Here is a 114,880-nt window from a genome sequence, read left to right as displayed (position 1 = left end):
CGCTTGCATGCGAGCTCCATATTCAGAAATTGAAAACGAAAAAGCCCCCGACCACGCATTGCGTGCAAGTCGGGGGCTTCTATAGCCAAGACTGTATGTTCAGGCAGCAATCATTGCTGCGGGGTACTGCAAGCCATTCAGGTCAATGTTGACCGTGTGCGAATGATAGGGAGACGCGGGTTCCTGGGACAATAAGTGCTTTCCCGGACGATATTCCGGCGGGAGTCCGGCACTGCGTCATTGCGACGCATTGGGTCGTCCCGCCCGGCTTGGCATAATACGCAGCCATGAGCAAACCCGCAGCACACCACCCTCCCCTTGCCGCAGGCTGGCTGGCCAGCGCGCCTCCCATCCTGCCTCCTGCCCCGCGCCACTGGCTGTTCCGCCCCGGCGCGCTGACCGCCGGTTTGCGCCAGGTTGGCCAGGTGCGCCTGCGCGTGCTGGCCGAATACGCGGATGGCGCGCCGCCGGACGAAGCGCGGGCGATGGGCCTCGCGCCCGGCACGCCGGTGTGGATTCGCGAGGTGCTGATGTCGGTCAATGGCGTGGACAGCGTGCCTGCCCGCAGCCTGACGCCGCTGCGCGCCTCTCACGGCGCCTGGCAAGGCATGCGCCGCCTCCTGACCCGGCCATTGGCGGACATGCTTTACCACGACAGCACGGTCGAGCGTTCGCCGTTTGCCTGCCGCCGGCTGGCCTCGCCGGTGCCGTTCCATGCCACCGCGCTGGACGTATTGCCGGCCGGCCAGCGCGACCGCGATGGCGGACGCATCTGGGCGCGCCGCTCGGTGTTCTGGCGCCAGGGCCAGCCGCTGCTGGTGGCCGAGTGCTTCCTGCCGGCGTTCTGGGAGCTGGTCGCCGATCAGCCGGTGCCGCCGCTGGTGCCGCACCAGCGCACGCCGCGCTGACACCCCGGCCTCAGCCTTCGTAGCGGCGCCCGCGCTCCAGCAGTTCGGGCGTGCCGATCACAGCGTTCAAGCCGTCGAAATCCAGCATGCCCTCACGCCACGGCGCGGTCGTGCCATGCTGGCGCAGGCTGGCGTAGTAGCCCTGCAGCGTGTGCGCCACCGCACGCGCCGTGCCGCCCGGGAAGATGACGATGCGGAATCCCAGCGCGGTCAGCGCATCGGCGCTTTGCACCGGGGTCTTGCCGCCTTCCACCATGTTGGCCAGCAGCGGCGCGCGGTGCGCAAAGCGGCTGCACGCCGCCTGCATCTGCTCCGGCGTACGCAACGCCTCGATGAACAGCGCGTCCGCGCCCGCTTCCAGATACGATTCCGCGCGGTCCAGAGCCGCTTCCAGTCCCTCCACTGCCAGTGCGTCGGTACGCGCCAGGATCAGGGTGGACGCATGCGCGCGGGCATCCACCGCGGCCCGCAGCTTGCCGCGCATCTCGGCGGCCGGGATCACGGCCTTGCCGTCCAGATGGCCGCAGCGCTTGGGAAAGGTCTGGTCTTCCAGCTGGATCATGGCGGCGCCGGCGCGCTCCAGGCCGCGCACGGTGCGCTGCGTATTCAGGGCATTGCCGAAGCCGGTGTCGGCGTCGACGATAACGGGCGTGGCCACCCGCTCGGTGATGCGGGCCAGCGTGTCCTCGACCTCGCTGTACGTGGTAAGGCCGATATCCGAGCGGCCCAGCCGCGTGTATGCGATGGACGCGCCCGACAGGTATAGCGCGCCGAAGCCCGCCTGTTCGGCGATCAGCGCGGACAAGGCATCGTAGACGCCGGGAGCCAGCACGGCGCCGCCGGCCAGCTGTGCTTGCAGATTCTGTATTTGCATGGTCTGGAAAATCCTAGGAAAGCTCGCGGCCCAGCAGGGATGCGGCGGTCGCAGCGGCGATATGGCCGCCCGCCACTGCGCTGAGCAGGCCATTGCCGGACAGGTAGCCGGACACGTCGTTGCCCGACACGCCGCGCGCCGCGCCGCCTGCGGCCAGCAGATTGGGCAAGGCATGGCCCATCTGGTCCAGCACGCGGCAATCCGCGTCGATGTCCAGGCCACCTTGCGTATGGAACAGCGCGCCTGTCACCTTGACGGCGTGATACGGCGCCTGCAGCGTCCGCTCGAAGCGCCGGCCGTACGGATCGGCGGCGTCGGGGGCCACGCTTGCGAGCGTCGCGCGCAGCGTCGCTTCGTCGCAGCCGATCACCCTCGCCAGCGCAGCAACGTCGGCGCAGGTCTTCAGCGCCTGACCCGCCTCTGCCTGGACGAAGTCCGGAAAGCCGCGCGCCAGCGCCAGCGTGCGGTCGTCGAATACGTTCCAGGCCACGCCGCCCGGTTGCTCCAGCACATGCACCGCGGCCTCGGAATAGCCGTGCGTCTCGTCATGAAAGCGCCGCCCCGCGCCATTGATCTGCACGCCGCCGTCCATCATCACCGCCCAGGAGATCAGTGCGCCCTGCGGCGTGGCCCAGGAGCCATGCCCCTGGTAGCCGCCCAGGTCGGCCAGGCGCGCGCCCAGCTGCACTCCCCATTCGATCGCGCTGCCGTCGTTGCCGACGTGGCCGCCGTAGACGGCCTCGCGCATGGCCGGCAGATGTTTGCCCACCATCGCCGCGTTGCCGCCAAAGCCGTTGCAGGCCAGGATCAGCACGTCGCAACCGATCACGTCGATGGAGCCGTCCGGCCGCTCGCAGCCCACCGCCGTGATGCGGCCGGCTTCGTCCGTCCAGATCTGCCGCGCCAGGGCGCGGGTCAGCAGATAGGCTCCGGCTGCGGTGGCGGCGCGCTCCAGCGCGGCCACCAGGGCCGCGCCCGTGCGCTCGGGCAAAGTGTGCATGCGGCGGGCGCTGTGGCCCGGGTACAGGAAGCCGTCCAGCACCTGGAAATCCAGGCCGTGGCGCGCAAGGTTGTCGATCGCGGCGGCTGCCGCGCCCGTGTAGGCATCGACCAGCTGCGGCGCGGCCGTGCCGCCGGTCTTGGCCTGGATATCCGCGGCAAAGCGCTGCGCGTCGTCCTCAATGCCGGCGGCCCGCTGCGCCGCCGATCCCGCTGCCGGGATGAAGCCCGACGACAAGGCGGTGGAGCCGCTGGGCGCGGCGTCGCGCTCGATCAGCACGGTCTCGATGCCGGCATCGGCCAGGCGCAGCGCGGCGGTCAGGCCGCAAGCGCCCGCGCCGATGATGGCCACCGGCACGTGCATCGCGTCCGCGCCAGGCGCTGCACCCCGCAGGACTTGCGGCGCGCTCACGAGGCCAGCCTGTCCAGGAATTCCTGGCAGGACAGCACATCGGCCACGGTGCGCAAATCCGCCAGCGCGGCATCATGCATGGCCGGCGTGGGCGCGGCGCAGCCATCGGCCAGCACCGCCACGTGATAATCCCGCATGTGGGCGTCGCGCGCGGTGCTGGCCACGCCGCCATTGGTGACGATGCCGGCGATCACCACGTTCGAGATGCCCGCGCGCCGCAGCACCCAGTCCAGCTGGGTATTGAAGAAGGCGGAATACGCCACCTTCCAGACCGACACGTCCACCAGTCCGTCCAGTTCGGCGACGTTGGCCTGCCCCTTGGAGCCGGCGACGAAATCGCCCTTGCGCAGGAACGGGCGCAACTGCCGCAGATGCGGCGAGATCATGGGTTCGCCGTGCGCGTCCGGCCATAGCGTGAACTGGCTGGCCGCCACGAAGCCGCCTCGCTCCTTGAGCTTGCGGGCCACGGGCGCGACCCGGGCGGGCAAGGCCCGCGCCTGCGGACTGACGGCGCCGCCGCGGTCGTAGGCGCCGCCGGGCGCGAGGAAATCGTTCTGCAGATCGATGACGACCAGCGCTGTGCTGCGGGGATCGAAGGCTGACATGGGCTCTGCTCCTAGGAAGCCTGGCGGGCGATCAGCAGATTGCCCAGGAAATCGACCTGGCCGGCAAAGCCGGGCTCGATCCAGATCGTGGTGTCGGGCTGCTCCAGGATGGCGGGTCCCGCCACCTCTGCGCCCACCGGCAGGTCCAGCCGCGCATAGCGCACGGCGTCATGCCATTGCCCGCCATGGAAGACGGGCTGCGTGCCCAGCGCGTCCGGCATCGCGGTGCTGGTCGGCGCCAGCAGCGCCAGATCGAACTTGGGGCGCTGGCCGATGCGCGCATAGCGCAGGTTCAGGATGCGCACCGCGATGCCGTCCAGGCTGCGGCCGAAGGCAGCGCGGTAAGCGCGCTCGAAGGCGGCGCCGATGCCGGCGCGGTTCAGTTCATCACGGCCGACTTCCACTCGCACCGTATGGCTCTGACCCACGTACAGCATGTCCAGTTCGATGCTCTCGCGTATGCCCTGAAAGCCCACGCCGGCGGAATCGAGCCGCTCCTGGCAGGCCAGGGCCAGGCCATCGATGCGGGCCAGCAGGTCATCGGCATCCAGGGCGGCGAGCGCCACGTTCAGGGTCTGCACGCCGTCATGCCGCATGTCGGCCATGACGCAGCCCAGGGCCGAGGTCACGCCGGGGTAGCGCGGCACGATGCCGCGTGCCGCGTCCACTTCGTTCATCATGGCGCAGACGTGCAGCGCGCCACCGCCGCCAAACGGCATGTAGGCGAACTTGCGCGGGTCGTGGCCCCGCTCGATGGACACCACGCGGATCGCGCCCGCCATCTTGGCATTGGCCACGGTCAGGATGGCCTCGGCCGCGGCATGCACGTCCAGGCCAAGCGGCTTGGCCACGTGTTCCTCGATGGCGGCGCGCGCCAGCGCCACGTCCATGGTGGCAAGCAGGCCACCGCCCAGCGGGCGCTCGGCCGCGATGCGGCCCAGCAGCACGTTGGCGTCGGTCACGGTGGGGCGGGTGTTGCCCCGGCCATAGCAGGCCGGCCCCGGCACGCTGCCGGCGGATTCGGGACCCACCTGCAGCAGGCCGCCCGCGTCCACGCTGGCAATCGAGCCGCCGCCCGCACCTATGGTTTCGATCTGGATCATGGGCGCGCGCACCACCATGCCGAAGTCGATGGAGGTCTGCGCCGACAGCGAGGCCTCGCCGTCCGCCACCAGCGACACGTCGAAGGAAGTGCCGCCCATGTCGCCGCTGACCACGTTGGGAAAGCCCGCGGCGCGCGCGATCGCAGCGCAGGCGATGACACCCGCGGCCGGGCCCGACAGCGCGGTGCGCACCGGCACGTCGCAAGCGGTCTGGCGCGACATCACGCCGCCGTTGCTCTGCACCACCAACAGTTCGCCGCCGAAGCCGTTGTCCTTCAGATCCGCTTCCAGCCGGGTCAGATAGCCGCCGACCACCGGCTGCAGCGAGGCGTTGAGCACGGCCGTGGAACAGCGCTCGAATTCGCGGATCTCGGGCAGCACCTCGGTCGCGGCGGTGACGTTGCCGTTGGGCCAGAGCGCGCGCACGCAGGCCGCGGCCTGCGCCTCATTGGCCGGATTGGCATAGGCATTGACGAAGAAGAGGCAGACCGCCTCGCAGCCTTGCTCCAGCAGTTGGCGGGCCGCGGCCTCGACCTGGGCCAGGTTTACCGGCGTGTCGATGGTGCCGTCGGCCAGCACGCGCTCCTCGACTTCCAGGCGCAGGTCGCGCGGAACCACCGGCTCATAGTTGCCGCGCAGGCCCCAGGTCTGGGGCCGGTCGCGACGGCGCATTTCCAGCACATCGCGAAAACCTGCCGTGGTGATGATGCCGGTACGCGCCACCTTGCGCTCCAGCAGCGCGTTGGTGCCTACCGTGGTGCCGTGCACGATGGTGGCGATGGCGTCCGCGCCATCGGCCACGCGGGCAATGCCGTTCATGAAGCCGCGCGCTTCCTCGCCGCGGGTGGAAGGCACCTTCACCACGCGGGCGCTGCCGCCCGCCTCGTCCAGCACGAATATATCGGTGAACGTGCCGCCCACGTCCACGCCTACGACCAAGCCTTGTGCCGCGCTCATGCCGACTGCTCCTTCAGATTTCCACTTACATAGCCCATCTTGCGGTCATGCTCGCGCGCCGCCTGCGTACGCGCGGCAGGCTCGCCATAGCCGCCTCCCCCGGGCGTTTCCAGCCGAACCCGGTCGCCGCGCTGGAGCTGGATGCCCAGCATCTTCGAACGCATGGGCGGGGTCTGCCAGCCGCCGTCCTGCTGATAGCGGAAAACGTTCAGCGCCGCTTCCCTGCCGCCTGCGATGCCCTTGGGCGCGCTCTTGCCGCGCTCGCCGAAGATGAAGGCTTCGGCGCTGTCTTCCAGCAGTTCGATTTCATAGATGGCGCCCAGCCCGCCGCGGTGCTGGCCGTCGCCCGCCGAATCGGGCCGCAGCGCCCATTGCGTGAAACGCACGGGATAGGCCGCCTCCAGGATCTCCAGCGGCGGAATGGTGGCCGTAGAGATGGGCGCATTGCCGTGGCTGAGCCCGTCGCCGTCTGAATGGCCGCCGTGGCCGCCGCCGAAGAAGCTGAACATCACCCAGCGCTGGCCGCGCCGGGCGGGGTCGCTGCGGTAGCCGGCGATCGACAAGGCATTGATGGTGCCGTAGGCCTGCGCCAGCGCGCGCGCCGGCTCGGCCTGGGCCATGGCGCAGAAGATCACGTCGATCATGCGCAGGATGGTTTCGGTATAGCCGCCGACCGGACGCGGGCGGTCCGCCGAGATCACCAGGCCGTCCGGCAGCACCACGTCCACCGCGTCCAGCACTCCGGCGTTGGCCGGCACGTCCGGGAACAGGTGCTTCAGGGCCACGTAGCAGGCCGCGATCGCCGTGGCGCGGGAGATGTTCACCGGCCCGGCGCAGGCCGGCGAGGTACCGGTGAAATCCAGCGTCAGACGCTCGCCCTGGACTATGAGATTGAGCGCGATGCGCAACGGCTGGTCGCGCACGCCGTCGTTGTCCAGCATGTCTTCGAAGGCGTACTCGCCGTCGGGCAGGCGCGAGATATGGTCGCGCATCAGGCGGCGCGCCCGTTCGCGCAGCGTGTCCAGCGATTCCAGCACGGTGGCGTCGCCGTATTCGTCGAGCAGGCCATCCAGCCGGCCCGCGCCCAGTTCCAGCGCCGCCAACTGACCGTTCAGGTCGCCCCACAGGCTGTCCGGCAGGCGCGTATTGGCCTTCAGGATGGCCAGCACGTCCAGGTCGAGCACGCCCGCGCGCACGATGCGCACCGGCGGAATCTGCACGGCTTCCTGCCAGCATTCAGTGGCGGCGGGGTTGTAGTTGCCCGGCACCGCGCCGCCGACGTCATGCCAGTGGGCCGCCGAGGCCAGGAAGCAGAACAGCTTGCCGCCGCGGAACACCGGACGCACCAGCTTGAAGTCGTTGGCGTGGGTGCCGCCTTCGTAGGGATCGTTGAACAGCCAGACGTCGCCGTCGACCATGCCGCCCCGCTCGGCGGCCGCCTTGGCCGCGGCCTTGACGGCGAATGCCATCGCGCCCACGAATACCGGCAGGCCGGACTTGCCCTGCACCAGCGTGGCGCCGGTGGCGGCGTCGTACATGCCGTGGCAGGCGTCGTGGGCCTCGGCGATGATGGGGTTGAACGCGCTGCGGTACAGCGTGGCGTCCATCTCGTCGGCGATCTGTTCCAGGCGGCCTTTCAGGACCGCGAGTGTGACGGGGTCAAGCATGATGTGGTTCCTAATGAGTCTTGCGCTGTTTCAGCAAATTCAGCAGTCCGCCGGCCTGCACCATTTCCAGCAGGAAGGCGGGCACGGTGTCGCAATGCAGTTCCGCAGGTTCTCCCGCGGCGCGGCGGATGCGGCCGGCGGCGGGATCCAGGGCGATGCGCTCGCCCTCTTGCAGGGTTTCGGCCTGTGGGCAGGTCAACAGCAGCAGGCCCACGTTGAAGGCGTTGCGGAAATACAGGCCGTTGAAGGACGGCGCGACCACCGCGGCGATGCCCAGGCGCACCAGCGCCGCGGCAGCCTGTTCGCGCGAGGAGCCGATGCCGAAGTTGGGACCGGCCACCAGCACGTCGCCCGGCCGCGCGCCGGCGGCGAACTCGGGCCGAACGCGCTGCAGGCAGTGGCGCGCGATCTCGTCGATGCCGAATTTCATATACGCGCCCGGCGCCAGCGCGTCGGTGTCGATATCTGCGCCCACGCGCCAGACGCGGTGCGTCACGGACTGCTCGGTCATGCCATGAACTCCCGCGGATCGGCGATGCGGCCGGCTATCGCCGATGCCGCCACCGTATAGGGTGAAGCCAGATAGACCTGGGCCGTCTCCGAGCCCATCCGCCCCTTGAAATTGCGCGCCGTGGTGGCGATGACGCTGGCGCCGTCGGGGATGGACCCGCCGTAGCCCGCGCAGGCTCCGCAGGATGTGGCCAGCACGTCCGCGCCGGCATCGCGCAGCGCCTGCATCACCCCTTCCGCCTCGGCCTGGCGCTGGTCCTGCCGGCTGGCCGGCGCCACCATCAGGCGCATGCCGGCGGCCAGCCGGTGGCCGCGCAACACGCTGGCCGCGGCGCGCAGGTCCTCCAGCTTGGCGCCGGTGCAGGCGCCGATATAGGCCACTTGCAGCGGCACGTCGCCATACTGGTCCACGTCGCGCGCATTGGCCGGGCTGTGCGGCGCGGCGACCTGCGGCGCCAGCGCCGCGGCATCGAAATCGTGCCATTCGGCCAGCGCCCCTTCGTCGCTGCGCCAGCGCGCCAGATCGATCTCGTCCGTGACGCCTGCCTCGCGCAGGTAGGCAACGGTGGTGGCATCCGGCGCAATCAGGCCGACCTGCGAGCCCAGCTCCGCGCTCATGTTGGACAGGGTCATGCGTTCCTGCATCGACAAGGCGCGCACCGCTTCGCCGCAGAATTCCACCGCCTGGTAGCGGCCGCCGTTCATGCCGTAGCGGCCTATCATGTGCAGCATCATGTCCTTGGCGGTCACGCCCGGCGCCAGCCGGCCGCTCCAGCGCATCATCAGGGTTTGCGGCACCTTCACCCAGATCTGCCCGGTGACGGCCACGCCCAGCATCTCGGTGCTGCCGATGCCGAACATGTAGGCGCCGAATGCCCCGCCGGTAGGCGAATGCGAGTCCCCGCCCACGCAGAACATGCCGGGGCGGATATGCCCATGCTGCGGCACCACCACGTGGCAGATGCCGAGCGAGTCATAGACGTTGGGCAAGCGCTGTTCGGCCGCCCAATCGCGCGCGATGCGCACGATGCGGCGCGACTCGTCATCGGATTCGGGCACGTAGTGGTCTATGACCAGCACGATCCTGGATGGATCCCACAGCGTGGCGCCCAGTTCCTGCAACATGGGCTGCAGGCGGCGCGGACCGCTGGAATCATGGAACATGGCCAGGTCGACCGCACAGGTGACGATTTCGCCCTCGGCAACGGAAGCACGGCCGCAGGCCGCCGCGATCAGCTTCTGCGCCAGCGTTTGAGGCTCGGCCATGGCTACATCCCGAGATAGGCCCGGCGCACGTCGTCGCTGGCCATCAGTTCCGGACAGGCGCCGCTATAGCGCACCGCCCCGTTTTCCAGCACGTAGGCGCGCTGTCCCGTCTCCAGGGACTGCCCCACGTTCTGCTCTACCAGCAGGATCGCCAGTCCCTCGCCATGGAGACGCGCGATCAGGCCGAACAGCTCTTCGACCATCAGCGGCGACAGGCCCAGCGACGGCTCGTCCAGGATCAGAAGGCGCGGCTCGGCCATCAGGCCGCGGCCGATGGCCAGCATCTGCTGTTCACCGCCGGACATGGTGCCAGCCAGTTGCGCCAGGCGTTCGCGCAGGCGCGGGAAGATGTGCAGCACCTTCTCCAGATTGGCGGCGCGGCGCTCGCGCGCCCGGGTGAATGACCCGAGTTCAAGGTTTTCGCGCACGCTCAGGTTGGGGAACACGCGCCGGCCTTCCGGCACCTGGATCAGCCCGGCCTTGACCACGTCGCGGTAATGGCGGCCGGTCAGGTCCTGGCCCTCGAAGCGGACCGTGCCGCCCCAGGGCCGGCACAGACCGCAGACCGTGTTGTTCAGCGTGGACTTGCCCGCGCCATTGCTGCCCAGCAGCACCACGATCTCGCCCTGGTCGACCCGCAGGTCGACGCCGCGCAGTACTTCCATGCGGCCGTAGCCGGCGCGCAATCCCTGGACTTCCAGCAGCGCGCTCATGCCGGCGCTCCCTGCGCGGCCAGCCTGGCCGCCGCGCCCTGGCCCAGATAGGCCTCGACCACCGCCGGATCGCGCGTGACCTCGCCCGGCGTGCCCGAGGCGATAAGGCGGCCCTGCGCCAGCACCCATACATGTTCGGCCAGGCTCATCACCGCGCGCATCACGTGTTCGATCATCAGCACGGTCACGCCGTCTTCGGCCAGCTTCTTCACCACCGGTATCATCTCGTCGATCTCGCTGGGGTTGAGCCCCGCCAACACTTCGTCCAGCAGCAGCAGGCGCGGCCGCGTGGCCAGCGCGCGCGCCAGCTCCAGGCGCTTGCGGCCGGCCACCGTCAGATCCGCCGCCGGCCGGTCCAGCAAGCCCCCCAGATTGACCCGCGCCGCAACCTCTTCGGCCGCTTGCAGCGCCTCGCGGCGATTGCCCAGGCGCAAGTGCGCGCCCACGGCGATGTTCTGGCGCACCGTCTGCGCGCCGAAGGGCTGCACGATCTGGAAGGTGCGGGTCAGCCCGAGCCGCGCCGATTCGTGCGGCGGACGGCCGGTGATGTCGGCGCCGGCGAAATGCACCGAGCCGGAACCGGGTTTGAGAAAGCCCGACAGCAGGCCGAACAGCGTGGTCTTACCCGCGCCGTTGGGACCGACCAGGGCCGTCAGCGAACCCTGGCGCACGTCCAGGCTCACATCCTGGACCGCCTTCAGGCCGCCGAAAGTGATGGAAAGATTGCGCGCTTGCAGCAGGATCTCAGACACGGGCGCGCTCCTTGGCACTGAACAGCCGGCCCAAAGCCTGGCCGCTGCCGGTGATGCCGCGGGGCAGGAACATCACGATCACGATGAGCACCACGCCGTAGATGACCATGCTGATGCCCGGCAGTTCGCCAAACAGGTTGCGCGTCAGGTCGCTCAGCGCATGCAGCGTGACCGCTCCCAGCACCGGCCCCCACAAGGTGCCCAGGCCGCCGACGATGGCGCCGACCAGCGCCTCCACCGACACGGCCGAGCCGAAGGCGATGCCCGGATCGATGTACTGGAACACCTGCACGTAGAAGGCGCCCGCGGCGCTCATGAAGGCCGCAGACAGCGCGATGCCGCCGAGCTTGACCCGCAGCGGATTCACGCCGATGGCGCGCGCCGCGTCCTCGTTGTCGCGCACGGCTTGCAGGTAGGCGCCGAAGCGCGAATGGCGCAACCATGCCGTGACCACCAGCGCCAGCAGCACGAAGCCCAGCAGCAGGTAGATGTAGCCGCGGCGCGAACCGAACTGCATGTTCGCCACGCCCTCCTGCAACGGCACCATCAGGCCCACGCCGCCCCCGGTGAACGACACCGACAACGCCAGGATGCGGAACACTTCCGCAAACGCCAGCGTCACCAGCGCGAAGTAAGAGCCCTTCAGGCCATAGCGAAACGTCAGCCCGCCCACCGCCAGCCCGACCAGTGCGCCCAGCGCGATGGCCATCGGCAGCGCCAGCCAGGGATTGATGCCCAGGTTCAGCTGCCCCAGCGCCTGGGCATAGGCGCCCACGCCGAAGAACAGCGCATGGCCGAACGACAGCTGGCCGCCATAGCCGCCCAGGATGTTCCAGGCCTGCGACAACAGGGCCGCGTACAGCGACATCATGACGAACGTCAGCGCCACGCCCGATTCGGTCAGCGCGGCGGCGGCCGCCAGCGCCGCGCCGAACAGCGCGATAGTCAAAAGATCCTTGCCCATGCTCAGCCCCTCGCCCCGAACAGCCCCTGCGGGCGAAACAGCAGCACCGCGATGAAGATCGCGAATATGCCCATCTGGCCCAGCGAGTCGCCCAGGAACAGGCCCCCGATGGACTCCACCACCCCGATCAGCAGGCCGCCGACCAGCGCGCCCACGAAGCTGCCCATGCCGCCCAGCACCACGATGGTGAAGGCCACCAGCACGAAGCCGCCGCCGACCTGCGGATTGACGTAGTAGGCTGGCAGCAGGAAGCAGGCCGCCGCGCCCAGGCAGGCCATGCCGATGCCGAACGACAATGCATAGACCTTTTCCACGTCTATGCCCATGAGCTTGGCGCCCTGCTTTTCCTTGGCCACCGCGCGGATCGCCCGGCCCAGGTCGGTGCTGCGGATGATCCAGAACAACACCGCCGCCACCGCCAGCGCGCCACAGAAGGCGATGACCTTGGGCAAGGCGATCATGGCTGGCCCGATCTCCACGGTGGACAGCGTGTAGGCCGTGTCGATGGTGCGCGTATCCGACTTGAACCACACCAGCGCCAGGTTCTCCAGCACGATGGCCAGGCCCAGCGTCACCAGCAGGATGTTCTCGTCCTTGCCGTGGCTGGCGCGGTTGATCACGTAACGCTGCAAGGCGTAGCCCAGCGCGAACATGCCCGCCACCACCAGCGGCAAGGCGGCGTACGGGTCGATGCCCAGGCGGTCCTTCAGCAGATACACCGCGTACAGCGCCACCATCAGCGCCGCGCCATGGGCGAAGTTGATGATGTGCAGCACGCCGTAGATCAAGGTCAGGCCCAGGGCGATCAGCGCATACACCGCGCCCGTGGTCAGGCCGTTGAGCACCGACGAAAAGAGGATGGCGGGATCGAGCACGCTCAGGCCTTCAGCGGAAAGATGGCGTCGGCCTGGCGGTAGTCGGCCGGGATGACGACCTTGATGTCGCCGCCGATGACCTGCGTCAGCAGGGGCTGCGCGCCGGTGTTCTGGCCGTTCACGAACTTGGTCGGGCCGTAGGGCATGATGTGGTCCGAGAAGGTGCTGGAAGCCAGCGCGTCGATGATGGCGGCGCGGTCGGCCGACTTGGCGCGTTCCAGCGCGTCGGCCAGCAGCAGCACCGAGGTGTAGGTCATGAAGACCTCGTAGCTGAAGTAGGCGCCCTTCTCTTCGACGCGCGCCTTCAACGGGGCCACGCGCGCATCCTTGGGGTTGAACCAGTGGTTGCAGTCGAGGATGCCATTGGCGATGTCGGGGAATTCCTTCAGGAACTTGTAGCTGGAGGCCGCGCCGCCCAGCACCGAGTAGATCGCCTTGGGCTGCACCTTCTGCTGCTTCATGGCGCGCAGCAGCAAGGCATATTCGTTGTAGTAGTTGGCCGGGATCACGATGTCCGGATTGAGGGACTTCATGCGCAGCACGATGTTGTTGAAGTCGCGGGTGGGGTTCGGGTGCTTGACCACGTCCTTGACCTCGAAGCCATGCTGCGGCAGCGCCTTGGACAGCAGCGCCGCGGTGCCGGTGCCGAACAGCGAATCCTCGTGCACGATCATCACGGTCTTGGCGGGCTTGCCTGCCGCGTCGTTGAGCGCGGCCAGGTCGGTGATGGCGCGTTCGCTACAGGCGCGATAGCCCGGGCCGAAACGGAAAGTGTTCTTCAGGCCGCGCTCGACGATCTGGTCGGCCACGCCCACGTCCACCACGTGCGGCAGGTTGTACTTGGCGGCGGTCTGCGTGGTGGCCAGGCAGATCGCCGACGCATAGGCCCCGACAATGGCCGACACGCCCGCCTCGTTCATTTTCTCGACCTCGGCCGACCCCGCCTCGGGGCGCGACTGCGCGTCGCCCAGCATGGCTTCCAGCGGCGCGCCGCCCAGCGACTTGATGCCGCCGGCCTTGTTGATGTCCTCGATCGCCAGCAGCGCGCCCAGGCGGCATTGCTGGCCCGAATAGGCCAGCGCCCCCGTCACCGGATGCAGGATGCCGACCTTGACGGGTTTGGCGCCCTGGGCGCGTACCACCCATGGCGCCGACACCAGGGCAGCTGCGGCGGCGGATTGATAGAGGAAAGTGCGGCGCGAGTTCATGGGCGATCTCCGAGAGTTCAATGGAATTGGGCGGACAGCTCTTCGCTGACCCATACCTTGGCGTCGATGCTGCCGACGCGTGACAGCTGCAACTGGTACTGATAGCGATCGGGGCGATACAGGCCTTGCAGCAGCTGCACGGGCCGCTCGTTCACGTCGCGCACGATGCGCGTCACGGCCAGCAGCGCGGAGCCCACGGCCACGTCCAGATGGCGCGCCACCTGCGCATCGGCCAGCCGCGCCGAAATGGTCTGGGTAGCGCCGCCGAACTCCACGCCGGCCGCTTCCAGCAACATCAGCAGGGGCTCGCGCTCCAGGTCTTCGCGCGTGAAATCGGCCACGGCCTGCGGCACGTAGGTCGTGATGTGGGACAGCGGCCCGGCTTCGGTGCTGCGCACCCGCAGGCTCTTGTGCACGGGCGCGCCGGGCGCGAGGTCCAACGCTTCGGCCACCACGGGCGGCGCCGACACCAGGGCGCTGTCCAGCACCTGCACCGAGGTGCGCAGGCCCATGTTGACGATGTTTTCCAGCAGGCCGGTCAGATGGGCCTTCTGCGGCGGATTGGCCTTGGGCGCGCTGGCCGGAGTCGCCGGCGCGCGCAGCGGCCAGGTGCCCAGGCCGGGCCGGCGCGACACCAGCCCGTCGGCCACCAGCATCTCCATGGCCTTGCGGATGGTGATGCGGGCCACGTCGAACTGGTCGGCCAGCGCGTGCTCGCCTGGCACGCCGTCCTGATCGAAGCGCCCTTCCTGCACCTGTTCGCGCAGGACGAGGTAGATCTGGTGGTACTTCGGCAGAGGTAATGAGGTTCCCATGACGGGAACTCTAGGAGTGTCCTAATGTACCGTCAATGGAACAAATGGCTTTGAGGGTTGTTCTATCGGGAAAACACTGAGGGCGCGGATTCGATCCGGTTACGCCCGCGCTGCTTGGCGTAATACAGGGCGCGGTCGCTGCGGCTGAGCGCCAGTTCGGCGTCCGCGTCCATGGTGTGCATGGTCGAGATGCCGATGCTGACCGTCAGCGGAATATGACGGTCGTCGCCCAGCGAAAACGGCGCCGCCGCGATGCGCTGCTGCACCCGCGTGGCGAAGGCGTGCGCGCGCTCGATGTCGGTATCCGGCAGCACCACGGCGAATTCCTCGCCGCCGATGCGCCCCACCAGGTCGACCGCCCGCAGCTGGGCCCGCAGCGTGTTGGCGAAGTGCTGCAGCACGCCGTCGCCAATGGCGTGACCCCAGGTGTCGTTGATGCGCTTGAAATGGTCCAGGTCACACATCAGCACGGCGGCGCAATCGCTGCCCTGGCGCTTGATCCGGGCCAGTTCCGCGGCGATGCGCGACATGAAGTGGCGGCGGTTCGGCAGCGTGGTCAGGGCGTCGGTCGCGGCGAGTTCACGCAGTTCGAAATCAGCGCGCTTGCGGTCGGTGATGTCGGTCACGAAGCCGTGCCAGACCACGGTGCCGTCGGCCGCCTTGCGCGGACTGGCGTCGCCCTGGCGCCAGCGCAGGCCCTGCTGCGGCAGGCACACCCGGAACTCCAGGTGCCAGGGCGTCTGCGCCGCGGCTGCGGCCTGCAGCGAGGCGTGGTAGGTCGCCAGGTCCTCGGGATGGACGCGCTGCTCGATCGCCGCGGGGCTGGTGCGCACCTCGTAAGGCGTGAGTTCGAACATGTCCCAGATGCCCGCGCTGACGTACAGGAAGCGCGACCCGCCTCCGGGCCGCTGGCCGCACTGGAATACCATGCCCGGCACGGCGTCGGTCAGGTTGACCAGCAGGTCCGCCGTGCGCCGCAGGCGCTCCGACATCGCGCGCATGGCGCTGATGTCAGTGGTGGTGCCCATCATGCGCAAGGCCCGCCCCTGCGCGTCGCGGCTGACGACCTTGCCGCGGCTGCAGATCCACTTGTAGCTGCCGTCCTTGCAGAGGATGCGGTGCTCGACCTCGTAGCTCTCGGTCTTGCCCTCGAAATGCGCCTGCATGGCGGCGCGCACATAGTCGGCATCGTCTGGGTGCAGGCGCTTGTAGGAGTCTTCGATGCGGTTGGTGACTTCGGATTCGGCGTAGCCCAGCAGGGCCTTCCAGCCCGGCGAATAGGTGATTTCGCCGGTTACGACGTTGCGATCCCAGATCCCCGTGCCGCTGCCTGCGATGGCCATGGAGAGGTTGCGCGCCTCGGTACGCCAGCCGTCTTCCGCCGCCCGCTCCGCCGCCAGGGCCTCGCGCTTCTCGACGGCCGCGACGGCCAGCTCGGCGAAATCGTGCAAGGCATCCAGGTCTTCGTCGCCGAAATCCCGCGGCTGGGCATGCAGCAGCCGGAACGTGCCCAGCCGGCGGCCATCGCTGGCGCGCAGCGGGCAATCCACGGAGAAAGGGAGCGTACCGGCCGCGGTTGCGGGCAAGGCGCCCGCCTGGGCCTGCCAGACGCCATCGGCGTCGCTGCAGGCGACCAGCGCCATGTCCACGCCGAACTGCCGCCTGGCCAAGCGGACGAGCCGGTCCAGGGGGCCGTCGAGCCCGGCTTGCACATTTTCCGCGCCGCCGGCCGGCGCGCTTGCAGGAGGAACGTCACCTGTTGCTGGCATGTCTGGACCTGACTCAACACGAGATTCATAAACATGGCCATGCCGGTGGCCATGTCTGACATTTTGTCACGCTCTGCACCAAAATAGCATCATTTTGAACGATATGATCACCGGCCTATGGAACACCCTACCCGCGTGCTGCAACGCGCCTGGCTACTGCTGCTGGCCTTGCTGATCACCCTTCACGGCGGCCTGGCCCACGCCCAGGCGTTCGATCGCCAGGCGGAGAACGCCCGTTACCGGCAATGGCTGGAAGACTTCCGCGCCGACCTCCAGCGTCTGCGGCAATCGCCCGATCCGGCCAAGGCCGACATCGACAGCCTGTTCGCGAAGACCATCGTGCCGGGTTCCCGCGGCACCCAGCTGGTCAGGACGCTGGCGCAGGCGCCGGGCGACTCCACCAGCGGCGAGATCCACTACGCAGGCTTGCAACGTGTCTTCCTGGCCGCCCTGGCCGACGCCGTGGTGGCGGGCGACGGCGGAGACTACCCGGAAACGCAGGCCAAGTATCAGAAACAAGTATTGCGCGTGCGTTACATGCACGTGGATGGCGGCGGCCGTCTGGAATCCTTTTTCAACGACCCCGAGCACTTCAAACCCTACCGCCTGCCCGCGCCCGGCACCCTGGAGCGCGACGCCTACCCCTTCCTGCTGTTCGAGGAACATGACGGCAAGCTGCGGCTGGGCGGCGTGTCCAAGGAATTCTGGGAGCTGGTGAGGTTCATGGATACGCTGCAATATGCCTAGGCGACTGGTCCTGCTGCTGGCGGTCATCGCGCACGCCGGCCCAGCCCTCGCGGCCTGCGGCCCGGCCGCCGTCGATTTCACCGCGCCCGTGCCGCTGAAGGCGGTTCCCGTCTCGGTCGGCCTGGGCGGCGACCGTGTCCTGCTGGGCCGACAGGGCGAACGCATTGCCGCCCGCAACCAACCGGTATGGGTCGACGAAACCGGCGATCCACTGCCCCGGACCTGGATGGACAAGGTCGACTGGTCCGCTTACCGGCTGGACAACGTGTCTCGGGCGCCCGCCAGACTGTATTTCGACGGCGATGGCCGGCTGTGCCGCGCGGAATCCTATGAACTTCCCCGGCGCGGCGACGGCCCCCCCTTTCTGTCGGGCGGTTACACCCTGGAGTACGACGGCGCCGGCGCCCTGACGCGGGTGGTCGAGTACGAACAGACCGCGGTCCGCCGGCCCGCCACCTACGAGGCAAGCGGCCAGGCCTGCCTGAAACGCGATGCCCGGGGCGCGCTGACCGCCTTCACCAATGAGGCTTGCGAAGACAAGCAACAACCGGCCGCCGGCCGGTTCTATGCGCGCGACGCCGCGGGCCGCCTGCTGCGCGCCATCGATATCGCCGCGCAAGGCGGCGCGTTCCAGGTCCAGACCTATGATGCCCAGGGCAAGCCGGACCAACGTTATGTGCGCCGCCATTCCCCCGGGGCTGGCGCCAGATCCTACGCCCATGTAGCGCACGCCTCCCCTGACTCCCGCCCTTATCCGGTGCACCGGGAAGAGTTGAACCAGCTGTCCACCGAGGTGCCGGGCAATGACTGGCGCATCGTCAGCATCGCCGACGACGTGCCGCTGGACGACACGGACATGCAGTCCTGGAATCCGGACACGCAGACCATCCTGGCCCAGGGCGTGACCGATGCGCAAGGCCGCGCGCTGCTTGCGGCGGACGCGCAGGCGCGCGTCTGGCAGGCCATGCGCGACAAGCCTGGCAGGATCTTCTGGTACTCGGACTTGATGAGCCGGGTGCTGTTGCTGCCTGCGATGGACGAGGCCCGCTGGCGCGCCTGCGCCGATCCCGCGAATCAGGCCGCCGACGCCTGCGACTGAGGTGGCCGGGAGCCTAGCGCCAGGCTTCCGGTTCGACGCTGACCTCGCCCTTGTCGGCCGAGAAATACACCACGCCGTCCGAAATATTGGCATTCAGGCGCATGGTGCGCTCGGCCAGCTGGGCCAGCGCACGGGTCTGTTCCGAGGGCAGGTTCACGATCTTGAGGTTGCGCGTGCGTTCCAGCTTGTTCTTCACGCCGTCCCACCAGATCTTGCTGGCGGAACCTCCGTAGCAATAGACGATGACTTCGTCGGCGCGGCCACAGGCGCGCAGGATGCGGCGTTCTTCGGGCTGACCGACTTCGATCCAGAGCTTGACCGCGCCGGTCAGGTCCTTGACCCACAGGTCGGGTTCGTCGGTGTCGCTCAGGCCTTTGGTGAAGGCCAGCTCTTCCTGAGCGTGCAGGGCGTAGGCGACCAGCCGCACCATCATGCGCTCGTCGGTTTCCGAGGGATGGCGGGCGACCGTCAGCGCGTGGCTGCCGTAGTAGTGGCGGTCGGTGTCGGCGACGTTGAGCTCGGCCTTGTAGATGGTGGCGCGCAGGGCCATGGCGTAAATCCGGTGAATGTAGCGAATTGCTGAAGGCCGCCATGATAACGCCTGCGGCGCTGCGGCACGTCCACAGACGGCTGCAGGCGCCGGCCCGGCGGCGCTACACTGAACGGCTCCGCTTCGCCGCGCCCGCCACCGGACCCCGCCCATGACCGCCACCGCCGCCCTGCTCGCCTTTACCCTGGCCGCCGCCATCCTGACCGTCACGCCCGGCATGGATACCGCCCTGGTGCTGCGCACCGCCGCCGTCGAGGGCGGCCGCCGCGCGCTCATGGCTGGCCTGGGTATCGCCGCCGGATGCCTGGCCTGGGGCGTGGTGGCGGCATTCGGCCTGGGATCGCTGCTGCTGGTATCGACCCTGGCCTACGACACGCTGCGCATCTGCGCGGCGCTGTATCTGTTTTATCTGGGCGTGAAACTGCTGTGGGGCGCCCGGCCAGGCGAGCAGGCCGCACCCGATTCCGCGCCGCCCGCCCCCGCCGCGGCAGCCAGCGCTGGCGGCTGGTTCATGCGCGGCTGCCTGACCAATGCCCTCAATCCCAAGATCGGGATCTTCTACATCACCTTCCTGCCGCAGTTCATTCCCGCGGGCGCGGACGTGCTGCGCTTCAGCCTGCTGCTGGCAGGCATCCACGCGATGCTGGGGATACTGTGGTTTGGCGTGCTGGTGGCAGCGACGCGCCCGCTGGCGCGCTGGCTGTCGCGGCCGGCCGTGATGCGCGGCCTGGACCGCATGACGGGCGCGGTCTTCATCGCCTTCGGGCTGAAGCTGGCGCTGGAAAAGCGCTAGTTTCGGCCCCCCGCGCGCAGCGGGGGGATGCAAGCGGCCACCGGCTGCCAGCGGGCGGCCACCTGCCTCAATAGACCCCGATCGAATGGCGGGCCACGAAATGGCCCTCGCCCACGGCGACCAGCGGCTCGACCAGCGGATCGTCGCCCAGCTTGCGCATCGGGCTGGGGATCTCGTCGACCAGCAGCGAGCGCTCGCGGTGGCGGCGCTGCGGGTCGGCGATGGGCACCGCCGCCATCAACTTCTTGGTGTAGGGATGCTGCGGGTTCTCGAAGATGGCCCGGCGCGGGCCGATCTCGACGATCTGGCCCAGGTACATCACCGCCACCCGGTGGCTGACGCGCTCGACCACGGCCATGTCGTGCGAGATGAACAGGAACGACACGCCCAGCTCGCGCTGCAGGTCCAGCAACAAGTTGACGATCTGCGCCTGGATCGACACGTCCAGCGCCGACACGGATTCGTCGGCGATCACCACCTTGGGGTTCAGCGCCAGCGCGCGCGCGATGCAGATGCGCTGGCGCTGGCCGCCCGAGAACTCGTGCGGATAGCGGTCGATCATTTCCGGCAGCAGGCCGCACTTGTCCATCAGCCAGCGCACCCGGTCCTGGGCCGCCTTGCCGCGCGCCACGCCGTGGATCAGCAGCGGTTCCATGATGGAATAGCCCACCGTCATGCGCGGATCCAGCGAGGCGAACGGATCCTGGAAGATGAACTGGATGTGCTGACGCAGGGTCTGCATGGCGCTGCCGCGCAGCGCGCCGATGTTCTTGCCGTCGAATTCGATGCTGCCGGCCTTGCTCTTGACCAGCTGCAGCAGCGAACGGCCGGTGGTGGTCTTGCCGCAGCCGGACTCGCCCACCAGCGACAGGGTCTCGCCCGGATACAGGTCGAAGCTGACCTTCTCCACGGCGTGCACGCGCTTCTGCACCCGTCCCAGGATGCCGCCGGTGATGTCGAAGCTGGTGGTCAGGTCGCGCACCTTCAGCACCGGGCCGTTCTCGCGGCGCACGGTGGACGCGGCCGCGACGGGCGCGGCGGCGGCTTGCGGTCGCGCCGTGGGGTCGTCCACGCGCAGCAGCGGGAACGGCGCGGGTTCATCCGTGCCCTGCATGGCGCCCAGCCGCGGCACCGCCGACAGCAGCGCGCGCGTATAGGCGTGCTGCGGGCGGGCGAAGACCTCGTCCGAGCTGCCCTCTTCGACCTTGTCGCCGCGGTACATCACCAGCACGCGGTCGGCGACTTCCGCCACCACGCCCATGTCGTGCGTGATGAAGATCACGCCCATGTCCATTTCTTCCTGCAACTGGCGGATCAGCTGCAGGATCTGGGCCTGGATGGTCACGTCCAGGGCCGTGGTCGGCTCGTCGGCGATCAGCAACTGGGGCTTGCACGACAGGGCCATGGCGATCATGACGCGCTGGCGCATGCCGCCCGACAACTGGTGCGGATAGCGGTCCAGGATGGCGCGGGCTTCGGGGATGCGCACCCGCTCCAGCATGCGCAACGTTTCGGCGCGGGCCGCGGCGGCGTCCAGTCCCTGGTGCAGCTGCAGGGCTTCGGCAATCTGGTTGCCGGCCGTGAAACTGGGGTTCAGGGACGTCATGGGCTCCTGGAAGATCATCGCCACGTCCGCGCCGCGCACGCGCTGCAGCGTGCTGTCGGGCGCGTTGAGCAGATCCAGCACTTCGCCGCTGCGCCGGCGCAGCAACATGCCGCCATTGACGATCCGGCCGCCGCCATACTCGACCAGGCGCATCAGCGCCAGCGAGGTCACCGACTTGCCCGAGCCGGACTCGCCCACGATGGCCAGGGTTTCGCCGCGGTCGACGTGGAAGGAGACTTTGCGCACCGCTTCCACGGTGCGCTCGGGGGTCTTGAAGCGCACGGTCAGGTCGTTGACCTGGACGACGCGCTTGGGGTCCATTGTTGTTGCCATGGTGATTACTTTTCCTGACGCGGATCGAGCGCGTCGCGCAGGCCGTCGCCCAGCAGATTGAAGCCCAGCACCACCAGGAAAATGGCCGATCCGGGGAAGATGGACATCCAGGGCGCCTGGGTCATGAAGTTCTTGGCGGTGTTCAGCATCGAGCCCCAGGACGGGTTCGGCGGCTGCAGGCCCAGGCCCAGGAACGACAGGCTGGCCTCGGCGATGATGGCCGTGGCGATGGTGATGGTGGCCTGCACGATCAGCGGCGGCATCACGTTGGGGAACACGTGCCGGCCGATGATGCGCAGGTCGGACGCGCCCAGGGCGCGCGCGCTCTGCACGTAATCCTCGTTCTTGACTGCGAGCACCTGTCCGCGCGTGAGGCGGATGAACTTGGGCGCGGCCGAGACGCCGATTGCGATCATGGCGTTGGTCAGGCTGGGGCCGAGAAAGGCGGCCAGCGCGATGGCCAGGATCAGGAAGGGAATGGCCAGCAGCGCCTCGGTGGCGCGGGAAATGATGCTGTCGGTCCAGCCGCCGAAATAGCCGGCGGCAAGACCGAAGGGCACGCCCACCGCCAGCGCGATCAGGACCGACACCAGGCCCGCCATCAGCGAGGCGCGGGCGCCATAGACCATGCGGCTGAAGATATCGCGGCCCAATTCATCCGTGCCCAGCCAGTAGGACGCCGAAGGCGCCTTGCGGATGGTGGTGAAGCTGGTCTGGAAGGGATCGTGGCTGGCGATCAGCGGCGCCAGGATGGCGATCACGACAAAGAACAGCACGATCCCCAGGCCCAGCATGGCGATGTGGTTGCGCTTGAATTTGCCCCAGGCGCGGTTGCGGCTGCGGGGCGGCGTGACGGCTGCGGCCGTTGCAGGAATTGCGCTCATGAGTGCCTCAGGCGGGGATTGACCAGGATGTACAGGATGTCGGCCAGCAGGTTCATGATGATGAAACCCACCGCCACGCAGAGCACCACGCCCTGCACCACCGCGTAGTCGCGCGTGAAGACCGCGTCGACCACCAGCTTGCCGAAGCCCGGGATCGTGAAGACCTGCTCGGTCAGCACGGCGCCCGCCAACAGTTCCCCGAACAGCAGCGTCACCAGCGTGACAATAGGCATCAGCGCATTGCGCAAGGCATGGCGCAGCACCACGCTGCGCGGAGATACGCCCTTGGCGCGGGCGGTACGCACATAATCGGCCGACAAGGCTTCCAGCATGGCCGAACGGGTATGGCGCATCAGATACGCGGCGATGGCCGTGGACAGCACCAGGGACGGCATCAGCATGGTCTTGATCGACAGCCAGAAGTCCTCGGACGGCGACACATAGCCCGAGGCCGGCAGCAGCTTCCATTGCACCGACACCACCATGATGAGAATGATGCCAAGCCAGAAATTGGGGATGGACATGCCGGACAGCGCGGCGATGTTGGCGCCCATTTCGATGGGCTTGCCCTTGCGCACCGCGGCGACGATCCCCATGGGGATGCCTATCAGCAGCGCGAAGAACATGGCCATGGCGGCCAATTGCAGCGTGACCGGCAGCTTCTGGCCGATCAGCGTGGTGACGGGTACGTCGGTGCGCAGCGACTTGCCCAGGTCGCCTTGCACGACCTGCGCGGCCCAGGCGGCGTACTGCACGGGCAGCGGATCGTTGAGGCGGTACTTGTCCCGCAGGTAGTCCAGGACGGCGGGATCGCGCTCTTCGCCGGCCAGTGTCAGCACCGGGTCGCCGGGCAGGATTTTCTGCAGCATGAAGACGATCATCGACACCAGTATCAGTGTCGGTATCGCGACGAGCACGCGGCGCAAGATGAGTTTAAGCATATGAGAAACCGTAAGACAGGAACGGCGGACGGGACGCGCAGGATAAACCGCGCCCAGCCGCCGCAAACGACAACCGGACGCGCAAGGCGCGTCCGGCTGGCGCGGCGCTTGACTGCCGCGCCGCGATCACTTCTGCGCGTAGGTCACGCCTTTCAGGCGGATCATGCCGTCAGGATAAGGCGTGAAGCCCTTGACCTTCTTGGCCATGGCGAAGGGCCAGGGCTGGTAGTAGTTATACACCCCGGGCAATTCGTCCTGGATGATGGTCTGGGCCTGGTCGTAGATAGCGCGGCGCTTGGCCTCGTCGGGCACGGTGCGGGCCTCGTTCAGCAGCTTGTCCACTTCCGGGTTGCAGTAGTGGCCATCGTTCAGCGCGCCCTTGCAGGTGACGAAGGCGTGGATGTTGCCGTCCGGATCGACCCGGCCCGACCAGCCCAGCATCACGACCTGGAAGTTGCCGCCGGCCGATTCCTTTTGCAGTGCGGCGTACTCGGTCGGGCGCAGCGACAGGTCGAAGCCCGCCTCGGACGCCATGGCCTGCACGATCTCGGCGATCGAGGACGTGGTGGTGTTGTTGCCGAACATGACCTCGGCCTTCACGCGGTCAAAGCCCGCCTGCTTGAGCAGCGCCTTGGCCTTGGCGACGTCGCGCTTGGTCGGCGGGAACTTGTCGCTGTGGTAGGGGCTGGCGGGCGGGAACGGCTGCTGCGCCGGATCGAAGATGCCGCCGCCGGCCACTTCGCTGATGGCGTTGCGGTCGATGGCGTACTGGAACGCCTGGCGCACCAGCTTGTTCTTGAACGGATTGTCCTCGGCGCGCTTGCCGTTGGCGACGTTGAACATGAACTGCTGGAAGCCCAGGCCGGCCACCGGCGCGAAGGTCAGGCTGGCGTCGCTCTTGACCTGCGGCACATCGGAGGGATTCAGGCGCTCCAGCATGTCCAGGTCGCCCGCGCGCAGGTTGGACAGGCGCACGGTGGTGTCCGGGATCGGCAGGAAGGTCACGCGCTTGAAGGCGAAATCCTTGGCGTCGTAGTACTGGTCGAATTTCTCCAGCACGATGCGGTCGTTCTGGATGCGTTCGACGAACTTGTAGGGACCGGAACACACGGGCTTGCGGCCCACGGCGGCCACGTCGTCGCTGAAGGTCTTGGGCGACAGCATCATGCCGGCGCGGTCGGACAGCTGCGCCAGCAGGGTGGCGTCGGGCTTTTTCAGCGTCAGCACCAGCGTCGTGGCATCAGGCGCGTCGACCTTCTCCACGGAGGCCAGTTCGCCCTTGCGCAGGCTGTCCGGCAGGGACATGGCGCGTTCCAGGTTGGCCTTGGCCGCGGCGGCATCGAACTTGGAGCCGTCATGGAACAGCGCGTCCTCGCGCAGCTTGAAGGTCAGCACCTTGTTGTCGGGGCTGAACGACCACGAGGTGGCCAGTTGCGGCACGAAGTGCAGCTTGGGATCGATGTCGATCAGCTTGTCGCACAGCGAGGTGAAGACGATGCGGCCCACGTACGTGCGCGCCCGGTGCGGGTCCAGCACGTCCGGATCTTCCTGCAGGCCGATCCGGATGTTCTGGGCGGAAGCCGCGCCCGCGGCCAGCGCCAGCAGGCTGGCGCCGAAGGTCAAGGTCAAGCGTTTCATTATTTAGATTCCCCTTGTGGCTGCGCTATTGCGTATTAGAAGCCGACCGCCTGACCGTCGCGCCGGCTGTCGCTGGCGGCGACGTAGCCAAGCTCGTTGTCGTTTTCGGACATGCGCCAGATGAACTGGCCCGCGCCGAAATCCATGTACGGATCGTCGACCGACTTCAAAGCATGCCCGAGGTCTTTCAGGCCCGCAATGGTGGAAGCCTTCATATTGGTCTCGATGTCCAGCGTGAAATCGCGATTGACCTTCCAGCGCGGCGCGCAGCAGGCGGCCTGCGGATTCTGGTGATAGTCCAGCATGCGCACCACGGTCTGCATGTGGCCTTGCGGTTGCATGTCGCCGCCCATCACGCCAAAGCTCATGACCGGCTTGCCGCCGCGGGTCAGGAAGCCCGGGATGATGGTGTGGAACGGACGCTTGCCGCCTTCGACCACGTTGGCCGACTTCGGATCCATCGAGAAGCCCACGCCGCGGTTCTGCATGCTGATGCCGGTGCCCGGCACCACCACGCCCGAGCCGAAGCCCATGTAGTTGGACTGGATGAACGAGATCATCATGCCGTTTTCATCGGCGGCGGTCAGGTAGATGGTGCCGCCGGCGTGCGGACGGCCCGCCTCGAAATGGGTGGCGCGGTCCAGGCGGATGAGCTTGGCGCGGCTGTCCAGGTAGGCGTCGGACAGCATCTGTTCCGGCGTCACCTGCATGGAACGCGGGTCCGCCACGTACTTGTACAGGTCGGCGAAGGCCAGCTTCATGGCTTCGATCTGGATGTGCTGCGACTGTACCGAGTCCACCGGAATGTCGGCCATGTCGAAGCGCTCGACGATGCCCAGCGCGATCAGCGCGGCGATGCCCTGCCCGTTCGGCGGGATCTCGTGCAGCTCGTAGCCGCGGTAGGACTTGGAAATGGGCTTGACCCATTCCGGGCGGTAGTTGCGCAGGTCTTCCAGGGTCATGGCGCCGCCGCATTCCTGGCTGAAGGCGGCAATGCGCTCGGCCAGTTCGCCTTCGTAGAAGTCGCGGCCCTTGGAAGCGGCGATGCGGCGCAGCGTGTTGGCGGCGTCCGGGAAGCGGAAGTGTTCGCCGACCTTGGGCGCGCGGCCCTCGGGCAGGAAGGCCTGGGCGTAGCCCGGTTGCGATTTGAGCTCTTCGGCGGCTGCGGCCCACTTGTGCGCCACCACCGGTGGCACGGCGTAGCCGCGCTCGGCGATCTCGATGGCGGGTTCGAACAATTGCTCGAACGGCAGCTTGCCCAGTTTTTCATGCAGCGCGGCCCAGCCGGCCACCACGCCCGGCACCGTCACGGCGTCCCAGCCGCGCTTGGGCTGGATCGCCAGGCCGTCGGCGCCCACGCCGTGCTTGCGCTTGAAGTATTCGGTGCTCCAGGCGGCGGGGGCCACGCCCGAGGAGTTCAGGCCGTGCAATTCCTTGCCGTCCCAGACGATGGCGAAACAGTCGCCGCCCAGGCCGCAGGACACGGGTTCGACCAGGACGATGGTGGCGGCCGCGGCGATGGCGGCGTCCACGGCATTGCCGCCCTTGAGCAGCATGCGCAACCCTGCCTGCGCCGCCAGCGGATGCGACGTGGACACCACGTTGCGGGCGAACAGCGGAATGCGGACGGAAGGATACGGGTTGCCCCAGTCGAAGGATTTCATGTGGCTAGTCTCATAACGGGTAAGCGGCCGAAGTTACTCCCGTGGTTTAATTAAATCAATTTGAAATTTTGTTTCGTCATAAAAGAGATTTTTGTGAGTACCATCCGTTTTCTGCGCACTTTCCTGGCGGTCGCGCACCACGGCTCCTTCTCCGAAGCGGCCGAACAGGTGGCGCTGACCCAGGCCGCGGTCAGCTTCCAGATGCGCTCCCTGGAAACGGAACTGGGCCGCGAACTCTTCGACCGCAGTGGACGGCTCGCCATCCTGAATGCCGCCGGCCGGGAATTACTGCCGGAAATCAAGCACTTGCTGGATCTTTACGACCGCATGCGGCTGCCGCGCACCGTGCCCGGCGAGCTGGCCGGGTCGGTCGCCGTGGGCAGCATCGTGTCGTGCATGGGGACCCTGTCCAAGGTCGTGTCGGGCATGAAGAAGCAGCACCCCAAGCTGGACGTGCGCATCCTGTCGGGCAAGGCCAGTGAGCTGGCGGGCAAGGTCGAGGACGGCGAGCTGGACGCGGCCTTCCTGGTGGAGGCCGGGCGCAAGATGGCCAGCACCCGCTGGACCGCACTATATGAAGAGCAGCTGGTCGTCATCGCGCCGCGCTCGGCGCCGGGCGAAGACGCGCGCCAGGTACTGGCGCAGAACCCCTTCCTGCGCTTTGACCGCACCCAGCGCACCGGCCTGCAAATAGACCGGCTGCTGCGCCGCCTGGCGGTGCCGCTGAACGAATACCTGGAACTCAACGCCATCGAGACCCTGGTCGAGCTGGTGCGCCAGGAGGTCGGCGTGACGCTGCTGCCGCTGATCAACGGCTCCAACTGGCAGCACAGCCCGGAACTGCGGATTCTGACCCTGCCCCAGGACCTGGGACCGATGGCGCGCGCCATTGGCATGCTGGAGCGGCGCGAGCATGCGCGCCAGGGCATCACGGCGGCGATCTGCGAGGCCTGCGCCCAGGCGTTCCAGGCGCGCGAACCGCAGACCGCCGCCTGAGACTTACAGCCCCATCGCCGGGTCCGTCACCGACGGGCGGCCGGTTTCCACGCGGCCGGCAAAGCGGCGCAGATAGGCAGGGTCTTCGGCCAGGCGCACGGTGAAGTCGTACCAGCCCTGGCTGCCTTCCAGCGCCCAGTGCTGTTCGACCTGGCCGCCCGCGGGCACCGTGAACTTCCAGCGCTCGTGGTTGGCGTAGTAGGCGTTGGGCGCGACTTCGAAGGTGCAGGGATTCTTGCCGCCGTTAATGAAGCTGACGTAGACGTCGCCCTTGGCGATTTCGTAGCAGACGCGGATCTCCGGCGCCAGCGCCGACGTGCGGGCCAGGGCCAGGTCGCCCGCGAAATGGCGGTGGTAGCCGTTGGGGCCCAGCACCCACAGGTCGTACTTGCCGCCGTCGGCCGCCGTGTCCCAGTTGCCTTCCAGCTGCTTGTCCGGCTCCACCGTGTAGCGGCGCGGCAGGCGGTCCAGGTGCAGGCGGTCATAGACGTGGAACACCGCCGCCTCCTTGCCCGTATTGGAAAACACCAGGCGCATGGCGCCCGTGTCCGGCTGGGCGCGTGCGCTGGTGTGCAGTTCGTAGGGCAAGGCGCGGGAATAGCGCACGCCCTGCTCCTGCACCGGCTTGGCCTGGGTGCTGGGATCGGGCAGCGGCACGGCCTTCAGCGCTTCCTGCGCGCTGCGCTCGCTGTCCGAACCCGCGCGGGTCAGCAGGTTCAGGTCGGGCAGCTTTTCGTTGTTGGGCGTGGCGAAGTTGAAGGCCGAAGTCAGGTCGCCCAGCACCGCGCGGCGCCAGGGGCTGATGTTGTCCTCGGCCACGCCGAAGCGGGCTTCCAGGAAGCGCAGCACCGAAGTGTGGTCGAATGCCTGCGAGTTGACCCAGCCGCCGCGGCTCCACGGCGACACCACGTACATGGGGACGCGCGGGCCCGGGCCGTAGACGCGGTCGTCGGCGGCGTCCTGGGCGGAGGCATGGGTATGGCGCTCCAGGTCGGTGTTGACGGTGGAGGCGCCGGCCATCGAGCCGTCCGGGTTCAGCGAGGGCGCGGCGGGCGGCGGCAGGTGGTCGAAATAGCCGTCGTTCTCGTCGAAGTTGATGAGCAGCACGGTCTTGCTCCAGACCTCGGGGTTGGCCGTCAGCGCGTCCAGCGTTTCCTGGATGTACCAGGCGCCCTGGATCGGGCTGGACGGGCCGGGGTGCTCGGAATACGTGGCGGGCGCCACGATCCACGACACCTGCGGCAGCGTGCCATTGACGGCGTCCTCGCGCAGCGCCTTCAGGAAGCCGCCGTCGGGCATGGTGTTGGCCGTGCCCTTGTACAGCGGGTTGGCGGCGTCCATGGACGGCGTCCAGGCCGGATACGGCGCGCCGTTGGCGCTGTTGCCGGCCAGCTCGTTGGCGCGGCGGTATTGCTTGAAGCCGGCCAGCGGGTTGTCGCCGAAGTTTTCGGGCAGGTTCTGGTAGACCTTCCAGCTGACGCCGGCTTCTTGCAGGCGCTCGGGATAGGTCTTCCAGGTCCAGCCGGTCGACGAGGCGCCCAGGCTGTCCCACTGGTTGCGGGTCGAGGGGCCGTTGCCCAGGGCCAGCGGATCGTTGGTGCCAGTCCAGTGGAACAGGCGGTTGGTGTTGGTGCCGCCGTGGGTAGAACAGTGATAGGCGTCGCACAGCGTGAAGGCTTCGGCCAGCGCGAACTGGAACTCCACCTCTTTCTTCTTGTAGTAGCCCATGGACTGGTTCTGCTTGTAGCGCGGCCAGTGGTCCATGCGGCCGCCGTCCCAGGCCATTTGCGCGTCCACGTAGTCGTGCGGCGTGCCGGCCACGCGCTGGGCGTTGCCCTGGCTGCTGTCCAGGTGATACGGCATCACCACGCGGGTGCCGTTGCTCTGCTCCCAGACCGAACGCTTTTCAGGCAGCGGAATGGTGATGCGGTCGCCGAAGCCGCGCACGCCCTTGAAGGTGCCGAAGTACATATCGAAGGAGCGGTTTTCCTGCATCAGGATGACCACGTGCTCGACGTCATTGATGGTGCCGGTGCGGTTGTTGGCGGGGATGGCCAGCGCGCGGCGGATCGCCGGCGGGAACATCGACAGCGCGGTCAGGCCTGCGGTCGAGGCGGCGGCGTTGCGCAGGAAGCGGCGCTTGCCGGCGTGGACCTGGTCTTTATCGAACGTCACGGATTCTATTCCTATGGATCTGGAGGGAGCGCCGCTCAAGGCGCGCAACGCAATTCGGGTTTGACGGGCTCGGGCTTCGGCGTTTCGGGCTGGCCGGTGCCGGGGTCCTTGCCACCGTCGTCGTCGCCGTCATCGCCGCCGCAGGCAGCCAGCGTGGCGCTCAGCATCAGCACCGCGCCCAGGCGCAGGAAACCGCGCAAGATCATGGACATGCTCATTTTTTTATCCTCGGTACATCAGGGAAACAGTTCGGAAACGGACTTGCCGGACAGGGCGAGCGACTTCACTTCAGCTTCGGTGAGCGCGCGCGACCAGTACGCCAGGTCGTCGAAATACATCGTGTAGGGACCCTTGGTGCCGGCGCAGCAGACGCCATAGGTGCCGCGTCCGTCTTCGTTCAGGCCCAGGTGCGGCCCGTAGACGCCAGCGATCTTGGTCAGGTCGACCGAGCCCGTGCCGATGGTGCGCTGCGAGAAGCCCAGTTCGCTGTCGTAGACGGAGGCCGTCAGGGTCTTGGCCGTCTTGTTCACGGTCATCGCAACGTAGACCGGCTTGTTCGGGGTGAACTTGACGTTGTTGATGTCGACACGCGAGCCGCCGCCAGCCAGGTTGAAATACAGCACCGGACCTGCCCACTGCGCGATGGTGATGCCAGGGTTGCCGCCGGAGTTGTAGTCCTTGTTGCCCAGGATGGACCGGTCGTTGGCGGTGCCGTCGGACTGGTACCAGAAGCCGATGGTGAAGGCCTGGGCCGCGTCCAGCATGCCTGCCGGATAGTCCAGCTTGAAGCCGCCCAGGGCCGCCGCGCTGCGGTCGTTCTTGAACATCTTGCCGAACACGCCCGTGTCGGCATAGGCCGGCGCCTGCGTGCCGTCGAACGGCGTGATGGCTCCGCCGCCCGCGGCGATGTCGGTCATATTGCCTTCGAACGGGAACAGCATCGTCAGGCCAGTGCGCAGCGAAGCCAGCAACGGCAGCGGCTTGGTGTAGGCCACGGTCGTGCGCGCGGCGCTGACCGCGCTGCCGACCGCCACGCTGTAGTTCAAGGTGTGCACGCCCTCGGTGTCGAACTTGAAGCCCTTGTCCACATACTCGGCGACCGTGCCGGCCACGCGTGCGATCTCCACGCCGTCGCGGCTGACCACGATGTCGCCGGCCGGCTCGCCCACGCGCACCCAGCTCAGCGTCACGCTCTTGTTGTCGGTCGAGGTGCGGGCCGCGGTGTGGCGCAGTGCCAGCTTGCCGGCAAGCGAGGTGCCCGCCATGTCGTACTTGGCGGCGGGCGGCAGAACCTTCAGGTGGTCCAGCACCGTCGGCGCCACATCGGCCGCGCTGGGCAGCGCGTACCAGTTGTTGTCCCACAGGCCGTCGAACGACGCGTCGTCGGCGCTGCCGCCCAGCAGCGCAGGCTGGTTGGCGGCCAACAGGATGGTCTTGTTCGAGGACATGGGACGGCCGTCGCTGGCGCCGGTCTTGCCCAGGCCGTGGCTGGAAGCCACGATCACCAGCCACTTCTCGCCGGGGTGCTCCGCCTTGCGGTCGGCGATCTGCTTGGTCAGCGCGCCGATGGCGGCGTCGGCCTGCCGGATCGCGCTGTCATAGGCCGAGCCGAAGCCGTTCTCCGAGGCAATCCGTTCCGGCGCGCCGAACTGCGCCACCACCACGTCATAGCCTTCGGTGATGCGGTCGCGCGCCTGGGCGGCGACGCAATCGTCCGCGCCGGCGCAGTCGGTCAGCGACTGCAGATAGCCCGCGTCGCGCTGGCCGGCGATAAGGCCGGCCACCACGGTCGAATTGAAGGCGGCGGCGGTGCGCGCTTCGGGGCGCGCCTGCTTGATGCGCTGGAACAGGGTCGGCGATTGCAGCGTTTCGCCCTGCACGCTGTAGCGCACGCCGTGCTGGTCGGCCCATTGCCCGGTCAGCAGCGTCGCCCAGCCCGGCGCCAGCAACGTGGGCTGCTGCGTGGGCGCGTCCGTCACGCCGCCGGTCCAGGCGCGCGTGGCGTTGAGCTGCGCGAGGTTCGGCAAGGCCTTGTCGGCCACGCCGCGGCGCATCGCGTCATAGGTCAGGCCGTCGACGCCGATGAACAGCACCTTGTCGGCGGGCGTCGGGTCCGGCTGGGTCACAGGCGGCTGGGTCGGCGGCGCTTCGGTGTCGTCGTCATCGTCGCTGCCGCCGCAGCCCGCCAGGGCACTGGTCGCCAGCAGGGCCGCGCACCATCTTCTCCAATTCAATGCTTGCATGCTTCTCTTCTCTAGTCATGAACAGGGTTTTATGCAGGGCCACATGATGGCCAGTCAAGGTGAAAGCCCCGTGAAGCAAAGAAGAGAAACCTTGATCGACGGATCAGGATTCTTTTGCGCGCAACCATGGCGCAGGCGCCGCGCATCGCGGGCTTGTCATGTGCGGCGGCTATAGTCGGCGCGGTCTCAACCCGCCACGCACGTTCAATCCATGCCCCTGTTCCTGCGCCCGACCCCGCCCGCCGCATTCCGCATACTCGCCGTGCTGGCCCTGGCCGCCGGCCTGGGCGTATGGGCGTCGATCCTGCTTGCGCCCAAGGCTGGCGCCCTGCCTCCCGCGGTGTCGGCGCAAGCGCCGCGCGCTGCCGACAACACGCCCGTGGCGTTGTGGTTCGGCAAGGACGAGGCCATGCGCACACAGATCACCGTGCTAGGCGTGATCGCCGCAGGCGCCGATGGCGCCGCCGTGCTCAGCATCGACGGCGGCCCGCCGCTGGCCTGGCGCGCGGGCGGCGAAGTGGCCCCCGGCATCGTGCTGCGCGAAGTCGCCGCGGACGCGGTGACGGTGGAACAGGCTGGGCGCGCCAGCCGCCTGCCGGCCCCGGCCGCCCTGCCCGCTCCCGCCGGCATATCGCGCGAAAAGTGAGCCGCACCGCAGGCGCTGCGACGCGCGCCCCGGGCGCAGACCGGACCTGCCCGCATTTGGCCGCGCCGTCACTATTGCTGTCATATTTCATGTCCACAATCCTCCGCTCCTACTGAAAGACCGGAGTCATCAAGTGCGTCAGTTACCGCGCGGGCTTGCCCGCCAGCAAGGTTTCACCCTCATCGAGATCATGGTGGTGATTGTGATCATGGGGATACTTGCGGCGCTGATCGTCCCCCGCGTGCTGGATCGTCCCGACCAGGCCCGCCAGGTCGCCGCGCGCCAGGACATCGCCGGCATCATGCAGGCGTTGAAGCTGTACCGCCTGGACAATGGCCGCTACCCCAGCACTGCGCAGGGCTTGCGCGCGCTGGTGCAGAAGCCCGAAGGCGTGAACAACTGGCGCGGGTACCTGGACAAGCTGCCCAACGATCCCTGGGGCCATCCCTACCAATACCTGAGCCCTGGCGTCAAAGGCGATATCGACGTGTTCTCGTTCGGCGCCGACAACAAGCCCGGCGGAGAGAGCGGCGATGCCGACATCGGCTCCTGGGAACTCTGAACGCGGCTTCACGCTGGTCGAAGTTCTGGTGGTGCTGGTGATCGTGGCGATCGCGGCCAGCATGGTGAGCCTGTCCGTGGGCCGCGGCGAGAACCGCTTGCGCGGCGACGCCCTGCGCCTGGCCGACGCCTTCACCGTGGCCCAGAGCGAGGCCCGCAGCGACGGCCGTCCCATCCGCTGGCTCGCCAACGGCCAGGGCTGGTCGTTCGAACGCCAGGGCCGGCTGCCAGGCCCGAACGCCGAGGAAGACAGGCCGCTGCCGCCGGACCGGCTGGAGCGCGACGAGGTGCTGCGCCCGCAATCCTGGTCGGCGGCGCCGGTGGCGCTACGGCTCGATCCGGACCGGCCGCTGGTGTTCAACACGGAATGGGTCGCCGCGCCGGTCACGCTGACGCTGAGCGCGGGCGATGCCCGCGTCACCTTGCAGCGCGACGCCGCGGGCCGCTATGAAATTCAATGAACCGCCCCGCCCGCGCGACCGACAGCGCGGGTTCACGCTGATCGAAGTGCTGGTGGCCCTGGCCATCATCGCCGTCGCCATGGGCGCCGCCCTGCGCGCGACCGGCGTCATGGCGGAAAACAACCGCGCCCTGCAGGACAAGACGCTGGCGCTGCTGGCTGCGCAGAACGCGCTGGCCCAGTTGCGGCTGGAACAAGCGCTGCCGCGCGCAGGCACGCGCAGCGCGCCCTGTGCTCAGGGCGGCCGGGCTTTGCAGTGCGAAATGGAGTTTACGAATTCGATGAACCGCAGCTTCCGCCAGGTGTCGATCAGGGTGCGCGACGCCAGCGCCGCGCAGGCGGACGCCGTACTGCTGCAGCTGGATGGCCTCTTGTCCAGCCTGAGATAGCCATGCGCCGCCCTCCCCGATCCCAAGCCGGCTTCACGCTGATCGAAGTGCTGGTGGCCCTGGCGCTGATGGCGCTGGTCAGCCTGATGGCCTGGCGCGGCCTGGCCAGCGTGTCCGGCGCGCGCGAGCGGATCGAGGAACAGGCCGAGGACATCGACGCCATCGTCCGCACACTGGGCCAGATGGCGCGCGATGTGGAACTGTCCTACACCGGACCCGGCTTCGAGCCGGCGGGTCTGGACGCGCAGGCCTACACCAGCGGCCTGCGCCTGCTGCGCCGTGCAGGCGGCGGGCCCGTGTTCGAGATCCTGCGCCCCGACCCTGACGGCAACGGCCTGTGGCAGCGCGTGCAATGGCAGGTGCGCAAGGACGGCCTGTGGCGCGCCAGCGGGCCATCGGCGGCGCGCAGTCCGCTGCCCGCGGCGGACAACGGCATCCTCCTGCTGCCCGGCACGCGAGCCTTGACGCTGCGCGCCTGGGTGCCGGGTACCGGTTGGGTGAATGGCGAAGGCAATCAGGCCGCCGCTCCGACCGGCCTGGAGATCGTGCTGGAACGCGGCGCCCCGGGATCCCCCGAGCGCTATACCCGCGTGCTGGAGCTGCCATGAGACGCCCGAGTAACGCAGAACGCGGCGCAGCGGTCATCAGTGCGCTCATCATCGTCGCCATCGTCGCGGCCTTGACCACCGGCCTGTTCCAGCGCCAGACCGCCAGCACGCGGCGCGTGGAAAACGAGATGGCGCGGGTGCAGGCGCGCGCCATGCTGGCGGGCGGCATAGACTGGGCCCGCCTGATCGTGCGCGACCACAGCAAGCGCGAATCCATCACCCGCGGCGACCAGATCTGGGCCACCCCGGTGCTCGACACGCGCATCGAACGCCCCGGCGACGAACGCGTCGCGGTGTTCTCCGGCCGCGTGCAGGACGAACAAGGCAAGTACAACCTCTATAACCTGGCGAACAATGGCGTGCCGCAGCCCGAGCAGGAACGGGTGCTGCGCCGGCTGCTGAACACGCTGCAACTGCCCGACACCTTGGCCGCGCGCATGGTGGACATCATGTCGGCCGCGCAGCCCGTGGCGCCGCCGGCGGATGCGCCGGCGGCGCCGCCAGGACGGCCCGCGCCCGACGCCCGCGCCCCTTTGCCGCGCGGCGTGGACGAAGTGGCGGCCCTGCTGGCGCTGGAGCCGTCGGCTCGCAACGAGCTGCGCCGCACGATGACGGTGCTGCCCGTTTCCACCAGCGTCAACGTCAACACCGCGCCCGCGGAGGTGCTTGCGGCACTGGTGCCCGGCCTGTCGCTCAGCCAGGCGCGTTCCATGGCGGGCGAGCGCGACCGCGGCAACTGGTTCAACAATTCCGGCGATTTCGCCAATCGTCTGGCGGGCGCGGGGGTCAAAGCGCCTGCGCCCGCCGTCGCCACCACCAGCGGCTGGTTCCTGGCCAGCGGCACCGTGGCCTATGAGCGGGCGCGCATCTCCATGCAGGCGCTGCTGCGCAGTTCACCGCCCGCCGCCCCAGACACCTTATGGACCAGAGAAATACCTTGAAGAACATCCTGCGCATCGCGCTGCCGCCGCTGGACGAGTTCGGCGCCGGCTCTCTCCTGCCCTATGCCTGGTTCGACCGGCGCGGCCGCTGCGCCCGCCAGGGCGAGCTCGCGCTTGAGGCGCTGGGCCATGCCTATCCCCACGCCGCCTGCGAAGCCGTGCTGCATCCCGCCGACGTGATCGCCGCCAGCGTGCAGATCCCCGCGGTGGCGCGCGCCCGATTTGCCGCCGCGGTGCACAGCGCCCTGGAGCCGCTGGTGCTCAGCGACCTGGACGCGCTGGCCATCGGCCACGGCCCGCGCTCGACCGACGGCACGGTGCCGCTGGCCTGGGCCGCGCGCGAACCCGTGCGCCGCGGCTGGAGCCTGCTGAATGCGCAGGGCTTGCGCACGCAGGCGCTCATCGCGCCGCAAGCGCTGGGGGCCGAAACCACGGCGCCATTGCGCGACCCTGCCGATCCCCGCTGGCAGGCGCCCTCGCCTTCGTGGTCGCTGGCCATGCCCCAGCTGGCGCCGGCCCGCGTCTCGGCCTGGCGCCCCGCCTGGCGCTGGGGCGCGGCCGCGGCAGTGGTCTGGATAGGCGGGCTGAACCTGTACGCCTCGCAACTGCAAGCCGAAGCCGACGCGTTGCGCAACGGCATGCACGCGCAGGTCCTGGCCGCGTTCCCCGACCTGCCGGTGGTCCTGGATCCGCCGCGCCAGGCGCAGCAAGGCCTGGACGCGCTGCAGGCGAACCGCGGCGCGGCCAATGCCGCCGACTTGCTGCCCCTGGCGCGCGCCGCGGCCCAGGCCCTGCCTTTCGCCGCCGACAAGGTAGCCCGCCTGGGCTACGCCGAACAGGCGCTGACGCTGCAACTGGCAGATGCCGGCGAGCAGTCGCAACGCGTGGCTGAGACGCCCGCGCTGATCCAGCAAGCCGCGGCCCTGGGCCTGAAGCTCGAACGCGGCGACAACGACACCACCTGGCGCATCGTGCGCGCGCAACCATGAAACTCCCGCAAGCCCTGCATGCGGCCAGACAGTCGCTGGCCAAGACCCTGACTCCCGCGCTGGCGCGCGCCGGACTACGCTACCAGGCGCTGGCGCCGCGCGAGCGCCGGCTGGTGACCGCGGCTGCCCTGCTGCTGGGCGGCGCGCTGGTCTTCGTGACCCTGATCGAACCGCCCCTGAACACGCTGCGCAAACTGCAAACGGAATTGCCCGCGCTGCGCGGCCAGGCGGCCACGGTCGCGGACCTGACCGCCCAAGCCACGGCGTTGCGGCGTAAATCCGCGGAGCCCGCCGGCGCCATGCCCAGCGCCGCGGAAATCGGCGCCTCGCTGGAGCGCGCCGGACTCGCCGCGGAACAGTGGGCGCTGGGCGAGCCCGAACACGGCCCGGGCGTGCTGCTGACGCTGAAGCAGGCGCCCTCTTCGGCCTTGCTGCGCTGGCTCGACGGAGCAGCGCGCGATTGGGGCCTGGCGGTCAAGGAAGTGCAGCTCACCCGTGCCGCCAATGTCAACGGGCGGCCGCTGCCCGGCCTGGTCAATGGCAAGGTGAGCCTGATGGCGCCGCAAGCTTCGGAGCGTGGCTGAGATGTCCGGCTTCCCGCTTTCCAAACGTTCCGCCGCCCTGCTCCTGGCCGGCGCCGTCTGCGCCGCCGCGGCCGCCGTCACCGTGCTGCCCGCGCGCTGGCTGCTGGCCCTGCTGCCGGACAAGGCGCCGGTCACGTTGGCCGACGCCAGCGGCACCTTGTGGCGCGGCAGCGCCTGGATCGCGCTGGGCCCGCCTGGCGCGCGCCGCATGCTGCCGCAACCGGTGCAATGGCAATGGCGCTGGGACGTGCTCGCTCTGGATATCTCCCACCCCTGGCTGCAAGGTCCCTTGCGCGCCACGCCCGGCTGGAACGGCGTGTCCGTGCCGGCCCAGTCGCTGCGCGCGCCCGCCTCCATCCTGTCCGCGCTGGGCGCGCCGTGGAACACCATTGCCCCCCAGGGCACGTTGGAAGTCCGCTGGCAGCCGCTGCGGCTGGGCGCGCCCCTGCCCGCCGGCCCCGTGGCCGAACTGCGCTGGCGCAACGCCAGCACCGCGCTGACGCCGGTGGCGCCCGTGGGCTCGTATCTGCTGCGGGTACAAGGCGGCAAGTCTGGCGCCACGCTGGCGTTGAGCACGGAAAGCGGCCTGCTGGACGTCAGCGGCCAGGGCAGCGCGGGCGGGCGCGGCGGCCTGAAGTTCCAGGGCCAGGCAACCTACGCCGGCGCCGCGCGCGAGGCGGATCGGGCGGCGCTGGACGGACTGTTGTCGGCGCTGGGGCGGCGTTCGGGGGATGTGGCGTCGTTCGGCACCTAGGCACAGCGACAAGTCGCTGGCGTTCCCCATCGTCCGCTAGGCGTCCCGCGTGACCCGCAGGATTTCCTCCGGCGAGGTCTGCCCGCTATCCACCCAGCGCTGCCCGTCCTCACGCATGGTGCGCATGCCTGACGCGGCCGCCGCGCGGCGCAGTTCGCGTTCGTCACGCCCTTCGTGGATCAGCCGGCGCGCCTCGTCGTCCACCGTGAAGAGTTCGTGGATGCCGGAACGCCCGCTGTAGCCGGTATGGTTGCAGGCGTCGCAGCCTACCGGATGGAACACACGCGCGCCGTCCTGCGTGGCGGGTTTCTTGCAGGCCGGGCAGAGCTTGCGCACCAGGCGCTGCGCCAGCACGCCCAAAAGCGATGACGCCAGCAGGAAAGGTTCCACGCCCATGTCCGTGAGCCGGGTCACGGCGGACACCGAGTCGTTGGTGTGCAGCGTAGCCAGCACCAGGTGACCGGTGAGCGAGGCCTGCACCGCGATCTGCGCGGTCTCCAGGTCGCGGATTTCGCCGATCATGATGACGTCGGGATCCTGCCGCAGAATCGCGCGCAGGGCCAGCGCGAAGCTCATGTCGATCTTGGCGTTGACCTGTGTCTGGCTGATGCCGGCCAGGTCGTATTCGATCGGGTCCTCGACCGTCAGGATGTTGCTGGTGGACGCGTCCAGGCGGCTCAATGCCGCGTACAGCGTGGTGGTCTTGCCGCTGCCGGTGGGCCCCGTCACCAGCACAATGCCGTGCGGCTGGCGGATCAACCGGTCCAGCTGGCCCAGCACGCCCGCGTCCATGCCCAGCTTCTCCAGCTGCAAGCGCCCCGCTTCCTTGTCCAGCAAGCGCAGCACCGCGCGTTCGCCGTGCCCGGTGGGCAAGGTGGACACGCGCACGTCTATGGGTCGTCCGCCCACGCGCAGCGCGATGCGGCCGTCCTGCGGCAAGCGCTTTTCGGCGATGTCCAGGTGCGCCATGATCTTGATGCGCGAGATCAGCGCGGCGTGCAGCGCCTTGCGCGGCGACACCACGTCGCGCAGGGTGCCGTCGACCCGGTAGCGCACCACCGAGTGGGTCTCGAAGGGTTCGATGTGGATGTCGCTGGCGCCGTCGCGCGCCGCCTGGGCGAACAGCGCGTTGATCATGCGAATCACGGGCGCGTCGTCCTGGGCCTCCAGCAGGTCCGCCACCTCGGGCATGTCCTGCATCAGGCGGTCCAGGTCGATCTCGTTCTCGGCCACGCCCATCACCGAGGCCGCATCCTCCGAATGGCTGTAGGCCGCGGTCAGCAAGGTTTCCAGCGCCTGGTCCTCGACCTGCGCCAACTCGATGTCGCCGTGGCAGCGGCGGATCTCGCGCACCGCCCATTCCGGCGTGCGCGGGCTGACGGTCAGCCGGGCCTGGCCGCCGCGCAGCGACAGCAGCGCGCGCTGCGCCCGCGCCCAGGCATAAGGCAAGGGGTGCGCGCTCATAGCAGCGTATCGGGGTCCACGGCCACGCTGTGCATCAGCGTGCGCGACACGCGGATCGCCTCCGACGCGTCGCGCGCAGACTCCGTGCCGGGATACTGGCGCACCGCAAAAGACTGCGCCGTGACCGGCGCCGGCCGGCGCAGCGTTTCAGCCTGATGTTCCGGACGCAGGTCATAGGCGTTGTTGGACACCGAGGGCGCGGAGCCCGGCGGCGGCAGCATCGGCGCCTGCATGTCGGGCAGCGCCCAGTGCTGGCCCGGCTGCACCGCCGCCTGCGCGCGGCGCATGTAGTCGTAGCGGTCCATGGTGACGCCCGCCGTGCGGTTGGCGTCGCGCACCACGTAGGGGCGCAGGAACACCATCAGGTTGGTCTTGGTGCGCTTGCGCGTGTCGTAGCGGAACAGCGAGCCGATCACCGGCAAGGATCCCAGCAGCGGCACGCTGTTGGTGGAGAGCGTGACGTTGTCTTCCAGCAGGCCGCCCAGCACGATGATCTGGCCGTCGTCGATCAGCACGCTGGTGTCGATGGCCCGCTTGTTGGTCACGATGCCGGTGGTGGAGTTGGAGCGGCTTTCGTCGATGCTGCTGACTTCCTGGTAGATGTCCAGCTTTACCGCGCCGCCCTCGGAAATCTGCGGCCGGATGTTCAGCTTCAGGCCCACGTCCTCACGTTCGATCGTCTGGAATGGATTGGTGCTGCCGTTGCTACCCGAGGTCACGTACTGCCCGGTCACGAACGGCACGGTCTTGCCCACCAGGATGCTGGCCGACTGGTTGTCCAGGGTCAGCAGGTTGGGCGTGGACAGGATGTTGGCTTCGCCAGTGTTCTCCATGGCGCGAGCCAGCACGCCCAGGTTGATCACCTTGTTGCCCAGCACGTCGACCGTGCCCTTGACCACCCCCAGGCTCAGGCCGCTGCCGATGCCGTCGATGGTGGTCGGCCCCTTGCCGGTGATGCCGCTGCCGCCCAGGTTGGTGCCGCCGATGAAGCTGGTGCCGTCGCTGTTGATGTTGCCGGCGCCCGTCATCCACTGGATGCCGAACTCCGCCGCCTTGGCCTCGCTGACTTCGACGATCAGGCTTTCCACCAGCACCTGCGCGCGGCGCTGGTCGAGCTGGTCGATGACTTCGCGCAGGCTGCGGTACAGCGGCTCGGGCGCGGAAATGATGAGCGAGTTGGTAGCCGGATCGGCCTGGATGGTGGCGCCGCCGGCCGAATACGACACGGCCTGCGTGCTGTTGTCTTCGCGCGAGATGCGTTCCTGTTCGCCCGACAATCCGCCCGTGTTCGAACCGGACATGCCGGCCATGCCCGCTGTCGCCTGGGCCGGCATGCCAGCCGCGGCGTTCTGCGTGCGCGCTCCGCCCTGCGCGCCCGTGCCGCCGCTGGCGCCGCCCGTGGCGCCGGGCGCGGAATTCGCCTGCCCCGTCAGCAACCCGCCCAGGACCTCGGCGATGCGCGTGGCCTGCGCGTTGCGCATGTAGACCACGTGCAGGTTGCCAGCGCGGTTCTGCTGCGCGTCCAGCTTCATGATGAGATCGCGCGCCAGCCGCGTGCGCGCCGGGCTGCCGGAACGCACCAGCACGCTGTTGCTGCGCGGATCGGCCACCACGGCGATGCGCTGGGTCGGGTCGCTGCTTTGCGTATCCAGCAGTTGCGAGGCCAGGATGGCGAGGTCGGTGGCCACGGCCGAACGCACCGGCACCACGTCGGTGTCGATCGAACTGGGCACGTCGATGCGCGCGATGACCTGCGCGATCCGCTCCAGGTTGTCGGCGTAGTCCGTTACCACCAGCGTGTTGTTGCCGGGATAAGCGTTGATCGGGTTGTTGGGCGGCACCATGGGGCGCAGCACCGGCACCAGGTTGGCGGCGTTTTCGTACTTCAGCGGGAAGACGCGGGTCAGCATTTCGCCGCTGCTGCCCTTGGCAAACGCGGACACTGGCACCGGACCGCGGCCCGCGCCGCCCACGGCTTGCGCGGGACGCGCGCTGCCCGCGACCACGCTGCCTTGCAGCTTGCCATCGGCCTCGGGCACCACGCGCGTCACGCCGTCGACCTCGACGATGGCAAAACCCTGCATGCGCAGCGCGCCCGTCAGCATCGACAACGCCTGCGCGCTGTCCACGGGACGGTCCGACACCAGCGTCAGCTTGCCCTTGACGCGCGGATCCACCAGGAAGTTGCGCTGCGTGAACAACGACAGCGCGCGCAGCACGGCGGGGATGTCGGTGTCGACGAAATTCAGACTGACGCGATTGTCGGTCTGTTGAGCGTGAGCCCTGCTGGCTGCGGGTCCGAGCTGGCTTGCGGCGAGCAGTACCGCAAGGCTGAATTGCGCAATATGACGCATGACGGGATAGGTGCCTGAAACGTGAAATCGTGTGAAAAAACGTGAAAGCGCGTCGGAGTATACGTGGTGACAGTGCAACACTACGGTCATAATCCGCAGGCATCGTAGCGGCCTTGAAACCCTTTAAATTCGGGGCTTTGCGCGCTTTTTGAATGCGCGCTGGCCATGCTTTCCAGATGCCTTCCTTCCGTTACGAAGCCACCGACGCACTAGGGAAGATCGTGCGCGGCACGATCGACGCCGACAGCGAACGCGGCGCCCGCAACCAGCTGCGCGGCCGCGGCCTGCTGCCGCTGTCCACGTCCCTCGCGGCGCGCGCCGAAGGGTTCGGCGCATCGCTGCGCACGCGCCTGTCGGATGCGGATCTCGCCTGGCTGACGCGCCAGCTCGCCAGCCTGCTGGCCGCGAGCCTGCCGCTGGACGCGGCCCTGAGCGCCACGCTGGAGCAGGCCGAGAAAAAACATATCGCCGCCACCCTGGGCGGCGTGCGCGACGACGTGCGCGCGGGCCACAAGCTGTCCACGGCCCTGGCCGCGCGGCCGCGCGACTTCCCGGAGATCTACCGCGCGCTTATCGGCGCTGGCGAGGAATCGGGCGATCTCGCGCAAGTGATGGAGAAGCTGGCGGACTACATCGAGGAGCGCAACGCGCTACGCAGCAAGGTGCTGACCGCGTTCATCTATCCGGCGGTGGTGGCCTGCGTGTCGGTGATCATCGTGATCTTCCTGCTGGGCTATGTGGTGCCGCAGGTGGTGTCGGCGTTCAGCCAGGCCAAGCAGGAACTGCCGCTCTTGACGCGCATCATGCTGGCGTTGTCGGACTATGTGCGCGAATGGGGCGTGGCAACGGGCGCGGCGTTGGCGGCGGCCGTCGCGCTGTGGCGGTATGCGTTGCGCGCACCCGCTGCGCGGCGGGCCTGGCATGCGCGCGTGCTGAAGCTGCCCTTGGCGGGACGCTTCGCGCTGGGTGTGAATGCCGCGCGCTTTGCTTCCACGCTGGCGATACTCTCAGGTAGTGGCGTGGCATTGCTGACGGCGCTGGAGGCGGCGCGCCGCACCCTGGGCAACGATGTGCTGCGCCAGGCGGTGGACGAAGCCTCTGCGCGCGTGCGCGAAGGCGCGTCGCTGTCGGCCTCGCTGGGCGCGCAAAAGGTGTTTCCGTCGCTGCTGGTGCATCTGATCGCCAGCGGCGAGAAGACCGGCCGCCTGCCCGAACTGCTGGACCGCGGCGCGCAGAACCTGTCGCGCGATCTGGAGCGGCGCGCCATGGCCATGACGGCCTTGCTGGAGCCGGCGCTGATACTGCTGATGGGGGGATTCGTGCTGCTGATCGTGCTGGCGGTGATGAGCCCGATCCTGGAGATGAATCAGCTCATCCGCTAGGCTGGAAAATGCGTTGCGGGCTTGGTGCGGCAGCTTCCCCGCCGCGCCAAGCCCGCAATATCCTGCTGCGGTCTCGCGGCTGCCGGCGGATCCGGCCAGCCGCAAGTCCCCAGGAACTTACAGCGCCTCTTCGTCGCTTTCGCCCGTGCGGATGCGGATGGCCTGTTCGACCGGCGTGACGAAGATCTTGCCGTCGCCGATCTTGCCGGTGCGGGCAGCCTTGACCACGGCTTCAATGGCGGCTTCGACCTGGCTGTCGGGCAGCACCACTTCAACGCGGATCTTGGGCAGGAAGTCCACCACGTACTCGGCGCCGCGGTAGAGCTCGGTATGGCCTTTCTGGCGGCCGAAACCCTTGACTTCGGTAACGGTCAGGCCGCTGACGCCGACTTCGGCCAGCGCTTCGCGGACTTCGTCGAGCTTGAAGGGTTTGATGATGGCGGTGACTTGTTTCACGTTGGTCGTCCTGGGTTTTTGATCTGTTGCGTCGCCCTGACACGGCATGGCTGCAGGGCGCATCGGATAAGAGAATACCACCCGCGGGGGCCCGGACGCCGGGTCCCCCTTGGGCGGGAAATCCCGGTCAGGCCTCGTCGGGAATACGTTCGGCGTCGCGCATCCACACCGCCGACTCGGAGTCGCTGGGCGCGCGCCAGTCGCCGCGCGGCGACAGCGAACCGCCGGAGCCGACCTTGGGCGCGTTCGGCACGCAGGTACGCTTGAACTGGCTGAGGCGGAAGAAACGGTCCAGGAAGATCTTCAGGTTGCGCTTGATGGCCGCCAGATCGTACTGGTTGCGGGCCACGTGGCCACCCTCGGGCCAGGCGCCGGCCTCGCGGTCGCGCCAGGCCGCCAGCGCCAGGAACGCCACCTTGGTCGGCGCAAAGCCGTAGCGCAGCGTGTAGTACAGGTTGAAGTCCTGTAGTTCATAGGGACCGATGGAGTCTTCGCTCTTCTGCACCGGCTTGTCGTCCGCGCCGCCCGGCACCAGTTCGGGGCTGACGTCGGTGCCCAGCACGTCCAGCAGCACCTGCGCGCCTTCGTCGCCCAGGCGGCCGGATTCCGCGACCCAGCGCACCAGGTGGGTGATGAGCGTCTTGGGCACGCTGGCATTGACGCTGTAGTGCGACATGTGGTCGCCCACGCCGTACGTGCACCAGCCCAGGGCCAGCTCGCTCAGGTCGCCGGTGCCGATGACGATGGCGTTGTTGAAATTCGCGATGCGGAACAGGTGGTTGGTGCGTTCGCCGGCCTGCACGTTCTCGAAGGTGATGTCATAGACCGGCTTGCCGTCGGCATAGGGATGGCCCAGGTCCTTGAGCATCTGCAGGCAGCTGGGCCGGATGTCGATCTCGGAAGCCGTGCACCCCACCACCTCCATCAGCTTGCGCGCCTGCTGCAGCGTGCGCGAGCTGGTGGCGAAGCCCGGCATGGTGACGGCCAGGATGTTGGAGCGCGGCAGGTCCAGCGCGTCCATGGCCTTGGCGCAGACCAGCAGCGCATGGGTGGAATCCAGCCCGCCGGAAATGCCGATGACGACCTTGGACATGCGGCTGGCCGACAGGCGCTGGACCAGGGCCTGGACCTGGATGCTGTAGACCTCCTTGCAGCGGGCGTCGCGGCGCTGCGGGTCGGCCGGCACATAGGGAAAGCGCGCCACGCGCCGCTCCAGCGGCAGCTCGGCGTCTTCCAGCGGCGGATTCACGGGGACCGCCACGCTGCGGAATTTGCGGACTTCGTCCTGGTGGCGACGCACGGACTGGCCGAATGTGGTCTGGCGCATGCGTTCGCGCGACAGGCGTTCGAGGTCCACGTCCGCAAACAGCAGGTGGGAATGGCCGAGGAAGCGTTCGGATTCGCCCAGCAGTTCGCCGTTTTCGTAGATGAGCGCCTGGCCGTCCCAGGCCATGTCGGTGGACGACTCGCCCCGCCCGGCGGAGGTGTACATGTAAGCCGACAGGCAGCGCGCCGACTGCTGCGCCACCAGTTGGTGGCGGTACTCCGACTTGCCGACCACGATGTTGGAGGCCGACAGGTTCACCAACACGGTGGCTCCCGCCAGCGCGGCGTAGGAAGACGGCGGGATCGGCACCCAGACGTCTTCGCAGATTTCGACGTGGAACTGGAACAGCGGCAGTTTTTCCATCTGGAAGACCAGCTCGGACCCGAACGGCACAGTCTGCCCCAGCAGGCGGATCTCGGATGCGGTGGCGCAATCGCCGGCGCTGAACTGGCGCGCTTCGTAGAATTCGCCGTAGTTGGGCAGGTAGCTCTTGGGCACCACGCCCAGCACGCGGCCGCCGGCGGCGACCACGGCGCAATTGAACAGCTGATGGGCCACGCGCAACGGCGCGCCGACCACGACGGCGATGTCCATTTCAGCGGTTGCCGCCACCACCTGGGCCAGCGCGGCTTCGCATTCGTCCAGCAGGGCCTTCTGGTGGAACAGGTCGTCGCAGGTATAGGCGGACAGGCCCAGCTCGGGAAACGCCGCCAGCACCGCGCCGCCCTGGGCGGCCTGCTGCGCCAGCGCGATGGTCTGGGCGGCGTTGAAGGCGGGGTCCGCGACCTTGCATTCGGGCACGCCGACGGCCACCCGGGCAAAGCCGTGGGAATACAGGTTGAAGAACGGGTTCGACATCGGGTCTATCGCCAGGGATTTCAACGCCTGGATTATCTCACGGGGCCACCCGCCGGCCCCGCCCCCACGCCTTGCCGCGCCTGCTGTCCGCTAGCGCGGCATCTTCTCGTCGGTCAGGCCGCGTTCCGACGGCGCGGCCAGGCCCGGACGGCCGCCTTCGCCCGCCAGCGCGGCCTGCAAGGCGCCTTCGCGCAGGTGGACGCCCATTGCGCCGATATCGGCGCCGGACGGCTGCTGGTACAGGCGCAGGCCCAGTTCGGGCAGGATGGCCAGCAGATGGTCGAAGATGTCGCCCTGGATGCGCTCGTACTCGACCCAGGCGGTGACGGCGGTAAAGCAATAGACCTCGACCGGGATGCCTTCGGAGGTGGGCTCCATCATGCGCACCATCATCGCCATGTCCTGGCGGACCTCGGGATTCTGTTTCAGATAGGCCAACGCATAGGCCCGCAAGGTGCCGATATTGGTCAGGCGGCGGCGGTTGGCGGGCACGCTGGCCAGTTCGCCCATGGTCTGGTTGGCCTGGGCGATATCGTGGGTCTTGGCCTGCAGGTAGTCGTGCAAGAGGCGAAAACGCATCAGCCGCTGCGCCTCGTCGTCGGTCAGGAAGCGCACGCTGGCCGAGTCGATGCGCACGGTGCGCTTGATGCGCCGTCCACCCGATTCGAACATGTGGCGGTAGTTGCGGTAGCTTTCCGAAAACAGCTTGTAGGTGGGCACCGTGGTGACGGTGTTGTCCCAGTTCTGCACCTTGACCGTGTGCAGCGCGATGTCCTTGACGAAGCCGTCGGCGTTCGATTGCGGCATCTCGATCCAGTCGCCGATGCGCAGCATGTCGTTGCTGGTCAGCTGGGTGCTGGCCACCAGCGACAGCAGCGTGTCCTTGAACACCAGCAGCAGCACGGCGGACAGCGCGCCCAGGCCGGAAATCATCCAGAGCGGCGAGCGGTCGATCAGGATGGAAAGCACCAAAACGGTGCATACCGCCATCAGGATCAGCTTGCCGATCTGGATATACCCCTTGATGGAGCGGGTCTGCGCCCGGGTGGTGGCGGAATAGGTATCCTGCCAGGCGCTCAGCACCCCGGAAAACGCCACGAACACGCAGATCCAGGCGCCGGCATGCGCCAGCCGGCCGACGATGGTCACCGCCCGCTCGACGTGCGGCACCAGGCCTATGCCCAGCGACACCACGGCGAACGGCACCGCGTACCAGAGGTTCTGGTACGCCCGGCGGCGTTGCAGGGCCTTGTCCCAGTCGCCCCGGCCGCTCAGCACCAGCACGCGATGGGCCAGCAACAGCACGACCCGGGCCACGACCCACTGGACGAACAGCGCCGTCAGGATCAGCGCGGCGATTCCGATCAGCGTCTGCGCCCAGGCTTCGCGCGGCAGATGGGTATCCAATTGGGTGACCAGCTCTTCCCATTCCAGGGGCATAGACTCTCTTCCTGCTCTAAGGTCTTGAAACTAATCCAGGATTATCCGACAAAGGCCGGGCCGGAGGGTTCGCCCCCGCGGAACCCGCGCCCGGCGGCGCGGCCTTGCGCGCCAGGCCCTATAATTCCGCCCATCATGGCAAACACTCCCTCCCCCGATCAAAACCAGTTCGCCAACAAGGCGCAGGCCTGGTCCGCCCGGTTCTCGGAACCGGTTTCCGAACTCGTCAAGCGCTATACGGCGTCCGTGGATTTCGACAAGCGCCTGGCGCGCTACGACATTCAGGGTTCGCTCGCGCACGCGGACATGCTGGCCGCCCAGGGCATCATCGGCGCCCAGGACCTGGCCGACATCCAGCGCGGCATGACACAGATCCTGTCCGAAATCGACGCCGGCAGCTTCCAATGGCTGCTCGACCTCGAAGACGTCCACCTGAACATTGAAAAGCGCCTGGTGGAACTGGTGGGCGACGCGGGCAAGCGCCTGCACACCGGCCGTTCGCGCAACGACCAGGTCGCCACCGACATCCGCCTGTGGCTGCGCGCCGAAATCGACAACCTGCTGGACCTGCTGCGCCAGCTGCGCCACGCCCTGGCCACGGTGGCCCTGGACAACGCCGGCACCATCATGCCCGGCTTCACGCACCTGCAAGTCGCCCAGCCCGTCACCTTCGGCCATCACCTGCTGGCCTACGCCGAAATGTTCGGCCGCGACGCCGAGCGCCTGGCCGACTGCCGCCGCCGCGTGAACCGCCTGCCGCTGGGCGCCGCCGCCCTGGCCGGCACGTCCTACCCGATCGACCGCGAGCGCGTCGCCAAGACCCTGGGCTTTGACGGCGTGTGCCGCAATTCGCTGGACGCCGTGTCCGACCGCGACTTCGCCATCGAATTCTGCGCCGCCGGCGCGCTGATCATGACGCACGTCTCGCGCCTGTCCGAAGAGCTGGTGCTCTGGATGAGCCCGCGCGTGGGCTTCATCGACCTGGCCGACCGCTTCTGCACCGGCAGCTCGATCATGCCGCAGAAAAAGAACCCCGACGTGCCCGAGCTGGCCCGCGGCAAGACCGGCCGCGTCAACGGCCACCTGGTCGCCCTGCTGACCCTGATGAAAGGCCAGCCCCTGGCCTACAACAAGGACAATCAGGAAGACAAGGAAGGCCTGTTCGACACCGTCGACACCGTGCGCGACACGCTGACGATCTTCGCGGACATGGCCGGCGGCATCAAGGTCAAGGCCGACAACATGCGCGCCGCCGCCCTCCAAGGCTTCGCCACCGCCACCGACCTGGCCGACTACCTGGTCAAGCGCGGCGTGCCGTTCCGCGACGCCCACGAAGTCGTGGCCCACGCCGTGCGCGACTGCGAACAGCGCGGCTGCGACCTGGCCGACCTGTCGCTGGACGAACTCAAGGCCTACCACGCCAGCATCGGCGACGACGTGCACCAGGTCCTGACCCTGGAAGGCTCGGTCGCGGCCCGCAAGCACGTGGGCGGCACCGCCCCCGAGCGCGTGGCCGAGGAAGCCCGGCGCGTGCTGCAGGAAACGGCGGAGTAAGCCTGGTTTTCCGATGCAAGATGATCGGCCCCGTTAGCGGGGCCGATTTTCATTGACATGCGGGACTTGCAGGCTTGCCAGCCTCAGGCAATCGACACGTCCAGGCGGCGCCCAAGCTGCCCGAGAGCGGATTCGACTTGCTCGATCCGGGATGCGTGTCGCACGTTGAGCAACCGGTCCACTTGCGGCATGTGAACCCCCATGCGCCTCGCCAACTCGGCCTTGCGCACCCCCTGAAGAATCATCTCGTTCGACAGAAAAACCTTGCTGGTGACCAAGGCGGGCAAGGTTACTGACGCCTGGCCCTTGGCAGGTTTGGAGGGCATGGGAATGGGGCGACGCGCCTCGAAGTAGATCTCCAGCGCAGCTTCGAGCGCCTCTTCGGCGTTGATTGCCGCCTCATCGACGTCCTGCCCCACGGTGAGCGCTTCTGGAATGTCTGGAAACTGGACTAGCCACGTATCGTTGGTGTCGCGAGTCAGGGTGTAGGGATAGGTCAGCATTCAGGCTTCCTGTTTGATGAGAGTGCCAGGCAAGGGCCGTTTGCGTGACGCGCATCCGGCGTGCGGGACGCACAACGTCATTTCAAACCGAGCTGTTTCTTGATTTCGCTTTCCAGGTGCTTGCCCATTTCCTTGGACCCGTGATGCGGAAAGATCGTAGTCACGCCGTTCAAGGTAACCCGGTAATGGCTGCTGCCTGACTTATGCGGCACAAACACTGCCCCTTGTCGTTCCAGCCATCTCTTGAATTCGCTGTATTTCATGACCGATGGTCACGGCCTGATTGAGCATAAACAAAAATGTTGAATAAATAAACAGAACTGTTTACTTGAGCCGTCCTCCTCCCACCATGAGCGTAGAAGACGTAGGAACAGCGCGGCGCAGGGCCGTCACTTTCTCAGACCAAACGATATTGCGACCGCCCGCTACACGATGCTGAGCGACTCCCCCAGCATTTCCACCACCGCGTCCACCTTGGGCAGTAACTGCTTGCCCAGCGGCCACACCAGGTACAGCGGCAGGCCTTCGGTGGCCAATTGCGGCAGCACCTCGACCACCCGGCCGTCGCGCAAGGCGTCGGCCGCCAGCCAGGTCGCCAGTTGCGCGATGCCGAAGCCGGCGACGACGGCGTCGACCTGGGCCGCGGGCAAGCGCTACCCGACGCCCGCGAGCCGGCGCCGAAACCCGGCAGCAGCAGCCCCGACGCTCAGCGCCCGCCCGCCTCCGGCATACAGGCCGGCACGGCGCGCGCGGCCGGCGCCTTGATCAGGAACTCCTTCAGGCTGGCCACGTTGTTCTTCTTGAAGATGCGGTTCTTGTAGGTGACCACGGTGGTGGGCGACAGGCCCAGTTCGCGCCCCACTTCCTTCGCCGTATGGCCCTGGCGCAGCAAGTCCGCCACCTGGATCTCGCGCAGCGACAGTCCGCTGCACCAGGACGGCGCGCGCGGCGCGTCCGTTTCCGCGCGGCACAACTGGTGATGACGCCGCGCCAACGCGATCAGCAGGGGCGCTCGCCCGCGCATCAGTTCGGCTACGTCCGGCGAATGGGCGTGCGAGAAATACAGGTTCAGGTAGCTGATGCCCTCATCGCGGCAGCCGATGAGCGAAATCTTGCTGGCAAAGCCCGGGCGCTCGAACAGCACGCGGCGGTACTCGTCATCCGCGATGCGTTCGGGCGACGCGGTCTGGACGACCAGGTCGGGATGGTGGCCGGGCCGGCACGCCATGTCGCGCAGCAGTCCGTAATTGGGGTCGCGCCGGTAGAACTCGTTGTCCACGAACACATTCGTGGTCCATTCGATCAGGGACTGGTTGAGCAGGCTGGCGGCCGACGAATACTGCACCGAGCCCTCGTGGCCGTAGAACACGTGCGACACGTGGTCGGCGGCCACGGTTTCGCGCAACGCCAGCAACAGCGCGGCATGGAACATCGGACCGCCCAGGTCCATGACGGCGGACTCGGCCCAACGGTCCGGCCCCCCGCCCGCGGGCATAGGGTTGTTTGTCTCTTCCATGGTGTCGTTTTCCCCCGCTTGCGCGTGTTTTCCCGATTCTAAGGTCATCCCCCGCCGCCGCGATGTCCTCTTCCGTGAGGACATGACGGACCCGCGCGGCGCTCCTAGAGTGGGGCCTGCAACAAACCACATCGAACTAGGGAAAACGATGAAAGAGCTTCCCATCTATCCATACGTCAGGCCCGAGGAAATGGACCGCCCGCGCCGCGATCCGCATCCGGTGGCGGTCGTGGGGGCCGGATTGACCGGGTTGACGCTGGCGCTGGATCTGGTGCGGCGCGGCATCCCCGTGGTCGTGCTGGACGACGACAACACCGTCGGCGTGCGTGGCCTGGCCTCGCGCGGCATGGTCTGGGCGCAGCGCACGCTGGACATCTTCGACCGGCTCGGCATGGCCGGCGACGTGGTCGGCAAGGGCGTGCGCTGGAACGTGGGCCGCGTGCTGTGCCGCGACATGGCGGTGGCCTCATTCACGCTGCAAGACCAGCCCGACATGCGCCACAACGGCTTCGTCAACCTGCAGCAGTACTACCTGGAAGCCTTCCTGGTGGACGCGCTGATGCGCGAGCCGCTGGCCGAGCTGCGCTGGTTGAACCGCGTCGCCGGCATCGAACCGCAAGCGGACGGCCCGGCGACGCTGCAGGTGGAGACGCCCGACGGCGTCTATCTGTGCCGCGCGCAATGGGTCGTCGCCTGCGACGGCGCGAAGAGCGCGGTGCGCGGCATGCTGGGCCTGAGTCCGCGGGTCTACGACCAGACCGAGGACCGCTGGATCATCATCGACATCGTGCTGCGCGACACCACCTGGCCGGAGGAACGCTGGACCTGGCTGGACGCGCGCAGCAACCATGGCCGCGCGGTCTGGCGCCACAAGATGGCCGATGACACCTGGCGGCTGGATTTCCAACTGCGCGCGGACGAAGATCCGGCCGAGGCGGCAACGGACGCGGCGATGCGCCAGCGCGTGTGGGACCTGCTGGGCGAACGCGTGGAATTCGACATCGCCTGGCACGGCGTCTGGGCCTACCGCCATGAATGCCTGGACAGCCTGCGCCACGACCGCGTGCTGTTCGCAGGCGACTCGGCCCACCTGGTCGCGCCCTTCGGCGCGCGCGGCGGCAACGGCGGCATCCAGGACGCCGACAACCTGGGCTGGAAGCTGGCCCTGCTGCTGCAAGGCCGCGCGAGCGACTCCCTGCTGGACACCTACAGCGTGGAGCGCAAGCACGCCGCGATGGAGAACATCCGCCAGGCGCGCCGCTCCTCGCGCTTCGTCTACCCGGGCGCGGCCCGCTCGGCCGCGCTGTGGCGCGACGCCATCATCGACCTGGCGCCGCGCCACGCCGTCGCCGCCCGCATGATCAACACCGGCCGCCTGTGCATGCCGGCCATCTATCCCGAATCTGCGCTGGCTTGCGGTCCGCACGCCCTGGCCGGGCGCGCGCTACCCAACGTGGTGCTGCGGCAAAGCGACGGGCTGACCCTGCACGGGTTGCTTGGCCCCTGGTTCACCGTCCTGGTGTTCGGCGATGCCCTGCCGGCCGGCGTAGAGGACGACGACGGCCTGCTGCGCTGGACCGCCGTCGGGCCGCTGTGCGATGAGCGTGGACGCGCGGCTCTGGCGCACCAGCTCGGCCAGACGCTGGATGGCCAGGCCTGGCTGCTGCGCCCCGACCAGCACGTCATGGCCGCCGCCACGCCCGAGACGCGCGATCCCCAGGCCGTGCAGGCCTGGATCAGCGCGGCGCTGGATGCGCCCGTCGCCTGTCCCGAATCCCTGCCCGAGGCCCGCGGCCTCTACCGCTCAACCGGAGGCGCCAGCCATGCCGCTATCCCAGCAACAGCTTGACGACCTGCTCGAGCGCCTCATTGCACTGACCAACGTGCCCGACCCCGCGGCCCAGCGCGACAGCCTGGCCCGGCTGTCGCTTCTGCTCATCGAAGCCGTGGACGACGCGGCCCGTGTGCAGGCGGCGGTCGACGAGATGCTGGCGAGCCAGCCCGGTTCGCCCGCCTTGAACATTCCATGAACCACGGAGACGGCGCCATGACGCTGCAACACCCCCCTGCCTGCCCCGCCATCCAGGGCCTGCATCACTTCGCCTGGCGTTGCCGCGACGCGGAAGAAACCCGGCATTTCTACGAAGACATCCTGGGCCTGCCGCTGGTGCACGTGGTCAAGGAAGAACGCGTGCCCTCCACGGGCGAGCACTGCCCCTTCGTGCACCTGTTCTTCGAATTCGCCGATGGCTCCCACATCGCCTTCTTCGATCTGGGCGACAACGGACTGAGCCAGCCCGATCCCGCCACGCCGCGCTGGGTCAACCACTTCGCCATGGAAATCCGCGGTGAGGCCGAGTTGGAAGGGATGCGCCAGCGACTGCTGTCCCACGGCGTCGACGTGGTGGGGCCGACCGACCACCACTTCATCCGCTCCATCTATTTCTTCGACCCCAATGGCATCCGGCTCGAATTGACCCTGCGCCTGCCCGTGGACGACTACGTGGCCCGCAAGCGCCGCAGCGCCCATGACGACCTGGCCGCCTGGACCCGCGACAAGGCCGCCGGGCTGATGCCCGGCGCCACCGGCACCAGCAGCCAGCAGCGCGGCCAGGCCCACGCCAGCTGAACCGCCCACTTTCCATTCATTAAAGGAACACCATGAGCAAACCCTTCGCCTCCCAGGCCGACCTGGGGGAAAAGAAGATCTCCTTCGAACGCCTGTCCGACAACGCCTACGCCTACGTTGCCGACGGCGACCCCAACTCGGGCGTGATCATCGGCGACGACAGCGTGATGGTGGTCGACGCGACCGCGACGCCGGCCATGGCGCAGGCGCTGATCCGCGCGATCCGCGGCGTCACGGACAAGCCCATCCGCCACGTGGCGCTGACGCACTACCACGCCGTGCGCGTGCTGGGCGCGTCGGCCTTCGCCGCCGAGGGCGCGGCCAACGTGTACGCCAGCCGCGGCACGCATGAGCTCATCGTCGAACGCGGCCAGGCCGACATGGACTCGGAGATCGGCCGCTTCCCGCGGCTGTTCCAGTCCGCCGAGACCATACCCGGGCTGACCTGGCCCACCGTGGTGTTCGAGCGCGAACTGACCGTGTTCCTGGGCAGCCTCGAAGTGCGCATGCTGCATCTGGGCGCCGGCCACACCCGGGGCGACTCCATCGTCTGGATTCCGTCGCAGGGCATCTGTTTTTCCGGCGACCTGGTGGAATTCAACGCGGGCGTGTACACGGGCGATGCCTATTTGTCCGACTGGCCCGCCACGCTGGACGCCCTGCAGGCGCTGGAGCCGCGCCAGATGGTGCCGGGCCGCGGCCCCGCGCTGACCACGCCCGCCGCCTGCCGCGAAGCCATCGGCTACACGCGCAGCTGGGTCGAAACGCTGTACGGCTGCGCGCGCCAGGGCGTGGAGCAAGGCAAGAGCCTGAAGCAGGTCTATGAGGACACGCGCCGCGTGATGGACCCCGAGTTCGGTCACGTCGTCATCTACGAACACGCCATTCCCTTCGATGTTTCGCGCGCCTATGACGAGGCCAGCGGCATCGCCGATCCGCGCGTCTGGACCGCCCAGCGCGACCGCGACATGTGGGCTGAACTCACCGCCTGATCCCGCACGACAAGGCCCCAGCGCGGGCCTGCCTATCCGATACGGAGTACCTGAAGATGAAACTCGCCACCCTGACCAACGGCGCCCGCGACGGCGTCCTGGCCATCGTCAACCGCGACCTGACCCGCATGCGCGCCGTGCCGCACATCGCGGCCACCTTGCAGCAGGCGCTGGACGACTGGGCCCGCGCCGCGCCGCTGCTGCAGGCCGAATATGAATCGTTGAACGCCGGCGACGGCGCCAGCCTCCCCTTCGACCCCGCCCGCTGCGCCGCCCCCCTGCCGCGCGCCTACCAATGGCTGGACGCATCGGCCTACCTGAACCACGTGGAGCTGACGCGCCGCGCCCGCGGCGGCGAGATGCCGCCTTCGTTCCTGACCGATCCGCTGATGTACCAGGGCGCGTCGGATGACTTCATGGGCCCCTGCGAAGACATCACCGCCGCCAGCGAGGAACTGGGCGTGGACCTGGAAGCGGAGATCGTGGTGGTGACCGACGACGTGCCGCTGGGCGTGGACGCCGACACGGCGCTCGAACACATCGTGCTGCTGGGCCTGGTCAACGACGTGACCCTGCGCAACGTGGTGCTGCCAGAGCTGTCCAAGGGCTTCGGCTTCCTGCAGGGCAAGCCCGCCTCGGCGCTGTCGCCCGTGCTCGTCACGCCTGATGAGCTCGCCCCCTACTGGCGCGGCGGCAAGCTGCACCGCGCCATGCAGGTGTGGCTCAACGGCCAACAGATCGGCCGGCCCCAGGCGGGCGAGGAAATGCAGTTCCACTTCGGCGAACTGATCTCGCACGCGGCCCGCACGCGCCGCCTGGGCGCGGGCACGCTGGTGGGCAGCGGCACCATTTCGAATGCCAGCGACGCGGCCGGCGTGTGTTGCCTGGTCGAGGCGCGCGTGCGGGAGAAGTTGCGCGACGGCGAAATGCGCACGCCCTTCCTCAAGCATGGCGACCGTGTGTGCATCGGCATGCGCGACGACGCGGGCGCAAGCCTGTTCGGCGACATCGACCAGCAGGTGTGCATTCCCGGCACGCGCCCCTTGCCTGGCACCGTATCGGCCGACGCTTCTGAGCCCGCCGCCGCCTGACCGGAGACCGCCATGGCCGATACGCCTGCCCTCACCCTGCACAGCTACTGGCGCAGTTCCGCGGCCTACCGGGTCCGCATCGCCCTGGCCTTGAAAGGCCTGCCTTACCGGCAGGTCACCTGGCACATGGTCAAGGGCGAGCACCAGCAGCCCGCCTACCGCTCGCTCGCGCCCTTCGGCCTGGTGCCCATGCTGGAAATCGACGGCCTGCGCCTGCAGCAGTCGCTGGCCATCATCGAGTACCTGGACGAGCGGCATCCCGGCGCGCCGCTGCTGCCGGCCGATCCGGCGCTGCGCGCGCAGGCCCGCGCGCTGGCGCAACTGATCGCCTGCGAAATGCATCCGCTCAACAACCTGCGCGCGCTCAAGCGCCTGCGCGCCCAGTTCGGCGCGGATGACGAAGAGATCCAGGACTGGTACCGCCACTGGTGCGCCGAGGGCTTCCAGGCCTTCGAGGCGGCGCTGCCCGTGGCGCAGGACGGCGGCTACGCGCTGGGCGCCGCGCCCACGCTGGTCGAGTGCTATCTGATCCCGCAGGTCTACAACGCCTTGCGCTACGGCGCGGACCTGACGCCCTTCGAACGGGTCCGCGCCATCGTCCAGGCCTGCGCCAGCCTGCCCGCGTTCGTAGCGGCCCGTCCGGAAAACCAGCCCGACGCGCCGCAGAGCGCCGCGGCCTAGGCAACGCCTCCCAATAAGAAGCTGAACCGCCGCATTCCCCCACGGAGACAACCATGCAGACAGAAATTCCCGCCGACGGCGCCGCCGTCGCTTCCGCCCGCCGGGCCGCATCCGGCCCGCTGGTCAGCGCCGACGACCGCAAGGTACTGGCCGCCACCCTGGTCGGCTCGGCCATCGAGTGGTACGACTACTTCATCTACGTCCAAGCCGCGGGATTGGTGCTGGGTTCGCTGTTCTTCGCGCCATTCGCCAAGGAAAATCCCGAGCTGTCGCTGATCCTGTCCTTCGCGACGGTGGGCGTGGCCTTCCTGTTCCGGCCGCTGGGCGCCATCGTCTGCGGCCACCTGGGTGACCGCTACGGCCGCAAGCGGGTGCTGGCGGCCACGCTGATCCTGATGGGCGTGTCCACCGCGCTGATCGGCGTGCTGCCCACCTACGCGCAGATCGGCATCTGGGCGCCGGTGATGCTGGTGACGCTGCGCGTGCTGCAAGGGTTCTCCGCCGGCGGCGAATGGGGCGGCGCGGCGCTCATGGCGGTCGAGCACGCGCCGCGCGACCGGCGTTCGCTGTTCGGCGCCTTCCCCCAGATCGGCGTACCGCTGGGCATGATCGTCGCCACCGGCGTGCTGTGGTGCATTACCTCCCTGGTCGGCCCCGACAACTTCATGGCCTGGGGTTGGCGCGTGTCTTTCCTGCTGTCCATCGCGCTCATCATTGTCGGCGTCTTCATCCGCCGCGCAGTCGAGGAATCGCCGGTGTTCCTGGAGATGCAGTCGCGCCGCAGCCATTCCTCGGCGCCGCTGGGCACGCTGTTGCGCAAACATCCGCGCCAGATCCTGCTGACCACGCTGATCTTCGTGGGCAACAGCACGGCGGGTTACCTGCTGGTCGGCTTCTTCATCAGCTACGGCAGCCGGGCGCTGCGCATGCCGCCACAGCAGGTGCTGATGATCTGCACGCTGGCCGCGGCCTGCTGGCTGGGCACCACGTTGCTGGGCGGCTGGCTGGGCGACCGCATCGGCCGCGTGCGCACCTTCCAGCTCGGCTACGTGCTGCTGGCGCTGTGGGCCATACCGATGTGGTCCTTCGTCGACTCCGGCGACGTCATGCAATTCGCCTTCGCCCTGGCCGTGCTGTCGGTGCCGCTGGGCCTGACCTACGGCCCGCAGGCCGCGCTGTACGCCGAGATGTTCCCGGCCGACGTGCGCTACTCGGGCGTGTCGGCAGGCTACGCGCTGGGCTCCATCCTGGGCGGCGCCTTCGCCGCGATGATCGCGCAGTCCATCATCACCGCCACCGGACAGTCCTGGCACGTAGGCGTCTACGTCATCGCCATGGCCGTGGTGTCGTTCGTCGCCGTGAGCCTGGTCAAGGACCGGCCCGGCGTCACGCTGCACGCCGATTGAACTTGATCCTCTGCCAAAGTCACCTGCCCTCGCACGCCATGAGCACCTTCATCCGCCAGGACGACCTGATCGAATCCATCGCCAGCGCGCTGCAGTACATCAGCCATTACCATCCGGCCGATTACATCGCGCACCTGGCCCGCGCCTATGAACGCGAAGCCAGCGCGCCAGCGCGCGACGCCATGGCTCAGATCCTGGCCAGCTCGCGCATGGCCGCCATCGGTAAGCGGCCGATCTGCCAGGACACCGGCATCGTCAACGTCTTCCTGGAGGTCGGTATGGACGTGCGCTGGGAGGGCTTTACCGGTAGCCTGGAAGACGCCGTCAACGCCGGCGTGCGGCGCGCCTACCTGGACCCGGACAATCCGCTGCGGGCCTCGGTGGTGGCGGACCCGCTGTTCAGCCGCGGCAATACCCGCGACAACACGCCCGCCGTTATCAACACACGCATCGTGCCGGGCGCAAGCGTGGCCGTCACTGTCGCGGCCAAGGGCGGCGGCTCGGAAAACAAGGCGCGGCTGGCCATGCTGAACCCGGCCGACAGCGTCGTCGACTGGGTGCTGGCGCAGATTCCCGCCATGGGCGCCGGCTGGTGCCCGCCCGGCATGCTGGGCATAGGCGTGGGCGGCACCGCCGAAAAAGCGGTGCTGCTGGCCAAGGAAAGCCTGATGCAGCCGCTGGACATGCACGAACTGCAGGCGCGGGCGCAGCGCGGCGAAACACTGGAGCCCGAGGACGCGCTGCGGCTGGAACTGCACGAGCGCGTCAACGCGCTGGGCGTGGGCGCGCAGGGCCTGGGCGGCCTCACCACGGTACTGGACGTGAAGATCAAGACCTACCCCACGCACGCGGCCGCCAAGCCCATCGCGCTGATCCCCAATTGCGCGGCCACGCGCCATGCAAGCTTCGTGCTGGACGGATCCGGCCCCGCGCACCTGGCCCCGCCCTCGCTGGATCTCTGGCCCGACCTGGGACCCGGGCGCGGATCCAGCGCCGGTCGGCGCGTGAACCTGGACACTCTCACCCGCGAGGAGGTCGGGTCCTGGCGCGCCGGCGAAACCTTGCTGCTAAACGGCCGCATGCTGACCGGACGCGATGCCGCGCACCAGCGCATCCGCGAAATGCTGGCCCGCGGCGAGCCCCTGCCCGCCGACTTCCGCGGCCGCGCCATCTACTACGTGGGCCCGGTGGACGCCGTGCGCGACGAGGCCGTCGGCCCTGCCGGCCCGACCACGTCCACGCGTATGGACGGCTACACCGACATGATGCTGGAGCGCACGGGACTGCTGACGATGATAGGCAAGGCCGAGCGCGGCCCGCAGGCGGTCGAGTCAATCCGACGCCACCGGGCGGCCTACCTGATCGCCGTGGGCGGCGCGGCCTATCTCGTCTCCCGCGCCATCCGCAGCGCCCGGGTGGTCGCGTTCGAGGACCTGGGCATGGAAGCGATCCACGAATTCGAAGTCACGGACATGCCCGTGACCGTGGCGGTGGACGCGGAGGGCGGCAACCTGCATGTGTCCGGGCCGGCGCAATGGCGCCGCACGGCGGGGGCCAGGGAGATACCGGTGGCGCTGGCGGGCGCTGCCTGACCACGGGGATTGGCGCCCCCTCGAAGGCGCCGCGCGGTATGCGCCACGGCTCGGCGCGTGTTCAATCCAGCTTGAATTCCACCACGGCTCCGCCGCTGCCATAAAGCGGCGCATATTCCAGCACATTGGCGCCACGGAACCGGTCGCCCAACGCGCCCAGCAGCCAGGACATGTGCTTGAAGCCCATCTCCGCCTTGGCCTGCCCGGCGTACTCGGGCATGAGTTCACGCAGTTTTCCGGCGTCGCCGCTTTCCAGCAGCGCCAGCATGCGGCGGTTCCAGTCGTCGTCGGTCTGGGAGATCAAGCGGTCGGATTCCGGCGCCACAGGCTCGCGGAACATGGTGTTGGACAGGCCGCCTATGCCGATGACCGCCGCCCGCTTGCCCTGGGCCGCGGCCGCCTGCAAGGCGATGCGGCTGAGCTGCTCCGTCTGCGCGTTGTCGTGATACAGGTTATTGGCCGCCAGCGTCACGGGCAGCTTGTCGGTGCCGAAGCCCATCAGCGTGCTGACCGTGATGGTGCCCGTATCGATGGGAAACTGGTCGTAGTCCACGCCGCGCGCATGGATGCCGGCGTCGCGGCAGCCCTGCACGCAGGCTTCTGCCAAGCCCGTGTCGCTGGCGATGTCAAAGGGCAGCTCGCCGTACTCGTGCCAGTTCTCGTCCACGTGCACACCGGTGCTGCGCGCGCGGGTGATCCACAGCTGGTCCAGCACCGCCATCCACTGCGTCGAATACACCAGCACCACGTCGGGCCGGGAAGCGGCGAGCGACTCGCCGGCCGCGCGCAGCGCCTGATGCAGCCGCCCCCAGGGCGCCACGTCGCTGCGCAACTGCGGCAGCGGGCTGCCGGGAACGAGAAATGCGGAAACGAGGGTCATGGCATGTCTCCAACGGCTAGGCCGTAACGCCAGCGGGGGCTTCAAGGCGGGACAGCCCGGCCTCCTGCAGATTCCATTCCATCACCGCGTTGCCGGTGCCGATCACGGTGCCGTAGCCATGGAACTTGCCCGCCAGCTGCGGATAGCCCATGGCCGCGTGCATCCAGGTGAACGCGCCGGATTTCACTTCAGCGAAGGCTTCGTCGATGAACTGGGGCAGGAGTTCGAACACCTCGCCCATCCTGCCCTTGCGCATCAGTTCGATCATGCGGATGTCCCACAGATAGCCGTCGTAACGCGCCGGATGCTCCTTGGACATGTCCTCGGGCACCTCGGGCTGCTCGTGGAAATGCCAGTGCGACAGCGTATTGCTGGCCAGCAGGACCGCGCGCCGCCCGCTCTTGCGTATGGCTTCGCGCGTGGCCCGGCCCAGCAGGTCCATTTCCTTCTGCCCTTCCTGGGTGTCGAGGTAGTACGGCGTGTTGTTCGCCGACAGCCCCACCACCGGGATGTCCCATTGCGGCCGCACCATGTGCAGCGTGGTGATGGTGCCGTAGTCCACCCTGAACTTCGGATTGCGCATCATCTTGGTGACCAGGCCCAGCTTGCTGCCTTCCTCGCAACAGGCTTCGGCCAGTTCCACGTCCACGTCCATGCCGAAGTCGTAGCGGAACAGGTCGGGAAAGATCGGATCGACCGAGCGGCCCGCCAGGCGCGGCACGCCCAGGAAATGGTGGCCCACCTGGGTGATCCAGTGCGGCGAATGCACCAGCAGCACGTCGGGCTGCAGGCGTTCGATGCTCTCTCGCACGTGGTCGTAGGCCCAGCGCAGGCTTTCCCAGCCGCCGCGCGAGCGCGGCTCGTTCTGCGGCGGGTTCTCGCCGTACACCAGGTGCGGCGGGTGGGGAGCCAGGAATCCGGAAAGAATTTCGCCGTCCTTCATTGCTTACTCCTTTGCGAGAGCAGTGGGAACCCGTTAGGCCGATGCGACGCCTGTCATTTTGTACGTATACGTACTTGATTCAAGTATCGATTCGTGCAAGGCCGCTGTCAACGGGCGGCGCGTCCTCAGAAGATAGGGAGTTTCCCCGAGCGGCCACGAAAAAAAGGAGCAGTGATAGCTGCTCCTTTGAAAAGACCCTACGAAAAAACCGTTTCCATCATCGCGTGCGGAGATGGCCGGTTTCTCGCGGCGCCGGCGGGCGCGATATAGCCTTGGGCGGCATTACACGCCATCTTTGGCCCCATGCATATCACTGAAATTGGGTATTTTTCGTCCGGCAGCAACGTCAACGCATAGTTGGCCACATCCAGAAACAACCGCCCGCGCCACTCCGATATCATCGCGGCTCCCTGCGCCCCGCCCGCCCGTCCATGCGTCCATCACCCGCCCGCCGCCGCCTTTCCTCCCGCCACCTGACCCGCCTGATCGTCCTGGCCGCATTGGCCGGGGCAGCCGCCGGCTTCGGTCCGTCCGTCCAGGCGCAGACTGCCCGCAAGCCTTCGCCCTACGAGAACTCGCGGCCGTTGACTCCCGACGAGCGCGCGGCGCAGCCAGCGGAAGACGCCAAAAAGGCGGGCCCGGCCTTTCTGGGGAAAATCCAGACCCAGGCCGAATTCCTGCAGTTGGCCCGGGTCTACAACCCCGGCACGCCGTTGGAGATCCCCCACGTGCTGTTCGTGATCGACCGGAAACAGGGCGGCAAGATCTACTACCTCAACACACCGCGCTACTCGCTGCACGAGAACTTCGCACGTGAACGTCGCCTCTTGCCCGCCGACGACAAAGCCACGCTGATCGCCCAGTACAAGGACCCGCAGCGGCGTCTGCTGTTCGGCACCCTGAGCTGGCAGCGCGACCTGCCCGGCTACACCTATGAATTCTGGGAAGGCGACCGGCTCACTCCGGAACTGCTGCAGCTGACCGAGGAGAAACTGCAGGCCAGCTTCTACCAACCGGTGCGCTTCAAGGCCAATTCCACGCTGCATGAACAGCTCGCGCAAAACGCCGGCCTGAAGGCCGTGACGCAGGAATCGCTGCTGCGCGAACAGACCTTCCTGCCGCTGAACACGGGTCAGGCCCAGGGCCGGCTACGCATCGTGGCCTCGGTGGACGACACGCCGGATCTGGCGCCGACCGACATCCTGGTGCTGGACGAGGTCCCGGTCGCGCTGCCGCCCGTGGCCGGCCTGGTCACGCAACGGCCCTCCACCCTGCTGTCCCATGTCAATCTGCTGGCCAAAGGCTGGCGCATTCCCAATGCCTATGTGCGCGATGCCGTGGCGACGCTGCGCGAGCACGACGGCCAGTGGGTCGAGCTGACCGTCACCAATAATGCCTATCAGGTGCAGCGCATCGCCAAGCCTGAAACCGCGCCGCCGCCCAAGGCCGCGCGGCCGCTACCCAAGCCCGACCTGACGGTGAAGGCAATCAAGCCGCTCTCCGGCATGGTCACACGCGACAGCCGCCATTGCGGCGTGAAGGCGGCCAACCTGGGCGCGCTGAAGTCGGCGCTGCCACCCGCGGCCACCGTGCCGGACGGCTTCTGCATCCCCTTCGCACAGTACGCGGCATTCATGGCGCAGCTGCGCGTGCCGCAACGCATCGCCGCGCTGGAACAGCGGGCGGACTTCGCCAGCGATGCCAACGTGCGCCGCGCCGAACTGGCCGCGCTGCGCCAGGACATCATCCAGGCCCAGCCCGATCCGGCCTTGGCCGCGGCCTGGCGCGAACGCTGGCAAAAGCAGTTGCAGGGCCGCGGCGTATTCGTGCGCAGCTCGTCCAACTCCGAAGACCTGCCGGGATTCAGCGGCGCCGGGCTCTACACCACCGTACCCAACGTGACGCAGGCCGACGCGCTGGCGCAAGCCGTGCAGACCGTGTGGGCCTCGGTCTACAACTACGAAGCCTACGAAGCCCGGCGCGCGGCCGGCATCGGCCAGGACGGTGTGGTGATGGCGGTGCTGGTGCAACAGGCCGCCGCGTCTGACAGCTCGGGCGTCATGATCACCCGCGATCCCTTCGACGCCTCGCGCCGCTACGTCACCTACATCTCGGCCAAGCGCGGCCTGGGCATCAAGGTGGTGGAAGGCAAGCGGCAGGCCGAACAGCTGATGTACTCCAGCTGGTCCAAGGCAGTGCAGGTACTGACCCGCTCAGCCGAGGACACCCAGTTGGTAGCCGACGCAGCGGGCGGCGTGCGCGAAGTGCCGATCGAGGGCGCGCGCCAGGTGTTGAACGATGCCCTGGTGGCGCGCCTGGCCGCGGTAGGCAGCCAGGTCAAGCAGCGCCTGGGCGGCGCGGACCAGGATATCGAATGGGCCGTGCAGGGCGACAACATCCTGATCCTGCAGGCCCGGCCGTATATCGACGGCAGCCGTTAGGCCTTAATCCGGACTCGCTCCCGAGGCCTGCACGACCTGCTTCCACTGCATGTACTCGGCCTGCTGCCGCGCCGCCAGCTCGGCCGGGCCGTCGTGCATCATGGTGACCCCCAGCTGGTCGAACTTCTGTTGCAGCGCCTGGTCGGCCAGGACTTTGCGGATGGCCAGATGCAAGGTGTCGGTCGCCGCGCTGGGCGCTTCCTTTGCGCCATAGAACGCCACCCACAGGTCGCCGCGGAATCCCGGTATGGCTTCGTTGATGGCAGGGACGTCGGGCAGCAAGGCGTTGCGCTTTTCGCTGCTGACGCCCAGCGCGCGCAGCTTGCCGGCCTTGATGCCTTCCACGGCCGAGGGCAGGCTGGCGAACAGCATCGGCACCTGATTGCCCATCACATCCGCCATGGCTGGCGACACGCCCCGATAGGGGATGTGCTGCATGCGCAGCCCGCCCATCTGGTCCAGCATGACGCCCAGCAAATGGTTCAAGGTTCCCGCCCCGGCCGAGGCGTACTGGTACTTCTCCGGATTGGCCTTGATCAAGGCAATGAATTCCTTCATGTCCTTCGCGGGAAAGGCCGGGTTCACGCACAGCACGTTGGGCACTTCACCCACTGCGGCGATCGGCGCGAAGTCCTTGATGGGATCGAACTTCGCGTCTTTGTAGACCCAAGGCACGATCAGCTGATTGCTGTTCGCCGTGAACAGCACGGTGTAGCCATCCTGCGGCTCGCGCAGGAACGCCTGCGTGCCCACGACGCCGCCAGCGCCGGGCTTGTTGATGACGACCACCGGCTGTCCCAGTTCGGCGCCGAGTTTTTCCGCCATGATGCGCGCAACGATATCCACCGTGCCGCCGGCCGCAGTGGGCACGACGACATTGATCGGACGGTCGGGAAAAGCGGCATGCGCCTGCCCCAATCCCGTCACCGCCGCGGCGGCGCACAGGGCCAGCACGCCCTGCCTCAGTTTCTTGAATCCCATTTCATTCCCCTTGCTGTTTCAGCAGATGATGTAAATCCCGGCCGACGGCGAGCAAGGCCAGGTCCTTGCCCAGATCGCCGACCAATTGCATGCCCATGGGCAGTCCCGCGCGGCTGAATCCGGTCGGCAGGTGCAGGCAAGGCCACCCCAGCACCGACCAGATCTTGTTGTATGAAGCGTCGCCGGTGTGCTCCAGCCCAAGGGGCGCCGGACCCGGCGTGCTGGGCGTAAGCACCAGGTCGGCGCCGCCATAAAGCGCGCCCCAGCCGTGGCGCAGCGCGGCCTGAATCCCGAGCATCTCGTGGTACTCCCCTGCCCCGATGGCCAAGCCACGCGCCACCGCCTGGCGCAAGACGCCGCTCAAGGCATGACCCCGGCGTTCCACCACCGGCCCCAGACTGCGCGCGAACTCGTAGTGCATGATCACATCGTGCGCCTGCAGCAAAAGCGCCGTCTCGCGCTCGGCTTGCACTGGCACGCACTGCACGCCATGCGCGGCCAGCACCGCACGGGCGCGATCGATCTCGGCATGGCTCTCGGCACACAATCCGGCTTTCGGATTGTTCAATTGCACCGCGACGGTCAGTTGGCGGCCGGACGGTACGGGCGCGTGCGCGCCGCCCACGAGCACGTCCGCGATGAGCTGGGCGTCCGCCACGCTATTCGCGTACCAGCCTATGGTGTCCAGCGATTCGCAGGTGAGCTTCATGCCGTCCCGGAACACGCGCCCGGCGCTCGGTTTGAATCCCACCACTCCGCAATACGCCGCCGGGCGGATCATCGAACCTCCGGTCTGCGTGCCCAGCGCGGCTGGCACCATGCCGGCCGCCACCGCGGCCGCGGAACCGCTCGAGGAGCCGCCAGGCGTGTGCGCCAGCGCATGCGGATTGCGGGTGGGGCCCGGCGTCCTGAACGCAAACTCGGCCGTCACGGTTTTGCCCACCGGAATCGCGCCCGCCGCGCGCAACATGCCCACGCTGCAGGCGTCGAACGCCGCATTGCCGGCAATCAAGGCAGGCGCCCCAAAACCGGTGGGCATGTCGGCCACGTCGATCACGTCCTTGATGCCGATGGGCACGCCGGCAAGCGCGCCGGCGGCGTGCCGCGCCGGTTCCATCTGCTCCAGCGCCACGGCGGGCAGCACATGGCTCCATGCGCGGATTGCCGGATCTTGCCGCGCGATGGCCGCCAGGCTCTGGCGCGCCGCCGCGAACACCGCCGCTTCGCCATCCCGCACTCTTTGAGCGATGGCAGCGACTGACGGAGAAATGGAAGCGAGGGACATGTGCGGATCCGGAATGCCGGCGGTGTGTAGCGATGCGGCATCTTAGGAACTCGACTAATCTATGTCCAATATGTAATTTCGCCCTAATTATGTCGAAATCAGAATTAATCTTCGTGGACGGTCGCTTGCTGGTCCTGTTCTGCACGCTGGCGGAAGAACTGCACTTCGCGCGGGCGGCGGCACGCCTGTTCATGACCCAACCGCCCCTCACGCAGCAGATCAAGCGACTGGAAGCGATCGTCGGCGTGCCGCTGTTCGTGCGCACCACGCGCTCGGTGAAATTGACGCCCGCCGGCGAAATCATGTACGAGCGGGCGCGCAAGATCGCGGCGGACACCCAGCTGATGCTGCGGCAGGCGCGGCGCACGGCCCGCGGCGAAACCGGGTCGCTGGTGATAGGCATCACGCCCAGCGCGGCAAGCTCGCCGCTGGTGTCGGCGCTCAGCCATTACCGCGATGCGCACCCCGAAGTCCGCATCGATCTGCGCGAAATGAACTCCGTCGACATGGAGCCCGCGCTGCGGTCGCGCGCGGTCGATGTGGCGCTGATGCGTCCGCATCCGCTGGATGCGGATATCGTGACCCGCGTCGTCTACGAAGAGCCCCTGCGCGTGGCGCTGCGCCATGATCATGCGCTGGCGCATCAGCGTGATGTTTCGCTGGAAGAACTGCTGGAATTTCCCCTGGTGGGCTACCGCCAGGACATCTCGCCGTACTTCCGCAATATGATCCAGGCGCTGTACGCGCGTGCGCAGCTGAAGCCGGAAATCGCGCAGGAAAGCGTCATTCCCACCTTGCTGACGCTGGTGGAAGCCGGCGTCGGCCCTGCACTGGTGCCCCAATCGTTGTCCCGAATGCGTTCGGATTCATTGCGCTTCCTGCCTTTGCGCGATGTGGCTGGAGCCACGGCCCAGGTGGTGTTGGCAGCGTTGCGCGACCAAGGCAACCCTGCGGTGGAAGGATTCAGCGCCGCATTGGCGCAAGCCGTAACCCCTCGCTAGGCACTGTCCGGGCTTGCGGTGGAACGCCGCGCAAGCGCGGCGTTCCCTTGCGCCTAGATATGCAGCGCGTGCCCCAGCGCCTTGAGCGCCGCTTCCTGCACCGCTTCGCCCAGGGTCGGATGCGCATGGATGGTGCCCGCCACGTCTTCCAGCGTGGCGCCCATTTCCAGTGACTGGCCGAACGCCGTCGACAGCTCCGACACGCCGCGCCCCACCGCCTGCCAGCCCACGATCAGGTGGTTGTCGCGGCGCGCGACCACGCGCACGAAACCGTCGGTGGATTCCAGCGTCATCGAACGCCCGTTGGCGGCAAAGGGGAAGGAAGCCGTCAGGCAGTCCAGTCCCGCGCTTTCCGCCTCGGCAGGCGACAGGCCCGCCACCACGACTTCGGGGTCGGTGAAGCAGACCGCCGGGATCGAGGCAGGCAGGAAGTGGCGGCGCTTGCCCGAAACCAGCTCGGCCACCATCTCGCCCTGCGCCATGGCGCGGTGCGCCAGCATGGGTTCGCCGGCGATGTCGCCGATGGCCCAGACGTCGCGCATGGAGGTGCGGCACTGGTCGTCGATGCGCAGCGCGTTGCCCTTGCGGTCGAGCTGCAGGCTTTCCAGCCCCCAGTCCTGCGTGCGCGGACGCCGTCCTACCGCGATCAGCACGCGGTCGGCCGGCAGCAGGGTTTCGACGCCCGCCGCGTCCTGCACGCGCACCGCATTGCCGGCGCCGTTCAGGCCCAGCACCTTGCGGCCCAGGTGCAGGTCCACACCCATTTTCGCCAAGGCGGCGGCCACCGGCTTGGTGAGCTCGGCATCGTAGGTCGGCAGGATGCGGTCCTGCGCTTCCACCACGGCCACCTCGGCGCCCAGCTTGCGGTACACGGTGCCGAGTTCCAGGCCGATGTAGCCGCCGCCCACCACCACCAATTGCTTGGGGATGCTGGAAGGCGACAAGGCTTCGGTGGACGACACCACCATGCCGCCGAACGGCATGGACGGCAGCGGCGTCGGTTCGGAGCCCGCCGCCAGCAGCAGATGCTCGCACTGGATGCGGATGGCGCCGGACTCGCCGCCATCCACTTCCACGGTCTTGCCGTCCAGCAGCCGGGCCCAGCCGCGCACCACTTCCACGCCGTTCTTCTTCAACAACGCAGCAACGCCGCCGGTCAGCTTGCCGACGATGCCGTCCTTCCAGGCCACGGTCTGGGCCAGGTCGATGGCGGGCGCCGACACGGAAATACCCAGCGCCGACTTGCCCGCGTAGTGGCGCGCCTTGTCGAATTCCTCGGCCGCGTGGATCAGCGCCTTGGAGGGGATGCAGCCGATGTTCAGGCAGGTGCCGCCCAGCTGGGCGCCTTCGACCAGAATGGTCGGCACGCCCAACTGGCCGGCGCGGATGGCGGCGACGTAGCCGCCAGGGCCGCCGCCGATCACCAGCAAAGTCGTAGTCTTAGTGATCTGGCTCATGCTTACTCCACGAAAAGCAGCGCGGGTTGCTCCAGCAGCGCGCGCACCGCCTGGATGAAGCGCGCCGCGTCCATGCCGTCCACCACGCGGTGGTCGAAGGACGACGACAGGTTCATCAGCTTGCGCGCCACCACGGCGCCATTGCGGATGGCGGGCCGCTCGACGATGCGGTTCACGCCCACGATGCCGACCTCGGGATGGTTGATCACCGGCGTGGTGACGATGCCGCCCAAAGGCCCCAGGCTAGTGATGGTGATGGTCGAACCCGACAGTTCGTCGCGGCTGGCGCTGCCCGTGCGCACCGCCTCGGCCAGACGGACGATCTCGGCCGCCATGGACCAGAGATCGCGCGCCTCGGCGTGGCGCATGACCGGCACCATCAGGCCGCCGTCGCTTTGCGTGGCGATGCCGATGTGGACCGCGCCGTAGCGCGTGACCACGCCGCCCTCGTCGTCGTAGCGCGCGTTGATCTGCGGGAAATCGCGCAGCGCCACCACCATGGCGCGCGCCAGCAGCGGCAATAGCGTGAGCTTGCCGCGCGTCGCGCCCCACTTCTGGTTGAGGCTGGCGCGCAGCTCTTCCAGTTCGGTCACGTCGATTTCCTCGACGTAGCTGAAGTGCGGAATGCGGCGCTTGGACTCGGCCATCTTCTGCGCGATCTTGCGGCGCAGGCCGATGACCGGCACGTTTTCCTCGTCGTTACGCTCGGCGTAGGCCACGCCGCCGCGGGCTTGAGCGCCCCCGCCCTGGCCTTGCAGATAGGCGTCCAGGTCTTCGTGCAGGATCCGGCCTGCCGGGCCGCTGCCGTGCACGTAGCGCAGTTCGATGCCCAGGTCCCAGGCGCGCTTGCGCACCGCCGGCGAGGCCAGCGGTTTGTCGCCGGGCTGGCGCGCGACAGCGGCGGACGCCTGGCGCGCGGGCTTGGCCGGCGCAGCGGGCGGCGCGGCCGGTTTCGCGGGTGCGGCAGGCTCAGCCTTCGGCGCTGGCGCGGGCTGCGGCGCAGGCGCTGCGGCGGCAGGCTGTGCCGCAGCTGGAGCCGCAGCCGCCTTGGCCGGCGGCGCATCGGCGCCCGGCTTCAGGTTGCCCTCGCCTTCGACCTCCAGGCGGATCAGTTCGCCGCCCACCGCCATGACCTGGCCCACGTCCCCGCCCAGCGCGACCACGCGGCCGACCACCGGCGCGGGAATCTCGACCGTGGCCTTGTCCGTCATGACGTCGGCCAGCGGCTGGTCCTCGGCCACCATGTCGCCGATCTTCACGTGCCAGGCGACCAGTTCCACTTCCGCGATGCCTTCGCCGATGTCGGGCATCTTGATGACATGAATACCCATCTCTCAACCCTCCATCGCGCGCTTGAACGCTTCGCCGACCCGGCGCGGGCCGGGGAAGTACGCCCATTCCTGCGCGTGGGGATACGGCGTATCCCAGCCGGTCACGCGCTCCACGGGCGCCTCCAGATGATGGAAGCAGTGTTCCTGCACCAGCGAAATCAGCTCGGCGCCGAAGCCGCAGGTGCGCGTGGCTTCGTGCACCACCACGCAGCGGCCGGTCTTCTTGACCGAGTTGACGATGGCGTCCAGGTCCAGCGGCCACAGGCTGCGCAGGTCGATGATCTCGGCGTCGATGCCGGTTTCCTCGGCGGCCGTCAGCGACACGTGCACGGTGGTGCCGTAGGTCAGCACGGTCAGCGCGTTGCCGGGGCGCACGATGGCTGCTGTATCCAGCGGCACGGTGTAGTAGCCGGTGGGCACCACGCTGCCCGGCCGTCCGGTCCAGGGCGTGACGGGCCGGTCATGGTGGCCGTCGAACGGGCCGTTGTAGAGCCGCTTGGGCTCCAGGAAGATGACCGGGTCGTCGTTCTCGATGGCCGCGATCAGCAGGCCCTTGGCGTCGTACGGGTTGGACGGCATCACCGTGCGCAGCCCGCAGACCTGCGTGAACATGGCCTCGGGGCTCTGGCTGTGCGTCTGGCCGCCGTAGATGCCGCCGCCGCAAGGCATGCGGATGGTCATGGGCGCGACGAATTCGTTGACCGAGCGGTAGCGCAGGCGCGCGGCCTCGGACACGATCTGGTCCGAAGCGGGATAGAAATAATCGGCGAACTGGATCTCGCAGACGGGACGCAGGCCGTAGGCGCCCATGCCCACCGCCACGCCGACGATGCCGCCTTCGGAGATGGGCGTGTCGAACACACGCGAGCTGCCGTACTTGGTCTGCAGGCCTTCGGTGCAGCGGAACACACCGCCGAAATAGCCGACGTCCTGCCCGAACACCACCACGTTGTTGTCGCGCTCCAGCATCACATCCATGGCCGAGCGCAAAGCCTGGATCATGGTCATCGGCGCGGAGGCCGGACCAGCGTTGTTATCGATAGCCATGATCAGACTCCGAGCTGCTGACGCTGCCGGCGCAGATGCTCCGGCATGTCCTTGTACACGTCTTCAAAGATGCTGGCGGCGCTGGGAACGTGGCCGTCCACCAGGGTGCCGTAGCTTTCCGCTTCCTTCTGCGCCGCCAGGATCTCGGCGTCGAGCTCGGCCTTGACGGCTTCATGCTCTTCGTCGGACCAGATGCCCAGCGAGATCAGGTGCTTCTTGAAGCGCGCGATCGGATCGCCCAGCGGGAAGTGGCTCCAGTCGTCGCCGGGGCGGTACTTGGAGGGATCGTCGGACGTGGAGTGCGGCCCGGCGCGGTAGGTCACCCATTCGATCAGGGTCGGTCCCAGATTGCTGCGGGCGCGTTCGGCGGCCCAGCGCGAGGCGGAGTAGACCGCCAGGAAATCGTTCCCGTCCACCCGCAACGAGGCGATGCCGCAGCCCACGCCGCGGCCCGCGAAGGTCGCACCCTCGCCGCCGGCGATCGCCTGGAAGGTGGAGATGGCCCACTGGTTGTTGACCACGTTCAGGATGACCGGCGCGCGGTAGACGTGGGCGAAGGTCAGCGCGGTGTGGAAGTCGGCCTCGGCGGTGGCGCCGTCGCCGATCCAGCCGGAGGCGATGCGGGTGTCACCCTTGATGGCCGAGGCCATGCCCCAGCCCACCGCCTGGATGAATTGCGTGGCCAGGTTGCCCGAGATGCTGAAAAAGCCCCGTTCGCGGTCGGAGTACATGACCGGCAATTGGCGGCCCTTGAGCGGATCGCGTTCGTTGGACATCAACTGGCACATCATGGTGACCAGCGAGGCGTCGCGCGCCAGCAGGATGCTTTGCTGGCGGTAGGTCGGGAAGCACATGTCGCCCTGCTCCAGCGCCATGGCGTGGGCCGTGCCGATGGCCTCTTCGCCCAGGCTCTGCATGTAGAACGAGATCTTCTTCTTGCGCTGGGCGGTCAGCATGCGCGCATCGAACAGACGCGTCTTCAGCATGTTGCGCATGCCCGCGCGCAGCTGCTCGTGGCTGAGTTGCGGCGCCCACGGTCCGACGGCGCTGCCGTCGTCCGCGATCACCCGGACCAGGCTGTAGGCCAGTCCGCCGGTATCGACCGCGGCAACATCAATGGGGGGTTTGGGCACATCGCCGGGCGGCGACAGGTGCAGGTAGGAAAAATCGGTCTTGCAACCCGGGCGCCCTGTAGGCTCCGGGACGTGCAACTTCAACGGCCCATATTGGCTCATGTATTGTCTCCACGCTTGATCGTGTCATGCGCATTCTTCTTACCAAGACACTGCCCAAGGGGGTGACCTCGGACATTGCCATCGTCGGCCGGTGCAAAGGGATGAACATGCACGACCGGCAGCCAGAGTAGCACAGGGCGCAGCCCCGAGACAGGGGCCGCGCCGGGCCTCGCTACCAGCGGTAGCTGAGAGTCGCGTAGAGCGTGCGCGGATCGCCGTAGCGGCAACCGGTGGCGCCGGCGCACGACAGGTAACCACGGTTGAACAGGTTGCGCGCGTTCACGGTCAAGGACAGGCCGCTGAACTGGGGCGAGACCGCGCCGAAGTCGTACGCGGCCATCGCGTCCACCAGGAACTGGCCCGGCACCTCCGCGGGATAGCCCGGCAGATTGGTCGAACTGGCGTAGCGCACGCCGGCGCCCAGGGTCAGCCCGGGCACGCCCGCCGCCGTCAGGTTGTAGTCGGCCCACACCGCGGCGCTATGCAGCGGCACCAGCGTGGTGCGCTGGCCGACCAGTTCGGGCAAGGTGCTGCGGATGGTGCGCGCATCGGTGTAGGCATAGCTCGCGGTCAGGTTCAGCGCCCCCAGCCGCGCCTTGGCCTCCAGTTCCAGGCCGCGCGAGCGCGCCTTGCCGGTCTGCACCGAATAGGTCGGATCCACCGGATCGGCGGTCAGGGCGTTGGTCTGCGTCAGGTCATAGACGGCAGCGCTGTATAGCATGTCGCTGCCAGGCGGCTCGTAGCGCAGACCCAATTCGTACTGCACGCCCTTGGTCGGCTTGAAGGCATTATCGGCGCGGTCCATGCCCACGGTGGGCGCGAAAGACTGGCTCACGCTCACATAAGGCGCCAGGCCCGCCGGCGCGAGGTACACCAGGCCGACCCGCCCGGTGGTGGCCGTGTCCCGCTGCCGGGTGGCGGCGCCGCTGGCATGGCTGCGCTGGTCCGTATCGGCCCAGTCCTGGCGCCCGCCCAGCACCACCACCCACTGGTCATGGATCTTGATCTGGTCCTGCAGGTAGAAGCCGATGCCGTTCGAACGCGTCACGAAGCCGTTGTTGCGCGCGGTGTTCACCACCGGCACCGCGCCATAGACGGGATGATAGATGTCGCCCAAGGGCGCCACCGTGCCCGAGTGGCGGCTGGTGTCGTAGTTGCTGCGGTAATAGTCCAGGCCTGCCAGCACCGTGTGCTGCAACCCGCCCCCCTCCAGCTTGAATTCCAGCGAGGTGTCGGCGGCGATGCCATACGAGTTCTCGGTTCGGCTCACAACCCCGCGCCGCAGCGTAGTGCCATTGGGTTGCAGGCCACCGAACGACAGATAGTCCCACTCGCCGTAAGCGGTGAAGTAGCGCGCGCTCTGGCGCAGCTTGACGCGCTCGTTGAAGGCGTGCTCGAACACGTAGCCGGCGGTGTAGGTGTCAGTGTCATAGCGATCGAAGTCCGGTTCTCCGATGAACAGGTCGCGCGGGATTTGGCCGTTCAAGGTGTTGGCCGCCGGCATCGGAGCCGCGAAACGCGTGCGGATGCGCTGGTAGCTGGCCAGCAGCGTCAGCGAGGTCGCCGCGTTGGGCCGCCAGCTCAGGGCCGGCGCCAGGTAGGTGCGATCGTCGGGCACGTGATCGACCCAATTGTCGGCGTTGCGCGCCAGGCCGGTCAGGCGATAGGACCAGGTGCCATCTTCCGTCAGCGCGCCAGCGAAATCGCCCGACACCTGCCTGCGGGCGTAGCTGCCGGTCTCAAGATTCAGTTCGCGCAGGGGCTCGGTGGTCGGGCGTTTGCTGACGGTGTTGACCACCCCGCCCGGCGTGAGCTGGCCATACAGCACCGAGGCCGCGCCGCGCAACACCTCGACACGTTCCAGTCCATAGGGTTCCTGGCCGCCATCGTAGACGTTGGACTGCAGCTTGAGTCCATCGCGCAGCAGGCCCGAATTGCCGGTGGCCACGTTGAAGCCGCGCAACATCAGGTCGTCCACCATGCGGCTGAAAGCCGGCGACTGGGCCGCCACACCCGGCGTGTAGCCCAGCGCGTCGGCGACGCTGGCGGCCTTGACGACGCGGATCTGGTCGCTGGTGACCACCGACACCGATTGCGGCGTCTCGATCAGCGGCGTGTCGGTCTTGGCGCCGGCCATGCTGCGCAGGGCCACGTAACCGTCGACGTGGCCGGTGGGCGATTCGGCCGCGGCGGTCACGCGCACGGGCTCCAGCATGGCCGCGCCGCCCTGCGGCAGGGGTTGCGCGCTGAAGGTGCCGTTGGCGGTGATCCGCAGCTCCAGCCCGCTACCCATCAGGGCCAGCCGCAAGGCCTGTTCGGCGGTGTAGACGCCGACCACGGCGGGGGCCTGGCGACCCGCCACCAGCGCCGGCTCGACCGACACGGCACGGCCGCTCTGGCGCGCGATGCGGGTCAAGGTGTCGGCCAGCGGCGCAGCCGGCAGGTCGTAGCGCAGCGCGGCGGATGCGCCCGCCTGGGTGCTGGATTGCGCCTGGGCGGTGCCGGCCGGCACCGCCAGGGCAATGAGGAACGCGGCCGCCAGGCGCGGCGCGGAACGAACGGGGAACATGGAATCTCCTGCTGCAAGTGTGTGCTTCAGGAGGTATGTCCAGCGGACCCGGCGCAAGCGATCATTTTTTTTCGACTGACGGGCTGCGCAGGTCGATGCTGACCAGCCAGCCGGTCAGCGCGCGCACCTCGATCGGCAAGGTCTGGCGCAAGGACTCCAGCACCTGATCGGTGTCGTCCAGGGGAAAGGCCCCCAGCACCCGCAGCCGGGCGGCTTCGGGCGTGATACGCAGGAAACCGCGCCGGTACGGCCGCAAGGCCGACACCACCTCGCCCAGCGACCGGTCGCGCACCACCAGCATGCCGTCCCGCCAGGCTGCAGCCTCGGCCAGCGCGGCGTCCGGCGCGCCGACGCCATCCGCGCCGAAACGCGCGCCCTCGCCCGCCGCCAGGACCCGCCGCTGGCCGGCCGCGCGCACTTCGACACTGTGTTCAATCACGCTGGCGATGCTGCCCCGCTCATCGCGCGCCACCCCGAACACCGTGCCCAGGGCTTGCACCTCGCCATCGGGACTGGCGACGATGAACGGCCGTGCAGCATCGGCCGCCACCCGCACGTACACCGCGCCGGCCCGCAGCCGCAGCACGCGGGCGCGGCCGCCAAATTCCAGGTCCACCGCGGAGCGGGCGTTCAGGGTCAGCAGGCTGCCGTCCGGCAATGTGTGCGTGCTGCGCTCGGCGGTGCCGCTATGCATATCGGCGGCCAACGTGCGCAATGGCGTCTGCCGGTCGACCAGGACAGCCAGGCCCCCGGCCGCCAATGCCAGCCCCAATGCGTTGCGCAAGGCCCGACGCCGCGCCGGCGCGGTAGCCAGGGCGGCTCCTGCGGCGCGCGCCGGGACCCCGTCCGGTAACGGCGCGAACGTGTTCTTCAACGCCGCAGCGACCGTCTCCCAGGCGGCTGCGTGGCGCGGGTCGGCGCGGCGCCAGGCGTCGAAGCCGGCACGGTCGGCGTCGCCAGCCACGCCCGACGACAACAGCACCATCCAGTCGACCGCGGCCTCCAGGTCCACCGGCAGCGTGGGCCCGCTCATGCCAGGCGCGCCGCGACGCAGAGCGTGACGGCCTGTTTCATGCAGCGCCTGACGGTGATGCCCGACACGCCAAGGCGCTCGGCAATCTGCGGATACGTGAGTTCTTCCAGCTGGCTCAGCAGAAAGACCTGGCGCGTGCGCGCCGGCAGGCGCTGCAGGGCGCGGTCTATCTGCATCAGGGCCTCGACCGCCAGCGCGCGTTGTTCCTCGCTGGGCGCATGAGCCTGCGGCAGCAGTTCAAGGCTGTCGAGATAGGCCCGCTCGAGTTCGCGGCGACGCCAGAAGGTGTACAGCGTGCGCTGTGCCAGCGTGGTCAGGAAGGCGCGCGGTTCCCGGATGACCTCGACCCGACTGCCGGTCAGCACCCGCACGAAGGTGTCGTGCGCCAGGTCGGCCGCATCGTGGCGGCAGCCCAGCCGGCGGCGCAGCCATTCCTGCAACCATGGATGATGGGCCTCGTACAGCTGGGCGGCGGTAGGCTGCGTCGGCTGCGCAGAATGGGACATGGGGGAAGGCGCGGTAGCGGGTCAATAAAAATAAGAATTATTGTTATTTATTCCCCGCCACGCAAGCGCGGCATGCGCCCCGCCTGCCCCATCCCAGGCTTGGAGCGCTCTATACTTGCCGTCCCTGATTCCCTGGAAAGCCACGTGCCCGGATCGACAGCCTCAAGATGGTTCAGCTGGACCGGCATCGTCTTCGCCGCGCTGTACCTCGCCATCGTCATCCTCTGCGTTGCCGGCGCGCTCTCGGCCGACGGCGATGACAAGGGGCGTTTCGTGCTGCTGCAGTTGCCGCTGGCGCCGCAACTGGCGCTGCTGCATGAACTGAACCTGGACCGCCTGCTGGGAGACCTGTCCTGGGTCGGCGGCTATCTGCTGATCGGGCTGCCCACGCTGGCCCTCTTCTACTTCGCGGGCTGGGGCCTGGAGAAGCTCGTGCGCGCCGCATTCCGGCCGATCCCGGGCCGGCGCTAAGCCGGAGATGCCATAAAAAAACCGGCCATGGGCCGGTTTGCTTCATCCAGGGCGGCAGACTCAGACCGGACCGGTCCACTCCGTGACGAATTCGCGGTAGTCCGGGCGGTTGGCCGGCGGTACGGCGCAAGCCGGGGTGCCGATGGCCAGAAAGCCCAGGAAACGGTAGTCCAGCGCGTCCAGGCCCAGCGCGTTCTGCACGTCTTCGACGTAGGTGCCGATGCCGGTGCTCCAGAACGCGCCGTAGCCCAGCATGTGCACGGCGTTCAGGAGGTTCATGGTGGCGGCGCCGGTGGCCAGCAGTTGTTCCTGCTCCGGGATCTTGGTGTTGTCGTGCGCAATCTTCTGCGCCACCGCGACGAAGAGCGGCACGCCGGCCATCCATTCGCGCACCGACTTTTCCTTTTCCGGCGTCATGCGCGGATCGCCGCTGCGCTTGACGGCGTCCAACGCCAGATCGGCCAGCTTGCCGATGGCCTCGCCCTGGATCACCACGAAACGCCACGGGCGCAAGGCGCCATGGTCGGGCGCCGACATCGCCGCCTGCAGGATCTGTTCGAGTTCCTCGGGCTTGGGCGCCGGGGCGCGGAGGAACTTGAAGGAACGGCGGGTATTCAGGGCGTGCAGCGGGGTGGCGGTCTGGGTCGTGGTCATCGGATCGGGCGTCAATGAGAAAGAAACACAATTCATATTACGCCACTCCGCCGCCCCAGGCCGTCATCCCCCCGGACCGCCAGAGGTCATTCGATCTGGATGCCGACCTCTTTGATGACCCCCGCCCAGCGCGTCAGCTCCGCGTTGACGAACTGGCCCAGCTCGGCCGGGCTGCTGGCGCCGGGCGTGGCGCCCTCGCCCTTGAAGCGGGTCTGCAAGGCCGGCACGGCCAGCGAGCGCGCCACCGCCTGGTTCAGCACCGCCACCACCGCATCGGGCGTGCCCTTGGGCGCCATCAACGCATTCCAGGTGTTGATCTCGTAGCCCTTGAACATCGGGTCCTCCGCCACCGTGGGCACATCGGGCAGTTCGGCCGAACGGTCGCGGGTGGTCACGGCCAGGGCGCGCAGCGCGCCCGCGCGAACCTGCGGCAAGGCTGCCGGCAAGGTGGCGAAGCTGAACTGGGTCTCGCCGCTCATGACCGAGGAATTGGCCAGCGACCCGCCGCGGTACGGCACGTGCTGGATCTGCACCTTGGCCTCCGAGGCGAACATGGCGCCGGCCACGTGCACTGGCGAGCCATTGCCGCTGGAGGAATAGTTCAGGTCGCCCGGTTTCTCGCGCGCCAGCTTGACCAGGTCGGCCACCGACGCCACGGGCAGCTTGGGATTGGCCACCAGCACCAGCGGGATGGACGCGATCATGCTGACCGGCGTGAAGCCGCCCACCGGGTCGTAGCCCAGCGATTTCTTGTACACGACCGGATTGATGCCATGGCTGGACACGGTCGCCATGAACAAGGTGTAGCCATCCGGCGCGGCTTGCTGCACGGAGGCCGCGGCGATGTTGCCGGCGGCGCCGGCCTTGTTCTCGATGATGACGGGCTGCTTGAGCTCCTTGCTCAACTGCTCGCCCAGCGCCCGCGCCAGGATGTCCGTGGTGCCGCCGGCGGCGTAGCCCACCACGATGCGCACCGGCTGGCTTGGGTACGCCCCCTGCGCGTGCAGCGGCGCCGCGCACAGCCACGCCGCCAAGCCAGCCAGGCCTGCCCTCAGATAAACCGCTTTCATGTCTGTCTCCTCGTCGCCGCGCTTCTGCTGCGCGGTCTATGGCCAGGCCGTCCCCGGTGGGATCGGTGGCCGGGTTGATCCGGTCCGCGGCGAATTCAGGACGCAAGCCTCCCCGGGCCGCGCCGGCGACGGCGCGGACCTGAAAGCCGCGTAGGGAATCCGGCCCGCGGCCGGAGATCAGGTACCGGTGAACACCGGCGCTCTCTTTTCCGCGAACGCCTTGCGGCCTTCGCGGTAGTCATTGCTTTCGAAACACTCCAGCACCAGACGGCGCATGCCTTCCACGTCGACCTCCGGTCCCAGCTGCTGAAGCTGTCGGATCATCTTCTTGCCGGCGCGCAGCGTCAGCGGGGCGTTGGCCTGGATCTGGGCCAGCATGGTTTCCAGCACCTGCGGCAGTTCGTCCACCGGCGCGACCCTGCGGATCAGGCCCAGCTCCTTGGCTTCGCGGGCGTCATAGCGCGCCGCCGTCAGGAAGATTTCCAGCGCGTTGGCCGGGCCGACCGCCGTCACCAGGTTGCGGATCGCGGTCAGGCGGTAGCCCAGGCCCAGCTTGCCTGCGGGAATCGCGAAGCTGCTGTTGTCGGAAGCGATGCGGATGTCGCAGCACAGGGCGATGTTCAGGCCGCCGCCGATGCAATAGCCCTGGATGTACGCGATCGTGGGCTTGTCGTAGTCGTACAGCGCCAGCTGCGCGGTTTCGGCCACGCGCTCGTACTCCACCACCGCGTCTTCGCCGCTGCGCAGCTTGTCGAACTGCGAGATATTGGCGCCGCTGACGAAGGCCTTGCCGCCCGCGCCCTGCAGCACCACCGCCCGGATCTCCGGGTCGTGGCGAAAGGCTTCCAGCACTACCGGCACCGCTTCCCACATGGCGAACGACACGGCGTTGTGCCGTTGCGGATCATTGAAAGTCAGCCAACCTATCGCGCCACGCTTCTCGGCCACGATGTTGTCGGTAATGTCGCCCTGCAGGATGCGTTGTATGGTCACGGTTGCTTTCCTTGTATGACTGTCTGGTGCCGTTGTATGCCGTTGGTCAGGTGGACGCGCATGGCAAGGCGCGCTGCCTCGCTGTCGCCGGCGACGATGGCATCGAAGATGCGGTGATGTTCGCGTTCGATTTCCGGCACGCGCTCGGTGCCGGCGCTGGTGTAGCGCAGCGTGCGCACGGCGCCGCGGAACACGTGGCGCAGGTGCGCCAACAGGCGCACGAAATAAGGGTTGTTGGTGGCCTCGCCCACGGCCATGTGGAAGTCCAGCGCGTGGTCGGCGCCGGCCTGCCAGTCATTGCCTGCCGCGTCGACCCGTTGCAGGGCCTGGCGCAGGGTTTCGATCTGTTCGGGGGTACGGTGCAGGGCCGCCTGCGCGGCCGCGCCGGATTCCAGTTCCACGCGCAGCTGGAAGATGTGCGCCAGCGGCTCGGGCTGCAGCAGGTCTTCCGGCGCGATTTCGAAATTGCGCGTGCCCACGTCCTGCGCCACGAAGGACCCCACGCCGCGCCGCGTATCCACATACCCCGACAGCTTCAGCCTCGCGATCGCCTCGCGCACCACATTGCGGCTGACGGCGAACATCTGCGCCAGTTCGAACTCGGTGGGCAGGCGCTGGCCGGGCTCGAATTCGCGCGCCACGATCTTCTGGCGGATCTGCGAAGCGATCTCGTCCGGCAGGTTGTCGGGGCGTCCCAGGCTGGAAAAGACCTGGTCGGCGGCGGCGGTGGATGGTGCGTTCATGTCTGGGCTGTCTCCGTCTGGGCCGCCGGATACGCGGGCGGCCTTGGCGGCGATTTTATGCTCGGTGCCTGGACGTATCCCTTAAATGACGCCTTCGCGGGCCAGCTGCTGCAAGTCGGCAGGCGCCAATCCCAGCATGCCGCCATAGACGTCGCCGTTGTGCTGGCCGCGTTCGGGCGCGGGCGCCATCTCCCCGGTGGTGGAACGGCTCAGGATCATGGGCTGCCCCACCACCGAAATCGGCCCCAGCGCGGGATGGCGGATCTCGCGGCTGAGCCCCAGGTGGCGCACCTGCGGATCCTCGAAAGTCTGGTCCATGCCCAGGATCGGACCGCAAGGCACGCCTTCCTTGTTCATCAGCGCTATCCATTCGGCGGTGGGCCGGGTCGCGGTGCGCGCGCCGATGGCCGCGTTCAGCGCGGGTCGGTTGCGCGCCCGCAGCGGCACCGTCAGGAAGCGCTCGTCCTCGATCAGTTCCGGCAATTCCAGCACGCGGCACAGGCGCGCATAGATGTCGTTGCCCATGGCCGCGATGTTCATATAGCCGTCGCTGGTGGGGAACACGCCGGTCGGGCTGCTGGTGGGATGGTCGTTGCCGCTCTGGCCAGGCACCTCGCCGTTCATCAGCCAGCGCATCGCCTGGAAATCCATCATCCAGACCTGCGATTGCAACAGCGATGTCTGCACCCACTGCCCTTGCCCCGACACCTCGCGCTCCAGCAGCGCGATGAAGATGCCGATGGCGCAGAACAGGCCGGAGGTCAGGTCCGCCACCGGAATCCCCGCCCGCATGGGGCCGCGGCCGGGTTCGCCCGTCACCGACATCAGCCCGCCTATGCCCTGCGCGATCTGGTCCAGCCCCGGGCGTCCGGCGTAGGGGCCGTCCTGGCCGAAGCCGGACACGCTGGCGTAGACGATGCGCGGGTTCACCTGGCGCAGCGTCTCGTAGTCGATGCCCAGCTTGAACTTGACGCTGGGCCGGTAGTTTTCCACCACCACGTCGGCCTGGCGCACCAGGTCCAGGAACAGCGCCCGGCCCTGCGGATGCTTCAGGTTCAGCGTGACGCTGCGCTTGTTGCGGTGGGTGTTCTGGTAGTCCGCGAACTGGGCGGAGCCGCCCGGCTTGTCGTCCTGCTCGTCGCCCGGCTCTTCGATCTTGATGACGGTGGCGCCCCAGTCCGCGAACTGGCGCACGGCGGCGGGACCCGAGCGCACTCGCGTCAGGTCCAGGACGGTGAATCGGCCCAAGGGCTTGGAATCCATGCTTGTCTGCCTCTCTGTATGGCGCCGCCAATCGTCGACCGCGGCTGCCTTGTCATTATTTGTTGGATGTTGGACATCTTACATGCTGATTTTGGACGCAACAAGACGCCGCCGCGCTTTTTGCGCGGCGGGTTTTCCCTAGGCCATCAGGCCCGTGCTCCGTGATGCCGCCCTGTCCAGGGCCGCTGTCAGCCCAGGTGCGTGTGGCGTTCCTGGCGCTCTTCGACCTGCATTTCGCTCAGGCCATGCAGGATGCCGCAGTCTTCCGTGTCGGGCCGGGCCGACAGGCAGCGCTGGCGCAATTCCGTGAGCTGGGTCTTGAGCTGGGTCAGTTCGGCGATGCGTTCATCCACGTGGGAGATGTGCTCGTCGAACAGTTCGTTGATGGGGCCGCAACCGCTCTGGTGGTTATCCGCCAGCGACAGGATGGCGCGGATCTCGTCCTGCGTCATGTCCAGCGCGCGGCAGTTGCGGATCAGGCGCAGCCGCTCCAGATGGGGCTGGCCGTAGCTGCGGTAGTTGTTCAGTCCCCTTTCCGGGGCCGGCAACAGCCCTTCTTTCTCGTAATACCTGACGGTCTCGACCGTGGTTCCGGCCGCCGTGGCCAATTCGCCGATACGCATCGCTGCCTCCCGGATCGCATCCGATTGATATAGGGGGTTGACCCTATAGTAACTCCAAGGTGTGGAATAGCGTCACCAGCTTATTTCAAGGCAGAGGACGATGTCTTTACCTCCGGTCAAAAAACACGAACATATGCCCGCCGGGCAAGGCGGCGCCTGCTGCGCGCACGACGGCTGCGACGCGCCCGCCAAGAACGCCCAGGCCCAGGCCGGACACGATCATGCGGGCCATGATCACGCGGATCACAGCCACGCGGGCCACGACCATGCCGGCCATGACCACGCGCACGATCACAAGCACGATCGCAGCCACAAGCACGACCACGGCGGCGACGCCTGCTGCGGCCATGGCGATGGCCAGCCCTTCACCGTTTCGGGCGCCGGCGCGGCCACGCTGACCGCCGGCCCGGGCCAGTCGCTGGCGCGCCTGCGCATCGGCCAGATGGACTGCCCCACCGAGGAAACGCTGATCCGCAAAAAGCTCGACAACATGGCCGACGTCCACGCGCTGGACTTCAACCTGATGCAGCGCGTGCTGACCGTGGTGCACGCCGAAGGCGCGCTGGACCGTGTCATGGCGGCCATCAAGTCGCTGGACATGACGCCCGAGCCCCTGGCCGACAACGCTCCCGGCACGCCAGCCCCTGCCGCCAAACCGGTGAACTGGTGGCTGATCGGCGGCTCCGGCGTCCTGGCCGCGCTGTCGGAACTGTCGCATTTCGCCGGCTGGCCGCTGGGCGTCACCGCAGCCCTGGCCGTGGCCGCCATCCTGGCCTGCGGCATCAGCACCTACCGCAAGGGCTGGATCGCCGTACGCAACGGCAACCTCAACATCAATGCCCTGATGAGCATCGCCGTCACCGGCGCCGTGCTGATCGGCCAATGGCCCGAAGCGGCGATGGTGATGTTCCTGTTCAACGTGGCCGAACTGATCGAAGCCCGCTCCCTGGACCGGGCGCGCAACGCCATCCGTGGCCTGCTCGACCTGGCGCCGGAAACGGCGACCGTGCGCCAGGCCAATGGCGACTGGCTCGAAGTGCCCGCCGCCAGATTGCAGGTGGGCGATATCGTGCGGGTACGCCCGGGCGAACGCATCGCCGCCGACGGCATCATCGTCAGCGGCAGCTCGGCGGTGGACCAGTCCCCCATCACCGGCGAAAGCCTGCCCGTGGAAAAGACGCAGGACGACCCGGTCTACGCGGCCACCGTGAACGCGGCCGGCTCCTTCGAATACCGCGTCACGGCGGCCGCCGGCAACACCACGCTGGCGCGCATCATCCACGCCGTCGAACAGGCGCAAGGCGCGCGCGCGCCGACCCAGCGCTTCATCGACCGCTTCTCGCGCATCTATACGCCGGCCGTGGTGGGCATCGCGGTGCTGGTGGCGGTGCTGCCGCCGCTGTTCTGGAACCAGCCCTGGTTCGACGCCATCTACCGCGCCCTGGCGCTGCTGATCATCGCCTGCCCCTGCGCGCTGGTCATTTCCACGCCGGTCAGCATCGTCAGCGGCCTGACCGCGGCCTCGCGCCGCGGCATCCTGGTCAAGGGCGGCGTGTACCTCGAAGAAGGCCGCAACCTGAAATGGCTGGCGCTGGACAAGACCGGCACCCTGACCCACGGCAAGCCGGTGCAGACCGACATCCAGGATTGGGACGTGTCTGACCAAAGCCGCCAGCCGGCCGCGCTGGTCGCCGCCAGCCTGGCCGCCCGCTCCGACCACCCGGTATCGCTGGCCGTGGCCAATGCCGCGCGCGACGCCGGCACGGCCTTGCTGGACGTGCAGGACTTCACCGCCCTGCCCGGCCGCGGCGTCAGCGCCACGCTGGACGGCGTGACCTTCCAGCTGGGCAACCGCCGCCTGATGCGCGAACTGGGCGTCTCCAGCCCCAAGCTGGAAGCGCGCCTGGACGAACTGGAGCGCCAGGGCAAGAGCGCCATCGCGCTGACCGACGGCAATCGCGTGCTGGCCGTAGCCGCCGTGGCCGACACGGTCAAGCCGACCAGCGCCGCCGCCATCGCGGACCTGCACGCCCTGGGCGTACGCACCCTGATGCTGACGGGCGACAACACGCCCACCGCGCAAGCCATCGCGCAACAAGTCGGCATCGACGAAGCGCGCGGCGACCAGTTGCCCGAAGACAAGCTGGCCGCCATCGAAAGCAAGCTGGCGTCTGGCGGTCGCGTCGGCATGGTGGGCGACGGCATCAACGACGCCCCCGCCCTGGCGCGCGCCGACATCGGCTTCGCCATGGGCGCGGCGGGCACCGGTACCGCCATCGAGACGGCCGACGTGGCCCTGATGGACGACGACCTGCGCAAGATCGGCACTTTCCTGCGTCTGTCCCACGCCACGCATCGCGTGCTGGTGCAGAACATCGCGCTGGCGCTGGGCATCAAGGCCGTGTTCCTGGCCCTGGCCATGACCGGCAACGCCACGCTGTGGATGGCGGTGTTCGCCGACGTGGGCGCGAGCCTGCTGGTGGTGGCGAACGGCCTGCGGCTGTTGCGGGCGGCGCCTGCGGCACACTGACGCGGAGCAGTCCGATTCCCGGTGGCGCATGCATTGCATGGCCGCCGGGAAAAGCAGGCCTCAGCCCGCCTGCTCTTCCTGCGGCCAGTCGCGCAGCACCGGCGCGTCCGGCGCGCCAGGCCCCACGTCGCGCAGATGGTCGTGCTGCAGCAGCGCCATGCGGTAGGCGTCGCGATAGCCGCCGTTGGAAAAGAACTCTTCCTTCAACAGTCCTTCGATCTGGAAGCCGCAGCGCTCATAGATGTGCACGGCGGCGGTGTTGTCCTTGTCCACCACCAGATAGACCTTGTGCAGGTTCAGCACGCGGAAGGCATAGCCCACAGCGATGCGCGTCGCCGCCTTGGCGTAGCCCCGGCCCTGATAGCTGGGCGCGATGATGATCTGGAATTCGGCGCGGCGGTGGATGTAGTCGATTTCCACCAGCTCGACCAAGCCGGCGGGCTGCCCGGTGTCGTGCTCGATGATGAAGCGCCGCTCGTTCTGGTCGTGCAAGTGGCGGTCATACAGGGCGACCAGTTCGTCGTAGGCCTCGTAAGGCTCTTCGAACCAATAACGCATGATGACGTCGTTATTGTTGATCTTGTGCACGAAGTGCAGGTCGCCACGCTCCAGGGGGCGTATTTTGATATCGGTTGTGACCGACATGGTGATACCTCCGAAAGTGCGCCCATTGTAAGCGGGCGCGGCCCGGCGCGCTGGCGCTCAGCCGCCCGAGAACGCCGGCAGGCGTTGTTCTATGCGCCGCATGACCTCATTGGCGGCGGACGACAGCGGCCGCCCCAGCCGCAGCAGCGCCTGGCATTCGGGCGCGCTCAGGATGGGATGCGCGATGGGAATCGCCACCAGTTCGCCGCTGGCCAGCTCATGATGCACGCCCAGGTTCGGCATCAGCGTCACGCCCGCTCCTGTCATCGCGTACTGCTTCAGTACGCGCAGCGAATTGGTGGTAAGGCTGGGCGTCAGATGGATGCGCTCGGTGAATTCCAGCAGGTCCACCGCCTGGCGCAGCCCGTAGGGCGCGGACATCAGCGCGAAGGGATACGGCATGATGTCGGCGATGGTCAGCGGCCCGCGCCTTGCGGCCAGGGCATGGCCGCGGCCCGCCAGCAGGCAGACCGGATGCTTGCGGCTGGCGCGGCAGCGCAGCCGCGGGTCCACCGGCGGGTTGTAGGCCAGCCCGATGTGGGCCGCGTCCGAGGCCACCGCCTCGACCACCTCATTGACCGAACCGACGTTGACGCTGATGTTGATCTGCGGATATTCGATGCAGAACGGCCCGACCACGTGTTCCATCAGGCCGTCGATAAAGCCTTCGCTGATCATCAGCTGTACGTTGCCGCGCTGCATGCCGCGCAATTCCTGCAGGCGCGCATTCAGATGCTCCTGCTGGGCGCGGCAGCCGCGGTGGTACTCCAGCAGCATATCGGCGGCCTCGGTGGGCGTCAGCCCGCGCGAGCGCCGCTCGAACAACTGCACGCCCAGTTCCTTTTCCAGCAGCTGGATCTGCCGGCTGATCACGGAGGCCGCGGTATCCAGCTTGTCGGCCGCGCCCCGTATCGAGCCGCAGGCCATGACCTCGTTGAAGTACTTCAGGCGGACCTGGCTGATTTCCTGCATATCCCGCGTTCCTGGGGCGCCTGGTGGCGCCGGTTGAAGGTGATTCAAGCGTTGCCCACAGGGCAACGATAATTTATCACCCCGGTCATTGTTCGGAACGCCACTGTCTTCCAATAATGGCGGCCGCGGAAGCCACAGGGTTTCCGGCCCAACCCCAGCCAGCGCGGGCGCCAGACCCGCGCGAGGAGACATGCAATGCCCCATCCGACCACGCCGGGCGCGGACCCGCGCCTGGCCCCGCTCTATCGCAAGATCACGTGGCGCCTGCTGCCCTTCCTGCTGCTCTGTTACGTCTTTGCCTACCTGGACCGAATCAACATCGGCTTCGCCAAGCTCCAGATGCAGCAGGACATCGGCATTTCCGACGCCGTCTACGGCCTGGGCGCCGGCATCTTCTTCCTGGGCTACGTCATCTTCGAAGTGCCCAGCAACCTGTTGCTGACCCGCATCGGCGCGCGCCGCACGATCAGCCGCATCATGGTGCTGTGGGGCCTGACCTCGGCCTCGATGCTGTTCGTGCAGGGCGAATGGAGCTTCTACGTCCTGCGCTTCATGCTGGGCGTATTCGAAGCCGGCTTCGCGCCCGGCATGATCTTCTACCTGACCTACTGGTACTCGCAGTCGCGCATGGCCGGCGTCATGGCGGTGGTGATGCTGGCCGGCCCCATCGGCGGCATCGTCGGCGGCCCCGTGTCGGCCTGGATCATGACCGCGTTCTCGGGCGCGCACGGCCTGGACGGCTGGCAATGGATGTTCCTGCTGGAAGGCCTGCCTTGCGTACTGCTGGGCGTCATCGCGTACCGCTACCTGGACGACAAGCCGGCCGAGGCCAAGTGGCTCAGCGCCGACGAAAAAGCGCTGCTGGCGGCCGACCTGGAGACCCGCGGCACGCAGCAGAAGCACGCCTTCAAGCAGGTGCTGCGCGACCCCGTCATCTACGGCATGGCCCTGACCTACTTCTGCCTGATCTGCGGCATCTATGCCGTCAGCTTCTGGCTGCCCACGCTGCTCAAGCTGGCGGGCGTGCACGACACCATGGAGATCGGCCTGTATTCCGCCATCCCCTACATCGCCGCGGCGGTCTTCATGCTGTGGTTCGCGCGCAGCTCGGACCGCATGCAGGAACGGCGCTGGCATACGCTGATTCCGGCGCTCCTGGCCGGCGTGTCCCTGTGCATCGCCACCGCCGCGCCGACGCAATTCGCGCTATCCCTGAGCGCCATCACCCTGGCCACGGGCTTCATGTGGGCCTCCTACACGGTATTCTGGGCGATTCCTTCGCAGTACCTCAAAGGAGAGGCAGCAGCCGGCGGCATCGCCCTCATCAACAGCATCGGCCTGCTCGGCGGATTCCTCAGCCCGTCCATCATCGGCTGGTCCAAGGAAGCCACGGGCACGCTGGCTGGCGGCCTGTACGTGATCTCCGCCTTGCTGGTGGCAGGCGCCTTGCTCCTGCTGGTGAACCGTCCGCCCCGTTCCGCGCCCGCCCGCGCCTGAAGTCCAACCCACAGGAAACGATCATGCATATTCTGGTTGCTGGCTTCCAGCACGAAACCAACACCTTCGCGCCGTCGCTCGCCGCCTACGACAACTTCGTGCGCGGCGAAGGATTCCCCGCCATGGTGCGCGGCAAGGACATGCTGGCGCTGCGCGAGGTCAACATCCCCGCCGGCGGCTTCATCAACGCGGCGCTGGCCCAGGGCCATACGGTCGAGACCGTGATCTGGGCGGGCGCCAGCCCCTCGGCCCATGTAACCCGCGACGCCTACGAACGAATCGCCGGCGAAATCCTGGACGCGGCCCGCAACGGCAGCTACGACGCCGTCTACCTCGACCTGCACGGCGCCATGGTCGCGGAACACCTGGACGACGGTGAAGGCGAACTGCTGGCGCGCGTGCGCCAGATCGTCGGGCCCGACGTGCCGGTGATCGCCAGCCTGGACCTGCACGCCAACGTCACCGCGCAGATGCTGCAGGAAGCCGACGGCCTGGCCGCGTTCCGCACCTATCCGCATGTGGACATGGCCGACACCGGCGAGCACGCGGCGCGCCTGCTGCAGGCCCGCATCGCGGCCGGCGACAGCTGGAGCCGCAGCGAACGCCGCCTGCCCTTCCTGATTCCGATCAACGGCATGTGCACGATGCTGCAGCCGTCCAAGGGTGTGTACGAGCTGCTGGAAAGCCTGGAGCAGACCCCGGGCGTGGCCTCCATCTCGTTCGCGCCCGGCTTTCCGGCGGCGGACTTCCCCGAGTGCGGCCCGGTGGTCTGGGCCTACGGCACCGATGCGGCAGCCGTCGAACGCGTGACCGAAACCCTGTACCAGCGCGTGCTGGAACTGGAGCCGCAATGGTCGCCCGACTTCCTCGATCCGTCCGAGGCCGTGCGCCGCGCGCAGGCGCTGGCGGCGGGCGCATCGCGCCCCGTGGTCATCGCCGACACGCAGGACAATCCGGGCGCTGGCGGCGACGCCAACACCACCGGCATGCTGCGCGCGCTGGTGCAGGCCGATGCCCAGAATGCCGCGCTGGGGCTGTTCTACGACCCCGAGGCGGTACGCCAGGCCACGGCGGCCGGCATCGGCGGCAAGGTCCGCCTGAGCCTGGGAGGCCAATCGGGCGTGGCGGGCGACTCCGCTTTCGAAGGCGAGTTCGTGGTCGAAACCCTGTCGCCCGGCAAGCTGCGCTTTGACGGGCCGATGATGAACGGCATGGACGTGGACCTGGAAGCCGTGGCCGGCCTGCGCATCGGCGGCGTGCGGGTGGTGGTCAGCGCCACCAAGTCGCAGATGCTGGACCGCAACCTGTTCCGCGTCGGCGGCGTGCAGCCCGAGGAGATGGCGATACTGGTGGTGAAGAGTTCCGTGCACTTCCGCGCGGACTTCCAGCCCATCGCCCACGAAGTGCTGGTGGCCAAGGCGCCCGGCCCGATGCAGGCCGACCCGGCCGACCTGCCCTGGACCCGGCTGCAGCCCGGCATCCGCGTGCGGCCGCAAGGCAAGCCGTTCTCTTACTGAACGCCCCGCCCCGCCGCCAGCCGGCGGGGTTTGCTTTCGCGCGGCGCAGTGGCAGACTGGAAGCATGAAAAAGCTCCATACGCTCGCCTATCCGCGCCTCGGCGCGCCGGACTCCGCGTTCATCGAGGAGTTCCGGCGCCAGCATGACGGCCAGCATCCGCTGGTGCAGGCGCACTTCACCATGGCATTCGGCTGCGCGGGCATCGACGAACAGGCCTACCAGCAGCACCTCGAAGAGGTCGCAGGCCTGCACGGCCCGATAGACTTCGTATGCCGTTACGCCATGCTGGGGGCCGACCCCGCGCACGCTTACGCGTACCTGGTTCCCGATGAAGGCCACAGCCAGCTGTCGCGGCTGCATGACGCCCTGTACCGCCAGGTGCTGGCGCCGACCTTGCGCCTGGACATTCCTTATGTACCGCACATCACCATGGGGTCGTCCACCAACCGCGCGCTGATGAAATCGCTGTGCGATGAATTGAACCGCAACGGACTTGAAATTCGCGGCACGGTCGACAAGTTGACGATGGCTGTCCTGGAAAATGGCGTGCTGACGGACCTGACTTCGGCCCGGCTTTCCGGCTGAGGGGCCCGGCACCGCCTGCCCCGCCCCCGCTCACTACTTCAGCTTGCCCTGCGGATTGACGAAGTCTTCCAGCGTCAGCCCCTTTTCCTTCAGGATGGCTTCCAGCAGCGGCTGCAGCTTGCCCAGGCTTTCCTGCACGGTTTCGCGCACGGTATCGACCACCACCTGGGTGCTGCGTTCGATCTCGATGTTGACGAAATCGCCCACCTGCTTGTCCTCGAACACCGTCATGCGGCGGGTTTCCGGAATCAGCCAGACCTCGAACCAGCCCTCGACGCGGTTGACCTCCGATACGGTCAGGCTGGCGCCGTTGATGGCGATATAGCCCTTGGCGAAGACATACTTGCGGAATGCCTCGGGGATGCTGAAGCGCATCAGGCGGTTGGTATCGGACGACTTCACCATCACCACTTCAGAGGTGAAATCCACGTGCCCGGACAAGGGATGGCCGCCGATCTCGGCGCCGTCCTTGGCGGCCCGCTCGACGTTGGCGCGGTCGCCCTCCTGGTAGCTGCCCAGGGTGGTGATGGCCAGGCTTTGCAGCATGACGTCGAAAGTGGCCTGGTTCTCGGACAGGATTTCCGTGACGGTCAGGCAGACGCCATCGGTGGACACGCTGGCGCCGATGGCCAGGTCCACGCAAAAACCAGGGGGGAAATCCAGCGTGAAAGTGCGCAGGCCTTCGCGATCCGCGATCTTGGCGATCTTCGCGGTGCCTTGAACAATACCGGTGAACATACGGATCCTGAATGCGGGGCGGCGCCCCTGAAGCAAAACATCAACGTTAACCGATATTTTGCCAGGGGCCGGGCCGCCCGCAAGCCGGGATCAGTGGCGGATGGCGATCGTCTTCAGGGTGGTGAAGCCGTACAGCGCTTCAAAGCCCTTCTCGCGGCCATAGCCCGACTGGCGCGAACCGCCGAAAGGCAGCTCCACGCCGCCGCCAGCGCCGTAGTTGTTGATGAAGACTTGACCTGCGCGCAGCTTGCGCGCCAGGCGCAGCTGGCGGCCGCCGTCGCGGGTCCAGACGCCGGCCACGAGGCCGTACAGCGTGCCGTTGGCGATTTCCAGCGCCTCTTCCTCGGTGTCGAACACCATGGCGGCCAGCACCGGGCCGAAGACTTCTTCCTGCGCCAGGCGGCTGTTGGGCGGCACGTCGCGGAACAGCACGGGCGGTTGGTAGAAACCGGCCTCGGGCGTGCCTTCCTTCAATTTGCCGCGGGCCGCGACCTTCATGCCTTCAGCTTCGGCTTCAGCCAGGAAGCCGCGCACGCGGTCCTGCTGGCGCGCGTTGATCAGGGGGCCCACGTCCAGGTCGGCCGCGGCCGGACCGGTAACGGTGGCCGAGAACGCGTCGGACAGGCGCTTGAGCACCGTTTCGTACACGCCGCGCTGGATCAGCACGCGGCTGCCGGCCGAGCAGGTCTGGCCCGCGTTCTGGATGATGGCGGCCAGCAGCACCGGCATGGCGGCGTCCAGGTCGGCATCGTCGAACACGATCTGGGGCGACTTGCCGCCCAGTTCCAGCGTGACCGGCACGTGGTTTTCGGCGGCGGCATGCGCCACCATCTTGCCCGTCTGCGGCGAACCGGTGAAGGAGATGTGGTCGATGCCCGGGTGGGCGGACAGCGCCGCGCCGGCTTCATGGCCATAACCCGTGCAGATGTTCAAGGCGCCTGCCGGCAGGCCGACCTCGGCCGCGATCTCCGCCAGCTTCAAGAGCGACAGGCAAGCGTCTTCCGCGGGCTTGACCACGCACGCGTTGCCCGCGGCCAGGGCCGCGCCGACGCTGCGGCCGAAGATCTGCAGCGGATAGTTCCAGGGCACGATGTGGCCGGTAACGCCGTGAGCTTCGCGCACCGTCAGCACGGTGAAGCCCGGGGTGTAGGGAATGGTCTCGCCATGCAGCTTGTCGACCGCGCCGGCATAGAACTCGAAGTAGCGGGCAACGGCGGCGGCGTCGGCGCGCGCCTGCTTGATGGGCTTGCCGGTGTCGGCCGATTCCAGCTGCGCCAGCTCTTCCTGACGCTCCAGCAGCGCAAAGGCGATACGCATCAAGAGGCGGCTGCGCGCAGCGGGCGCCATCTGGCCCCACTCGCCTTCAAAAGCCTCGCGCGCCGCGGTCACGGCGCGGTCCATGTCCGCCGCGCCCGAACGCGCGATCGCCTCGAAGGGCTTGCCATCGGACGGGTTCAGGACGGGAATGGTTTCACCGGTGGCGGCGGCCACCCATTGGTTGGCGATAAAGTTCTTCTGAGTCACGATGTGCGGAGTAAAGTAGCGGCCGAACGGCCGGTTGCGGGGATATGGCGTCGCGCGCGGGTTGCGTTTTGGTTTCGGATCAAGGTACGGGAGCGCGCCGCAACTTGTCAATTGAATTGACAGCTTTTGTCCCAAGGGTCAGGATATTTCCCGACCACCTCGGGTAATCCCTAATAATTCAGCGGCTTAACGCCACCCCGGATTTGTCATGGTGACTGACAAGCCCGGCAATGCATGTAGGAATGACGATGAGCAATGTGCGGGATCCACAGCTGGAATCGCTGCTGCAAGCCGTGGACCGCCCCCGTCCTGAATTGGACGTGCTGGCGGAAGTGGCTTCGGGCCTGGGCTACGTGCGCGCCGAACGCTTTGCCGAGCGCGTCTACGAAAGCCTGTTCTATGCCATTGCCACCGGCAAGATCGCGCCCGGCAACAAGCTGCCAACGGAACTGGAGCTGGCCGCGCTGTTCGAGGTATCGCGACCGGTGGTGCGGCAGGCGCTGGATCGGCTGCGCGAAGACCAATTGGTGGACTCCATCCGCGGCTCTGGCACCTATGTGCGCGCAAAACCCGACCTGATGGGCGGCATGCCCGCGGTCGACCCGGCGCGCCGCGTCGGCCATATCCTGGAAGGCCTGGAACTGCGCATGGTGATCGAACCCGAATGCGCCTACCTGGCTGCGCTGCGCCGCACCGACGAAGACCTGCGCGAAATGGACCGCATGCTGACCGGCTACGAAGAAGCCGACGCTTCCGGCGCCATCGCCCACCATCACGATTACGGATTCCACCGCGCCATCGCCGCGGCCACCAGCAACCAGCGCTTCGTGCAGGTGCTGAAATCCCTGGAGTACGACGTCAGCCACGCCGTGAACGTCATGCGCCACCTGGTCCACAGCGAACCCTGGAAGCGCACCCGCGCCGCCATCGAAGAACACCGCCACATCTACCGGCTGATCCAGGAACAGGACGCCGAAGGCGCGCGCAACGTCATGCGCGCCCATATTGAAAAAGCCCGCAGCCGCATGCTGAACAGCGGCTCGGAACATTGAGCAGGAAGCCTTAACTACATGTCATCGCAACAACGCCCCTCCCTGGACCTGAACCAGCAGCTCGTCGTCGTCACCGGCGCCAGCCGCGGCCTGGGCGCCGCCATCGCCCGCGCCTTCCTGCGCGAAGGCGCCAAGGTCGTCGTCAACTATCTGAACAGCGCCGAACGCGCGCAGGCACTGGCCGCCAGTGCGCCGGACCGCGCCATCGCGCTGCAGGCCGACGTGCGCGACCCGGCCGCCGTCGCCGCCATGTTCGCGCAAGCCGCCAAGCATTTCGGCCAGCCCGTGACCACCGTCGTCAACAACGCCCTGCCCGCCTTCCAGTTCAACGGCGATGCCCGTCCGCATGCCGGCGCGCTGGACTGGACGCAGATGAACGCGCAGCTGGAAGGCAGCGTGCGCGCCGCGCTCAACACCACGCAGGCCGCTCTGCCGGCCATGCGGACCGCTGGCGGCGGGCGCATCATCAACGTGGGCACCAACCTGGTCCAGAACCCGGTGGTGCCGTACCACGACTACACCGCGGCCAAGGCGGCGCTGCTGGCCTTCACCCGCACCTTGTCGCATGAACTGGGCGCGGACGGCATCACCGTCAATATGGTGTCGGGAGGCTTGCTGCGCACCACCGACGCCTCGGCGGCCACGCCGGACGCGGTCTTCGACATGATTGCCGCGGGCACGCCGCTGCGCGAAGTCACCACGCCCGAGCAATTCGCCGACGCCGTGCTGTTCTTCGCCAGCCCCTGGTCGCGCGCGGTGACGGGCCAGAACCTGATCGTCGACGGCGGACTGGTGAAGGGTTGAGCCGCGCTGCGCCAACACGGCGCGCCGCGCGCTATGCCTGCAATCGTCTCGCGCTGATTTCCACTGCGGCGTACTTGATGCCCTTGAGCGCGGCGTCCTCGCTCACGAAGGCGGAATCGCCCACGCCTATCCGCGTCCATTCGCGGCCTGGCGCGGTGCGCACCCAGGCTTCGTAGCCTTGCTGGGACGCAAGCGGCCTGAGTTCGTATTCGAGCTGATGCCCGTTGAGCCTGATCACTCCGGTTCTCATTGTTTTCTCCCCGGCGCCTCAACGCTGGCCCGCGATGGCGCAGGCGCGCATCAGGATGTGCCCAGGCCCCGCGGGCGTTGCGCGGTAGTCCTGCGCCCGCACCACTTCTGACACGCGCTGCCCGTCCGCCATCCATTGGCGGGCGACGCTGACGACATCGGTGAACTCGGGTTGCGGCCCGTCCAGCAACCAGCCGACGATGGGGACGCCAGGCATGACGGCCACACCAGGAGAAACCTGATCCAAATCAAGGGGCTTCATACTCCTCTCCGTTCAGGGAACTGTAGGGAGCGTAGACGCCGGGTCAATTCTCAGGCATTAGAAAACCGCAAAAAATAGAACATTTTGTGTATTCCCCGCCAGCGGCGCGGAGCAATCATCCCTGGCTGAGCACGCCACGCCGGGTGGAAATAAAAATTCACACATAAACTATCTGGGTGGCGCCGAGGAACGGCTGCCTCTCATTGCGCGGCAGCCAGCTCGGCGGGCGCCAAGGTCGCCGGATCGCGCGCAACCGTCGTTTCGATTGCCACGATCTGGCCGTTCTCCATCCGTATCAGGCGGTCGGCCAGATGGAAATAGCGGTCGTCGTGGGAGATCACCAGCACCGCCTTGCCGCGGGCCCGCAACTCCGGCAGCAATTCGCGGTAGAACACGTCCTTGAACAGCGGGTCCTGATCGGCCGCCCATTCGTCGAACAACAGGAAAGGCCGATTCTCCAGGTACGCGACCACCAGGGCCAGGCGCTTGCGCTGCCCCTGCGACAGGGCTTGCGTGGTGAAGGCCCCGTCGCGCACCTGCACCTTGTGCTGCAAACGCAGCTTTTCAAGCAAGGCGTTGCCCTGCGCGTCCAGTTCGGCGGACGCGGCATCGAGCGTATGTTCGAACAGGTGAAAGTCGGAAAAAATGGCCGAAAACGTCTGGCGATAGCGATCACGGCTGCGGTCGTCCACCGGCTCGCCATTGAGCAGGATGGCGCCCTGCTCCGGCCGATATAGCCCGGCAAGCAGTTTGGCCAGCGAGGTCTTGCCGCTGCCGTTCCCCCCGACCAGATAGGTGATCTGACCCGGCGAAAAATCCAGGTCTACGGGCCCCAGGGTGAACATGTCGTCAGCCCCTTCGTGGTAATAGCGATGACAAACGCCCCGCAGCGCCACACTCGTCAAACCCGGTGTAGTCGCGGGGGCGCCATCGCCCTCATCATGTTCAAGCTGCGAGGTGATTTCGTCGATGCGCGCACCCGACACCTGAGCCAGATTGGCGCGCGGCAAGGCGATCAACAGATTTTCCAGGGGCCCCACGATGTAGACGAAGATCAGCGCGAAGCCGGTCATGACGCTGGCGCGGTCGGGCACATCGCCCACCAGCGCGAACAAGGTCAAGCCGATAAAGCCGTAGAGCAGGAAATTGCCCCAGGCCGACGACACCAGAAAGATCGACATGCCCAGCGCGCGTTCGCGTCGCACGGTCTCGATGGAGCGGCCCAACACGTCGTCGGCAAAGCGACGGCGCTTGACGGCGTGCAGACGCAGTTCCTTGGCCCCCTCCACCAGCGAACGGAAATGGCCGAACAAGCGGTCCTGCTCCTTGGAAGCCACCTCCAAATGCCGGATCGCGCGCAGATGCGCCAGATGGTACCCAAGAGAACCGAGCCCGATGACGGCTACCGCCGCCAGAAACACCTGCCAGGATAGCCATGCCATATAGGCCAGGCATCCCGCCACGATGATGGCGTTGACCAGGATCGTCGGAAAGCTCACAAAGAACTCGGCCACCCGCGCGCTGTGTTCCGACAGGGCCGATTGCACCTTGGGACCGCCGATCTCCTCCAGCCGCCGGTAATCCGCAGCGACAACCCGCGCCGAGATGAAGCGCCGAAGGTCGGCATGGGCGCGTTGGTTCAACCGCTCGAACAGCACCGAGGCCGTCATCTGGCTCAGCATGGCCGCCACCGCGAAGGCCGCGAAGCGCCATGCCAGCGCCGCGCGCTCCGCCGAAGAGGCCGCGGTCAAGGCCGCATTGATCTGAGTGAGCAGCAGCACGCCGCACACGCCCTGGGCAATGCTGGCCAATGCCGCGGCCATCAGCAGCTTGCGCGACTGTCGAATCAGGTAAGAAAGCAAGGGAATCGCCTCGGACTGGGATGGAGAGGGACGCGGGCACGGCTCGCGCGGCCATGGCTTCGGGAACCATCTACACCTAGACGAGCGGCGCGGCCATATGTTTACGTGAGCGATGCGCCAACGGCATCAAGGAAGCAGAAGCAACCGCTCCAGCGCAGGATCCCGCTCGATCTCCTCCTCATTGAATGGGAAAGACAGCCAAGCCTTGCGGGCGTACCGCAGCACGGGCCCCCAGCCCTGACCGTTGGCCACCGCGTTCTCATCCTGGCCGTGCGCCAGCAGCGTATGCGCCTGCATGCCGGACGGGCTGAAACGCACGACCTGAAGATAGCTGTTGCCCAGGGTGTCCGGGCCCATCCGGGCACCGCGATCTTCATTGCAAGCCACGGTGAAATAGCCCGCCGAGTCGCATCCGCCATAGAGGGGAAGGTGTCGCCCGCCGCTGGTCACAAAGCGGCGCGTTCCCAGCGCGCCATCCAACAGCCAACCCTTGTCGCTGAACTCGAGCACGGTCGCCGCCAATGCCCGGGCCGCCGCGCCCCGCCCCGCGCGCGGCTCGCGAGGAGTTTCCAGCGGCGATTCGCTGGCAAACGCCACCTCATAAAGATCGTCCGCCTGAATCCGTTCCAAGCGGGCCCAAAGCGCCTCCCACAGCAAGGCGCCCCGGTCATGCGCGTCAGCCTTGTTCGGCCAACGGCGCAGGATTTCGCACGCTGGCGCTATGTCGACCTTTTGCGAGACCGACTCCCCTTTACGCAATGCTCCCGGCTCCCCCGCCGCCAACGCATCGGCATCCAGCTCGACCTCCGACCGCACGCAAGCCTGGACCAGCACGTCGTCCTTGAACAACTCGGCGGCATGGTTCCTGGGCGCGAGCACCTCCCGCATCAGTCGCCGGCTCAGGGCTTCCGAGGACTCGGCCTTGTCTTGAATCAGGTCGAGCGCCATGCGGTGCCCCAGTCTCCCCCGCAGCCCCAGCGGCTGGCGCTCTCCGCCCAACACCGCCGCGTATCCCTCCAGCGGCTGGGCGACATTGCTGAGCCAGTAGCTGTCGTTCATGTTCGCCACATAGTCCTCACGCAGCAGCGAAGGCATTGCCGCAGCCGGCATCGCGCCGGCCTGCGCCGCCGCCGGATCCGACTGCCATTCGCAATCCGAACGGCTGCCGTCGAGAACCGGCGTGATAGGGTCCACGCTGGCGAACGCTTCAGCCAGCGCCGTGGCGCACGCTTTGCGCAGCGCATCCGGAACATTTGGCGCCGCGCCGACGTCTCCAAACCAGACCCGGCCGGCCCCACGCCCCTCGCCACGACCTATCGCCACCGTGTTGACCCAGGGAATAGCCGCCTCGCGGCGTTGGATGCCGATGAAGTCGTCCAGCGACTTCGCCTGGTTCCAGTAGAAGAAATTGCGGAAGATGCGAAAGTTGTCGGCGTTCACATCGCGGATCGCCAAGGCGTGCGCCGTGCCCCAGCCAAATGCCGCGTGGTGTCCGCCCAGATCCACCACCGGCCCGTATCGGGTCCGGTAGAAGGTACGCGTCAGGCGCTGCGCACTTCCGTCTTCCGCGCGCACCTCGACGGCGACTTCGCGTGTCGTCATCGCCTCCACCTTGCCGTCGACTAGGTAGCGCGTCGGATCCGCCGCATTCAGCGCCAGGTCGAACAATCCGAAGCGGCGCGCCTGTGACACCGTATGACTCCAGGCCACATCGCGGTTGAAACCTATCATGACCATCGGCATGCCCAGAAAGGCCACGCCCGCCACGTCGAGCTTCCCAGGAATCGTCAGCTGCATCTGGTAGAAGCGATCCGGCCCGCCCCAATACCAGTGCGGGTTGCCGAACAGCACCGCGCCGTCGCCGCCGGTGGCCGCGCTTCCAAAGGCCAGTACATTGCTGCCGATGCCGGGCTGCGCACCGATGGTTTGAGCCAACCGGCTGCGCAACGCGGCGCGTCCGCCCGCCCCTTCCTGCGGCACGGCAGCGGGATCAGCGGGCCTGGAGTTGGCCATCTCTGTGACGAACTTGGCATAACCGGCGGCGATCTGGGCCGCATACATGCGCCGATGGACGTCGTCCGCCGAAATATCGCGCACCCAGGGCTGATTCAGACAAGGACGGCCGACCGCCAACGCCCGACCGGCGCGGACATCCGCCAGGTAACGGTTGTAGCCCGCGGCGAACCCTTCGACGAGCTGGTTCAGTTCGGGCGGCTCCTGCTCCCGATAGCGGGCCAGGACCTCTCCATCGGCGTAGGCGCGAAAGAAAAAATCCAGATCGACGTTCTTCGGCCGCCCGAAGGTGGAGTCCCGCACCGGCCGCTCTTCGGCGCCGAAGAACCACGCCCGCCTGCCCTCGTAGGTCACGAACGCTTCGGCCAGGGTGCACAGCGCATCCTGGGCCTGCGCGTAGCCGACGCCGACGCCGAGTCCTAGCCAGCTTTCCGCGCGAACATGAGGGATACCATCGGTGGTGCGTCGAATCTCGACGCCTGTTGCTTGCGCTCGAACTCCAGGTTCATCCGCCTTTGCATGGGCGCCGCCGGCCAGCGCCAACGCACCGCCCAGCATCAATCTCCAGACACACGCAATGATCTGGCGCCGTTTCGCCGCAAACCGGTACGCGAAGCGCATCCTTCAAATCCTTCCTGTAGGTATGGCGCGCCGATGCCGACCATCCGGCTTCGGCGCCCTGAGGCGTCATGCCGCCGGCATCGCCGCCATGTGCGCCAGCCCCTGGCGCAGGGCCGGAAACAGGCTGTTGTTGAAGTTGTTCCAGCGCAGTTCCAGGATCGTGTCCCGCGGGTCGATGCGCGTATTGAGCACGTCCAGAATCACTTCGCCTGAATCGATGCCATTGTCGACGTAGTGAAACGACGCTCCGGTCATGTCCACCACCGGCACCTGCTTCGTTTCGCCGGTCTGCCAATCCACGACCTTCTGTCCGCGAGCTCCATGCAAGGCGTCGAGCGTCGCGCAGGCTCCCCGTCGCTCATAGGGTGATTCGATCCTGGTGATGCCAGGGTGGATGTTGACGATCTTCCGATGGAACGGCGCACCAGGGCGCACCAGTTCGTCCAGTATGACCAGCAGGCCATCGAGCACCACCAGTTCGGCGCCCAGGACCAGCAGTTTGTCCAGCAGGCGCGCCTCGAAGGTGCGCTTACCAGCGGGCCGGTCCGCCGCGTCCAGCGGCAGCCGCCGATAGGTCGATGGAACCGAACAGAGCAGGTCGTTCACCCGCCGCCCACCCGCCTCGAGCGCAGGCGGATAGAACCATTGCCCGCCGGGCCGCCATGAAAAACCATAGTCCCCCACGCTCTCGCGGTCCCGGACCGAGCCCTCGTCGTCGTCGAAGATGACCGCTTCCAACGAATAGGCATCCCCCAGCTCGGTCCCGTTCAAGGTTTCAGCCAGGTACTCCAGCGGCGACTTCATATAGCGCCGTCCGCCCTTGTACTCAATGTGCTGCCCGGCCCTGTCGGCCGCGGCATTTCTCAAGGACCAAACGTAAACCAGCTTCGTCTTCGTCATCTGCGCCAATAGAAAGAAGATTTGAAAAGCCACAAGACCCCGCACGCCACGCAAACAAGACGAAATAACCACTCGCTTGTTTAGCAGCAACTTCCCGGCCCGCCCTTCCGCGGTACGTCCCGGGAAAAGCTGGCTCGGCCCGCCTAAACAAAACCCGATGCGCAACGTCTAGTTCGCTACATCGAGGCAGCCAGCGAACTCGCGAACCTACCCGCCGACGCATCGCCATTTCAACCGTCAAAACCAAAATGATGAGAATCCACTATCCGCTGCGTAACAGCGAACCGCCGGCGCGGCCTCTCGCACCCATAGCGCGCGTCGCCCAGGCCGGCCTATTGACCATCGCCGTCACCGGCACATCCCTGGCCCAAGAACCAGGCCAAGCCGACATCGTGGTCACTCTCCCCACAGTAAGAGTGGAGGCAGACCGGGATTCCGCCACCGGACCGGTGTCCGGCTATGTTGCCGAACGCAGCCTTACCGGCACCAAGACCAGCACGCCGATCACCGAAGTACCGCAGTCCATTTCCGTCATCGGCCGAGACGAGCTGGATGATCGTGGCGCCTTGTCCGTGGTCGAGGCGCTGCGTTACGTACCTGGCGTGGCCAGCCAGACGTATGGCGCGGACATCCGCGGACAAGACGACTGGATCAATCTGCGCGGTTTCTCGGGCTACGGCACGTCGCTATACCAGGACGGCTTGCGGATGAACACCAACGCAGGCACCTTTGCGAGTCAGCGCAGCGAATCCTACGGTTTGGAACGCATCGAAGTCCTACGCGGGCCCACCTCAGTGCTTTATGGAAAAGGCGACGCGGGCGGAATTGTGAACCGCGCCAGCAAGCGCCCCGCCGCCGACTCGCCGCGCGAAATCGAGGTCCAGATCGGCAACGAGGACCGGCGCCAGCTTGCTGTGGACGTGGGCGGCGCGCTGGACCAAGAGGAACGGATCCTGTATCGGATCATCGGCCTCGGGATGAACGCGGACACGCAGGACAGGTATGCCAGCGGTGATGAAGTCTCGAACACGCGCCGCTATCTGGCGCCATCGCTTACCTGGAAACCGACCCCGGACACCTCGCTGACGCTGCTGTCCGAATTCCTCCGCGATCGCAACGACGGGTTTGCATTCCGCTATGCACCGCCCGGTGCGTCGACCCGGAAATCCGCGTCGCTGCTCGAAGGCGAACCCGGGTATTCGGGCTTCGATCAGGACCAGGCTGCCGTCGGCTACCTGTTCGAGCACAAGCTGAGCAGCGCCTGGACCTTGCGCCAGAACACGCGTTTGTCCGAGGTCGACGTGACCTATCGTCGCATCATGTCGCTCAGCCTGGAGGACGATGGCAGGACCATGCAACGCCAGGTACGCAAGTTCAAGGACGAAAACCGACAAATTGCGATAGACACGCAGGTCGAAGGCCAGGTCAAGACCGGCAGCATCGCGCACACGTTGCTGTTCGGCCTGGACGCAGAAAGGCAGAACAATGCCAGGCGGATCTACACGGGCGAGACGGGACCGCTCGACATCTACGACCCCGTGTACGGCCAGCCCGTGACGGTGTCGCCGATCGCGGACTTCGACGACTCCAAGCAGCGCTTGCGTCAACTCGGGCTGTACGTGCAGGACCAGATCAAATTGACGCCGCACTGGCTGATCACGCTGGGTGGACGCATGGACTGGACAACGTTGAGATCCCTCGATCGTCTGGCGGAAACCGATACCACGCAGAGAGACAACAAGTTCACCAAGCGCCTCGGGATCAGCTATCTCACCGGCACGGGTTGGACGCCATATTTCAGCTATGCCGAGTCGTTCCTGCCGACCGTCGGACGCGATGCCGACAATACGCCCTTCAAGCCTACGGAAGCCAAACAATACGAAGTGGGCCTGAAATTCACCCCCGACAACGGACGCAGCTTGTACACGGCCGCCTTGTACGACCTGCGCAAGACCAATGCGCTGACGGTGGACACGACGAACCCCGACTATCAGACACAGAACGGCGCCGTGCGGTCGCGGGGCATCGAACTGGAAGCAAAAGCGGCCTTGGCCCCCGGCATGGACCTCATCGCCACCTACACCTACGGCGCCGTCAAGATCACCGACAGCAACGGCCCCGATAAGGGCAAGGTGCCGACAGCGACGCCAAAGCAGATGGCATCGGCCTGGTTGAACTACCGCCTGCCGGACTCCGTGCTGCGCGGCCTCGGCATCGGGATTGGCGTGCGCTATGTCGGATCCGTCTACAACGACGAAGCCAACACCTGGAAAACGCCGTCGTTCACACTCTTTGACGCCGCCCTGCAATACGACACAGGACCCTGGCGCTTCGCGCTGAACGTCCAGAACCTGGCCGACAAGGAGTATGTCGCAATTTGCTACCAGTCGGTCGGCGATGGCAGCCAGTGCCAGTATGGCCAGGAACGGACCGTCGTGCTCAACGCACGGTATCGCTTTTGAGCCTCGTCATGTACGGGAAGCGGCGGTGATTCCCCTGCTTTCTCCGCTGTTCCAGGGTGACTGGGCCGCCTATGCGGAGACGCTGCATTGCGCCGCTGAATGGCCGGCCGGGGCGGTTCCTGTTGCGCGCCTGCTGGCCAGCGACGCGCTGCTCGACGCCACGCTGCGACGCTATGCCGCGCATCTGAACGTCTCGGGCAATGACCTGCGGGCTGCCGCCTCGGCCTGGAGTCTCGATTACCTGTGGACCTTGCTGCCCGCGACAGCCGCCGCGGCAAGCGTGCTGCAACATGTCTTCCCCATGCGGGCCGAAGACGTTGCGCTGAGCCTGAACGACTTCGGCGCTCCCATCCGCTTTCACATTCGCCATGAAGGCAGCGCAGCGCCTGCCAGCCCGCCGGCGGTCCGCTACGGCCTCCTGCTGGACGCGCACCTCGATCCGCTCTTCAAGGCCCTCAGCCGACAGACACGCGTCGCCGAGAAAATCCTTTGGGGGAACACGGCGCGCCATCTGGAGGCCATACTTGACCAAGCGCTGGCATTGACCGGCAACGCCGAACGGATCGCCCTGGACAAGCAAATCCTGCTGCAGCGTCCGCTTCGTCCTGACGGCCCCCCCAATCCCCTTTTTGGCCGACAGCGCGTCTCCGTGCGCACGGAGGACGGTGCCACGACGCCCCTCCTACTGCACCGCCAATGCTGCCTATTCCATCGCTTGCCAAGGCGGAGCTATTGCGGTGCCTGCCCCTTGGCGCCGGAACATCAGATTGACAAGAAACCGACAGGCAAGAACGCCGGTCCATGAGGCGTCGAGCAGCCGGTCGACCCCACTAAACAAACTTCATAACACCTCGTCTAGATATCTGCGACCCGGCCTCCCGGTCCGCTTGCACGCAACACGGCCCCGTGCAGTGCCTACCCAATCAGACCAAGGAGTGCGCCATTGGCCATTCATGACCTCATCGGCATCGGCTTCGGCCCGTCCAATCTCGCCCTGGCGATCGCCCTGGAGGAACAGCGGCAAGCCGGCGGCCCGAGCCTCAGTTCGCTCTTCATCGAACGCCAGGCGGAGTTCGCCTGGCATTCCGACATGGCGCTCGACCATGCGCACATGCAGGTATCCTTCCTCAAGGATCTGGCCACGCTGCGCAATCCGTGCAGCCCCTACACCTTCGTCAACTATCTGCACGAGAAGGGCCGGCTGCAGGACTTCATCAATCTCAAGACATTCTTCCCCAGCCGCCACGAATTCAGCGACTACTTCGCGTGGGCAGCGAGCCGCTTCGCAGACCGTTGCATCTACGGCGAAAGCGTGTTCGAGGTATTGCCCGAGAAGCGCGGCAATGTGGTCAGCGTGCTGCGCGTGCGCTCGCGCGACCAGACCGGGGAAGTACACGAGCGCCTGGCCCGCAACCTGGTGGTAAGCGTGGGCGGCACTGCCCGGATCCCCGAGAGCTTTCGCTCCTTACGCGACGATCCCCGAATCTTTCACTCCCACCGCTACCTGGACCGCATTGCCGCCAACGCCCAGGCCGGAAAGATCGCCGTCATCGGCGCCGGCCAGAGCGCCGCTGAAATATTCATGGATCTTCATGGCCGGCCTGGGGCTCCCCAGGTCGATCTCATCATGCGTGCGCGGACCATCAAGCCAGCCGACGACAGCCCCTTTGTCAACGAAATCTTCAACACCGGCTTCGTCGACCATATATACAGCCGCACCCCGGCCGAACGCCAGGAACTGCTGCGCGAGTTCCGCCATACCAACTATGCCAGCCCGGACCTGGAACTGATCCAGCAGCTGTTCAAGGTTCTCTACGAACAGAAGGTCAAGGCGCAGGCGCGGCACCGGATCCTGCCGCAGCGCGAGGTCGCGGCCGCCCGCGCCGATGAACATGGGGTCCATCTGACGCTCAACGAAACGGCCGACGGACCGGGCGACACCATCCGCTACGACGCAGTGGTGCTGGCCACAGGCTACGAGCGTCAGCAGCACAAGACCCTGCTGGCCGCGCTAGCGCCCTACCTCGGCGACTTCGATATCGACCGTCAATACCGGATCCAGACCTCGCAGGATTTCCATCCCGCCATCTTCATGCAGGGTGCCAGCGAACCGACGCACGGGTTGAGCGACACGCTGCTATCGGTGACGGCGGTGCGCACGGGGGAGATCGGTACGGCGTTGTTGGCGGCCGGGCGGCCTGTAGAGCAGCGGGCTACGGTTGGCGCACGCTGACCTGCTCCAGATCACGTCGGAGTCCCATGGAAATGACAGTGTCGATTTCGGATGCTAAGCATCCGGGCGGTCGATATCCCCATCGCCTACCAACATATCGATGAACTGCGAACGCCAGGCTATGGCTAAGCACAAAGTCGAACAATTCGGGCGACTACATCGCACCGTCGTTCTCTTGGGCCCTGTCGTCAGACAGGTGCTTGGTCCTGCTGATCGGATTCCAAGAACTTAAGGGCCCGGTATGGCAACTTCGTTGAGTACCTAGACCAGAGGATCAGATGGACAAGCGAAGCCCGCTCCGCATGCTGCGGGCACCTGAAACGTCAAGCCGTCAGCTACCCCTGTAAGCAAAAAGTCCCGGAAAGGGTGTACATCCGCGACGATCGTTCGTCTTGAACATAGTCGACTTACTTCTAGTTGCCTATCATTCAAGGAACCGACCTCAATGTGTCTCCCGTACATCCGCTTCAACCCGGCACTACTCACCGTCGCCATCTCCCTAACGCTGAGCGATCCGGGGATAGTTCGCGCCCAAGCCGCCACGGCAGACAATTCAGTAACCGGCATTGCAGCAGCGCAAGCACCCAATACCGCATTCAGTCCCCCTCCGTCGGTTGGGGCGGTAACGATACTGCCAGCCGTAGCCGTGGAGGCAGAATCAGAAAGCGCAAGCGGACCAATCAATGGCTATGTCGCCAAGCGCAGCGCGACCGGAACCAAGACCGACACACCGATCATCGAAACTCCACAGTCGATCTCCGTGATCGGCGCGGAGGAAATCGAAACGCGCAAGGCGGCCGACCTGATGAATGCCCTCAACTATACCGCCGGAGTCGTTCGCCTCGAGGGCGCAGATCGGACTAGCGAGTCCTTCCTTCTTCGTGGGTTCGTAATGAACCCCCAAAACGGGAGCTTCTACCGCGACGGAATGAAATACAACGTCAACACCTACAACGGCCTGCAGGAGCCCTACGGCCTGGAACGCATCGAATTGCTCAAGGGGGCTCCCTCCGTACTCTACGGTACCGCTGCCCCAGGGGGCATCATCAATACTGTCAGCAAGCGGCCAACCACCGACCCTCTTCATGAATTGAACGTCGACATGGGATCCTTCAATCGCAAGCAGATTTCAGGAGATTTTAGCGGCGCATTAACCGAAGACGGCACATGGTCATATCGACTGACCGCGTTGAAACGTGACAGCGACAGTTTCACCGACTACGTACCTGACGATCGAACCTACATAGCCCCCGCCTTGAAATGGCAACCAAGCGCCGGAACTTCGCTAACGCTGCTGTCGGAATATCAACGTGACCGTACGACATATGTCTATGGTTTACCCGCAGAGGGAACAATTCTGTCCAATCCAAATGGCAAGATTTCACGCAGCCGCTTCGTGGGTGAGCCAGATTACGACGATTTCGAGGTAACACGACGCTCAATCGGCTATCTCTTTGAGCATGCCTTGACGAACGATCTCGTATTGCGAAACAGCGCGCGTTATTTTGACGCCAACAATAACTATCCTTCAACATGGGACCGTGGAATTGCGAGTGACCTAAGAACATTGATCAGACGCAATTCGATAGACAGGCAGGATCGCTCGCGCGCCGTCGTCATGGATACATCGTTGCAGTACAAGTGGAGTACAGGAAACATCAGCCACACTAGTTTGCTCGGATTTGACTACACATCCCAGCACCATGAATCCGAACGCTACAGGCGAACCGCCCCGGAGCTTGACGTATTTGATCCTTTATATGGCGGAAGCTTGGGCACGCCAGAGCCACTGGACTATTCATGGAAGGACAATCGCGCCCAACTCGGCATTTACGCTCAGAATCAGGCGAAAATCGCTGACAGGTGGGTGGTGCTTCTGGGAGGGCGGTATGACAAGGCACGGAACAGTGAACGCGCATTTTTCACGGACGAGATCATCACCGACAACGAGAAGAGCCATGCCTTTACGGGCCGCGTCGGGCTGGTTTACCTGGCAGACAACGGCTTGGCGCCCTACGTGAGCTTCAGCCAGTCGTTCGAACCCCAATCCGGCACTGACCGTAACAGGGAAAGGTTCAAACCCACTCGCGGCGAACAATGGGAACTGGGTTTGCGATACCAGCCCGAGGGTGACATGCTGATCTCGACCGCCATTTACGATCTCACCCAGACCGATATGCTGGTCACCGATCCGGTAGACCCCGACTACTCCGTCCAGTTCGGCAAAGTCCGTTCGCGCGGCTTTGAACTCGAAATGAAGGCCAGGATCGGGCGGCAGGCAAACCTCATTTTGGCCTATGCCTACACCGATGCCCGCACGCTTGAAAGCAGTCCGCTCACGCCCGAAGAAAAAGGCAAGCGCACGGAAGGCGTTGCATACAACCAGTTTTCGCTATGGGGCGACTATAGCTTTGGGGAGTTTGGACTGCCCGGGCTGAAGGCAGGCGCCGGCATACGTTACGTCGGTTCGGCCGTAGCCCGTGGCCGAGGCGACTGGGGAAATGCAAGTGTGCCAGCTTTCACGTTGTTCGACGCGATGGTCAGCTATACAACAGGCCCATGGAAACTGGCGCTTAACGTGACGAATCTGACCGACAAGACTTATATCGCGTCTTGCACTTACGGGTGCTTCTACGGCGAGCCTCGCAAAGTGCTGGGAACAGTGACCTACAGGTGGTGAAGATCTGCTCCTTCATAGGCACGGTACGCTAGACGGAAACTCGCCAGAACATTGCACCTGCACTTAGTCTTCCGGGGAGTGTCATGTGGCTGGTCCTGCGCAACATCACTGGAACCAGGGCGGCGCCACATACGACAGGAAGGCTACTATTAACCAGTTCGCTGTCATTTGTACCGAATGCTTCACCGCCCCATATCATTGAGATAGCATCAACTGGCCTGATCGAATAACGATCAGGCTTCTATCTCTAAAACAAAAAAAAGTTGACACTCCGCCAGCTCCGCGTTGCCTCGGATCGGCATTCATAAATGGTCGCCCCCTCCGGGCGATCTGCAAACCGCTGGCCCCAAACAACACCGCCATCGAATAACACCCGCCCCTTTGCAGTAGCAGGTGCTCCTTCTCCGTCCTTCTCCTATCGCATCAGACGCAGCTCTCGACGCATTTGGTCAAATAGAGTCGGAGTTCGTACGATAAGAAAGTGATCCGCCGCCAACGTACTTTCGGCAATGGAAAGGTGAGACTTGACCCAAGTTGTGAACGCTGCCCTTTCTTGAGGTGCCGTATCCTCAGCCCACCATACCTTGACGCGTCCATCCAGCTCGATACCCGGGTACGGCTTGTTCCCCGCCGCACGAAGATTTCGCCCTGCCAGGAACATTCTTGCCAGCGCTTCTTCCCCCAGCGCTCCATACCAGTGCAAGTCACCGGTGTCCGTGTGAGTAAGCAAAACCTTCAGCATGGGGATCAACGCCTCGGGATCACGATAGGCTTGGTCAAGCAGCCCCTGCAGCGTTCGATTACTCAGTAGACGCTCGTGTTGGTTTTGCGGCAACAAGATCCCCAGAAACTCCCGCAATTCGGTCTCGTAGCCGATGGTCCCCTCGTCTCTTCGCGCAACAGGAACAAAAGGATCAATTGCCCCCACGAACTCTACCGCATGACCGTTGCGCTCAAGCGACTGGGCCGCCAAAACGGCGAGGGCTCCCCCCATGGACCAACCCGCAAGCAGAAATGGCCCATTTTGACCCGACTCGACGATTGCAGCAGCATACCGATCCGCAAGCTGCATCAGATCATTCGGCGCCCTCAGAGAATCTGCCGAATATGGTATTCCGATCACAGCGCAGTTGCTCGACTCCAACGTAAGCGCCAGCGTGGTGTAGTCCAGCAAATTACCCCAACCGTCATGCATAACAAACAGCGTGCGCAGGGGCGTCGTCACCGTATTCAGAGGAACACTGCTGCAGGAACGTGCTTCCTCCCCAGCCAACCCAGCCAAGCTGGGCCTGGAAAAAACGTCCCGCAACGTAAACCGTCTTCCGTGAAATTTGGCCGCGAGTCGTACAAGCTGCAGCGCCGTCAGCGAATTACCGCCCAACTCGAAGAAGTTGTCGTAGCGCCCAACCCGTTCGACTCCCAGTACCTCGGACCACATTGCTGCCAACGCCTCTTCTGCCTCGCCCTGCGGCGCCTCGTAGGCCCGAGCGCTCTCCATTCGTGATTCTGGTAGCGCTTTTCTGTCCACTTTGCCATTGGCATTGAGTGGCAAACTTTCCACTACCACGATCGCACTGGGCACCATGTAGTCCGGCAACTGCCGACCTAAACGCTCCCTCAGCTCCCCTGCTTGGACGGTCATCCCGGCTTGCAGCGACACGTAGCCAACCAGGCGCGCCCCGCCAGGCCCGTCGCGCGCTACTACCACCGCTTCTCTCACCTCCGCCTGCGATAGCAACCGTGCTTCCACTTCGCCCAATTCGATGCGCACCCCTCGAATCTTGACCTGATGGTCGATCCGCCCCAGGTATTCCAACTGGCCCTCGGCATTCCACCGCATCAGATCACCGGTGCGATACAGTCGGGCGCCGACCTCGTCAAACGGATCCGCAACAAAGCGCTCCGCGCTTAACCCTGGCCGTCCCAGGTAGCCGCGGCCCAACAGTTCACCGCCAATATACAGTTCGCCGGCCACACCCTGGGGCGCCCATTTCAGAGATTCATCGAGCACGTAGGCCCGTGTCCCCGAAATCGGCCTCCCTATCGGCACCAGGTTGTTCCCTTCTTCTTGGCACGTCCATTGTGTGACATGAATGGTCGTCTCCGTCGGACCGTACAGGTTCTGCAGACTTACACCCGTGAGCCGCCGTAGCACCTCCCGCTGCGTGGTAAGCGGCATGGCATCGCCACCGCATATCACGTAGCGTAGCCGTGTCTGCTTCTCGATACCTGCCTGGTCCAGGAACGCTTGCAACATCGCCGGCACAAAGTTGAGTGTCGTGATCTCGTGTTTGACGATCAGATCAATGATCCGCTGCGGATCACGATGATCTCCCGGATTAGCCACCACCAGTCGCACACCAACGGTCAAGGGCCAGAATATTTCCCACACCGACACATCGAAACTGAACGGCGCCTTGTGCAACACGGCGTCGGCTGCTGTCAAGGCATACATCTCTTGCATCCACGTCATGCAGCGACTCAACGCGTCATGGCAGATCGATGCGCCTTTGGGGCGCCCCGTGGATCCCGAGGTATAGATCACGTACGCGAGGTTCTCTGCGTGGATCGGGACCTGCGGATCGTGTCCAGGTTCGTCCTTCACGTCCAGCCCATCAAACTCCAGCACCGTCAGCCCGTGCAGCGTCGGCAGGCGATTCCTCACCGCGCGCTGCGTCAACAGTAACCGGATCCCGCTGTCATCCATCATGTAGGCCAGACGTTCGACCGGGTATTCCGGATCCAGCGGCACGTAGGCGCCACCCGCCTTCAGGATCGCCAGCAGCCCCACCACCATCTCGGTGGAACGTTCCACCGCGATTCCAACCTTCACCTCTGGCCCGACTCCAAGTCGCGTCAAGCGGTGCGCCACGCGATTGGCCTGTTCGTTAAGCTCTCCGTAGCTGAGCGACTCTCTTCCAAACACCAGCGCGGTCGCGTGCGGGCGTTCTCGCGCCTGTTGCTCAATCAACCGGTGCACCGGCTCCACTGCAGGGTAATGTCTTGTATTCTCCGCCCACCGCTGAAGTCGTTGCTGCTCGAAATCGGTGAGCAGCTCCACTTCACCAATTGCCTGCTGCTGACCGTTCGACAGCGCCTTCACCATACCCGCCAGTGCCGCCTTCATATACTCGCACTGCGGTTGCGCGCCTACGGATCTGTGCGCCTGACTCACCAACACGAAGCCACGGCCCAGATCATCCACTGACATGGAGATTGGGTAGTTCGTGCGTTCTTCGCCGCCCAGAGCCGTCATCCCCTCCCAGCCAGGCGTCGTTGCGTCGATGTCGGGCGCCACGTTGTAGCGGTAGTTGAGCAAGGCCGAGAACAAGGGCGCCCCGCCCGGCATCCCGCTGCAGCGTTGAGCCAGCGACAGACTGGCATGTTCATGATGCATCAGGCCCGTCAGCCCTGCATGAACCTCGCGTAGACATTGCTGTACGCTACGGCCGCTCAGCTTGACGCGGATCGGAAGCGTATTGATGAACATTCCCAAGGCTCGTTCGGCCCCCTCCCCACCCTGCATCCGTCCGAACAGCACGGTGCCGAACACCACGTCGGCTTTGCCCGTCGTCTTGGCAAGCACCAACGCCCAAGCCAGATGGAACAGGCTGGCTGCGCTCACGCCATGGCGCTGCGTTTGCCGACGGATATCGGCGCATAGTTCTGCTTCCAGCGTCAGCTTCTCTTCTTCTATCTCGCTGCCGTCGCCCTGCACGTCCAGCAGTCCGAACGGCGCCGTCGGCTCATCCACCTCCCCCAGCATCTTGGTGAAGAAGGCTTCATGTTCGGCCCGGCTGATGCCCAGTCTCGCCTGGGCGACAAAGCGCCGGAACGGCACGGGCACGGGTAACGCGGCCTCCTGGCCTTGCTGGATCTGTGCAATCTCTTGGACTATCAGTTCCAACGTCGTGTGATCCAGCACCAGATGATGGCTGGGCAGTTGCAGCAGCCAACGTCCTTGTACCGTATCCCGCGCGGCTACCGCGCGAATCATCGGAGCTTGGCGCACATCGATACGATGGCGACGTGGATCGACATGCGCATTCAGCCGATCGGCGGCACTGTCCGTGCCGGCCTCCTGCAACCACTCGATCTGCAAATGCGCTTGTCGCTGAACGACTTGCACCGGCTCCCTCAATCCTTCCCACAGTACCGCCGTGCGCAGAATGTCGTGACGCGCGATCACCCGGTTGAAGCTGTCGATGAAGCGCTCCAGTCGCTCCCGGCTGTCAAAGCTCAACAGGCAGGGAGTCACGTAGGCATCGCCCTGTTGCTCCAGCACGTGATGGAACAGGATGCCTTCTTGCAGCGGCGCCAGCGGATAGATGTCCTGGATGTTTACCGCACCTCCGGGCACCACCGCCTCGATCCATCCTATCTCCCGCGCATCAAGCTCCAGCAGGGTCAACATCTCCGGCTCGATTGCAGTGCAGCCAGCCGGGATCAAATTGGGTGGAACAACGACGTCATGCCGATCCTCAGCCTGCGCAACGGCTTGCGCAAAACCCGCCAGCTCAGGCTGCTGAAACAGCGTACGCACCTGCACGGCCAAACCCTGCGCACGCATGCGTTCCAGGACGCTTAGCGCCAGTAGCGAATGCCCACCCAACTCAAAGAAGTTGTCCTGGCGCCCCACGCGCTCGACTCCCAGCACCTCCGACCAGATCGCCGCCAAGACCTGCTCCACCTCGCCCTGCGGCGCCTCGTACGCCCGCATGCTCTCCAGCCCGGGCTCGGGCAGCGCCTTCCTGTCCACCTTGCCGTTGGCATTGAGCGGCAGGCTTTCCAGCACCACGATCGCGCCAGGCACCATGTAGTCCGGCAACTGCCGACCCAGACGCTCCCTCAGTTCTCCGACGTCGACGGTGTTTCCGACCTGCGCTGACACATAACCCACCAGCCGTGCTCCGCCAGGCCCGTCACGCGCCACCACCACCGCCTCCCTGACTTCCGGCTGCGACAGCAACTGCGCTTCCACTTCGCCCAGTTCGATGCGCAATCCCCGGATCTTGACTTGATGATCGATCCGTCCCAGGTACTCCAGCTGGCCCTCGGCGTTCCAGCGCACCAGATCGCCAGTGCGGTAAAGCCGGCCGCCAGCCTCGCCGAACGGGTCCGCCACGAAGCGCTCCGCGCTCAAATCCGCACGGCCCAGGTAGCCGCGCGCCAGCAATTCTCCACCGATAAGCAATTCACCTGACACCCCTTGTGGCGCAAGGTTGAAATCGGCATCCACAACCCGGAGTTCCCGGCCAGCCAAGGGCGTGCCGATCGGCATTTGCAGCGGGAGCGGCTTGCTTGCATTCACATAGGGCTGGCAGTCCAGCGTCGAGGCAGTGACGGTCGCCTCTGTCGGTCCATACGTGTTCAACAACCTGATCCGCTCCAGCCCGGCTGCACGCCAGGCATTGAGGCCTTCCGGCGGCATGGCCTCGCCACCGGCATGAACCTGACGCAACGCACCATAGTCTCGGACGCCTTGCCGGGCGAAGTCCTGTACCAGCAAGAGCCAGTACGCCGTCGTGATATCCACGACACTTATCTGCTTTGCCATCAGTTCCTGATGGAACGTGGAGCTATCCCACAAGGCAGGGCCGCGTAACACCACCGAAGCCCCCTGGATCAGGGGTGGAAACAACTGTTCGATGCAACCGTCGAAGTTCAAGGTCGCAAACTGGAGCATCCGATCCGCTTTGGTGAGCCCGAAAAAATCAACCGCTACTTGGGCATGCTCGACCAAACTGTGATGAGGGATGCCAACCCCCTTTGGCCGCCCCGTGGACCCCGAGGTATAGATCACATACGCCAGGTTCTCGCCGTGCACATCGACTCTTGGGTCGTTTCCAGATTCATCCGCCACGTCCAACGTTTCAAGCTCCAGAACCTCGAGCCCGTCCAGCGCCGGCAGCCGATCCCTCACTTCGCGCTGCGTCAGCAATAGCCGGATCTCGCTGTCCTCCATCATGTAGGCCAGCCGATCCACGGGATACCCGGGATCGAGCGGTACATACGCGCCGCCAGCCTTCAAGATCGCCAGCAGCCCCACCACCATCTCGATGGAACGCTCCACCGCGATCCCAACCCTCACGTCCGGCCCCACCCCCAGCCTGATCAGGCGGTGCGCCAGACGGTTGGCCTGCAAGTTCAATTCCGCATACGTCAGCGACTCATCGCCGAACAATAGTGCGCTCGCATGTGGATAGTCCCGTACGCGGCGCTCGATCAGCCGGTGTACCGGCTCCGCATCCGGGTACCGGTGAGCATTCACGCCCCATCCCCTTAGTTGTTGCTGCTCCGAATGCGTGAGAACCTCCACTTCGCCCACCGCACGTTGCGGATGGTTCGAGAGTCCCTCGACGATGCCAATCAAGGCAGCCTGCATGTAGTCGCACTGACGCTGCGCGCCAACGGACCTGTGCACTTGGCCCACCAATTCGAAACCCTGGCCCAAGTCATCCACCGACATATCTACCGGGTAGTTCGTGCGTTCCTCCCCGCCCAGCACTTTCATCCCCTCCCAGGCACGGACTGTTGCATCAGCGTCTTGCGCCACGCTGTGGCGATAGTTGAGCAGGGCCGAGAACAAAGGAGTTCCTCCCGGCAGCCCGCTGCAGCGTTGCGCCAGCGACAGGCTGGCATGTTCGTGATGCATCAGCCCAGTCAGCCCAGCGTGTACCTCACGCAAACTTTGCAGCACGCCGCGAGACCCAAGTTTGATGCGGATGGGCAGCGTGTTGATGAACATTCCCAGCGCACGCTCCGCACCCTCTCCGCCTTGCATCCGTCCGAACAACACGGTGCCAAACACCACGTCGGCCTTGCCCGTCGTCCTGGCCAACACCAGCGCCCACGCCAAGTGGAACAGGCTGGCCGCGCTCACACCATGACGCTTGGATTGATACCGGATCTCCGCGCACAACCCATCTTCCAGCGCCAGCCTCGCTTCTTCGACTTCACTGCCGTCGCCCTGCACATCCAGCAGACCAAACGGCGTCGTCGGCTCATCCACGTCGCCCAGCATTCGCGTGAAGAAGGCTTCATGCTCGGCTGCGCTCATGCCCAACCGCGCCTGCGCCACAAAGCGCCGGAACGGCACCGGCTCGGGCAGCGCCGCCTCCTGGCCTTGCTGGATCTGCACAATCTCTTGGACTATCAGTTCCAGCGTCGTGTGATCCAGTACCAGGTGATGGCTAGGCAGTTGCAGCAGCCAACGTCCTTGTGCCGCATCCTGCGCAGCCACCGCCCGAATCATCGGGGCCTGACGCACATCGATGCGATGGCGTCGAGGATCGACAAGTTCGTTCAGCCGTTCTGCCACGTCGCCGGCGGCCACGCCCTCCAGCCACTCGGTTTGCAGCATTGCGTGGCGATAGACGAGCTGAACCGGTTCCTTCAGCCCCTCCCACAACACCGCCGTGCGCAGGATGTCATGGCGCTCTATCACCCGATTGAAGCTCGCGATGAAGCGCTCCAACCGCTCCCGGCTGTCAAAGCTCAGCAGGCAAGGGGTTACATAAGCGTCGCCCTGTTGCTCCAGCATGTGATGGAACAGAATGCCTTCCTGCAGCGGCGCCAGCGGATAAATGTCCTGGATGTTCTTCGCGCCGCCTGGCACCGCCGCTTCGATCCGACCGATCTCCAGGGCGTCAAGCTCGAGCAGCGTCAGCATCCCAGGCTCGATTGCCGCGCAGTCAACCGGAATCAGATTGGGGGGCACGGCAACGTCATGACGATCCTGACCATGCATGACGGCTCGGGCAAAGGCCGCCAGTTCGGGCTGCCTAAACAGCGTGCGCACCTGCACGGCCAGGCCCCGTGCACGCATGCGCTCCAGCACGCTCAGCGCCAATAACGAATGCCCCCCCAACTCGAAGAAGTTGTCGTGGCGGCCCACGCGCTCGACGCCCAGGACTTCCGCCCAGATCGCCGCCAGCGCTTCTTCCACCTCGCCCAGCGGCGCC

The 114,880-nt window shown here is 66.8% G+C and carries 97 protein-coding genes (1 of these 97 cut by a window edge); 37 read left to right on the top strand and 60 right to left on the bottom strand.

Features of this window, described 5'->3' with window-relative positions; all coding sequences use genetic code 11:
* Positions 1-9 carry the beginning of a nitrilase family protein gene (locus HV793_RS11750; protein ID WP_054456628.1) on the bottom strand. 882 nt of this gene lie to the left of the window's left edge, so the window shows 9 of its 891 coding nt (coding positions 1-9); it begins with the start codon at positions 7-9; the stop codon falls past the left edge of the window.
* A gap of 278 nt (positions 10-287) precedes the next feature.
* Between HV793_RS11750 and HV793_RS11745 the strand changes: the two genes are divergently transcribed.
* Positions 288-908, top strand: coding sequence for a chorismate--pyruvate lyase family protein (locus HV793_RS11745; protein ID WP_054456627.1), 621 nt, complete (start codon positions 288-290; stop codon positions 906-908).
* A gap of 10 nt (positions 909-918) precedes the next feature.
* Here the strand turns inward: HV793_RS11745 and HV793_RS11740 are convergent, their stop codons facing one another.
* From HV793_RS11740 to HV793_RS11675, 14 genes are all read right to left on the bottom strand, one after another.
* Positions 919-1,782, bottom strand: a complete 864-nt coding sequence (locus tag HV793_RS11740; RefSeq protein WP_125473072.1) for an isocitrate lyase/PEP mutase family protein — start codon at positions 1,780-1,782, stop codon at positions 919-921.
* A 13-nt stretch (positions 1,783-1,795) separates the two neighbouring features.
* Positions 1,796-3,193 carry an FAD-dependent oxidoreductase gene (locus HV793_RS11735; RefSeq protein ID WP_175213217.1) on the bottom strand — a complete coding sequence of 466 codons (1,398 nt, stop codon included), beginning with the start codon at positions 3,191-3,193 and terminating at the stop codon, positions 1,796-1,798.
* Positions 3,190-3,798 (bottom strand): cysteine hydrolase family protein, encoded by a 609-nt coding sequence (locus HV793_RS11730; RefSeq protein WP_054456624.1) that lies wholly within the window; start codon positions 3,796-3,798, stop codon positions 3,190-3,192. Before HV793_RS11730 ends, HV793_RS11735 begins: the two co-directional genes overlap by 4 nt.
* An 11-nt stretch (positions 3,799-3,809) precedes the next feature.
* Positions 3,810-5,858: a hydantoinase/oxoprolinase family protein gene (locus HV793_RS11725; protein ID WP_175213216.1), complete on the bottom strand. Its 2,049-nt coding sequence runs from the start codon at positions 5,856-5,858 to the stop codon at positions 3,810-3,812.
* Entirely contained in the window at positions 5,855-7,525 is a 1,671-nt protein-coding gene (locus HV793_RS11720) for a hydantoinase B/oxoprolinase family protein (protein WP_054456622.1), read from the bottom strand. The genes HV793_RS11725 and HV793_RS11720 overlap by 4 nt, the downstream gene beginning before the upstream one ends.
* 10 nt (positions 7,526-7,535) lie before the next feature.
* Complete coding sequence (locus tag HV793_RS11715) at positions 7,536-8,036, bottom strand: LeuD/DmdB family oxidoreductase small subunit (RefSeq protein WP_054456621.1); 501 nt, start codon at positions 8,034-8,036, stop codon at positions 7,536-7,538.
* Positions 8,033-9,301 carry a 3-isopropylmalate dehydratase large subunit gene (locus HV793_RS11710; RefSeq protein ID WP_175213215.1) on the bottom strand — a complete coding sequence of 423 codons (1,269 nt, stop codon included), beginning with the start codon at positions 9,299-9,301 and terminating at the stop codon, positions 8,033-8,035. The genes HV793_RS11715 and HV793_RS11710 overlap by 4 nt, the downstream gene beginning before the upstream one ends.
* A 2-nt stretch (positions 9,302-9,303) precedes the next feature.
* Positions 9,304-10,014 (bottom strand): ABC transporter ATP-binding protein, encoded by a 711-nt coding sequence (locus HV793_RS11705; protein ID WP_119449513.1) that lies wholly within the window; start codon positions 10,012-10,014, stop codon positions 9,304-9,306.
* Positions 10,011-10,766 (bottom strand): ABC transporter ATP-binding protein, encoded by a 756-nt coding sequence (locus HV793_RS11700; RefSeq protein WP_175213214.1) that lies wholly within the window; start codon positions 10,764-10,766, stop codon positions 10,011-10,013. The genes HV793_RS11705 and HV793_RS11700 overlap by 4 nt, the downstream gene beginning before the upstream one ends.
* Positions 10,759-11,730: a branched-chain amino acid ABC transporter permease gene (locus HV793_RS11695; RefSeq protein WP_054456617.1), complete on the bottom strand. Its 972-nt coding sequence runs from the start codon at positions 11,728-11,730 to the stop codon at positions 10,759-10,761. The genes HV793_RS11700 and HV793_RS11695 overlap by 8 nt, the downstream gene beginning before the upstream one ends.
* 2 nt (positions 11,731-11,732) lie before the next feature.
* Entirely contained in the window at positions 11,733-12,605 is an 873-nt protein-coding gene (locus HV793_RS11690; RefSeq protein WP_013393327.1) for a branched-chain amino acid ABC transporter permease, read from the bottom strand.
* Positions 12,606-12,607: 2 nt separating this feature from the next.
* Positions 12,608-13,813 carry an ABC transporter substrate-binding protein gene (locus HV793_RS11685; protein ID WP_119449510.1) on the bottom strand — a complete coding sequence of 402 codons (1,206 nt, stop codon included), beginning with the start codon at positions 13,811-13,813 and terminating at the stop codon, positions 12,608-12,610.
* Between the two features lie 17 nt (positions 13,814-13,830).
* A complete protein-coding gene (locus HV793_RS11680) occupies positions 13,831-14,628 on the bottom strand; it encodes a GntR family transcriptional regulator (protein WP_054456615.1) in 798 nt (265 codons plus the stop codon).
* A gap of 62 nt (positions 14,629-14,690) precedes the next feature.
* Positions 14,691-16,397: a sensor domain-containing diguanylate cyclase gene (locus HV793_RS11675; protein ID WP_054456614.1), complete on the bottom strand. Its 1,707-nt coding sequence runs from the start codon at positions 16,395-16,397 to the stop codon at positions 14,691-14,693.
* A gap of 117 nt (positions 16,398-16,514) precedes the next feature.
* On the opposite strand from HV793_RS11675, the gene HV793_RS11670 reads away from it, so the two are divergent.
* Complete coding sequence (locus tag HV793_RS11670; protein ID WP_175163263.1) at positions 16,515-17,144, top strand: hypothetical protein; 630 nt, start codon at positions 16,515-16,517, stop codon at positions 17,142-17,144.
* Entirely contained in the window at positions 17,137-18,243 is a 1,107-nt protein-coding gene (locus HV793_RS11665; protein WP_175213213.1) for a hypothetical protein, read from the top strand. The genes HV793_RS11670 and HV793_RS11665 overlap by 8 nt, the downstream gene beginning before the upstream one ends.
* 13 nt (positions 18,244-18,256) lie before the next feature.
* Here HV793_RS11665 and HV793_RS11660 read toward each other — a convergent pair whose 3' ends face one another.
* The gene (locus HV793_RS11660; RefSeq protein ID WP_119449507.1) at positions 18,257-18,793 is read right to left on the bottom strand and encodes a YaeQ family protein; all 537 of its coding nucleotides are present in this window, start codon (positions 18,791-18,793) and stop codon (positions 18,257-18,259) included.
* A gap of 151 nt (positions 18,794-18,944) precedes the next feature.
* On the opposite strand from HV793_RS11660, the gene HV793_RS11655 reads away from it, so the two are divergent.
* Positions 18,945-19,586, top strand: coding sequence for a LysE family translocator (locus HV793_RS11655; RefSeq protein ID WP_175213212.1), 642 nt, complete (start codon positions 18,945-18,947; stop codon positions 19,584-19,586).
* 67 nt (positions 19,587-19,653) lie between these two features.
* Here the strand turns inward: HV793_RS11655 and HV793_RS11650 are convergent, their stop codons facing one another.
* The 5 genes from HV793_RS11650 to ggt form a co-directional block, all read right to left on the bottom strand.
* Positions 19,654-21,513: a dipeptide ABC transporter ATP-binding protein gene (locus tag HV793_RS11650; protein WP_119449505.1), complete on the bottom strand. Its 1,860-nt coding sequence runs from the start codon at positions 21,511-21,513 to the stop codon at positions 19,654-19,656.
* Positions 21,514-21,530: 17 nt separating this feature from the next.
* On the bottom strand, positions 21,531-22,409 hold the full coding sequence (locus HV793_RS11645) for an ABC transporter permease (protein WP_054456608.1): 879 nt from the start codon (positions 22,407-22,409) through the stop codon (positions 21,531-21,533).
* Complete coding sequence (locus HV793_RS11640) at positions 22,406-23,350, bottom strand: ABC transporter permease (protein WP_054456607.1); 945 nt, start codon at positions 23,348-23,350, stop codon at positions 22,406-22,408. Before HV793_RS11640 ends, HV793_RS11645 begins: the two co-directional genes overlap by 4 nt.
* Before the next feature lie 126 nt (positions 23,351-23,476).
* On the bottom strand, positions 23,477-24,988 hold the full coding sequence (locus HV793_RS11635) for an ABC transporter substrate-binding protein (RefSeq protein WP_175182115.1): 1,512 nt from the start codon (positions 24,986-24,988) through the stop codon (positions 23,477-23,479).
* A gap of 35 nt (positions 24,989-25,023) precedes the next feature.
* On the bottom strand, positions 25,024-26,652 hold the full coding sequence (gene ggt / locus HV793_RS11630; protein ID WP_054456605.1) for a gamma-glutamyltransferase: 1,629 nt from the start codon (positions 26,650-26,652) through the stop codon (positions 25,024-25,026).
* A gap of 93 nt (positions 26,653-26,745) precedes the next feature.
* Between ggt and HV793_RS11625 the strand changes: the two genes are divergently transcribed.
* The gene (locus tag HV793_RS11625) at positions 26,746-27,648 is read left to right on the top strand and encodes a LysR family transcriptional regulator (protein ID WP_054456604.1); all 903 of its coding nucleotides are present in this window, start codon (positions 26,746-26,748) and stop codon (positions 27,646-27,648) included.
* 3 nt (positions 27,649-27,651) lie between these two features.
* On the opposite strand, the gene HV793_RS11620 is transcribed toward HV793_RS11625, so the two are convergent.
* From HV793_RS11620 to HV793_RS11610, 3 genes are read right to left on the bottom strand one after another with little or no spacing between them, the layout of a single operon-like run.
* Positions 27,652-29,823, bottom strand: a complete 2,172-nt coding sequence (locus HV793_RS11620; RefSeq protein WP_175213211.1) for a phosphocholine-specific phospholipase C — start codon at positions 29,821-29,823, stop codon at positions 27,652-27,654.
* Positions 29,824-29,858: 35 nt separating this feature from the next.
* The gene (locus tag HV793_RS11615) at positions 29,859-30,041 is read right to left on the bottom strand and encodes a hypothetical protein (protein WP_054456602.1); all 183 of its coding nucleotides are present in this window, start codon (positions 30,039-30,041) and stop codon (positions 29,859-29,861) included.
* An 18-nt stretch (positions 30,042-30,059) separates the two neighbouring features.
* The gene (locus tag HV793_RS11610; protein WP_175213210.1) at positions 30,060-32,066 is read right to left on the bottom strand and encodes an alkaline phosphatase family protein; all 2,007 of its coding nucleotides are present in this window, start codon (positions 32,064-32,066) and stop codon (positions 30,060-30,062) included.
* Between the two features lie 211 nt (positions 32,067-32,277).
* Here HV793_RS11610 and HV793_RS11605 point away from each other — a divergent pair, with 211 nt between their 5' ends.
* From HV793_RS11605 to gspN, 9 genes are all read left to right on the top strand, one after another.
* Positions 32,278-32,712, top strand: coding sequence for a general secretion pathway protein GspC (locus tag HV793_RS11605; protein WP_175213209.1), 435 nt, complete (start codon positions 32,278-32,280; stop codon positions 32,710-32,712).
* 133 nt (positions 32,713-32,845) lie between these two features.
* Positions 32,846-33,274: a type II secretion system major pseudopilin GspG gene (gene gspG, locus HV793_RS11600; RefSeq protein WP_054456600.1), complete on the top strand. Its 429-nt coding sequence runs from the start codon at positions 32,846-32,848 to the stop codon at positions 33,272-33,274.
* Positions 33,246-33,734 carry a type II secretion system minor pseudopilin GspH gene (gspH, locus tag HV793_RS11595; RefSeq protein WP_175213208.1) on the top strand — a complete coding sequence of 163 codons (489 nt, stop codon included), beginning with the start codon at positions 33,246-33,248 and terminating at the stop codon, positions 33,732-33,734. The genes gspG and gspH overlap by 29 nt, the downstream gene beginning before the upstream one ends.
* The gene (gene gspI / locus HV793_RS11590) at positions 33,721-34,122 is read left to right on the top strand and encodes a type II secretion system minor pseudopilin GspI (RefSeq protein WP_175213207.1); all 402 of its coding nucleotides are present in this window, start codon (positions 33,721-33,723) and stop codon (positions 34,120-34,122) included. Before gspH ends, gspI begins: the two co-directional genes overlap by 14 nt.
* Positions 34,123-34,124: 2 nt before the next feature.
* The gene (locus HV793_RS11585) at positions 34,125-34,730 is read left to right on the top strand and encodes a PulJ/GspJ family protein (RefSeq protein WP_175213206.1); all 606 of its coding nucleotides are present in this window, start codon (positions 34,125-34,127) and stop codon (positions 34,728-34,730) included.
* Positions 34,727-35,671, top strand: coding sequence for a type II secretion system minor pseudopilin GspK (gene gspK / locus HV793_RS11580; protein ID WP_175182102.1), 945 nt, complete (start codon positions 34,727-34,729; stop codon positions 35,669-35,671). The genes HV793_RS11585 and gspK overlap by 4 nt, the downstream gene beginning before the upstream one ends.
* Positions 35,650-36,660: a type II secretion system protein L gene (locus tag HV793_RS11575; protein ID WP_244958634.1), complete on the top strand. Its 1,011-nt coding sequence runs from the start codon at positions 35,650-35,652 to the stop codon at positions 36,658-36,660. Before gspK ends, HV793_RS11575 begins: the two co-directional genes overlap by 22 nt.
* A complete protein-coding gene (gene gspM / locus HV793_RS11570; protein ID WP_125472206.1) occupies positions 36,657-37,244 on the top strand; it encodes a type II secretion system protein M in 588 nt (195 codons plus the stop codon). The genes HV793_RS11575 and gspM overlap by 4 nt, the downstream gene beginning before the upstream one ends.
* A gap of 1 nt (position 37,245) precedes the next feature.
* Positions 37,246-37,998, top strand: a complete 753-nt coding sequence (gene gspN, locus HV793_RS11565; RefSeq protein WP_119449495.1) for a type II secretion system protein N — start codon at positions 37,246-37,248, stop codon at positions 37,996-37,998.
* 36 nt (positions 37,999-38,034) lie between these two features.
* Here gspN and gspE read toward each other — a convergent pair whose 3' ends face one another.
* Together gspE and gspD are read right to left on the bottom strand one after the other, a co-directional pair.
* Complete coding sequence (gspE, locus tag HV793_RS11560) at positions 38,035-39,462, bottom strand: type II secretion system ATPase GspE (RefSeq protein WP_175163913.1); 1,428 nt, start codon at positions 39,460-39,462, stop codon at positions 38,035-38,037.
* Positions 39,459-41,816: a type II secretion system secretin GspD gene (gene gspD, locus HV793_RS11555; protein ID WP_175213205.1), complete on the bottom strand. Its 2,358-nt coding sequence runs from the start codon at positions 41,814-41,816 to the stop codon at positions 39,459-39,461. The genes gspE and gspD overlap by 4 nt, the downstream gene beginning before the upstream one ends.
* Before the next feature lie 176 nt (positions 41,817-41,992).
* Here gspD and gspF point away from each other — a divergent pair, with 176 nt between their 5' ends.
* Positions 41,993-43,198 carry a type II secretion system inner membrane protein GspF gene (gspF, locus tag HV793_RS11550; protein WP_175213204.1) on the top strand — a complete coding sequence of 402 codons (1,206 nt, stop codon included), beginning with the start codon at positions 41,993-41,995 and terminating at the stop codon, positions 43,196-43,198.
* Between the two features lie 117 nt (positions 43,199-43,315).
* Here the strand turns inward: gspF and HV793_RS11545 are convergent, their stop codons facing one another.
* From HV793_RS11545 to HV793_RS11535, 3 genes are all read right to left on the bottom strand, one after another.
* A complete protein-coding gene (locus HV793_RS11545) occupies positions 43,316-43,654 on the bottom strand; it encodes a P-II family nitrogen regulator (RefSeq protein ID WP_013393295.1) in 339 nt (112 codons plus the stop codon).
* Between the two features lie 127 nt (positions 43,655-43,781).
* Positions 43,782-45,839, bottom strand: a complete 2,058-nt coding sequence (locus HV793_RS11540) for an NAD(+) synthase (protein ID WP_054456590.1) — start codon at positions 45,837-45,839, stop codon at positions 43,782-43,784.
* Between the two features lie 90 nt (positions 45,840-45,929).
* Positions 45,930-47,279, bottom strand: coding sequence for a mechanosensitive ion channel family protein (locus HV793_RS11535; protein ID WP_119449493.1), 1,350 nt, complete (start codon positions 47,277-47,279; stop codon positions 45,930-45,932).
* Positions 47,280-47,414: 135 nt separating this feature from the next.
* Here HV793_RS11535 and argH point away from each other — a divergent pair, with 135 nt between their 5' ends.
* A complete protein-coding gene (gene argH / locus HV793_RS11530) occupies positions 47,415-48,833 on the top strand; it encodes an argininosuccinate lyase (RefSeq protein WP_054456589.1) in 1,419 nt (472 codons plus the stop codon).
* An 83-nt stretch (positions 48,834-48,916) separates the two neighbouring features.
* On the opposite strand, the gene HV793_RS11525 is transcribed toward argH, so the two are convergent.
* The 4 genes from HV793_RS11525 to HV793_RS11510 all read right to left on the bottom strand — a co-directional run bounded on the left by HV793_RS11525 (position 48,917) and on the right by HV793_RS11510 (position 50,852).
* Positions 48,917-49,336, bottom strand: coding sequence for a type II toxin-antitoxin system HicB family antitoxin (locus tag HV793_RS11525; protein WP_175213203.1), 420 nt, complete (start codon positions 49,334-49,336; stop codon positions 48,917-48,919).
* 77 nt (positions 49,337-49,413) lie between these two features.
* Positions 49,414-49,599, bottom strand: a complete 186-nt coding sequence (locus HV793_RS11520; protein ID WP_119449491.1) for a type II toxin-antitoxin system HicA family toxin — start codon at positions 49,597-49,599, stop codon at positions 49,414-49,416.
* Between the two features lie 162 nt (positions 49,600-49,761).
* Positions 49,762-49,986, bottom strand: a complete 225-nt coding sequence (locus HV793_RS11515) for a LysR substrate-binding domain-containing protein (protein WP_054456588.1) — start codon at positions 49,984-49,986, stop codon at positions 49,762-49,764.
* 56 nt (positions 49,987-50,042) lie between these two features.
* Positions 50,043-50,852: a helix-turn-helix transcriptional regulator gene (locus HV793_RS11510; RefSeq protein ID WP_119449488.1), complete on the bottom strand. Its 810-nt coding sequence runs from the start codon at positions 50,850-50,852 to the stop codon at positions 50,043-50,045.
* A gap of 148 nt (positions 50,853-51,000) precedes the next feature.
* Here HV793_RS11510 and HV793_RS11505 point away from each other — a divergent pair, with 148 nt between their 5' ends.
* Genes HV793_RS11505 through HV793_RS11470 form a run of 8 tightly spaced genes read left to right on the top strand, consistent with a single transcriptional unit; the run spans position 51,001 to position 59,243 of the window.
* Entirely contained in the window at positions 51,001-52,701 is a 1,701-nt protein-coding gene (locus HV793_RS11505; protein WP_175213202.1) for an FAD-dependent oxidoreductase, read from the top strand.
* Positions 52,676-52,882, top strand: coding sequence for a hypothetical protein (locus tag HV793_RS11500; protein ID WP_054456585.1), 207 nt, complete (start codon positions 52,676-52,678; stop codon positions 52,880-52,882). The genes HV793_RS11505 and HV793_RS11500 overlap by 26 nt, the downstream gene beginning before the upstream one ends.
* Before the next feature lie 17 nt (positions 52,883-52,899).
* Entirely contained in the window at positions 52,900-53,481 is a 582-nt protein-coding gene (locus HV793_RS11495; protein WP_054456847.1) for a VOC family protein, read from the top strand.
* A 32-nt stretch (positions 53,482-53,513) separates the two neighbouring features.
* Positions 53,514-54,473 (top strand): MBL fold metallo-hydrolase, encoded by a 960-nt coding sequence (locus HV793_RS11490; protein WP_175213201.1) that lies wholly within the window; start codon positions 53,514-53,516, stop codon positions 54,471-54,473.
* 56 nt (positions 54,474-54,529) lie between these two features.
* Positions 54,530-55,564 carry a fumarylacetoacetate hydrolase family protein gene (locus HV793_RS11485; protein ID WP_175213200.1) on the top strand — a complete coding sequence of 345 codons (1,035 nt, stop codon included), beginning with the start codon at positions 54,530-54,532 and terminating at the stop codon, positions 55,562-55,564.
* A 12-nt stretch (positions 55,565-55,576) separates the two neighbouring features.
* Entirely contained in the window at positions 55,577-56,245 is a 669-nt protein-coding gene (gene maiA / locus HV793_RS11480) for a maleylacetoacetate isomerase (RefSeq protein ID WP_054456582.1), read from the top strand.
* Between the two features lie 53 nt (positions 56,246-56,298).
* Positions 56,299-57,651 carry an MFS transporter gene (locus HV793_RS11475; RefSeq protein WP_054456581.1) on the top strand — a complete coding sequence of 451 codons (1,353 nt, stop codon included), beginning with the start codon at positions 56,299-56,301 and terminating at the stop codon, positions 57,649-57,651.
* A 38-nt stretch (positions 57,652-57,689) separates the two neighbouring features.
* Positions 57,690-59,243, top strand: coding sequence for a fumarate hydratase (locus HV793_RS11470; RefSeq protein ID WP_175213199.1), 1,554 nt, complete (start codon positions 57,690-57,692; stop codon positions 59,241-59,243).
* A 61-nt stretch (positions 59,244-59,304) separates the two neighbouring features.
* On the opposite strand, the gene HV793_RS11465 is transcribed toward HV793_RS11470, so the two are convergent.
* Positions 59,305-60,123, bottom strand: a complete 819-nt coding sequence (locus tag HV793_RS11465; protein ID WP_175182094.1) for a DODA-type extradiol aromatic ring-opening family dioxygenase — start codon at positions 60,121-60,123, stop codon at positions 59,305-59,307.
* 16 nt (positions 60,124-60,139) lie between these two features.
* Complete coding sequence (locus tag HV793_RS11460) at positions 60,140-61,066, bottom strand: DODA-type extradiol aromatic ring-opening family dioxygenase (protein WP_054456579.1); 927 nt, start codon at positions 61,064-61,066, stop codon at positions 60,140-60,142.
* A gap of 431 nt (positions 61,067-61,497) precedes the next feature.
* Here HV793_RS11460 and HV793_RS11455 point away from each other — a divergent pair, with 431 nt between their 5' ends.
* Positions 61,498-63,507, top strand: a complete 2,010-nt coding sequence (locus HV793_RS11455; protein ID WP_175213198.1) for a PEP/pyruvate-binding domain-containing protein — start codon at positions 61,498-61,500, stop codon at positions 63,505-63,507.
* Between the two features lie 3 nt (positions 63,508-63,510).
* On the opposite strand, the gene HV793_RS11450 is transcribed toward HV793_RS11455, so the two are convergent.
* Complete coding sequence (locus HV793_RS11450) at positions 63,511-64,488, bottom strand: Bug family tripartite tricarboxylate transporter substrate binding protein (protein ID WP_175213197.1); 978 nt, start codon at positions 64,486-64,488, stop codon at positions 63,511-63,513.
* Between the two features lies 1 nt (position 64,489).
* On the bottom strand, positions 64,490-65,773 hold the full coding sequence (locus HV793_RS11445) for an amidase (RefSeq protein WP_175213196.1): 1,284 nt from the start codon (positions 65,771-65,773) through the stop codon (positions 64,490-64,492).
* Between the two features lie 113 nt (positions 65,774-65,886).
* Between HV793_RS11445 and HV793_RS11440 the strand changes: the two genes are divergently transcribed.
* The gene (locus HV793_RS11440) at positions 65,887-66,774 is read left to right on the top strand and encodes a LysR substrate-binding domain-containing protein (RefSeq protein ID WP_244958633.1); all 888 of its coding nucleotides are present in this window, start codon (positions 65,887-65,889) and stop codon (positions 66,772-66,774) included.
* Positions 66,775-66,827: 53 nt separating this feature from the next.
* Here the strand turns inward: HV793_RS11440 and lpdA are convergent, their stop codons facing one another.
* From lpdA to HV793_RS11405, 7 genes are all read right to left on the bottom strand, one after another.
* A complete protein-coding gene (gene lpdA / locus HV793_RS11435) occupies positions 66,828-68,231 on the bottom strand; it encodes a dihydrolipoyl dehydrogenase (protein WP_119449133.1) in 1,404 nt (467 codons plus the stop codon).
* A gap of 2 nt (positions 68,232-68,233) precedes the next feature.
* The gene (locus tag HV793_RS11430) at positions 68,234-69,562 is read right to left on the bottom strand and encodes a dihydrolipoamide acetyltransferase family protein (RefSeq protein ID WP_175213194.1); all 1,329 of its coding nucleotides are present in this window, start codon (positions 69,560-69,562) and stop codon (positions 68,234-68,236) included.
* Between the two features lie 3 nt (positions 69,563-69,565).
* A complete protein-coding gene (locus HV793_RS11425) occupies positions 69,566-70,609 on the bottom strand; it encodes an alpha-ketoacid dehydrogenase subunit beta (protein ID WP_054456573.1) in 1,044 nt (347 codons plus the stop codon).
* Between the two features lie 2 nt (positions 70,610-70,611).
* Entirely contained in the window at positions 70,612-71,844 is a 1,233-nt protein-coding gene (locus HV793_RS11420; RefSeq protein WP_175213193.1) for a 3-methyl-2-oxobutanoate dehydrogenase (2-methylpropanoyl-transferring) subunit alpha, read from the bottom strand.
* 172 nt (positions 71,845-72,016) lie between these two features.
* Entirely contained in the window at positions 72,017-74,413 is a 2,397-nt protein-coding gene (locus tag HV793_RS11415; protein WP_175213192.1) for a TonB-dependent siderophore receptor, read from the bottom strand.
* 61 nt (positions 74,414-74,474) lie between these two features.
* Positions 74,475-75,446 carry a FecR family protein gene (locus HV793_RS11410; RefSeq protein WP_175213191.1) on the bottom strand — a complete coding sequence of 324 codons (972 nt, stop codon included), beginning with the start codon at positions 75,444-75,446 and terminating at the stop codon, positions 74,475-74,477.
* Complete coding sequence (locus HV793_RS11405) at positions 75,443-75,952, bottom strand: sigma-70 family RNA polymerase sigma factor (protein ID WP_175213190.1); 510 nt, start codon at positions 75,950-75,952, stop codon at positions 75,443-75,445. The genes HV793_RS11410 and HV793_RS11405 overlap by 4 nt, the downstream gene beginning before the upstream one ends.
* A 144-nt stretch (positions 75,953-76,096) precedes the next feature.
* Between HV793_RS11405 and HV793_RS11400 the strand changes: the two genes are divergently transcribed.
* Positions 76,097-76,423, top strand: a complete 327-nt coding sequence (locus HV793_RS11400; protein ID WP_119449127.1) for a hypothetical protein — start codon at positions 76,097-76,099, stop codon at positions 76,421-76,423.
* 60 nt (positions 76,424-76,483) lie between these two features.
* Here the strand turns inward: HV793_RS11400 and HV793_RS11395 are convergent, their stop codons facing one another.
* The 6 genes from HV793_RS11395 to cadR form a co-directional block, all read right to left on the bottom strand.
* Positions 76,484-77,077 (bottom strand): nitroreductase family protein, encoded by a 594-nt coding sequence (locus HV793_RS11395; RefSeq protein ID WP_041653427.1) that lies wholly within the window; start codon positions 77,075-77,077, stop codon positions 76,484-76,486.
* A gap of 86 nt (positions 77,078-77,163) precedes the next feature.
* Complete coding sequence (locus HV793_RS11390) at positions 77,164-78,147, bottom strand: Bug family tripartite tricarboxylate transporter substrate binding protein (protein ID WP_082401186.1); 984 nt, start codon at positions 78,145-78,147, stop codon at positions 77,164-77,166.
* A gap of 177 nt (positions 78,148-78,324) precedes the next feature.
* On the bottom strand, positions 78,325-79,140 hold the full coding sequence (locus HV793_RS11385) for an enoyl-CoA hydratase (RefSeq protein WP_054456567.1): 816 nt from the start codon (positions 79,138-79,140) through the stop codon (positions 78,325-78,327).
* On the bottom strand, positions 79,137-79,883 hold the full coding sequence (locus HV793_RS11380; protein ID WP_054456566.1) for a FadR/GntR family transcriptional regulator: 747 nt from the start codon (positions 79,881-79,883) through the stop codon (positions 79,137-79,139). The genes HV793_RS11385 and HV793_RS11380 overlap by 4 nt, the downstream gene beginning before the upstream one ends.
* Positions 79,884-79,964: 81 nt before the next feature.
* The gene (locus HV793_RS11375; protein WP_175213189.1) at positions 79,965-81,146 is read right to left on the bottom strand and encodes a CaiB/BaiF CoA transferase family protein; all 1,182 of its coding nucleotides are present in this window, start codon (positions 81,144-81,146) and stop codon (positions 79,965-79,967) included.
* A 188-nt stretch (positions 81,147-81,334) separates the two neighbouring features.
* Positions 81,335-81,769: a Cd(II)/Pb(II)-responsive transcriptional regulator gene (cadR, locus tag HV793_RS11370; protein ID WP_054456564.1), complete on the bottom strand. Its 435-nt coding sequence runs from the start codon at positions 81,767-81,769 to the stop codon at positions 81,335-81,337.
* Between the two features lie 133 nt (positions 81,770-81,902).
* Between cadR and HV793_RS11365 the strand changes: the two genes are divergently transcribed.
* Complete coding sequence (locus tag HV793_RS11365) at positions 81,903-84,299, top strand: heavy metal translocating P-type ATPase (protein ID WP_483396367.1); 2,397 nt, start codon at positions 81,903-81,905, stop codon at positions 84,297-84,299.
* A gap of 60 nt (positions 84,300-84,359) precedes the next feature.
* On the opposite strand, the gene speG is transcribed toward HV793_RS11365, so the two are convergent.
* Positions 84,360-84,944, bottom strand: coding sequence for a spermidine N1-acetyltransferase (gene speG / locus HV793_RS11360; RefSeq protein WP_013393257.1), 585 nt, complete (start codon positions 84,942-84,944; stop codon positions 84,360-84,362).
* 57 nt (positions 84,945-85,001) lie between these two features.
* The gene (locus HV793_RS11355; RefSeq protein ID WP_119449121.1) at positions 85,002-85,916 is read right to left on the bottom strand and encodes a LysR family transcriptional regulator; all 915 of its coding nucleotides are present in this window, start codon (positions 85,914-85,916) and stop codon (positions 85,002-85,004) included.
* Between the two features lie 195 nt (positions 85,917-86,111).
* On the opposite strand from HV793_RS11355, the gene HV793_RS11350 reads away from it, so the two are divergent.
* The 3 genes from HV793_RS11350 to HV793_RS11340 all read left to right on the top strand — a co-directional run bounded on the left by HV793_RS11350 (position 86,112) and on the right by HV793_RS11340 (position 89,516).
* Positions 86,112-87,413: an MFS transporter gene (locus HV793_RS11350; protein WP_175162611.1), complete on the top strand. Its 1,302-nt coding sequence runs from the start codon at positions 86,112-86,114 to the stop codon at positions 87,411-87,413.
* 23 nt (positions 87,414-87,436) lie between these two features.
* The gene (locus tag HV793_RS11345) at positions 87,437-88,930 is read left to right on the top strand and encodes a M81 family metallopeptidase (protein WP_119449119.1); all 1,494 of its coding nucleotides are present in this window, start codon (positions 87,437-87,439) and stop codon (positions 88,928-88,930) included.
* A gap of 64 nt (positions 88,931-88,994) precedes the next feature.
* A complete protein-coding gene (locus HV793_RS11340) occupies positions 88,995-89,516 on the top strand; it encodes a 2'-5' RNA ligase family protein (RefSeq protein WP_175213187.1) in 522 nt (173 codons plus the stop codon).
* Between the two features lie 33 nt (positions 89,517-89,549).
* On the opposite strand, the gene HV793_RS11335 is transcribed toward HV793_RS11340, so the two are convergent.
* On the bottom strand, positions 89,550-90,254 hold the full coding sequence (locus HV793_RS11335) for a riboflavin synthase subunit alpha (protein ID WP_175213186.1): 705 nt from the start codon (positions 90,252-90,254) through the stop codon (positions 89,550-89,552).
* 90 nt (positions 90,255-90,344) lie between these two features.
* Positions 90,345-91,781 (bottom strand): aldehyde dehydrogenase family protein, encoded by a 1,437-nt coding sequence (locus HV793_RS11330; RefSeq protein WP_175213744.1) that lies wholly within the window; start codon positions 91,779-91,781, stop codon positions 90,345-90,347.
* 245 nt (positions 91,782-92,026) lie between these two features.
* Between HV793_RS11330 and HV793_RS11325 the strand changes: the two genes are divergently transcribed.
* Both HV793_RS11325 and HV793_RS11320 read left to right on the top strand, forming a co-directional pair.
* Entirely contained in the window at positions 92,027-92,830 is an 804-nt protein-coding gene (locus HV793_RS11325; protein ID WP_054456557.1) for a FadR/GntR family transcriptional regulator, read from the top strand.
* An 18-nt stretch (positions 92,831-92,848) separates the two neighbouring features.
* Positions 92,849-93,634, top strand: a complete 786-nt coding sequence (locus tag HV793_RS11320; RefSeq protein WP_175162609.1) for a 3-oxoacyl-ACP reductase — start codon at positions 92,849-92,851, stop codon at positions 93,632-93,634.
* A 31-nt stretch (positions 93,635-93,665) separates the two neighbouring features.
* Here the strand turns inward: HV793_RS11320 and HV793_RS11315 are convergent, their stop codons facing one another.
* The 5 genes from HV793_RS11315 to HV793_RS11295 all read right to left on the bottom strand — a co-directional run bounded on the left by HV793_RS11315 (position 93,666) and on the right by HV793_RS11295 (position 99,541).
* Positions 93,666-93,884, bottom strand: a complete 219-nt coding sequence (locus HV793_RS11315; RefSeq protein ID WP_125472666.1) for a hypothetical protein — start codon at positions 93,882-93,884, stop codon at positions 93,666-93,668.
* Between the two features lie 18 nt (positions 93,885-93,902).
* Positions 93,903-94,145 (bottom strand): hypothetical protein, encoded by a 243-nt coding sequence (locus HV793_RS11310; protein ID WP_054456554.1) that lies wholly within the window; start codon positions 94,143-94,145, stop codon positions 93,903-93,905.
* Positions 94,146-94,345: 200 nt separating this feature from the next.
* A complete protein-coding gene (locus tag HV793_RS11305) occupies positions 94,346-96,007 on the bottom strand; it encodes a cyclic peptide export ABC transporter (protein WP_175213185.1) in 1,662 nt (553 codons plus the stop codon).
* A 126-nt stretch (positions 96,008-96,133) separates the two neighbouring features.
* A complete protein-coding gene (locus tag HV793_RS11300) occupies positions 96,134-98,641 on the bottom strand; it encodes a penicillin acylase family protein (RefSeq protein ID WP_217481780.1) in 2,508 nt (835 codons plus the stop codon).
* Between the two features lie 66 nt (positions 98,642-98,707).
* The gene (locus HV793_RS11295; RefSeq protein ID WP_175213184.1) at positions 98,708-99,541 is read right to left on the bottom strand and encodes a formyl transferase; all 834 of its coding nucleotides are present in this window, start codon (positions 99,539-99,541) and stop codon (positions 98,708-98,710) included.
* A 335-nt stretch (positions 99,542-99,876) separates the two neighbouring features.
* Between HV793_RS11295 and HV793_RS11290 the strand changes: the two genes are divergently transcribed.
* The 4 genes from HV793_RS11290 (at position 99,877) to HV793_RS11275 (ending at position 106,916) form a co-directional block, all read left to right on the top strand.
* The gene (locus HV793_RS11290; RefSeq protein ID WP_244958632.1) at positions 99,877-102,003 is read left to right on the top strand and encodes a TonB-dependent siderophore receptor; all 2,127 of its coding nucleotides are present in this window, start codon (positions 99,877-99,879) and stop codon (positions 102,001-102,003) included.
* 25 nt (positions 102,004-102,028) lie between these two features.
* Positions 102,029-102,808 (top strand): siderophore-iron reductase FhuF, encoded by a 780-nt coding sequence (gene fhuF, locus HV793_RS11285; RefSeq protein ID WP_175213183.1) that lies wholly within the window; start codon positions 102,029-102,031, stop codon positions 102,806-102,808.
* Positions 102,809-102,946: 138 nt separating this feature from the next.
* The gene (locus HV793_RS11280) at positions 102,947-104,236 is read left to right on the top strand and encodes a lysine N(6)-hydroxylase/L-ornithine N(5)-oxygenase family protein (RefSeq protein ID WP_119449114.1); all 1,290 of its coding nucleotides are present in this window, start codon (positions 102,947-102,949) and stop codon (positions 104,234-104,236) included.
* Positions 104,237-104,681: 445 nt separating this feature from the next.
* Positions 104,682-106,916, top strand: a complete 2,235-nt coding sequence (locus HV793_RS11275; RefSeq protein ID WP_175213182.1) for a TonB-dependent siderophore receptor — start codon at positions 104,682-104,684, stop codon at positions 106,914-106,916.
* 415 nt (positions 106,917-107,331) lie between these two features.
* Here the strand turns inward: HV793_RS11275 and HV793_RS11270 are convergent.
* On the bottom strand, positions 107,332-114,880 hold a 7,549-nt coding region (locus HV793_RS11270; protein WP_175213181.1), incomplete at its 5' end, for a non-ribosomal peptide synthetase.

It is taken from the genome of Achromobacter aegrifaciens (genome assembly GCF_902859965.1).
GTDB classification, from domain to species: Bacteria; Pseudomonadota; Gammaproteobacteria; order Burkholderiales; family Burkholderiaceae_B; genus Achromobacter; species Achromobacter aegrifaciens.
This window is presented reverse-complemented; position numbering and strand designations above follow the sequence as displayed.

What these genes read in the sequence shown, in the direction of transcription:
- HV793_RS11745 (WP_054456627.1), top strand. Translation starts at nt 288, where the DNA reads ATGAGCAAACCCGCAGCACACCACCCTCCCCTTGCCGCAGGCTGGCTG.
- HV793_RS11740 (WP_125473072.1), bottom strand. Translation starts at nt 1,782, where the DNA reads ATGCAAATACAGAATCTGCAAGCACAGCTGGCCGGCGGCGCCGTGCTG.
- HV793_RS11730 (WP_054456624.1), bottom strand. Translation starts at nt 3,798, where the DNA reads ATGTCAGCCTTCGATCCCCGCAGCACAGCGCTGGTCGTCATCGATCTG.
- HV793_RS11725 (WP_175213216.1), bottom strand. Translation starts at nt 5,858, where the DNA reads ATGAGCGCGGCACAAGGCTTGGTCGTAGGCGTGGACGTGGGCGGCACG.
- HV793_RS11720 (WP_054456622.1), bottom strand. Translation starts at nt 7,525, where the DNA reads ATGCTTGACCCCGTCACACTCGCGGTCCTGAAAGGCCGCCTGGAACAG.
- HV793_RS11715 (WP_054456621.1), bottom strand. Translation starts at nt 8,036, where the DNA reads ATGACCGAGCAGTCCGTGACGCACCGCGTCTGGCGCGTGGGCGCAGAT.
- HV793_RS11710 (WP_175213215.1), bottom strand. Translation starts at nt 9,301, where the DNA reads ATGGCCGAGCCTCAAACGCTGGCGCAGAAGCTGATCGCGGCGGCCTGC.
- HV793_RS11705 (WP_119449513.1), bottom strand. Translation starts at nt 10,014, where the DNA reads ATGAGCGCGCTGCTGGAAGTCCAGGGATTGCGCGCCGGCTACGGCCGC.
- HV793_RS11695 (WP_054456617.1), bottom strand. Translation starts at nt 11,730, where the DNA reads ATGGGCAAGGATCTTTTGACTATCGCGCTGTTCGGCGCGGCGCTGGCG.
- HV793_RS11685 (WP_119449510.1), bottom strand. Translation starts at nt 13,813, where the DNA reads ATGAACTCGCGCCGCACTTTCCTCTATCAATCCGCCGCCGCAGCTGCC.
- HV793_RS11680 (WP_054456615.1), bottom strand. Translation starts at nt 14,628, where the DNA reads ATGGGAACCTCATTACCTCTGCCGAAGTACCACCAGATCTACCTCGTC.
- HV793_RS11675 (WP_054456614.1), bottom strand. Translation starts at nt 16,397, where the DNA reads ATGCCAGCAACAGGTGACGTTCCTCCTGCAAGCGCGCCGGCCGGCGGC.
- HV793_RS11670 (WP_175163263.1), top strand. Translation starts at nt 16,515, where the DNA reads ATGGAACACCCTACCCGCGTGCTGCAACGCGCCTGGCTACTGCTGCTG.
- HV793_RS11665 (WP_175213213.1), top strand. Translation starts at nt 17,137, where the DNA reads ATGCCTAGGCGACTGGTCCTGCTGCTGGCGGTCATCGCGCACGCCGGC.
- HV793_RS11660 (WP_119449507.1), bottom strand. Translation starts at nt 18,793, where the DNA reads ATGGCCCTGCGCGCCACCATCTACAAGGCCGAGCTCAACGTCGCCGAC.
- HV793_RS11655 (WP_175213212.1), top strand. Translation starts at nt 18,945, where the DNA reads ATGACCGCCACCGCCGCCCTGCTCGCCTTTACCCTGGCCGCCGCCATC.
- HV793_RS11650 (WP_119449505.1), bottom strand. Translation starts at nt 21,513, where the DNA reads ATGGACCCCAAGCGCGTCGTCCAGGTCAACGACCTGACCGTGCGCTTC.
- HV793_RS11645 (WP_054456608.1), bottom strand. Translation starts at nt 22,409, where the DNA reads ATGAGCGCAATTCCTGCAACGGCCGCAGCCGTCACGCCGCCCCGCAGC.
- HV793_RS11640 (WP_054456607.1), bottom strand. Translation starts at nt 23,350, where the DNA reads ATGCTTAAACTCATCTTGCGCCGCGTGCTCGTCGCGATACCGACACTG.
- HV793_RS11635 (WP_175182115.1), bottom strand. Translation starts at nt 24,988, where the DNA reads ATGAAACGCTTGACCTTGACCTTCGGCGCCAGCCTGCTGGCGCTGGCC.
- ggt (WP_054456605.1), bottom strand. Translation starts at nt 26,652, where the DNA reads ATGAAATCCTTCGACTGGGGCAACCCGTATCCTTCCGTCCGCATTCCG.
- HV793_RS11615 (WP_054456602.1), bottom strand. Translation starts at nt 30,041, where the DNA reads ATGAGCATGTCCATGATCTTGCGCGGTTTCCTGCGCCTGGGCGCGGTG.
- HV793_RS11610 (WP_175213210.1), bottom strand. Translation starts at nt 32,066, where the DNA reads ATGCAAGCATTGAATTGGAGAAGATGGTGCGCGGCCCTGCTGGCGACC.
- HV793_RS11605 (WP_175213209.1), top strand. Translation starts at nt 32,278, where the DNA reads ATGCCCCTGTTCCTGCGCCCGACCCCGCCCGCCGCATTCCGCATACTC.
- gspH (WP_175213208.1), top strand. Translation starts at nt 33,246, where the DNA reads ATGCCGACATCGGCTCCTGGGAACTCTGAACGCGGCTTCACGCTGGTC.
- gspI (WP_175213207.1), top strand. Translation starts at nt 33,721, where the DNA reads ATGAAATTCAATGAACCGCCCCGCCCGCGCGACCGACAGCGCGGGTTC.
- HV793_RS11585 (WP_175213206.1), top strand. Translation starts at nt 34,125, where the DNA reads ATGCGCCGCCCTCCCCGATCCCAAGCCGGCTTCACGCTGATCGAAGTG.
- gspK (WP_175182102.1), top strand. Translation starts at nt 34,727, where the DNA reads ATGAGACGCCCGAGTAACGCAGAACGCGGCGCAGCGGTCATCAGTGCG.
- HV793_RS11575 (WP_244958634.1), top strand. Translation starts at nt 35,650, where the DNA reads ATGGACCAGAGAAATACCTTGAAGAACATCCTGCGCATCGCGCTGCCG.
- gspM (WP_125472206.1), top strand. Translation starts at nt 36,657, where the DNA reads ATGAAACTCCCGCAAGCCCTGCATGCGGCCAGACAGTCGCTGGCCAAG.
- gspN (WP_119449495.1), top strand. Translation starts at nt 37,246, where the DNA reads ATGTCCGGCTTCCCGCTTTCCAAACGTTCCGCCGCCCTGCTCCTGGCC.
- gspE (WP_175163913.1), bottom strand. Translation starts at nt 39,462, where the DNA reads ATGAGCGCGCACCCCTTGCCTTATGCCTGGGCGCGGGCGCAGCGCGCG.
- gspD (WP_175213205.1), bottom strand. Translation starts at nt 41,816, where the DNA reads ATGCGTCATATTGCGCAATTCAGCCTTGCGGTACTGCTCGCCGCAAGC.
- gspF (WP_175213204.1), top strand. Translation starts at nt 41,993, where the DNA reads ATGCCTTCCTTCCGTTACGAAGCCACCGACGCACTAGGGAAGATCGTG.
- HV793_RS11540 (WP_054456590.1), bottom strand. Translation starts at nt 45,839, where the DNA reads ATGTCGAACCCGTTCTTCAACCTGTATTCCCACGGCTTTGCCCGGGTG.
- HV793_RS11535 (WP_119449493.1), bottom strand. Translation starts at nt 47,279, where the DNA reads ATGCCCCTGGAATGGGAAGAGCTGGTCACCCAATTGGATACCCATCTG.
- argH (WP_054456589.1), top strand. Translation starts at nt 47,415, where the DNA reads ATGGCAAACACTCCCTCCCCCGATCAAAACCAGTTCGCCAACAAGGCG.
- HV793_RS11525 (WP_175213203.1), bottom strand. Translation starts at nt 49,336, where the DNA reads ATGCTGACCTATCCCTACACCCTGACTCGCGACACCAACGATACGTGG.
- HV793_RS11520 (WP_119449491.1), bottom strand. Translation starts at nt 49,599, where the DNA reads ATGAAATACAGCGAATTCAAGAGATGGCTGGAACGACAAGGGGCAGTG.
- HV793_RS11510 (WP_119449488.1), bottom strand. Translation starts at nt 50,852, where the DNA reads ATGGAAGAGACAAACAACCCTATGCCCGCGGGCGGGGGGCCGGACCGT.
- HV793_RS11505 (WP_175213202.1), top strand. Translation starts at nt 51,001, where the DNA reads ATGAAAGAGCTTCCCATCTATCCATACGTCAGGCCCGAGGAAATGGAC.
- HV793_RS11500 (WP_054456585.1), top strand. Translation starts at nt 52,676, where the DNA reads ATGCCGCTATCCCAGCAACAGCTTGACGACCTGCTCGAGCGCCTCATT.
- HV793_RS11495 (WP_054456847.1), top strand. Translation starts at nt 52,900, where the DNA reads ATGACGCTGCAACACCCCCCTGCCTGCCCCGCCATCCAGGGCCTGCAT.
- HV793_RS11490 (WP_175213201.1), top strand. Translation starts at nt 53,514, where the DNA reads ATGAGCAAACCCTTCGCCTCCCAGGCCGACCTGGGGGAAAAGAAGATC.
- HV793_RS11485 (WP_175213200.1), top strand. Translation starts at nt 54,530, where the DNA reads ATGAAACTCGCCACCCTGACCAACGGCGCCCGCGACGGCGTCCTGGCC.
- maiA (WP_054456582.1), top strand. Translation starts at nt 55,577, where the DNA reads ATGGCCGATACGCCTGCCCTCACCCTGCACAGCTACTGGCGCAGTTCC.
- HV793_RS11475 (WP_054456581.1), top strand. Translation starts at nt 56,299, where the DNA reads ATGCAGACAGAAATTCCCGCCGACGGCGCCGCCGTCGCTTCCGCCCGC.
- HV793_RS11470 (WP_175213199.1), top strand. Translation starts at nt 57,690, where the DNA reads ATGAGCACCTTCATCCGCCAGGACGACCTGATCGAATCCATCGCCAGC.
- HV793_RS11465 (WP_175182094.1), bottom strand. Translation starts at nt 60,123, where the DNA reads ATGACCCTCGTTTCCGCATTTCTCGTTCCCGGCAGCCCGCTGCCGCAG.
- HV793_RS11460 (WP_054456579.1), bottom strand. Translation starts at nt 61,066, where the DNA reads ATGAAGGACGGCGAAATTCTTTCCGGATTCCTGGCTCCCCACCCGCCG.
- HV793_RS11455 (WP_175213198.1), top strand. Translation starts at nt 61,498, where the DNA reads ATGCGTCCATCACCCGCCCGCCGCCGCCTTTCCTCCCGCCACCTGACC.
- HV793_RS11450 (WP_175213197.1), bottom strand. Translation starts at nt 64,488, where the DNA reads ATGGGATTCAAGAAACTGAGGCAGGGCGTGCTGGCCCTGTGCGCCGCC.
- HV793_RS11445 (WP_175213196.1), bottom strand. Translation starts at nt 65,773, where the DNA reads ATGTCCCTCGCTTCCATTTCTCCGTCAGTCGCTGCCATCGCTCAAAGA.
- lpdA (WP_119449133.1), bottom strand. Translation starts at nt 68,231, where the DNA reads ATGAGCCAGATCACTAAGACTACGACTTTGCTGGTGATCGGCGGCGGC.
- HV793_RS11430 (WP_175213194.1), bottom strand. Translation starts at nt 69,562, where the DNA reads ATGGGTATTCATGTCATCAAGATGCCCGACATCGGCGAAGGCATCGCG.
- HV793_RS11425 (WP_054456573.1), bottom strand. Translation starts at nt 70,609, where the DNA reads ATGGCTATCGATAACAACGCTGGTCCGGCCTCCGCGCCGATGACCATG.
- HV793_RS11420 (WP_175213193.1), bottom strand. Translation starts at nt 71,844, where the DNA reads ATGAGCCAATATGGGCCGTTGAAGTTGCACGTCCCGGAGCCTACAGGG.
- HV793_RS11415 (WP_175213192.1), bottom strand. Translation starts at nt 74,413, where the DNA reads ATGTTCCCCGTTCGTTCCGCGCCGCGCCTGGCGGCCGCGTTCCTCATT.
- HV793_RS11410 (WP_175213191.1), bottom strand. Translation starts at nt 75,446, where the DNA reads ATGAGCGGGCCCACGCTGCCGGTGGACCTGGAGGCCGCGGTCGACTGG.
- HV793_RS11405 (WP_175213190.1), bottom strand. Translation starts at nt 75,952, where the DNA reads ATGTCCCATTCTGCGCAGCCGACGCAGCCTACCGCCGCCCAGCTGTAC.
- HV793_RS11395 (WP_041653427.1), bottom strand. Translation starts at nt 77,077, where the DNA reads ATGACCACGACCCAGACCGCCACCCCGCTGCACGCCCTGAATACCCGC.
- HV793_RS11390 (WP_082401186.1), bottom strand. Translation starts at nt 78,147, where the DNA reads ATGAAAGCGGTTTATCTGAGGGCAGGCCTGGCTGGCTTGGCGGCGTGG.
- HV793_RS11380 (WP_054456566.1), bottom strand. Translation starts at nt 79,883, where the DNA reads ATGAACGCACCATCCACCGCCGCCGCCGACCAGGTCTTTTCCAGCCTG.
- HV793_RS11375 (WP_175213189.1), bottom strand. Translation starts at nt 81,146, where the DNA reads ATGGATTCCAAGCCCTTGGGCCGATTCACCGTCCTGGACCTGACGCGA.
- cadR (WP_054456564.1), bottom strand. Translation starts at nt 81,769, where the DNA reads ATGCGTATCGGCGAATTGGCCACGGCGGCCGGAACCACGGTCGAGACC.
- HV793_RS11365 (WP_483396367.1), top strand. Translation starts at nt 81,903, where the DNA reads ATGCCCGCCGGGCAAGGCGGCGCCTGCTGCGCGCACGACGGCTGCGAC.
- speG (WP_013393257.1), bottom strand. Translation starts at nt 84,944, where the DNA reads ATGTCGGTCACAACCGATATCAAAATACGCCCCCTGGAGCGTGGCGAC.
- HV793_RS11355 (WP_119449121.1), bottom strand. Translation starts at nt 85,916, where the DNA reads ATGCAGGAAATCAGCCAGGTCCGCCTGAAGTACTTCAACGAGGTCATG.
- HV793_RS11350 (WP_175162611.1), top strand. Translation starts at nt 86,112, where the DNA reads ATGCCCCATCCGACCACGCCGGGCGCGGACCCGCGCCTGGCCCCGCTC.
- HV793_RS11345 (WP_119449119.1), top strand. Translation starts at nt 87,437, where the DNA reads ATGCATATTCTGGTTGCTGGCTTCCAGCACGAAACCAACACCTTCGCG.
- HV793_RS11340 (WP_175213187.1), top strand. Translation starts at nt 88,995, where the DNA reads ATGAAAAAGCTCCATACGCTCGCCTATCCGCGCCTCGGCGCGCCGGAC.
- HV793_RS11335 (WP_175213186.1), bottom strand. Translation starts at nt 90,254, where the DNA reads ATGTTCACCGGTATTGTTCAAGGCACCGCGAAGATCGCCAAGATCGCG.
- HV793_RS11325 (WP_054456557.1), top strand. Translation starts at nt 92,027, where the DNA reads ATGAGCAATGTGCGGGATCCACAGCTGGAATCGCTGCTGCAAGCCGTG.
- HV793_RS11320 (WP_175162609.1), top strand. Translation starts at nt 92,849, where the DNA reads ATGTCATCGCAACAACGCCCCTCCCTGGACCTGAACCAGCAGCTCGTC.
- HV793_RS11315 (WP_125472666.1), bottom strand. Translation starts at nt 93,884, where the DNA reads ATGAGAACCGGAGTGATCAGGCTCAACGGGCATCAGCTCGAATACGAA.
- HV793_RS11310 (WP_054456554.1), bottom strand. Translation starts at nt 94,145, where the DNA reads ATGAAGCCCCTTGATTTGGATCAGGTTTCTCCTGGTGTGGCCGTCATG.
- HV793_RS11300 (WP_217481780.1), bottom strand. Translation starts at nt 98,641, where the DNA reads ATGCGCTTCGCGTACCGGTTTGCGGCGAAACGGCGCCAGATCATTGCG.
- HV793_RS11295 (WP_175213184.1), bottom strand. Translation starts at nt 99,541, where the DNA reads ATGACGAAGACGAAGCTGGTTTACGTTTGGTCCTTGAGAAATGCCGCG.
- HV793_RS11275 (WP_175213182.1), top strand. Translation starts at nt 104,682, where the DNA reads ATGTGTCTCCCGTACATCCGCTTCAACCCGGCACTACTCACCGTCGCC.